Raw genomic sequence first — 102660 nt, forward strand, 5'->3', positions numbered from 1 at the left:
CGATGCCGGGGACTCAGCCGGGAGGGATCATCCCTCCGCGATGGCGAACCCGCCGGCGGGCACCACCACCGTGACCGCGCCGTCGGTGGACGTCGTCCGCAGGAGCGAACCCGAGGCGTCGTACACCTTCACCGTCGACGGCACGCCGTCGGCGCCGATGGTCGTGCGCTGGGGCGCGATCGCGCTCGAGTGCACGAGTTCGCCGCGGGCGTCGCCGCCCAGGACGAGGCGCGAGATCCACGGCCGCACGATGAGTCCGTCGAGGGTCAGGTCTCCGCGCAGGGCGGTGACGCGCACGTCGGTACCCGACACGGGAGCGATCAGCCGGTAGGGCAGAAGCGCTCCGGGCGTGGGCGAGATCCCCTGCGCGGGCCCGGTGACGTTCAGCAGGCCGCCGTTGCGCCACGTCGACGTCGTCGTGACACCCGGCTCGGTCTTGACGACGGGTTCGACCCACCGGCGCACATCCGAGGCGCCGAGGTCCCACGTGGCGCTCTGACGCGGCTGCAGCGTCAGGCCGTCACCCGACCAGCTCGACTCCCCCGTCCACGACGACTCCGGAGTGAAGACCGTGCCGTCGGTGCGGGTGGCGTCCTCGGCCTCGACGTACTCCAGCCCCACGCGGCTGTCGACGGCGGTCAGCGCGGCGGCCCGGGCGGCGACGGCGGGATGCGCGTCGAGCGCGAGGGCGGTGAGCAGGCCGTGGATGGTCGACTCCGCGCCGCTGTTGCGGTTGACGGTGCCGTCGGGCTGCAGGCCGTCGAAGGTCACACCGGTGGCCGGGTCGTACATCTTCGCTCCGGCGTGGTTGGCGCCGAAGAACCAGGCGGCCTGAAGGCCCGCGAGCTGCGCGAACGCGTCGGAGCCGGTGGTGTCGGCGAGGGCGAGCAGCGACTGCACCCGCGAGTCGGCCCCGTACGCGATCTGCACACGGTCGGTGGGGCTGGGGTTCCAGCCGTTGTCGGGTCCGCCGGCGGTGAGCAGCGTGGTGGTGAAGCTCGTGGCATCCGTGATCGCGGGCTTCACGAGCGCGTCGTCGTCGAACAGGTCGCCGGCCACGGCGAGCGCGGCGGGCATCTGCGAGCCCCACGCGTGCCAGATCGCGGGCGACTGCGCCCACGGCAGGACGGCGCCGTAGGGCCACTGACGGGGGGATCCGGATGCCATGGCGGCGATGCCCTCGGCGAGTCGCCGCGCCGCGGTGGCCGAGGTGTCGTCGCCCGCCTTCACGGCGGCGGAGAGTCCGAGGACGGCTTCGGCGGAGGCGTCGGCGCCGTCGGTGATGAGCCACGCGGGCACCGTCTTGCCGTCGGACTCGACGTACTGGCCGTACTTCGACAGCACGTCGCGCTCGATCGCACCGCGCGAGAGGGCGAGACGCTCCTTGAGGAAGGCGGCGAAGGCGGGGTCGTCGTCGGCGAACGCGGCAAAGCCCTCGCCGAGAGCCCAGACGGTGCGCGCGGTCCAGTAACTGGGGCCGGAGTCGGAGGGATCGGGAAGCTCGATCGGCTCGGCCGAGGGGTTGAGCTCGCCGTCGGGTTGCATCCAGAGCACCACGTTCCCGGCGGAGGGGCCGTCTGTCGTCTGGTGGTAGGCGACGGTGCGCAGCAACTCGTACGCCTTCTGGCGACTGTCGGGGTCGCCGGTCAGCTCCCAATGCCGCGTGTACACGACGGCGGCTCGGGTGTTGTCGTCGGCGTTGTAGGCGCCCTGGCCCCAGTCGCCGGTGGCGGGATCGAGCGGGCCGCCGCCCACGCGCTCGAAGGTTCCTCCGTCTCGGGCGTCGGCGTATGTCCAGGGGGCGAGGAGCGTGGGCTCCTCCGCCTGGCGATACGTCGAGTGTCCGGCGACGTCGGCGGGCGGTGTCGCCTCGTCGAGCAGGAAGTCGAGGTGGTCGAGGTTCGTCAACGCTCCGGGCGACGGGGAGGCCGCAGCGGCAGGGACGGCGGTCAGCGTCACCGCGAGGGCGGCGGTGCTCAGCACCGCCGAGATGCGCGCACTTCGTCGTGCGTTCATGGGGGGTTCCTTTCGATGGAGGTTCAGGATGCAGGAGATCTGCGCTCCGTGTAAGGGCCGATCGCGGAATTCCGCGGTGAGCGGATGCCGTGGGTCAAAATCTCCTGCGTTGTGTCCGCCCTGCCGGGCCGCCCGCGACCCGCGTGCGGCGACGAGCCGCACGGGGGTGGCCGGGGGCCACCGCGCCCGCGCCACCACGGCGTCGGGCGCGGCGGACCGGTCAGTCGGTGCGCTCGAGCAGGGCGACGCCGATCTTGGAGTCCGCCATGCCGTAGAACACGAAGTGGCGGCCCTCGATCTCCTCGATCGCGGTCGGGAACACGACGTTGGGCACGATGCCGCTGCGCTCGTCGTCGGTCTCGGGGGCCAGGAGCGGCTCGGGAGTGCGTGCGATCACGCGGGTGGGGTCCTCGGCATCCAGGATCAACGCCCCGGCCGCGTAATTGACCTTCTGCTGCTGCGAGAACGCGCTGTCGATCACGCCGGTCACCCCGTGGTGCAGCACGAGCCACCCCTCGGGGATGCGCAACGGCGGCGGTCCCCCGCCGATCTTGAGCTCCTCGAACGGGTACTGCGGCCCCGCGACGAAGCGGTGCTGCTCCCAGAGGGCGAGCGCCGAGAGGTCGTCGCGCACGGCCGCCAGCGGCACGTAGCTGATCCAGATCGACTGCCGCTCGTCGTCGACGCCCGCGGGGACGCGCACGCCCTGCCCGGGCTTCGTCTCGCCGAGGTCCCACATCGGCCGGTGCAGCACCGCGAGCGACTCGGTGCCGTCGGGTGCGGTGACCGGCTCGGGGAAGAACACGGTGTCCTTGTTGTGGAAGAGGTTGAGGTCCATGTCGAGGTCGTCCTGGTACCGGAACATCGCCGGTCCCAGTCGTCGCCACTCGCGGAGGTCCTCCGACACCGCGACAGCGGTGCGCGGCCCGAGCGGACCGTAGGCGACGTACGTCATGACGTGCAGGCCCAGGGCTTCGATCCACGTCGTGCGCGGGTCTTCCGTGCCGGCGTTGCCGACGCCGCGCTCCCACCCGCGGTCGGGTTGCAGCACGACGCCCTCGCGCTCGACCGAGACGGGCACGCCGTGCTCGACGATCACGCGGGCGATCCCGACGCGCGAGACATTGCCCGCGGACACCAGGCGCGGCAGCAGGTACAGCCGGCCGTCGGGGCCGCGACCGGATGCCGGGTTCAGCACGCCCTCGGCCTCGTCGGCGTTGCCGGGCTCGGGGGTCATCACCACCCCGACGCGCGTGAGGCGGTAGGGGACGGGGGATGCGGGGGTCATTGTCATCCTTTCACTCCGGATCCGAGGTCGTTCGAGGTGAAGTAGCGCTGGAAGATCAGGAACAGCGCTACCGCGGGGGCTGCGAGCACGACGGCACCGGCCATCATGGCGCCGAAGGGATTGGCGGTGGATGCCGCGATGTTGGAGATGAAGTTCGCCAGCGACACCGCCAGCGGCTGCATCGCCGCTTCCTTCGTGATGAGGAACGGCCAGAGGAACTCGTTCCACGGACCGATGAAGGTCAGCAGCACTGCGGTCAGCAGCGCCGGGCGCACCAGCGGCAACGCGACGCTCCACAGCAGGCGGAACTCGCCGGCGCCGTCGATGCGGGCGGCGTCGAAGAGCTCCTTCGGAAGCTGCAGGAAGTACTGCCGGAAGATCACCACGGCCGTGGAGTTGATGAAGAACGGCAGGATCATGCCGAGGTAGCTGTCGCTCAGGCCGTAGTCGCGGGCGATCATGACGTAAAGCGGGATCATCAGCAGCTGGAACGGGATCACCTGCACCAGCAGCACGAGGGCGAAGGTGGCCGAACGTCCGCGCCATCGCAGCACCGCGAGCGCGTAGCCGGCGAGGACGCCGAACACGAGCGTGCCGAGGATCACCCCGCCGGTGAAGATGCCCGAGTTCACCAGTCCCTGGAGCAGGTTGATGCGCCCGTCGATCGCGGTGTAGTTCTCCACGGTCAGGTTCGACGGGTGCGGGAAGGCTCCCGCGATCGAGGTGTCGGGGCTCGTCTGCAGCGACCCCGCGATCATGTAATAGAAGGGGAACAGGAAGGCGAGGGCACCGACGGTCAGCACACCGTAGGTGGCGATCTTGCTTCTCATGACTCCTCCCGTCCGACGAACCGGCGCTGCAGCAGCGCGATGACGAGCACGAAGATGATGAGCACCACGCCGATGGCCGCGGCCACGTCGGGGTTCTGCTGCTCGATCCCCTTCTGGTAGACGAGGAGCACGGGCGACGTGGACGCGCCGTTGGGTCCCCCGCCGCTCGTGAGCAGGTAGGGCTCGGTGAAGAGGTTCGCGCCCGTGATGGTCGACAGCAGGACGACGAGGAACGTCGCCGGCCGCACCCCCGGCACCGTGACCGTGAAGAACTGACGGATGCGCCCGCCGCCGTCGACCCCGACCGACTCGTACAGCTCCCGCGGAACGTTCTGGAGGGCGGCGAGGTAGAGCAGGATGTAGAACCCCAGCCCCTTCCAGGTCACGAACAGCGCGATCGTCGGCATCGCCAGCGCGGAGTTGACCAGCCACGACGGGCTGGGAGCGAGAGGCCCGAGCACGTTGTTGACCAGGCCCGTGTTGGAGAACAGGAACAGCCACACGGCGACGACCGCGACGGATGCCGTGACGTAGGGCACGTAGAACGCGACGCGGAAGAAGGTGCGGGCCCGCACCACGCGGTCCAGCGCCGTGGCCAGCAGGATCGACAGCACCACCGTCAGCGGCACGTTGATGAGCAGGAAGATGCCGACGTTGCCGAACGCCCGCCACACGGCGGGGTCGGTGAGGGCGGTGACGTAGTTGTCGAACCCGACGAACGGGCGCTCGACGTTCGCGCCGGGGGCGGTGAAGAAGTAGTCGTGGAACGACATCCACACCGCGAACACGATCGGATACGCGAAGACGACCCCGATGAAGATCAGGTACGGGGCGGAGAACAGGATGCCGAGCGGCTGCGCCCCGAACGGACGACGCCGCTTCGCGGTCGCGGTCTCCGCACCCGCCGCACGACCCGGCCCCCCGGGGTCGCCCCCGGTGCGGCCGGGCGTGCCGGCGACGGACGTGGTCATGTCAGTTCCCCGCCGCCAGCTGGTCGATCTGGGTCTTGGCATCCGAGAGGAAGGACGAGACGTCTCCCTCGCCGAAGATGACCGCTTTCGAGTAGCCGTCTCGGAACGTCTGCCAGATCTCCACGGAGTTCTGCACGTTGGGCACCTCTACCGTGCGCGCGGCCTGGTCGCCGAACTGCTGGTAAGCGGGGTTGGCCGAGAAGTACTCGGCGTAGGTGTCGGTCAGGTTCTGGCGGAGGGGCATCTGGCCGGTCTCTTCCAACCAGGTGCCGTCCTGCTCCTCGCTCGTGGCGAACTTCAGCACGTCCCACGCGGTGGCCTTGTTCTCGCAGGCGGTGAACAGGCCGACGTTCTTGGCGTCGCTGAACGTCCACGTCTCGTCCGCTGCGGTCCCCTGCTCGGTCGGCACGGGCACGGAACCCCAGTTGACCTTGTCCTGGTAGACCGAGATGGCCCACGGTCCGACGATCGCCATGGCGGCCTGCGCGTCGGCGAACGCGTCGCCCTGATACTGCTCGTTGCCGGCGAGCTGCTCGCCGTACACGGTGCGCCAGAAGTCGGCCACCGCTTCGCCGTTCGCATCGTCGAAGGTCGCCTGACCGTCCTGCACGAGCGCCGTCCCGCCGGTCTGCGCCGCGTACAGCGGGTAGAAGTCGAACCACGACTGGAAGAACTCGCTCGTGGGTGCGGGGTTGATGGCGTAGGGGGCGACTCCCGCCGACTTCAGCGTCCGCGCCGTCTGCAGGAACTCGTCGTAGGTCGACAGCTGCGGGTTCTCGGGGTCGAGCCCGGCCTGGGCGAAGAGGTCCTTGTTGTAGAAGATCATGACCGGGTTGCTCTTCCACGGCAGCTGGTAGAAGCCGCCGTCGTCGGAGCGGTACTGGTCGGCCAGGTCGCCGCTGCGGTCGGTGATGTACTGCTCGCCGTCGGGGAACTCCGACAGGTTGACGAGTCCGCCCTGACGCTGGAACCCGGGCACGGCCGCGGGCGAGGTGTTGAAGATGAGGCACGGGGCGTTGCCGGCGGTGATCGCCGCGCCGATGACCTCTTCGCTCGAGGAACCGGCGGGGATCTCCTGCGCGGTGACCTGCTGGTCGGGGTTGGCGCTGTTCCAGGCCTCGACCATCTGCTCGCCCCACGCGATCTCGGCGTCGTTGTTGGAATACCAGATGGTGATGGGGCCGCGCGCGTCCATGCCGCCCGCTCCCCCTCCCCCGCCGCTGCAGGCGGAGAGGGCCAGGATGCCGGTGGCGGCTGCTGCTGTGGCGAGAATGCGTCGTCGCATGTCTTCCTCCTTGTGAGTGCGGGTCGTCCCGCGGTGAGTCAATCGGTCGGCGGCGCCCCTGTGGAGGCGCGGACGATCAGTCGGGGGTCGGGGAGCATGAGGGCCCCGGGCGCCGCACCCGTGGTCGCGGCGAGCAGCGCGCGCGCGGCCGCTGCACCCCATCCCCGCGCGTCGGTGGCGACGCTCGTGAGCGCCGGGAAGAGGTGGCGGCCGATCTCGGCGTCGTCGAAACCGGTGATCGACAGGTCGCGGGGCACGACGAGACCGCGCCGCTGCGCGCGCCCCAGGCCGGCGATGGCCATGTTGTCGTTGGAATACACGATCGCCGTCGGCGGCTGAACGGCATCCAGAAGGGCGTCGGTGGCCCGGGCTCCGTCGGCGGCGCTGAAGTCGGTCGCCACGACGCGAGACCGGATGCCACGGGCTGCCGCCGCGGCCTCGAACGCCGCCGTGCGCGTGCGCCCGTGCAGCATCGTGTCGGGACCTGCCACGTGCGCGACGTCGGTGTGGCCGAGGTCGGCGAGGTGGTCGACGGCCAGGCGGATGCCCGCACCGTCGTCGATGGAGACCGACGTGAAGGGGCTGGCGACGTCGGGCACGCCGAGCGTCACCGCGGCGATGCCCAGGCTCGCCACCAGCGGAACGCGTGCGTCGTCGGTGCGGAGGTCGGAGAGGATGACGCCGTCGACACGGCGGTCGGCGACGAGACCGCGATAGGTCTCCTCCTCCTGGCGGCCGGGAGTCGCGGCGGCGAGCACCAGCACTTGGCCCGAGACCGAGAATTCGTCCTCGACGCCGGCGATGAACGAGGGGAAGAAGGGGTCGGCCGCGATCACGTCGGGGCTGCGACCGATGACGAGCCCGCACGCGAACGCGCGACCGACGCTCAGGGATCGAGCGCGCAGGTTCGGGCTGAAGCCCATGTCCGCGGCGACGGACAGGATGCGGTCGCGGGTGTCGGGGGCGACGCCTGCACGACCGTTCAGGGCGAACGAGACGAGGCCCTTGCTCACGCCTGCGCGGCGCGCGACGTCGGCGATGGTGGGTCGCGTGTCGTTCGTCATCCGTCACCTCTTCGTGTCGTGTGCTGCAGTCTAAACCGGTTCAGGTCTCCTGACTCTAAACCGGTTCAGAACGAGGGGTCAAGGCCTTGCAGCGTTCGCACAGGGTGCGATCGGGTGCGGTGTGCGCGCGTCGCGAGCGGGGTGGGCGGGGTCTGCGGACCGGCAGCGCAACCCCCGCGCGATGTCGGAGGCCGTCGCTAGCGTGAGCACCATGAGCGAACGCGAATACGATCTCATCGTCATCGGTGCCGGCCCCGTCGGTGAGAACGTCGCCGATCGTGCCGTGCAGGCCGGCCTCACCGCCGCCATCGTCGAGTCGGAACTCGTCGGCGGCGAGTGCTCGTACTGGGCGTGCATGCCGTCGAAGGCCCTGTTGCGCAGCGCCGCGGCTCTGCGCGCGGCGCGCGACGTCGACGGAGCGAAGCAGGCCGTCACCGGTGACCTCGACGTCGAGGCCGTCCTTCGCCGGCGAGACACGATGACCAGCAACTACGACGACTCCGGCCAGGTCCAGTGGCTCCAGGGGGCGGGGATCGACCTCGTTCGCGGCCACGGCACCCTCACCGGTGAGAAGACCGTGCGCGTCACGGCCGCCGACGGCACGACCACCGATCTCGTCGCCCGGCACGCCGTGGCGGTCTGCACGGGCTCCGCCGCGCTGCTCCCCGACATCCCGGGTCTCGCCGAGGTCTCCCCCTGGACGAGCCGTGAGGCCACCGCGGTCGAACAGATCCCCGGCGCGCTCGCCATCATCGGCGGGGGCGTGGTCGGAGCCGAGATGGCGACGGCGTTCGAAAGCCTCGGATCCGCGGTCACGATCATCGCGCGCTCAGGCCTGCTCGGAGGCAACGAGCCGTTCGCGGGCGAGCTCGTCGCCGCCTCGCTGCGCGACCGCGGCGTCACGGTCAAGACGGGCGCCGACACGACCGCCGCCCGCCGCGACGACGACGGGCGCGTCATCCTCGAACTCTCCGACGGCACGACCGTCACCGCCGACGAGGTTCTCGTCGCGGTCGGTCGTACGCCCCGCACACACGACCTCGGACTGGATGCCGTGGGCCTCGAGCCCGGCTCGTGGCTCGACGTCGACGACACGCTCCTCGTGCGCGGCTTCGATTGGCTCTACGCGGTGGGCGACGTCAACCACCGCGCGCTGCTCACCCACCAGGGCAAGTACCAGGCCCGCGCCGCCGGCGACGTGATCGCCGCCCGCGCGCAGGGCGCCGACGTCGACGACGCTCCGTGGGGTGCGCACGTCGCCACCGCCGATCACGACGTGGTCCCCCAGGTCACATTCACCGATCCTGAGGTGGCATCCGTCGGTCTCACCGCCGCGAACGCCGAGAAAAAGGGGCTGAACGCGAAGGTGCTCGACTACGACCTGGCGAGCATCGCCGGATCGAGCGAGCAGTCCGATGCGTACGTCGGCAAGGCGCGGGTGATCGTCGACCTCGACCGCGGCGTGCTCGTCGGCGCCACGTTCGTCGGCCCCGACATCGCCGAGTTGCTGCACTCGGCCACCATCGCGATCGTCGGAGAGGTGCCGGTGAAGCGACTCTGGCACGCCGTGCCGTCCTACCCGACGGTGAGCGAGGTCTGGCTCCGGCTGCTCGAAACGCTGGGGCGCGACTCCGCCTGACTCCGGACGCGCGCGAGCGTGCCCCGGGGCGGCGGCGCTCTACACATGCCGAGAAACGCCCTGACGTGCGAGACACGGCTTCTCCCGGCGTTTTTCGTTCGCCGAGGCGTTTCTCGCGGAGACTCGGGTCCGTGCGCGACGCGGACTCGTCGCTGCCCCTCCGCGTGGCGTAGCGTCGCACCATGCCTCGCACCGTCGCCCTCATCCGGGGAGTAGGAGGTCCGACGGCGTTGAGAATGCCCGCGCTGCGCGAGGTGTTGGCATCCGCGGGTCTGGGCGAGGTCGAGACGCTGCAGGTCGCCGGAAACGTCGTGCTCGACGATGCCGGCCGCTCCCCCGGCGAGATCGCGCAGGCGATCCGCGACGCCGTGCGCAGCGCGTTCGGCTTCGACCTCCCCGTCGTCATGCGCACGCACGCGGAGCTCGTCGACACCGCGTCACGGAATCCCTACGCGGATGCCGCCGAGGGGCGGTGGGTGCAGACCGTATTCCTCGACGGACGACCGGCTGCTGCGGCCCTGACGCTCCCCGACGGCATCCCCGAAGCTGCGGTTCTCGACGGACGCGAGGTGTTCGTGCGGTATCCCGAAGGCATCGGCGGCTCGAAGCTGCAGGCCGGCTGGTTCGAGAAGCGACTCGGGGTCGTCGGTACTGCCCGCAATGCCAACACGGTCGCGAAGCTCATCGCGATGAGCGCCTGACCCCCGCGCCGCAACCCGACACACCGCACCGAGAAACGCGCCCGTGCGCGAGAAACGCCTCGACACGGCGCTTCTCCTCCATAGAGGCGTTTCTCATCCCCCGCCGCGCGTCACGCCGCCCCGACCAACGCCACGCGCCGCCCGCCGCCCGCCGCTTGCCGCTTGCCGCTTGCCGCTTGCCGCTGAGAAACGCTCTCCCGCACAAGAAACGCCTCGACCCGGCGTTCCTCCCGACCAGAGGCGTTTCTCGTGTCAAATCGCACCCGCGGCGCGACCCCGCCCCATAACCCCACCCCACGGCGCGACCCCGCCCCGTAACCCCACCCCGCGGCGCGGCCCCGCCCCGCACCGGAACCGCCCATCCGCATCGAGAAACGCCCTCTCTCGCCAGAAACGCCCCGCCACGGCGTTTCTTCCACACCAAAGCGTTTCTCACGCGCCACCCGCACGACGCCCGCACCGCACTCACGCCCCACCGCACCCCCGCCTCGCCTCGCCTCGCCGCACCCCCTGAACGCACGCACGCACACCCGCCCACCCGCGCCGAGAAACGCCCTCCTCCGCCAGAAACGCCCCACCACGGCGTTTCTCCCACACCCAAGCGTTTCTCACGCGCCCCGCCGCACCCCGCCCCGCACCACCCCACGCCGCACCCACCGCGCCGAACCACCACCCCACGCCGCACCCACCGCGCCGCGCCACACCCCACGCAGCACGCCGCCCCCGCTCCACGGCCGCGCCGCACACGCAACACCGCCCCCGCGACGGTGGTCACGAGGGCGGCGAAGGGGCGACGCGTCAGTGGAAGAAGTGACGCTCGCCCGTGAAGAACATGGTCACACCGGCCGCGCGTGCGGCGTCGATGACCTCGGCATCCCGCACCGAACCGCCGGGCTGGATGATGGCCGAGATCCCGGCATCGATGAGCACCTGCGGGCCGTCGGCGAAGGGGAAGAACGCATCGGATGCCGCGATCGAGCCGCGGGCGCGGTCGCCCGCGCGCTCGACGGCGAGGCGGCACGAGTCGACGCGGTTGACCTGGCCCATGCCGATGCCGACCGTGGCGGAGCCCTGCGCGAGCACGATGGCGTTCGACTTCACCGCGCGGCACGACTTCCAGGCGAAGATGAGGCTCTCCATGTCGGCCTCGGCGGGGCGCTCGCCCGAGACGAGTTCCCAGTCCTTCGCGACGGATTCGATGTCGTCGGGGAACCGGTCGGCGTCCTGCAGCAGGAGGCCGCCCGACACCAGTCGCACGTCCATGCGCTCCTGCTGCCAGTCGACGGGCAGGCGCAGCACGCGGAGGTTCTTCTTCAGCTTGAACACCTCGAGCGCCTCGGGCTCGAAGTCGGGCGCGATGATCACCTCGGTGAAGATGTCGCGCAGGTTCTCGGCCATCTTCAGCGTCACGGTGCGGTTGGCGGCGATGACGCCACCGAACGCCGACACCGGGTCGCACTCGTGGGCGCGCAGGTGCGCCGAGGCGATCGGATCGAGGGCGTTGGGGGCGGCGACGGCGATACCGCAGGGGTTCGCGTGCTTGATGATCGCCACCGCGGGCTTGACCATGTCGAAGGCCGCGCGAAGCGCCGCATCGGCGTCGACGTAGTTGTTGTACGACATCTCCTTGCCCTGAAGCTGCGTGGCCTGGGCGATGCCGTGTCCGCCGACGCGCGAGTAGATCGCGGCGCGCTGGTGCGAGTTCTCGCCGTAGCGCAGCGTCGACAGGCGCTCGGCCTGGATGGTGAGGTGAGCGGGCAGGTCGATGTCGTCGCCGAGCGTGCCCTCGGCGAACCACGTCGACACGGCGGTGTCGTACGCGGCGGTGTGCGAGAAGGCGCGGGCCGCGAGCTCGCGCCGCTGCACGAGGTTGGTGCCACCCTGCGTCTGCAGGGCCTCGATGATCGCCGGATACGACTCGGGCGAGACGACGATGGCGACGTTGGCGTGGTTCTTCGCCGACGCGCGCACCATCGCGGGGCCGCCGATGTCGATCTGCTCCACGACGTCGTCTCCCTCGGCACCGGATGCCACGGTCTCGACGAACGGGTAGAGGTTGACCACGACGAGTTCGAAGGCACGGATGCCGAGCTCGTCGAGCTGCGCCTCGTGCGAGGCCAGGCGCAGGTCGGCGAGCAGGCCCGCGTGGACGTTCGGGTGCAGCGTCTTCACGCGTCCGTCGAGCGACTCCGGGAAGCCGGTGACAGCCGACACATCGGTGACGTCGTAGCCGGCCTCGCGCAGCAGGGTCGCCGAGCCGCCGGTCGAGACGATCTCGACGCCGGCCGCCGCGAGAGCGGCCCCGAGGTCGAGAAGACCGGTCTTGTCGCTGACGGAGACCAGCGCGCGTCGGATCGGGACGATGTCACGGGGACGGTAGTCGGCGGGGTCGTGGCGGGGTCCGGCCATGGCGTTCGGCTCCTGTGTCTCGAGTCGGATTCGTGATGCGCGACGGGCCGACGCCCGCCGGCGGGTCAGGCGGTTCGGGATGCCGCGGCGGCGAGGTCGAGCTCGCCCTCGGCGATGCGTCGGACGACGTCGATCAGCAGTCGGCGTTCGACGGGCTTGATGCGCTCATGGAGGCTGTCTTCGTCGTCGCCGGGGAGCACGGGGATGCGCTCCTGGGCGAGGATCGGACCGGTGTCGACGCCGGAGTCGACGACGATGACGCTCGCGCCGGTCTGCTCGACGCCCGCGGCGAGGGCATCGCGCACCCCGTGCGCGCCGGGGAATTCGGGCAGGTACGCGGGGTGGGTGTTGATGATGCGCGGTTCCCACGCGGCGACGAGGTCGGCGGGCAGCAGGCGCATCATGCCGCTGAGCACGACGAGCTCGGGCTGCCACACGGCGAGCTGCGCCCCGAGTTCGGCGCCCCACTCCTCACGGGAAGCGAAGGCGCTGTAGGGCACGAGGAAGGTCGGGATGCCGAAGTGCTCGGCGTGGGCGAAGCCGTCGGCCTCGCGATCCGCACCGACCGCGACCACGCGCGCCGGGAAGTCGGGGGCGGATGCCGCCTCGAGCAGGGCACGAAGGTTGGAGCCGGCGCCGGAGATGAGAACGGCGACCGTGAGCACGCGCCCAGTCTACGCAGGTGCGTCGACGCCCACGGGGTCGCGCCCGGGGTGCGGTGGGCCGATCGCTCAGCGCCGCTGGTCGGGGTCGTCCGCGCCGTCGTCGCCGGCCGCCGCCCAGGCTGCGCGGATCCGGGCGCGCACGTCGTCGTCGTCCGGCACGGCATCCGGACCGGCATCCGGTTTCGAGGGCGGTGTGTTCGTCGTCGACCGGGCGCTCGGCGGCGGGGTCGGGGGCGACGCCGGGGCCTTCGGTTTCTTCGTCGATGCGTCCGGGCCGGCGGGTTCGCTCCCCTTCGGCGGAGCCCCGAGGGCGCCGCCTCCCGTCGGATCGCTGACCGTGGAGGGTCCCCCGGTCGGGGTCGTCCGCGCCGACAGGGCATCGGCGGGGTCATCCGCGTCATTTGCGGCCCACCCCGGCAGATGGCCCCATGCCGACGCCGACGCGGACGGGGCTTCGTCGGGATACCGGTCGGTGGCGGGCCACGATGCCACGTCCGAACGCGCGCCGAACGACACGAACGCGGAGTCATCCACCGAACGGGAGGCGTCGTCGTACCGTTCGTCGGAGAGCTCGTCCCCGCCCCCGCGCGGGCTCAGCAGCAGGATCGCGAGCCCGACGAGCACCTCGAGTCCGAGCGCGAGGGCGAGCGGGCCCGGCTCGGGGCCGGTGTCGGCGAGGCGGCCGGGACCGATCGAGCCCGACGCGGCGAGGGCGGCGAGAGCACCGGCACCGCCCGTGAGCACGGCGACGGCGAGCGTCACCACCAGGCGCGGGCCGAACGGTTCGGGGCCGGTGGTGCGCGGCATCCGGGATCGCAGCATCCATCCGGTGAGCACTCCCACGGCCACGGGCAGCAGCGCGAGGAGCAGCAGCCACGACGAGGTCGAGTCCGGCACGGCGCCGAGCACCGGGATGCCGGGGAGCGCGCCGACCTGCGTCGCGGCCGGGGTGACGGCGGTGTCGGTGCCCAGTGCGAAGCCGGGGCCGGCCGTGAAGGCCACCGCCCACACGACGAGGGTCGGCAGGTACATGAGCTGGCCGAGGGCGATGACGGTCGCGCCGATCGCATCCGCGTTGCTCGCCTGGTACAGACCGATGACCTGGGCGGAGCGGGCGATGAGGCCCGCGACGACCACGACGGCCCCGACGGCGGCGAGCGCGAGGGTGGTGAAGGCGAGTCCCCTCGCGATGAGGGCGGGTACGTCGGCCCACGCGTGCGGGAGCCGACCGACGCGTGCGCGAAGCGCGTCGACCGGGCCGTCGTCGCCGACGCGCCAGGCGCCGACGAACGCGCCCAGGAACGACGGTACGAAGAACAGCAGCGACGGCAGCAGGATGGCCAGCCACACCTCGGATGCCACCGGCCCGGCGTTGGCGCTGAGCCCCACGAGCGCAGAGATCCCGGCGAAGACCACCGAGCCCGAGAGCCACCCGGTGGTCGCCGCCCCGGCTTCGGCCGCGCGGGCTCCGGAGCGCGCCGCGAACAGCGCGGTGAACGCCGCGAAGGCGAGCGGCGCGAGCGACACCGTGAACGATGCGAACGTCGGGTCGATGCCGGTCTCGGCGAGATACGCATCGGGCAGGGTGATCGAGACCGGCACCAGGTGGCCGAGGTGCCAGATGGACGCCGTGGCCGGCCAGAGCGCTCCCCAGTCGGGGTCGCCGATGCCGAAGACCCACAGCAGGGCGAGGGGCGCGAGGATCACCGCGATGCCGCCCGCGGCGGCCAGCACGGCGTCGAGGGCGGCGAGGAGGGCGACGAGAAGGCGATGCATGGGCGAGAGGAACCCTACCCGGGCTGCCGGAGCCCGCCTCTCAGGCGCGGCGGCGTCGCCGCACTCCCCCGTCGTCGGAGAGGCCCGCGACCGCGAGGACGACGACCCCGACCACGGTCACGACGAGCGTGACCAGCACGGCACGACCGGTCGCCCGCGCGACCCGCTTCGCGATGCGGCCCCGCGGAGGGGCTCCTGAGTTCGTCGAGACGACCGGCCCCCGCGCAGAGGCCCCTGAGCCCATCGAAGGAACCGACCCCCGCACAGAGGCCCCTGAGCCCATCGAAGGGACCGGCTCCCGCGCAGAGGCCCCTGAGCCCGTCGAAGGAACCGACCCCGACCCGCGCCCGGAGGCTTCGACAAGCTCAGCACCCTCCGCCGGCGCACGCCCGGAGGCTTCGACACGCTCAGCCCCCTCCGCCTGCGCACTCCCGGGTGCGTCGGCGGGCTGAGCTCCGGCGGCGGCGAAGCTGCACGAGCGATCGCACCCCGCGCACCGGGCAAGAGCTCCTCGCGCGCAGCGCCAGCGCTCCCACACGACCTCCGCCAGTCGCGGGTCCGCGCCGATCGGCTCCGAGGTCAGGTCGGCATCCGCCTTCTCGATCACGCGCGAGAAGTGCCCGGGGGCGAGCACGTAGCTCCCGGCGACCGTGCGGTGTCCCGCGGACCGCGCGGCGTCCACGGCATCCGGAATGCGGGGCTCGGATGCCGCGGCGTACGCCGTCACGATAGGGGCGGCCAGGCCGGCATCCGCCATGAGCTCCGCCATCCGCTCGACGTCGACGACGGCGCCGGGGCGGGTGGATCCGGCCGCGGCGAGCACGACCGTGTCGGAGGCGCCGGCGCCGGTGGCGCGCACGCGGTCGACGAGGATCTCCGCGAGCACCGGGTGGGGCCCGAGCGCGCGGGCGATGGGCAGACCTCCCGCGGCTTCGACGAGGTCGACCTCGGTGTGGTAGCCGGTCGACAGCAGCAGCGGCACGATCACGATGTCGTCCGTGCGCTCGCGAGCGGCGGCGACCACGTCGGTGACGTACGGCCCGTGCACGTCGACGTAGGCCTCGAGTACCTCGACGCCCGCGGGCGCGGTCTCGCGCAGCACGTCGAGCAGGGCGCGGATGACGACGCGTCCTTCTTCGAAGCGGGTGCCGTGGGCGCAGGCGATGAGCACCGCGGTCATGAGTCCTCCTCGTCGACGATGTCGAGCCGGTATCCGCGCTTGTAGACCGTGCGGATGAGGTCGATGCCGCCGAGCGCCTCACGGGTGCGGGCGACGGCCACCTCGACCGCGTGCCCGCTGGCCTCGGCGCTCGACAGCGCCGCCACCAGGTCGGTGCGCGAGACGACCGCGCCGGGGTGACGCGCCAGGGCCCGGAGGATCTCCACTCCCGTGCGCGGCAGGGCCGTGAACACGCCGTCGAGGACGATCCCGGCGGAACGGATGCCGAGACGACCGGCCGTCGTGGGGATCGCGGGCGCGTCGGGCCCGCCGTAGTGCGTGACGACCGCGCGGACGAGGGCGCCGAGGCGCCCGCGGTCGGGCACGAGCGGCACGATCCCGGCCTCGAGGAGGGGTCCGGCGGTGATGGGGCCGACCGCGGCCATCAGCACCCGCCCGTCTCGGGCACGGGACGCCACCCCCTCGAGCGCGTCGGCGCGTTCGGCTGCAACGATCCACTCGCGGGCCGCGGGGGCCGAGGTGAACAGCACGGCGTCGACCTCGCCGCGGGCGACCTGGCGGGTGGAGGCGGCGACGACCTCGGGGTCGGGGGGCGGGCCCCAGCGATAGATGGTGAGGCTCGTCACGCGCGCCCCGGCCGCCTCGAACGCCTCGTCGAGACCGTCGGCGCCCGAGCCGTGGTGCTGCACGGCGACGTGGAGCCCGTCGATGCCCTCGGCGACGAGGAAGTCGCGCAGCTCCGCCGCCGTCTCGCTCTCGGCGACCCAGTCGGCCTCGAACCCCGCCTGCTGGATCGCCCCGCGCGCCTTGGGGCCGCGCGCGACGATGCGCGCCCGCCCCAGCACGGAGCTCAGGTCGTCGTGCAGGCCCGCCTCGTCGGCGGTCTCCATCCAGCCGCGGAATCCGACGCCGGTCGTCGCCACGACCACGTCGGGCGGGTCCACGACGAGCTGGCGGGTCTGGGCGACGAGCTCCTCGTCGTCGACGTGCGAGATGATCGTCAGCGCCGGGGCGACGCGCACACGGGCTCCGTGGCGCTCGAGGGCGGCCGAGAGCTCCCCCGACCGCCGGTCGACCGGAAGCAGCACGGTGCACCCCTGGAGCACCGTGCTGATCGTGCGGACGGGAACGGTCACCCGATCCCCTCGCCCCGCAGTGCGGGGACCGGCAGAAGCAGGTCGGCGCGGGCGACCTCACCGAACACCAGCACCGCCGGGTTGGCGAGGCGGTGGGTCTCGGCATCCTGGATCGCCGTGCCGAGGGTGGTGCGGATCGTGCGCTGGGCGGGGGTGTGGCCGTTCTCGACGAAGGCGACGGAGCGCGTGTCGGGCGCCCCTGCGGCGCGGGCTGCGGCGACGAACCGGGGCAGAGCGCTCACCCCCATCAGCGCGACCACCGTGGCGGTGTCGTCGCGAAGGGCGGCGAGGGTGGCCTCGCTCGGCGTCTCCTGACCGTTCACAACGTGCAGAGTACCGGCCACGCCCCGGTGCGTGACCGGGACACCCGCGGCCGACGGGACCGCGATGGCGCTCGAGATGCCGGGGACGACCTCGACGGGGATGCCGGCGGCCCGGCACGCGAGGACCTCTTCGCCGCCGCGGCCGTAGACGAAGGGGTCGCCGCCCTTCAGACGCACGACCCTCAGGCCCCTCGCGGCGCGGTCGACGAGGATCGCGTTGATCTCGTCCTGCGGCACGGGGTGGTGCTGCGGACGCTTGCCGACGTCGATGAGTTCGACGTCGTCGCCGAGTTCGGCGAGCACGCCGGTGGGTCCGAGGCGGTCGTGCACGACGACGTCGGCCTCGGCGAGCAGGGCGCGGGCGCGCACGGTCAGCAGGTCGATCGGACCTGGGCCGCCGCCGACGAGCGCGACACCCCCCACGGGTGTGCGCCGTCGGCGGCGGAGCGGAAGGGCGCCCTCGGCGAGGCGCGCAGCGATGGCGTCGCGCACGGCGACGCTGCGGCGCGGGTCGGCACCGGCCGCGGAGACGACGCCGACCAGGACGTCGCCGCTGGTGGTCTCGGCGGCCAGGCGCGCGGTGCCCTTGCCGCCGTGCCCGGCGTTCACGCACCACACGCGGCGTGCCTCGGCCGCATCGACCACGAGGGCGTCGATGGATGCCGACCCGGTCGCGGTGTGGCAGAACCAGGCGTCGTCGAGGTCGGTGGCGACGAAGGGCCGTTCGAGCCATTCGATCTCGCCCGCCGAAGCGAGGGCCGCCAGACCGGGGGTCGCATCGGGCGCGACGACGCGCACGCGCGCACCGGCGGCGCGGAGCCGCTCGATGCGGCGTTCGGCGACGCGGCCGGCACCCACGCAGACGACGAGGCGGTCGGTGAGGTCGAGTCCTGCGAGGGCGATCATCGGGGGTCTCCTTCTGCGGCGATCTTGACCACGACGACGCCGTCGTCGACAGCCACCGGGTATACGCCGAGCGACTGCGGTTCCTTGCCCTGCGTGTCGAGGCACGCCCCTGTGCGCAGGTCGAAGACCTGCTTGTACATGGGGGATGCCACCGTGGGCACGCCCTGACGATCACCCACGATCCCGCGCGACATGATCGCCGCGCCACTGAACGGGTCGATCTGGTCGGTGGCGTACAGGCGCCCCTCGTACGTGCGGAAGAGGGCGATCTGCCGGTCGCCGAGGAGGGCGGCGGCCCCGCGCTCGACGAGCAGGTCGTCGAGGCGGCAGACCCGGACCCAATCTGCGACGGGGGCGGGCGGAGCCGCCGGGCTCGCCGCGGGGGTCGGTCCGGTGGGCGCGGGGGCCGCCCCGGTGGCGGCGGGCGCGGGGGCGCTTGCACCGTCGGCGGGCACGGCCACGGGGGCCGGCCCCCCGGTGCCGGACGCGGCGGAGGCGGGGACCGTCGCGGTCGGGTCCGACAGGGTGAGGGAGTCAGGTGTCATGGCATCCGTCCTCGTGGCATCCACGATCGTCATGAGCGCACCGCCAGCGTCGTGCCGCCGATGAACACGGCTCCCGAGGTGCGCTCCTCGGCCGTGGCCGGACGAGCCTGGCCGCGCTCCGCGACGTACGCGAGCGAGGGGTCGGCGACCTCGGGGGCGTTGACGAAACTCTCGAACCGCTTGAGCTTCTCGGGGTCGGCGAGGGTCGCGGCCCACTCGTCCTCGTAGTTGTCGATGTGCGAGGCCATCGCCCGGTCGAGGTCCTCGGCGATGCCCAGCGTGTCGTCGAACACGACGCCCTGGAGCGCCTCGAGACCTCCCTCGTAGTCCTCCATCCACGGTGCCGTGCGCTGCAGCCGGTCGGCGGTGCGGATGTAGAACATCAGGAACCGGTCGATCGCCCGCAGCAGCCCGTCGTCGTCGAGCCCCTCGGCGAAGAGCACCGCGTGGCGCGGGGTGAAGCCGCCGTTGCCGCCGACGTACATGTTCCAGCCGGCCTCGGTCGCGATGACCCCGACGTCTTTGCCGCGGGCCTCGGCGCACTCGCGGGCGCAGCCCGAGACGCCGAACTTGATCTTGTGCGGCGAGCGCAGGCCCCGGTAGCGCAGTTCGAGCTGCACGGCCATGCCGACGGAGTCCTGCACGCCGTAGCGGCACCAGGTCGAGCCGACGCACGACTTCACCGTGCGCAGCGACTTGCCGTAGGCGTGTCCCGACTCGAAGCCGGCGTCGACGAGGCGCTTCCAGATGTCGGGCAGTTGGTCGAGACGCGCTCCGAAGAGGTCGATGCGCTGTCCCCCCGTGATCTTCGTGTAGAGCCCGAAGTCGCGGGCGACCTCGCCGATCACGACGAGTCCCTCGGGGGTGACCTCTCCACCGGGGATGCGCGGGACGACGCTGTAGCTGCCGTCGCGCTGGATGTTGGCCATGACGTGGTCGTTGGTGTCCTGCATCGTCGCGAGCTCGCCGTCGAGCACGTGCCCCGAGTACAGGCTCGCCAAGATGCTGGCGAGCGCCGGCTTGCAGATGTCGCAGCCGCGGCCGGTGCCGAAACGCTGGACGATCGAGGTGAAGGTCGTCAGCCCCGACACCCGGACGGCGTCGAACAGCTGCGCACGGGTGAACGAGAAGTGCTCGCACAACCCGTTCGAGACTTCCTTCCCGGATGCCGCCAGCTCGGTCGCCACGAGCTTCTTCACCAGCGTGAAGCACGAGCCGCACGCCGCTCCCGCCTTCGTGCACGCCTTGACCTCTGCGGCATCCGCACAGTTGTGCTCGGTGACGGCATCCCGGACGGTGCCCGCGGTCACGCCGTTGCACGAGCAGACGATCGCGTCGGCCGGCAGATCGCCCTGCGGGGCCGGCGCGAGGTCGGAGGGCATGAGGTACGCGGCCGGGTCGCCCCCGAGGGCGCGACCGACGAGAGGGCGGAGCGAGGTGTACGCCGACGCGTCGCCGACCAGGATGCCGCCGAGCAGCGTCTGCGCGTCGTCGCTCAGGACGAGCTTCTTGTAGACACCCGACACGGGGTCGGCGTAGGTGACGTCGAGCGCGTTGGGCGTCTCGGCGAACGCGTCGCCGAAGCTGGCGACCTCGACGCCCGAGAGCTTCAGCTTGGCCGAGGTGTCGAAGCCGGGGAACGACGCCTCTCCTCCCAGCAGGCGGGTGGCGGCGACCTCGGCCATCGCATACCCCGGGGCGACGAGACCGATGCACTGGCCGTCGAAGCTGGCGACCTCGCCGATCGCGAGAATCGAGGGGTCGGACGTGTCGCACCCTCCGTCGATCACGACGCCGCCACGGGCATCGACGGCGAGCTCCGCGGTGCGGGCGAGTTCGTCGCGGGGGCGCACGCCGACCGTGAAGACGACGATGTCGACGGCCTCCCACGTGCCGTCGCGCAGCTCGATGCCGCACACGGCGCCGGAGACGTCGGCATCCACCCGGGTGGTCACCGATGACGTGCGCACCTCGATGCCGCGCGCCTCGATGAGCCGCTGCAGCGCCTTCGCACCGCCCAGGTCGAGCTGGGCCGACATCAGGCGCTCGTTCGACTGCAGCACGAACGGCGAGACGCCCTCGGCCTGCAGGGCGCCCGCGGCTTCGAGCCCGAGCAGGCCTCCGCCGACGACGGCACCGCGCAGGGGGCGACCCAGCTGCGCCGTGCGCTTCGCGACCCAGTCGCGCATGCCGGCGACGTCGTCGAGGGTGCGGTAGACGAAGCAGCCGCGGTGGTCGAACCCGTCGAGAGCGAGGCGGGCGGCGTACGAACCCGTGGCCAGCACGAGACGGTCGTAGGAGTGCGTGGAGCCGCCGGCCGTCGTGACGGTGCGGTTCTCGCGGTCGATTCGCGTCACGCGCGCGTCGGTCTCGACGCGCACGCGCTCGTGGTCGAGCACGGCGCGGTCGAGGGCGAGGTCATCGGGCGTCTTGCCGCTGAAGTAGCCGGTCAGGCCGACGCGATCGTAGGGACCCCGGGCCTCGTCGCCGAGCACCGTGACCGACCAGCGGCCGTCGGCGTCGCGGCTGGTGAGGCTCTCGACGAAGCGGTGCGCCACCATGCCGGCGCCGACGACGACGACGGAGCCGGATGACGCGGGGTGGAGCACGCCGTCACCGTACGCGGCGGACTTTGCGCGGCGGTCAGCGGCGTGTTTCGTACCGGTTGCGGGGTTCGTGCGGGCCATGCCCCGACGCTAGGCAACGGAGGTTTCCCCCGCCCTCGCCCCGGCGTTACCCCCGGCGAACGTTTCTCTCACGCGACGGCGGGGTTCGTGTGAGGTTTGTTCGGTGCGTCCGGTCCCTTCGACAGGCTCAGGAACCTCACTCCAGGCGGCTGAGCCCGTCGAAGCCACCGGGACCAGTCAGCCGACCGGCTCCAGCACGAACAGCTCGATACGACGGTCGGTCTTCTTCTGGTACTCGTCGTAGTCGGGCCAGACCTCGGTCGCGTAGCCCCACCACTCCTCGCGCTCGGCCCCCTCGGCCTGGTGCGCGTCGTACTCCTTCTTCACATCGCCGTCCTGGAGCGCGACGCGGGGGTTCTTCACGAGGTTGTAGAACCAGGCCGGGTGCTCGGGGGCCCCGCCCTTGGATGCCACGACCGCGTACCGACCGTCATGCTCGACGCGCATGAGGGCGGTCTTTCGCAGACCGCCCGTTTTGGCGCCGACGGTGGTGAGGACGATGATGGGTACGCCCCGCATGTCGGCGGACTCCTTGCCCCCGGTGGCTTCGAACGTCTCCGCCTGCTGGCGGGCCCATTCGCTGGTGCTGGGTAGATACTCTCCTGAGAGTGACATAGCTCACACGATACGGCGGCGTCTTCCCCTCCGGTCTAGCCCTTCCCCCTTTTTCTGGAGCCTTCATGAGCGCTTCCGCTCCCGAGACCACGACCGTCCCCGCCCCGAAGAACCGTCTCGACAGCTTCTTCGAGATCACCGCGCGCGGCTCGACCGTCGGCGCCGAGGTGCGCGGCGGCGTGGTCACCTTCGTGACGATGGCCTACATCGTCATCCTGAACCCGATCATCCTGTCGGGCACCCCCGACGTCGCGGGCAACGCCCTCGGCTTCCCGCAGGTCGCCGCGGTCACCGCCCTCACCGCGGGCGTGATGACGATGCTGTTCGGTCTCGTCACCCGTCTGCCGTTCGCGTTCGCGGCGGGCCTGGGCATCAACTCGTTCCTCGCCGTGGGGATCGTCGGCGGGGTCACCTGGCCCGAGGCGATGGGCCTGGTCGTCATCAACGGGCTCATCATCGTGCTGCTCGCCGTGACGGGACTTCGCCGCATGATCTTCGAGGCGGTGCCGCTCGCCCTCAAGACGGCGATCACCGTCGGCATCGGCCTGTTCATCGCCTTCATCGGCTTCGTCGACAGCGGTCTGGTCACCTCGACCGGCCTCAACTCTCCCCCGGTCGGCCTCGGCGTGGGCGGATCGATCGCGACGATTCCGACCGCCCTGTTCGTGCTGACCCTCGTCATCACCGCCGTGCTGATGGTGCGCAAGGTCAAGGCCGCACTGCTGATCGGACTCGTCTCGGGCACCGTCATCGCCGTGATCGTCGAGGCGTTCCTGGGCCTCGGCGCCAAGGCGGAGGGCAACGCCGGCGGGTGGGGGCTGAGTGTTCCCACCCTGCCGTCGCAGCTCGTGAGCCTGCCCGACCTGTCGCTGGTCGGCCAGGTCGACCTGGTCGGCTCGTTCGGCCGCATCGGTGTCCTCGCCGCTCTCATGCTCGTCTTCACCCTCGTCTTCACGAATTTCTTCGACGCGATGGGCACGATGACCGGCCTCTCCCGTGAGGCGGGCCTCGCCGCCCCCGACGGCACCTTCCCGCGTCTGCGTTCCGCCCTGGTGATCGAGGGCATCGGCGCGGTCGCCGGAGGCGCGACCTCCGCGTCGTCGAACACGGTGTTCATCGAGTCGGGATCCGGTATCGGCGAGGGCGCCCGCACAGGCCTCGCGAACGTCGTCACCGGCGGCCTGTTCCTGCTCGCGATGTTCTTCACGCCGCTGACGAGCATCGTTCCGACCGAGATCGCGGCCGCCGCCCTGGTCATCGTCGGTGCGCTGATGATGGGTCAGATCCGCCACGTCGACCTCAGCGACCTGTCGGTGCTGATCCCGGTCTTCCTCACCGTGACCGTCATGCCCCTGACGTACTCGATCGCCAACGGCATCGGCGCGGGGTTCGTCAGCTGGGTGCTCATCCAGGCCCTGTCGGGCCGCGCGCGCCGCGTCAGCCCCCTGCTGTGGATCGTCGCCGCCGGCTTCGTCGTCTTCTTCGCCCGCGGTCCGGTGGAGGCGCTGCTCGGCTGAGCCCGAGGCCCCTTTTCGGTCGCTGCCGCGGCGCCACGGCCCCTGCCACGGCCACCGCCGAGATCACTCCCGATCGGCGAGATGACCCGCGTTCGCCTCGAACCGCGGGTCATCTCGCGAACGTCCCGTCATTTCGACGCACCTGCCACCGACGCCGAACGCGCCGTGGGGATCGGCAGCCCCCGCGACGCGAGCCCCACGACGATGAGAAGCCCGTGAGACGTCTCTCATGTTGGCGCTAACACGACCGCATTGGCCTACCTTCGTCACACGGATGCAACGACCGCATCCGTCACTTCGAAGGAGAAGACCCATGCAGAAGACGAACCTGTCCCCCCGTCGTCATCGCACCGTCCTCGCCGCCGCACTGGCGGTGGCGGGGATCCTCGGAACGGGAGCACTCGCCGCCCCACCCGCCATCGCCGCCCAGGGTGAGATCACCTACACGCTGCATCAGAACTCACCCCCGTCGGCCGATGAGCAGGACGCGTACGGCCGCATCACCGCAGCGATGAACGCGGCTGTCGGCCGCTACAACAACCTCTCCGACCTCACCAAGCAGATCAACGTGTACTACGCCCCGGGCGTCCCCACCGCCGAGGCGAACATCAACGGCGACCTGCGCTTCGGCGACAACCGCTCGTTCATGAGCGAGCGGACGGCCCTGCACGAGATCTCGCACACGATCGGCGTCGGCCAGAGCGGCGGGTTCTTCACCCTCTGCGGCTCCGGCACCTGGACCGGACCTCAGGCCAACGCCCTCATCAAGAGCTGGGACGGCCCCGACGCCACCATTTCCTGCGGCGGCGGTCACTTCTGGCCCTACGGGCTGAACTACGACAACGAGTGGTCGGAGCTCAACGCCGACCGCCACGTCGACCTCGTCGAGGCGATGGTCGCCGACGGCATGTAGGAGTCCCCGCGCGCACGCACTGCCGAGATGACCGCCGTTCACCGAGATGACGCGTGATCGCCCCGAAACGCGCATCGGTTCGCGAATCACCGGTCATCTCAGTGCCGTCCCGCGAGAGCGACCGACCCACCGTCGCCCACGAACGCGGAAGCGCCGAAACCGCATCCGTTTGTCCAGGCCGCACGGGTTTGTCGCGAATCCCCCGCGTTCTCGGCAATCGCGTACGGTTTCGCGGCGCGTGCTCGCCACCCACGCGCGCACGCCGCGCCCCGGGAACGCAGGAGGGCCCGGATGCCATGGCATCCGGGCCCTTCTCGGTGAAGCGTCAGAGCGCTTCGATGATCTCGCGCATCAGCGACGCGGCCTCGGACGGCGTCTTGCCGACCTTGACGCCGGCGGCCTCGAGGGCCTCCTTCTTCGCCTGAGCGGTACCGGCCGAACCGGAGACGATGGCGCCGGCGTGGCCCATGGTCTTGCCCTCGGGCGCGGTGAAACCGGCCACGTAGCCGACGACCGGCTTGGTGACGTTGGCCTTGATGAAGTCGGCGGCGCGCTCTTCGGCGTCTCCGCCGATCTCGCCGATCATGACGATCGCCTTGGTGTCGGGGTCGGCCTCGAAGGCTGCGAGCGCGTCGATGTGCGTGGTGCCGATGATCGGGTCGCCGCCGATGCCGATGGCGGTCGAGAAGCCGAGGTCGCGCAGCTCGAACATCATCTGGTAGGTCAGGGTGCCCGACTTCGACACGAGGCCGATCGGGCCCTTGCCGGTGATGTTCGCAGGCGTGATGCCCACGAGCGCCTCACCGGGCGTGATGATGCCGGGGCAGTTCGGGCCGATGATGCGGGTCTTCTCGCCCTTCGACTTCGCGTAGGCCCACGCTTCGGCGGTGTCGCCGACGGGCACGCCCTCGGTGATCACGACGAGGAGGGGGATCTCTGCGTCGATGGCCTCGACCATCGCGTCCTTCGTGAAGGCCGGGGGCACGAACGCGATCGACACGTCGGCACCGGTCTCGCGGATGGCCTCTTCGACCGACGCGTAGACGGGGAGCTCGACGTCGTTGCCGGCGGCGTCCTTGTGCGTGACCGTGGTGCCGGCCTTGCGGGCGTTCACGCCACCGACGACCTGGGTGCCGGCCTTCAGCATGAGGGCGGTGTGCTTGGTGCCCTCGCCGCCGGTGATGCCCTGGACGATGACCTTGGAGTCCTTGTTGAGGTAGATCGACATGGTTCTGTTTCCCTATCCCTTACGCGTTGGCCAGTTCGGCGGCCTTGTCGGCGCCCTCGTCCATACCGGCGGCGAGGGTGACGAGCGGGTGGTTGGCGGCGGCGAGGATCTCGCGACCCTCTTCGACCTGGTTGCCGTCGAGGCGCACGACGAGGGGCTTGGTCGCGGTGTCACCGAGGATCTCGAGGGCCTTCACGATGCCCTCGGCCACGGCGACGCACGAGGTGATGCCGCCGAAGACGTTGACGAAGACGCTCTTGACCTGCTCGTCGCCGAGGATGACGTCGAGACCGGCGGCCATGACGGTCGCCGAGGCGCCGCCGCCGATGTCGAGGAAGTTGGCGGGCTTGACGCCGTTGTGCTTCTCGCCCGCGTAAGCGACGACGTCGAGGGTCGACATGACCAGTCCCGCGCCGTTGCCGATGATGCCGACCTGGCCGTCGAGCTTGACGTAGTTGAGGTCGTGCTGCTTGGCCTTGGCCTCGAGCGGGTCGGCCGCGTCCTTGTCTTCCAGCTCCTCGTGGTCGGGGTGGCGGAAGCCGGCGTTCTCGTCGATCGAGACCTTGCCGTCGAGGGCGATGATGTCGCCGTCTTCGCTCTGGATGAGGGGGTTCACCTCGACGAGCGTGGCGTCCTCTCCCTTGTAGACGTTGAAGAGCTTGACGAAGACGTCGGCGACCTTGGGCGCGAGCTCCTCGTCGAACTTGGCGGCGCGAGCGATCTCGAGCGCCTTCTCGGAGGTGATGCCCTCGATCGGGTCGACCTCGATGCGCGCGAGCGCCTCGGGACGCTCGACGGCGAGCTCCTCGATCTCCATGCCGCCCTCGACGCTCGAGAGCGAGAGGTAGGAGCGGTTGGCGCGGTCGAGCAGCACCGAGAAGTAGAACTCCTTGGCGATGCGGGCGCCGGCGGCGACCATGACGCGCTTGACGACGTGACCCTTGATGTCGAGGCCGAGGATGGCCTGAGCCGCCTCGAAGGCCTCGTCGGGCGTCTTCGCGACCTTCACGCCGCCGGCCTTGCCGCGGCCTCCGGTCTTGACCTGGGCCTTGACGACGACGACACCGCCGATCTTCTCGGCAGCCGCCTTCGCCTCCTCAGGGGTGTCGGCGATGATGCCGGCGAGTACCGGCACCTCGTACTTTTCGAACAGGTCTCGTGCCTGGTACTCGTAGAGATCCACGGACAATCCTTCGCTGGGCGATCGGTGGTGGGAGGAGGCGAACTCTCTCGATATCAAGAGATCTTCACCAATCAACAACCCTACCCGACCAGGCCGAAACCCCCGGACCGCGGCCCCTTCGAACGGAGGGATGCCACGCCTCAGCGCCCTCACGTGCGCGGCATCTCGGCAGGGGCTAGCCTCTCCCCAACCGACGATGGGAGCCACCGTGCACGCTGCCTTCTTCTCGCGGACGGGCGACCCGTCGGTCATCGACTGGGGCGAGCTCCCCGATCCGGAGCCCGGGCCCGGCCAGGCGCGCGTGCGGACCGAAGCGGTCGCCGTGGATGCCGTCGACGCGCTCGTGCGCTCCGGCCGCTGGAGCACTCCGCTGGCGCTACCGGTGGCGGTGGGCCGTGATCTCGTCGGTGTGGTCGACGCCATCGGCCCGGGCGTGAGCGGACTGCGTGAGGGCGACCGCGTCTGGACCAGTTCGGCGGGCTACGCCGGACGCCCCGGCGCGACCGCCGAGCTCGTCGTCGTCGACCGCGACCGGCTGTACGACGTTCCGGATGCCGCTGACCCCGTCGCCTTCGTCGCCTCGCTGCATCCGGCGACCACCGCCGTCGCCGCGCTCCACCTGCGCGCGGGAGTGCAGCGCGGCGAAACGCTCGTCGTCGTGGGCGCCAACGGCGCGGTCGGCGCGGCGCTCGTGCAGGAGGGCGTGGCATCCGGAGCCGACGTCGTCGCGGTCGTCCGCGACCCCCGCGCGGCGGACGCCCTCGGCGAATGGGGTGCCGAGGTCGTCGTCGCCGACGCCGGCTCCGCGGCCGATGCGGTGGCGGTGCGCCGGCCGGACGGCATCCAGGTCTTCGTCGACACCACCGGCCGCGCCGACACGGCGTCCGCGGTCGCGCATTTGGCCCCGCGGGGACGGGTGATCGTGCTGGCCGGGCGCACCTCTGCCCAGATCGACCTGTGGGCGCTGCAGGTGCGCGAACTGCGCGTCGAGGGGTTCATCCTGAGCGCGCTCGACGTCTCAGAGCTGCGAGAGGTTGCGGGTCGGGTGAACGCCCGCTGGACCGAGGGGCGTCCCCTCACCGCCCACGTCGGCGAGGTTCTCGGATTCGCGGATGCCGCCGACGCCCACCGCCGCATGGAGGCGGGCGACCTGCCCCGCACCGCCGACGGCTTCGTCGGCCGCCTCGTGCTCGTGCCCGACGCTACTTCTTCGGTCGCACCGCGAACCACGCGATGACGGCGCCCAGGATGCCGAGCATCAAGCCGATCGAGATGCCGAAGCCGACGCCGATCGTCGGCACGAGCAGGCCGAGCACGGGACCCGCGATCATGCCGACGACGACCCCGGTGATGAGGTGATGCAGAAGTCCAGCGTCTGCTACGGCCTCGCCGCCCATGCGGTGACTCTAGGGAGCCGGCATCGGCCCCGCCAGTGCTTGACGGGCCGGCGCGGGTTCCTCGCTTAGGTGGCCACCTCGGTGCCTTCGCGCGCGGCGCGTCATCACGACCGACACGACGGTCAGCACGAGGGCCGACCGCCGGACGCGTGTCGAGGACCCTGTCGCGCGACAGCCACCGTCCAGACGAAATCGCCGTCCGCCGCTGGTGAGTAGACCCACCACGATGAGTCGGCGCTCAGCTGCCACCCGTCGCCGATCGACGTCGGTATCGGGATGAGATCCGACCCCAGCCGCGGGGCGGGACGTGCCGCCTTCCAAATCGCCTCAACCTGAGTCCACTGGCGCGCACTTCGAACCGGTGTCCCGCACCACCTGCCTGCAGCTCGAAACGCGGCCGGTCGATGACGGAACGCCCTCTCGACGTCGATGCCGCACGGGAGGGCCGATCGGACCACCATGGCCCGCCCGGGAGTGGCCGACGTGCTCCAGTGAGCGGCGCACGCGGGACACACCCAGCGTCCGGTGGTCGTCCCCGTCGGCCGGCAGTGACCTCCGCGATCGCACGGAGTCGCCTCGACGACGCGCCGCAGAACCCGCGTCGCGGACGGGTCGAGAGCTCTGCCGAGGGTGTCGCTCGCAGAAGACGGAGCGGGCACGGACCACACCGCCACCTCCATACCCTCAGGCGTCGTGAGCTCCGACGACGACGCTCTGATAGCTTCCCCCCACTTCGTACGAAGACACGAGCGCCCTCCGAACGGCCGGACGAACCCGGCGCTCCGACACCGCACGACCGAAGGTGTCGGCATCCGCTTCTCGGCTCATCCAGAGCGCTTGCACGACACCCAGCATCGCCGACGACGATCCCGCGTCGCCGAAGATCTCCTTCGGCGCCGACATGACCGCCGCGCCCAGACCGGCGTCTCGCACGGCCATCGACTCGATGTCGTCGATCGCCGCGCGACCGCACGCGGCGGATACGACGAGGTCCACATCGCCCGGAGCGAGCGACGCGTCGATGAGGGCCGATTGGAACGACCGCGACCAGCCGTCGCTCGAGGGGTCCAGGCGCCCAGGGCCGCTCGTGTCGCCGGTCATGCCGAATCCCTCGATGCGTCCCATCGTCGCCCCTGGCGGAGCCGCCTCGGCGGCCTCCAGGAGCAGGGCGACGCCGGCTCCGCCGAAGACCTTGCCCGAATTCCGGAACGGCAGACAGCGCTCGCGTGAGAGGAAGCCGGGAATGCGCGCGTGCGCTGCCAGCATCGCCATGGGCGCCTCGTCGGCCGACAACACGACGATCCGGTCGGCCGCCCCACGTTGAATCAGTCGGGTTGCGAAATGCAGAGCCGTGATGCCGGAGGTCCCGCCCGCGCAAATCGTCGCCGTGGGGCCCTGAAGTCTGTTGAGTAATGCGACGTGACCGCCGGCCGCGTTCATGACGGTGTTCGGGAAGAGGCGTGTATTGCCGGAACCGGTGCGGATGAGTTCGCGTTGGAACGCCTCCACCGTGGACAGCGGGCCGGTGCCCGTGGCGAAGATGAGCCCCGTCCGGGCTGCTTCCTCGCGGCTCAGCTTGCGCTCGCGCAAGAGGTCCGCCGCGACGACGGCGGCGCGGCGTCCCAGGTTGTCGATACGGCGCAGCATCTGTGGGTTCACACCGCGGGTGAGGTGCTTCTCCGGAATCTCAGCGACGGGGAATTCCCCATACCCGTCCAACGTGACCCGCTGGGTGCCATACGCCGGTCTCCACTCCCGAAGGGTCGCCCGCACGTCAACAGAGTCCTTCGCGTCGGCCGCGATGGCTGCGGCACCCGTGATCACGACGGCTCGGCTCGTCGACGCTGACGACCCCCGTGGGGTCGTGGGGTCGTCGCGGGTGAGCAGGAGAGACGCGTTGTTGCCGCCAAAGGCGAAAGAGTTCGACAGTGCGACCCCGACGGTGCAGGTTCGACCGACGGCGGGGACGACATCGAGTCCGTGCGGCGCATCCGTCGCATCGGGCGGAACAACCGTCGGGGGGAGCACACCGTCACGGAGGGCGAGCACCGTCGTGACGGCCTCCACCGCTCCAGCTGCGCCCAACGTGTGCCCGATCATCGACTTGGTCGAGCTGAGAGGCGGCGGACTTCCCGGACGGAGCTGCGCGACCGCGCGCGTTTCCGTGCTGTCGTTCGCGGGGGTTCCGGTGCCATGCCCGTTCACGTAGTCCACGTCGTCGGGCGTCAACCCGCCCATTTCGAGCGCGGCTCTCATCGCGCGCAGCGCCCCACGTCCGGTCGGATCCGGCGCCGTGGGGTGATGCGCGTCCGCGCTGAGGCCGTACCCCCGGACGACGGCGAGAACGGGGATCCCTCGAGCGTGGGCCGCGGCCCGCTTCTCGAGCACGACGACACCCGCACCCTCACCGAGATTGAGTCCGCTGCTGCGGGTGTAGGGGGCGCAATGCAGGGGGTCCAGCGCCTCCAGGCACGAGAACCCACCGAAGGAGAAGTATGCGAGGGGATCGACTCCTCCCGCGATGACGACGTCGGCGTGCCCGCTCTCGATGAGTTCGACGCCGTAGGCGATGGCGACGGCCCCCGCGGCGCAGGCATTGGACTGCACGGTCCGCGGCCCGGTGAAGCCGAACTGCTCGGCGACGTCATCCGCGACCGAGTGCAGGGGGTACTGACGAAGGAGGCGGGCATCCGCACGGCGCAATCCCTTCTCGAGCCACTGTCGGTGGAAGGCCTCACCGGAGCGCGCGCCACCGAGGGATGTCCCGAACGAGATGCCCACACGCTCCGGCGCGTACTCCCCCGCCGCGAGGCGGGCGCCGGCGATCGCCTCCGTGGTGGCATCCAGAGCCATCGCGTGGCATCGGTCGACCATCCTCTCTCCCGCTCGGCGGGGCGCCGCGCCCTTCCACTCGGCTCCCCCCGGCAGTTCCCCCGCGAGCTGGGAGATGAACCCGCTGGCGTCGACGGACGTCACACGGGAGATGCCCGAAGAGCCGGCGGTGATGGCTGCCCAACTGCCCTGCGTGTCGACACCGACCGCTGCCAGCAACCCGACCCCGGTGACGGCGACGTCCGAGCGCGTCATCCGATCGGCTCGGTCCAGGAGAGAGGCTGAACAGCCGGTCGCGAGACGGTCCTCGCCGTTTCGCCATCGACGGTCAGGTCGAGCCCCGGCACGTCGAAGGGGGCGTCGAGCAAAGCCAGCGCGTAGCTGGTCTCGCCGTCGATCTCCGCCGCGCACAGGTGGATGCGACCGACCGGCACCCCGCCCGCCTCGACAGTGCGTCCGTGCTCGAGGGGGCGCATCGACCGAACGGCGACCAGTCGGCGTTGCGGCGGCACGGGGTGACCGGCACCCCGATACGAGTCTTGTCGACCGACGCCCGCGGCCCAGCCGGCTCCCGCCTCGAGCGTGGCGATGCCGGCGAACTGATCGGGCACCACCGGGTGATTGACCTCGATCCTCGCGCGCAGGAGCGCCTCCGGCCCGACGAGCGCACCCCCGACCTCCGCAAGGGAGGGCCGGAGGGTGTCGATGAGAACGTCCGAGGCGGCGTCGGCGACCACGACGTACCCATACTCGGCCGTCGTGCCGGTGCGCGCGAGGAGCGCGACCGACGCCCCCGGGATCTCGACGGACTGCCATTCGTTCAGCAGGAGGCTCGCGATGTCGTCGGGAGTGAGTGCACGCACCACTTCCCACGCGCGAGGACCCTCGACCGCAAGTGCTCCCCATCCCGGGAGGTCGTCGATGGTCACGTCGTGGATGCCGAGCTCGAGCGCGATCGCGCGCATGTCGTCGCCGGTATCGTCGCGGTGCTCCGAGATCACGAGGGTGCGGTCCTCGTCGACGACGGCGAGCACGAAGTCCGCGACCTTGCCGGCGTCATCGAGCACGAGCGAATCGACGACCGATCCCGGTTGCGCGAATTCGGTGGGCCGGGCGATGACGTGCGACAGAAGGGCCTCACGACCCGCACCGCCGATCGAGTGAATGGTCGTGCCGCGTGCGTAGACGCCCGCAGATCGACGAAGCGAGAAGTACTCCGAGCTCGTAGACATCAGTCTCCTTAGGTGGTCATCGGTCGAATTGCGCAGGTCGTCGAACGGGACGATCTCCGTCACGGGGCGTCCCACCGGAGGCGCCACACCGTCTCCGTGGACTCGGAGGAGAGTCGCGAGTAGGCGGCGATCATCAGGCCTTGGGCGGTGGAACGGATGAGGATTTCCGGGTGGGCGCCACGTACCGGTGTCAGGTGAAGCCAGCCGTCCTCGAGGAAGAAGCTCGCTGCGTACGTCCACGTGCGCCACGGTTCCGGCGAGACGTCGAGGTCGAGCACTCCGCCGGCGGAGTCCGCAATCCTGACCCGCGTGGCCTTGGCAAGCGCAATGAAGACGACCGCTTCGAGCCTGCGGCCCTCCGCGGTCGCGCTCACCCGCACGCCGAGCTCGGTCGGCGAATCGAACGACATCAACGACCAACCAGCATCTTCGCTGGAGCCGTCCGGCCGGAACGCGAGCCTGTTATCGTCCGTCGGCCAGACGGCGCCCTGATCCAGGTCCGAACGATCCGGCTCTACACACGCCCAGAGCGCCGTGGATGCCGTCGTGAGTGGACCGATCGCCCGCCTGGATGGGAAGGGGGACGACACGATCGGGCGAGCGTCGCGACTCCATTCCACGAGACCCGCCCGGGGCGCCACGGTGAGTGTTCCGACATCGGTCGTCGACTGGATGACGTCGACCAGGGCACGCCGCGAGCGCCGCCATGTGTCGACCACGCGCCCGCCATGCTCAGCGTGAACCGCGGCGGAGCGCTCGGGCGCCGTCAACGCGAGGTCGTATCCCACCGTTCCCCCGCCCGAGAGACGGACGAGGTGCCACCCTTCGAGCCGCGCCGTCCGTCCGCGAAGTCGCGTCGCCGTCACGGCGATGCCAGACAGTCCGTCGTCCCAGACGATCTCGGCTCCCCCGGCCGGCCATGAGCTCGTCCCGTCAGCGCACGCCTCGAAGTCGACGAGGTCGATGGGCCAGCGTCCGCGCACCGCATGTGCGGCGCGAACCTCGATGCCGTCGAGCGACAGGGCGAGGCGCGCGGCCCGCAGTCCCATCCACGGAAAGGCGACCACGTCGCTCGAACTCCGGCTCGTTGCCGTCACCCGCACCCCCGACGGGAGGAACTCCACGACGCGCTCGACGTCGCCGTCGTCGATCCGCCAGACGTCGCCCGCGGCATCCGCCTGGAGAAGACGAGAAGCGGGGCGACGCGGCCCCGCGGTCGTCTCTGCTGCGACCGGGTGCGGATCGACGAGGACGAACCCGAGGTGCGCGGGATGCGAGACGACGAGCGTGCCGCAATCGTCGAGCGTCACCGTGAAGGGTCCGAGCGCCCTCGAATTCACGACACGGGCACGGCCTGCACCGTCGGAGTCTCGCGGNCGACGCCGTTCACGCAGAGCGATACGACAGAGGCGTCGTTCACGCGCCCCGCCGCCGAGATGGCCAGGCCGGGAAGCTCGAAGTCGTAGCGAATCGCGTCGCCGTCCCCCGGAAGCCGGACGATACCGCTGTCGACCGATTGCGCTCGCGAACTGCGAATGGATCGCCAGGTGCGCTGCTCGCCGCTGAGGGATCGACCGGTCCAAACGACCGCATTGTTCGTCAGATCGGTTGTCACCCCGGGAAGGACGCTGACGAGTTCGACATAGCCGTCCTCGTCCGGGGTCATGCCGTCGAGGGCTCTGAATCCCACTCTGACGTACAGCGGGAACGCGCGAGAGTTCGCCGGGTCGACCTCGACGCGAAGCCCGCGAACGCCCCGGGCGACCAGGCGTTCGAAGGAAGCGGAGAAGAGACGTCCCGCCAGCATCCCGGTGCGGTGGCTCGGCGCGATCACGAACATTCCGGCGAAGAGATGACCCGGTGGTGCCACCCGGCGGCCCGACATGGTCGCGTATCCGATGGTCGCGACGATCTTGCCCCGTTCCTCCGCGACGAGGAAGAGTCGCATTCCGCGCTCACGGAAGACGTGAGCGAGCGAAGCTCTCGTCAGCTCACCACCCGCGGGACCGGATCCATTCCGGGTGAAGAAGTCAGCAACCCGGCCGAGGTCGTCTTCCCCGGTGAGCTCACGGATCTCTGCGGACATGGGACGCTCTCAGACCGCGGCGCGGGCGATGGCGAGAACACCGCTCGCGACGACTCGTCCGGCGACGGTGATCTCGACGGCGAACTCGGTGAGCGCACCGAAGGACGCCCCGACTCGCGCCGAGATTCTGAGCTGGTCACCCGGCACGACCAGCGCGAGGAACTTGAACCGCTTGATCGACGCCAGATACCCCAGCACGGGCTCCTGCTCGTCGGAGGAAACGACCAACCCGCAGAGTTGCGCGGCGACCTCCACCATGTGGACGCCCGGGTAAATAGGGTTGCCCGGGAAGTGACCCGCGAATACCGGGTCGGCGATGGAGACGTTCTTCGTGCCCACCGCAGAGACACCGGCCTCGAGATCGTCGACTCGATCGAGCAGCAAGAACGGATGCCGGTGCGGGAGTCGCCGCGCGACCTCGGCAGGCTCGAGCGCGACACCTCGTCGACCGGTCACCGCGCTCGCGCCTGTTCGATGAAGTCTGCGATGGTGTTGATCGAGCCGAAGACGAATTTGTCGTCGTCGGTGATGTAGACGCCGAAGTTCTCGTCGATCAGGCTCACGATCTCGAGGGTGTCGAGCGAGTCGAGTTCGAGTCCGCGCCCGAAGAGGGGCTGATCGTCGTCGATGAGGGTCGCGTCGATGGGCAGGCCCAGCCCCTCGGCGATGAGCTCCTTGACGCGATCGTTCAGTTCGCGCCGGGCGACGGCCCGCTGCGTCAGTTCGTGGTAGGTCATGTTCCGTCTCCGTGGGGGGGCTCAGGCGGTCAGTCCGCCGTCGACCGAGATGATTTGTCCGGTGATGTACGAGGCGTCGTCGCTGAGAAGAAAGCGGACGACGGATGCCACTTCGTGCGGTTGTGCCATGCGTCGAAGAGGGACGGTGTCGACGTGTCGCGCGAGGTCTCCGCGCGGCATCCGGCGCACCATGTCCGTGTCGGTGAACCCGGGTGCGACCGCGTTCACGCGGATGTCTGCTGCCGCAGCCTCGCGCGCCAGCGCGTGGGTCATGGCGTTGACCGCGCCTTTGCTCGCGGCATAGTTCGCCTGCCCCACCTGACCGCGCAGCCCGGATACGGAGCTCATGAACACGACGGAGCCCCCGGTCCGGCGCATCGCTTTGAGCGACTCACGCGCGACGAGGAACGAGCTCGTGAGGTTCGTTTCTACGACGGTATTCCACGTCGCGAGGGACATCATCGGAGTGAGCGCGTCGCGCGTGACTCCGGCGTTCGACACGACTCCCGCCAGGCGAGGATGTTCGGCACGAACGACCCGGAACACCTCGCGGACCTGGGTCTCGGATGCGACGTCGGCTTGCATCGCCGAAGCCGAACCTCCTCGCTCCGTCACGGTGCGTACGACCTCGGCGGCTTCTTCGGCAGCTCGACGGAAGACCACGACGACGTGCCATCCCGCGTCGGCGAGCATCTCGGCGCACGCGCGGCCGATCCCGCGAGACCCGCCCGTGACGACGACGCTCCGCTCAGGTCGCACGAGCGACTCCCCGATAACCGTCGTCGACGATGGTCGCTCCATCCGCGACGGCATCCCCCCGCCACATACGGGTGAGGGCGTGGCCGTTGCCGAGGATGACGGCTCGGCATCCGCTGGAATGTGCGACCCCGGTGACCAGATCCCATCTCACGGTTTCTCGAACGCCTTTGCGGACGTCCTCAGCGATCTGCGCGGCGGTATGGACGAACTCCCCCGAGACCGCCGAGAGCAGGGGCACACGGGAGTTGCAGAAGGGCGTGGCCGCCACCTCCCGTGCCCATCGCTCCGCGACGGGGTCCATCAGCGAGGAGTGGAAGCCGTGGCTCACGTCGAGCAGTCGAGATCTCGCGCCGAACATCGTGCGCGCTTCGAGAATGCCCGAGCGAGGTCCGGCGAGCACGATCTGCCGAAGGCCGTTGATGCACGCGATGTCGAGCCCCAACGAGGCGGCGACGCGGGCGACCTCTCCGTGAGCGTGTGGGGAGGTGACGGCGACCGCGAGCATCGCCCCCGAGCCCGGCGCAGAACTCATCACGAGACCCCGGGTGCGGGCGAGCCGGATGCCGTCCGCGAAGGTGAGAGCCCCCGCCGCGATCACCGCGGCGATCGCTCCGACGCTGTGGCCCACGACCCACCGGGGGTCGAAGGCCGGCGAAGACGACGCGTCCCACGCGCGCAGGGCGGCGATGGCGAGCAGCACGATGGCGGGCTGGGCGTGCTCCGTTGCCATCAGACGATCGGCGGACTGACCCCACATCACGTCGCGCATGTCGAAGCCGAGCGCGTCCGCGGCCTCGTCGAAGACTGCTCGCGCGGCGGGATACCGCGCGGCGAGCTGCTTGCCCATTCCAAGCGACTGACTGCCCTGCCCTGGCACGGCGAGGAAGACTTCCGACATCAACGGATCCGGCGAGCCAGTTGACGCGCGCCCAGGGCTGCGAAGACCACGAACACCGCGACAAGTACCGCGACAGCGAGACCGGAGGTGATCTCGAACTCACCGACGTGGGCCGAGATGCCGTAGAACGCCTTCACGGCATCGGTCGCCTGCCCTTCGTCGCCGGCCAGCGCGGAGAGTGCCTGCGCGGTCATGGGAGTGCGGATCAGCATCGCCGACTGCGCGAAGGGGAGGGCGTTGATCCCGTTCACGATGGCATCCGGAAGCGTCCCCGCCGGAATGTACGCCCCGGCGAGGAAGCCGATGACCGTTCCCACCACGGTGGACAGAGCCGCGAATGCGCCAGAGCTGCGCAAGAAGGTGACCACGAAGCTCGACAACGCGGCGAACGCCACGCTCGAAAGGGCGACGTAACCGAGCGTCTCTCCTGCCTCGCTCGCGGTCATCATGGAACTGCCCTGCGTGAGCAGATACGCCTGCCCCACTACGAGGATGACCACAGTCATGCTGAGCGAGATGAGGAAACTCGACAGGAGGTAGCCCAGGATCAGCTCGACGCGGCGAATGGGTGAGACGAGGAAGTCGCTGAAACGGCCGCTCGCTCGATCGTCGACGAAGACCGTGAGGGCGGCGAGCGCCGTCGTCAGCGTGGTGATCATGGTGATGCCGGCGAATACCCAGGAGTTTACGAACCAGTGGATGTCGCTGCTCTGCGCGTTCGGAAAACGCTCCGTCAGGTTGTCGACCTGCAGATTGCCGAGGAAGAGCGCGTACAACGCGATGAGGATGAGCGCGGACAGGAGGGAGAAGAACACCCCCGCGCGGTCTCGGAAGAACAGGCGCAGATTTCGCCCGGTGAGGATGGCGACGGACGTCATGCGGCCTGCCCTCCCGTCACGTTGAGGAACACGTCGTCCATGGTTCCGTGGCGGAACTCGAAATCCGTGACCTGCGGCGAGACCAGAACGGCCCGAGCCTGCTCGATGTCGTCAACCGGTACGCATACGACGTCGCCGGCTTGTTCTGCGACGAGCCCCCGCGCTTCGCAATCGGCGAGGACGGACGCCACGTCGCAAGCGCGGACGGTGAGCACGCTGCGGCTGTGGGTGGACCGGAGCTCGGCCGGGGTGCCCTCGGCCACGATCTCGCCCCGCGCGATGATGCACACGTGATCGGCGCGCTCGGTCTCTTCCATGTAGTGGGTGGTCAGGAAAACGGTCGTTGCATGGTCTGCCCGGAGCTGGCCGATCGCTGACCAGATCTGTTCCCGCGACTGCGGGTCGAGGCCCGCGGTGGGCTCGTCGAGAAAGACGACGCTGGGGCGGTGGATGATCGCACGCGCGATATCGGCCCGGCGCTTCTGGCCGCCGGACAGCACGCCGTATCGCCGGTCGAGGAAGTCTTCGAGGCCGACAAGTTCGGCCAGCTCGGCGATCCTCGCCGATGCCTCACGCCTGCGGAGTCCATAGAAGCCTGCCCGGGTCGCCAGGTTCTCGCGAACGGAGAGCAGGGGGTCCAGAAGTGATTGCTGGAAGACGGCGCCGATGACCCCGCGTACCCCGTACGGGTCGTCCACCACGTCTCGGTCGTGCACGCGGATCCGGCCGGAAGTCGGACGAAGCACCGTCGTGATGCAGCCGATCGTCGTGCTCTTGCCCGCACCATTTGCCCCGAGGAACGCGAACAGCGACCCCGTGGAGACGTCGAAAGAGAGATCTCGAACGGCCTCGAACGAGCCGTAGCTCTTTCGAAGGTGTTCCACCTGAATAGACACGGACTGCTCCTGCTTGCTGTGTGGTGAGTGAAGACCGGGGATACCGCCGAGCAGCACCTCCGGGGAGTCGCGAGACCTCGGCGTCCTCGCTTCAAGGTGTCGATCGAGCACCTGGTTCGGGCACGCGGGTGCCACTCGCGGTGTGGCCCGTGAACATCTGGTCGGTCGTCAGCCCCCTCTGCGCCCCAGCCACGAGGAACTCGCGCACGGACACGTCGTTCGTACGACGCTGCGGTTCGTGTTTGTCGCGATCGACCTCGCCGAGGTCGGAGCGAGTGATCTCGCGATCTACAATATCCATATATGGATGCTAGCTAGTCATATTTGACCTTTCAAAGCCATTTCACCCGGTCACACCCCCTGAGGCTGACCTACGCTGGGCAGATGGTCCGCGCGAAGAAGACGCCCCACCCGTTCGACAGAGATCTGGGCGCGGCGATCCGGGCTGCGCGTGCGCGGAGGGGCGTCAGCCGCGAGACACTCGCGGCGCGAACGGGGATCGCCCTGTCGAATCTGAAGCGTCGCGAGGACGGGGTGAACGAGACGACGGTCTCAGAACTCGAGCGCATCGCTGCCGTCCTCCGGGTTTCCGCGCGGGAGATCGTCGACATGGCCTTGAGCGATTACAGCGGAGACGGTTTCGCGCAGCAGGGCACTCCTCAAGACGGTCTGCGGAGGCTCCTCGCATCGATGTCGGAACACCCTCGTACCATCGACGACGCGGACAACGTGACATACATCGGTCATGTCGCACCGGCCGCACGCGACGCGGCCAACACCGATGAACGGAAGCCGCCGTCAGACTGAAGGGGAGAACCGTGAAGGAACTGCTCTCGCTCGCGGCACGCCTCGACGTCACCGTGCACGTCGCCCACCTCCCGCAACCTTTCCGCGGCTTCTACGACCACGAAGGTCGCAGGGTCGTCTACGACTTCTCCCTCACCCCCATCGAACGAGCCTGCGTGCTGGCGCACGAACTGGGGCATGCGTTCTACGGCCATCAGGTCCGCGACGACCCCGATGCGGAGGCCGCGGCCGACGCCTTCGCTGCCGCGGTTCTCGTCGATCCGGTCCTTTTCGCCGAGCTCGAAGCGATCGGCCTCGACGATGAGGCCATCGCAGACGAGCTGGGAGTCACGATCAAATTACTCCGCGTCTTCGCAGACAACCATCTCGCCCGCGTCAGAGGCGTCACCTATACGCGCCCCCGCCTCGGGCGGGGGCTCTATCAGCACGCCGTGCGCTGGGCATCGTGACGTGAGGCGTTGCCCAGCGCAAGCACGACCCGACCGGTGAAGCACCCGGCGACCTGTGCCGCCGCCCCAGTTTCGTCCCTCGACCTCTGCGCCCCATTCCCCGAAGCGCGACACCATAATCACTGCCACCCACACGAAAGGCTTCCGCATGCCAACCGCCGTGACGCTTATCCGGTCGTCTTCGCTCGCTCCGAGCGCGGAGTACGCCTACGCCGCCACCGCACCGGCGAACGCGCGCCTCATCTTCCTCGCGGGGTCGTGTCCGATCGACGCAGACGGCGCGACAGTCGGTGTCGGCGACTACGCGGCGCAGGCGGCCATGTGCGTGGAGAACATGCGCACCGCTTTGGCGGAGGCCGGCGCCGAGATCACCGACGTCATCTTCACGCGGGTGCTCGTCGCCTCCACACGACAGGCTGACCTCGTCGCGGCATGGAAAGTCGTGCGCGACGCATTCGGCGCGCACGACGTGCCGAGCACCCTGCTCGGCGTGACCGTTCTCGGATACGACAACCAGCTGGTCGAGATCGAGGCGGTCGCGGCCGTCGTGGATTGACGCGCCTTGGGCGCGCAAGTCACTGCTCGGAGGCCCACTCCCCTGAAAGAGATCGCGAACCGAACCAAGCGAAAGCGATCAAGACGAGCGCACCGCCCGACAGCAGACCGTCGAAGATCCCTGCCGGAAGCAGGAAGATCACGAGCGCGAGCGCCACCCCGCACATGACAGCTGTCACGGCAAGACCCCAGAGACGGTCACGCAGGATGCCGATGCCCCCGAGAAGCCGAAGGACGCCGAATATCCCGCTCATGATCATGAGCAGGTACAGGTTGTCCTGAAAGTATGGCAACGCGAAGTGGGAGCTTTCCCCACATCCCCCGGCTCGACGCGCAGAAGCGTGAGAACAGGGAGCGCGAAGAATGCGCTCATCTCCATGACTGCGCCCTGTGTGATCACGAACCATGCTGCGACGCGGTACCGCACGTCTACCCGGTGCCCCCGGCTCGCTGAACCCGACGGACCACCGCCTCGTTGAGGCTCGCGCGCGGGGGTGGTGGGCATGTCCGCGTGTTATCGACCGGTCACGTCGGTCCGGTCGACGCACAAGCGAGACCCGCGGTTCGTGGTGGTTCCCGCGGCGCAGCTTCGCCCGCGGGTGAAGCGGGGCGACAATCGTCCTCGCCCCGGGGCGCCCGTCGAAAGAACCCTCTCGCTGCCGAACGGGTCGGCTAGATCCACCCCCGCTCCCGCGCGTGAATCGTCGCCTGCTGCCGACTCGCGAGCCCGAGCTTGCCGAGCACCGACGACACATGGTTGCGCACGGTCCCGGCCGACAGGTGCAGCGCCGACGCGATCTCGGCGACCGTCTCTCCGCGCGCGCCGGCGCGCAGCACGTCGAGCTCGCGGTCGGTGAGGGGGCTCCGCTCGTCGCTGAGAGCGTCGGCGGCGATCTCGGGGTCGACGTAGCGACGCCCGGCGGCGACCTCGCGGATCACCGCGGCCACGTCATCCGCGGGTCGAGACTTGGGCAGGAACCCGTCGACGCCCGCACCGAGCGCGCGCCGGAGGACGCCGGGTCGCGCGTGGCGCGTGACGATCACGCAGCGCGACGGGACCCGGCGCAGAATGCGCGCGGCGGTGTCGACGCCGTCGAGACCGGGCATCTCGAGATCGAGCAGGCACACGTCGGGCCGCAGCCGCTCCGCTTCGACGAGAGCGCTCTCGCCGTCACGGCACTCGGCGACGACGTCGAGGTCGTCTTCGAGTCGGAGCAGGGCGGCGAGCGCCGTGCGGATCATGTCTTCGTCGTCGGCGATGAGCACGCGGATCATGCCGTCACCCCCTCGGGCACGTGGACGGTGAGGCGGAAGCGGTCGCCGAGGCGGGTGGCATCCATCGTTCCTCCGACGGCGCCGACGCGGTCGGCGATGCCCGAGAGGCCGGCCCCGTCGCCCACGGGCGAAGCCGCTCCTCGGGCGTCGTTCTCGACCGTGAGCACCCAGGCTCCCTCGTGACGGGCGAGAGAGAGGGATGCCGAGCCCCCGCGGCCGTGTTTGAGCACGTTGGTCGTCGACTCCCGCACGACCGGCCCGAGCACGTCGGCCGGCGCCCCGCCCGCCGCGCCGTCCACGAGAAGGTCGACGGTCAGTCCCGCGGCGCGGAGGAGGTCGGCGGCGTTGGCGAGTTCGTCGGGGAGGGGGACGCCTCGGAACCGCGCCGCGAGGTCGCGCGTGCCGCGTCGCGCCTCGTCGACGCTCGTTCGCGCCGCGCGCACCTGTCCGGCGGCGGCCTCGGGGTCGCGGCCCATCATCTTCTCGGCGAGTTCGAGCTGCAGCGCGATCACCTGCAGGTGGTGCCCCTGCAGGTCGTGCAGGTCACCCGCGAGGCGCAGGCGCTCTTGCGCGGCGGCGAGGCGCCCCTCGGCGCGGCGCGCACGGTCGAGTTCGCGCACGATGTCCCACCACCACAGCGAGGTCGCCGACAGCGGCGGAAGCATCGCGATGAACAGCGCGAGTCCGAAGAACGCGGCGACGTAACCGCCGGGGTTGACGCGGGTGGCATCCACGACCCAGGTCGCCAGGATCACGACGATGAGCAGGGTCGCGAGGCGCAGTCGGATGCCGTTGCGCCACCGCACGAGGCAGAGGGCCTGCGCGGCGAGGGCGACGGCGAGCATCAGCGACCCGACGGCGGCGCCGGTGACGGCGCCGAAGACGACTCCCGCCACCACGAGCGGCCAGACGGGGTGCGTCGCGCCGACGTCGCCGTCGTCGAGCGGCTCGCGTCGGTAGCGCAGCAGCAGCAGGACAGCGGATGCCGTGGCCCCGACCGCACCGACCACGTACAGCGCGATGGCGAGCGGCGGAGCGTCCCGCACGACGACAGCCGCCCAGATGACCAGGGCGAACACCTGCAACGACAGAATCGAGGCGACGGTGTACCACCATGTGACGCGGACGTCGCGCGCGTAGGTGGCTGCGGAGGAGATGCTCACCCCGGCCACTGTACGTCCGTGACATTCGTCACGGGTGGAGGAATCAGCCGCTGTGCAGAACCCGGCCGTAGAGGAGCATGTCGCGGCGCCGGTCGCCGATGCGGTGGTAGCTGCGCAGCAGACCCTCGCGGTCGTATCCGGCTCTCTCGGCGGTGCGGATGGACGGCGCGTTCCACGGCTCGATGTAGAGCCCGATGCGGAACAGGCCCGGTACGGTCGCGCCGAAGGCGGTCAGCGCGATGAGCGCGTCGGCCGCGTACCCTCGGCCGCGAGAGGAGGGGGCGACGACGTATCCGGCACTGGAACGGCCCGCGCCGAGCTCGGCGGTCCAGAGACCGCAGTGACCGACGGCCTTTCCTGTGGCGGCATCCGCCATGGTGAACGAGAAGCCGGCCCCTTCACCGTGACGGCTCTGCTGCGCCGCGATCCACGCGCGCGCGTGCTGCTCGGTGGCGTCCGCGGGAAGGGTGCCCGTCTGCGCGATGTACGGGTCGGTCGCGAGCTCGCGCACCATGTCGAGGTCGCCGTCGACCACCTCTCGCAGCAGGATGCCTCCGTGGGCGGGTGGCGTCGCGGGCCAGGGCGGCAGAGGCATCGGCGGCATGGGTCCATCCTGCCCGTGCCGGGGTCAGTCTCTCCCCTCGACGCCGCGGGGGTCGTCGGGCGGATCGACCGGCGCGCGGTCCCAGAACTCGCTCGTCTCGGTGGAGCGGTCGAGGGGGGTGGCATCCATCGTCCGCGGCGGCGTCCACCCGTAGGCCGCGGACTGCGCCGCGCCCGCGCCCATGACCGGGCCGAGGGCGGAACGCACGGCGTCCGCGCGCCGACCGGCACGGCGGCGGAATAGCGCGAGGGAGAGTCGGACCAGGATGCCGACGCCGAGCACGGCGAAGAAGAAGTACTGCAACGCGGCGAAGATCGGGGGCATGTCGTGTCCTCCCTCGGCCGCAACCGTTGCAGGTGTCAGACGCTACCGGGCGTGGGGCTCGGGCGGAAGCGCTGCTCCAGACACAGCTCCGGGCCCGTGGCTCCGGTGACGACGGGAGGAGGGTCAGGAAGCGGAGGACCCGTCCGCCCTTCTCGCTCCTCCCGTCGCCGTATTCCTTCCCCTCATCCCCCCGCCCTGACCGCCGTGACATTCGTCACGGGTGCGCCGTCGCATCCTCCCGCGCGGTCGTGACGCACGACACTGCCGCCGCGCGATCGGAATCGATGGGATGGAATCACCGCGGAACACGCCGCGACCCATCCCCCAGGAGCAGTCATGTCGAACCCCCTCAGCGATCTCGTCCTCGGCTTCCAGGGGCTCGTCGCCGACGTGCCCGACCTCGTGCAACCGGTCATCGTCGCCCTCGCCGGCGCCGTGCCGTTCATCGAGGGCGAGGGCGCCGCCGCGATCGGCATCATCGGCGGCATCACCCCCGTCGTCGCCGCCCTCGCCGGCGCGGTCGGCAACCTCATCTGCGTCGCGATCGTCGTGCTGGTGACCTCCCGCGTCCGTACCGCCGTGACCACGCGCCGCGGCAGCGCGGACAAGCCCATGACCTCGCGCCGACAGAAGTTCGAGAAGGCCTATCACCGCTACGGCACCCCCGGCGTGAGCCTGCTCGGCCCCCTGCTGCTGCCCACCCAGTTCACCGCTGCTGCCCTCACCTCGACCGGCGTGCCGCCGGTTCGCGTGATTGCCTGGCAGGCTGCCGCGATCGTGCTGTGGACGACCGTGATCACGTTGATCATCGTCGGCGTCATCCGGTTCGCGGTCTGACCGCCGGGCGCAGAGGGCGACCCCGCAGGGGCTGAACGGTCACGTTCGCTCGTGACCCCCTCTGCGTCGGCGTACGCGGTGCGACGACCGGTCAGTCGTGTCGGCCCGCCGGATCCGATTCCCGGCCGAAGACGACGCGCGCGAGCAGCGCGGCTCCGCCGAGCACGCAGAGCCACGCGATTCCCCAGGCGACGAAGCCGAGCAACGGGTTCGGATCGATCCACGCCTGCACCGCGCTCGTCCCCTTCAGGAGCATCCAAGCGAGGAAGAGCCCGATGAGAACGATGCCGCTGACGGTGAGTCCGAGCTTCTTCGCCATCCGTCGAGAGTATCCGAGCCATTGAGACGCGTCCGGGCTCCGCCCCCGACCACACGTCGAGCACTCTCGCGCATAGCGCTTTCATAGCTCCTCTTGGCTCCGGGTAGGGCGGGGTTAGGCCGCGGGGAGGGCCCGGCACCTTTCCTGGTGCCATGGACCCCGCAGACCTCACCCCCGACACCGCCCCCGACGGTGCCCCGGCCCCGGCCTCCCGCCGCGGTCGGGCGACGCCGTCTGCCGCCCCTCGGCGCTCGTCGTCTCGCACCGCCCGCCGCGCCCTGCTCGCCGGCGGTCTCGTCGTCCTGCTCACGGCGGGAGGCTCGGCGGCGTGGGCGGCCAACCGTTTCCTCATCCCCCACGTCGAGGTCACCGATGTCGCGGCCTACGAGGCGGAGCACTCCACTGCGGCGTCCAGCACCCCCACGGCGGAGGCCACCGCCACCGCGACCACGGCCGCGACCACCCTCACCGACACCAGCTTCAGCGACGGGTCCACCTCGGTCACCGTCTCGACGGTGACGACGGACTCGCTCACCTACTTCGTCGCCGATGTCGTACTCGGAGACGCGACCGACCTGCGCTCCGCCTTCGCCAACAACCAGTTCGGCGAGAACATCACGCAGACCACGAGCGAGATCGCCGCGGCCAACGGCGCGGTGTTCGCGATCAACGGCGACTACTACGGCTTCCGCTCGACGGGCATCGAGATCCGCAACGGCGTCGCCTACCGCGACGAGGGCGCTCGACAGGGACTCGCCTTTTACACCGACGGTCACGTCGAGGTGTACGACGAGACGCAGACCACGGCCGCCGAGCTGCTGGCATCCGGGGTCTGGAACACCCTCAGCTTCGGCCCCGCCATCGTCGAGGACGGCCAGGTCGTCGACGGCATCGACAGCGTCGAGGTCGACACGAACGTCGGTAACCACTCGATCCAGGGCGACCAGCCGCGCACCGCGGTCGGCGTGGTCGACGACAACCACCTCGTCTTCGTCGTCGTCGACGGCCGACAAGAGGGCTACAGCGAGGGCGTGACGCTGCCGGGACTCGCGGACATCATGCTCTCGCTCGGCGCGACGACGGCCTACAACCTCGACGGCGGCGGCTCGTCGACCATGTACTTCAACGGGCAGGTGATCAACTCGCCCTCCAACGGCGGCGAGCGCGGCACCAGCGACATCCTCTACGTGGCGGGCTGAGCGGTGTTCGTGCTCATCCCCGCCTTCGAGCCGGGCCCGCGGATGTCGGACCTCGTCGCCGAGCTGCTGCGCGCCGATCCCGACCTCGACGTGCTCATCGTCGACGACGGCAGCGGTCCCGCGTTCGCTCCGGTCTTCGCCGCCGCCCGCGAGGCCGGAGCCCATGTCATCGCCCACGCGAGCAATCGCGGCAAAGGCGCGGCGCTGAAGACGGGCTTCGCCCACATCGCCGCCCACGATCCGGATGCCGACGTCGTCACCGCCGACGCCGACGGCCAGCACACGCGCGCCGACGTCTGCCGCGTGGCCGATGCCCTGCGCCGTGACGCGGCTGACGGCCGGAGCGCGCTCGTGTTGGGCGTGCGCGGGTTCGACGGCGCGGTGCCGCTGCGCAGCCGACTCGGCAACGCCGCGTCGCGGGGGCTCTTCCGCCTCGCCACCGGACGGCGGGTCTCCGACACGCAGACGGGGCTCCGCGGCATCCCGTCCGATCGTCTCGCCTGGGCGCTCGGCATCCCGGGCGAAGGCTTCGAGTACGAGCAGCGGATGCTGCTGCGCCTCGGTCCCGACCAGCTCGCCGCGCACGAGGTGCCGATCGACACGGTCTACCTCGACCACAACGCGGGGAGCCACTTCCGTCCCGTGCGCGACTCGCTGCGTGTGCTGCTTCCGGTGCTGCTGTTCGCGTCGTCGTCTCTCGCGGCGTTCGTCGTCGACACCGTCGCGCTGTTGGTCCTGCAGGCGCTGACCGGCTGGCTGGTGCCGTCGATCGTCGCCGCACGCGTGCTGTCGGCCACCGCGAACTTCGCCGTCAATCGCCGCGTGGTCTTCCGCGCGCGCGGAGGTTCGATGCTTCCGCAGGCCCTCCGCTACGGCGTGCTCGCCCTGGCGCTGCTCGCGTCGAACATCGCGTGGATGTCGTTCCTCACCGACAACGGCCTCGCGCTGCTGCCCGCGAAGGTCGTGACCGAGGGCGTGCTGTTCGTCCTCAGCTACGGCGTCCAGCGCGCACTGGTCTTCCCGCGAACGGATGCCGGTCCCCCGGCGCGCACGCCGATCTCGCGGCCTGACCCACCCGGCGCCCCGGACCATCCGCCCCACGCCGCCCATCCGGCATCCGACACCTCTCCCCTCACCCCCGCTAGGAGCACCTCATGACCACCACCGCCCTGATCCTCGCGGCGACCGACCTCGTCGCCGCCGTTCTGCTCAGCGCCATCTACTTTCAGCGTCACCGCCGGCGAGACCTCGTCGTCGCCTTCCTCGGCGTCAACGTCGGGGTGCTCGCGGTCGCCACCGTGCTCGGCACCGCCGAAGTCGCCCTCGGTCTCGGGCTCGGCCTGTTCGGGGTGCTGTCGATCATCCGGCTGCGTTCGAGCGAGATCACCCAGCGCGAGGTGGCGTATTACTTCGCCGCCCTGGCGATCGGCCTGATCTGCGGCCTGCCGCCCGTCGACCTCTCCATCCCCCTGCTGCTCGTCGGGCTCATCGTCGCCGTGCTGGCGGTCGCCGACCACCCGCGCGTGCTGTCGCGGGCCCGTCACCAGACCGTGCACCTCGACCGCGCGATCGCCGACGAGACCGAACTGCGCGTCGAGCTCGAACGCCTGCTGGGCGGCGAGGTGACGGGTGTCACCGTGCAGCAGCTCGACCTGGTCGATGACACGACGCTGGTGGACGTGCGGTACCGCGTGCGGGCCGCACTGCCGGGCGCCACCGCACCGGGCGCCGCCCTCGACGTCGCCGACGCGGCCCCCGGCCCGCGTCGCAGCACCGACCCCGCCTTCGCCGACCTGCTCGGCGGCACCCGATGAACGCCCGCGACCGCGCCGCCATCGCCATCGCGGCCCTCCCCGCGATCGGCCTCGACGCCCTCACCACCGACGCGGCCCTCCTCACCCGCGTCGACCGCAAGTACGTCGTGCCGATGGATGCCGCGGCATCCCTCCTCGAAGACCTCCAGCGTTCCGCCGAGGCTCCGGCCGCCCTCGAGATCGCCGGCGAGCGCGAACTCGCGTACCGCTCGGTGTACTTCGACACCCCCGATCTGTTGAGCTTCCGCCTCGCCGCCCACGGGCGTCGCCGTCGGTTCAAGCTGCGCACCCGCACGTACGTCGACACCGGGGCCGCCTACCTCGAGATGAAGACCCGCGGGGCGCGCGGTCTCACTCGCAAGGACCGGGATGCCTACGACCTCGACACCGCCGACCGACTCACCCCCGAGGCGCGTGACGAGGTGGCCGAGTCGCTCGATGCCATCGGCATCGAACCCACGCGCGCCGACGACCTCGACGCGCGTCTGCAGACGCTCTACCGCCGCGCGACGCTCCTGCTACCGGGCGCGATCCCCTCCCGCGCCACGATCGACCTCGACCTCCGTTGGGTCGACGCCGACGGCGGCGGGTTCATCCTCCCCCGCTTCGCGATCGTCGAGACCAAGTCCCCCGGGCAGGCGGGTGCCTTCGACCGCGCGCTGTGGCGAGCCGGGCACCGCCCGCAGCGCATCAGCAAGTACGCCACAGGCATGGCCGCGCTGCGCTCCGACCTTCCCTCGAACCGCTGGACTCGCGTGCTCGCGGGCCCCTTCTCCTCCTCCCACCCCACTCGAAAGGATGCATCATGCGCCGCCTGATCCCCCTCGCCCTTCCCCTCGCCCTCGCGGGCCTCGTCCTCGCCGGGTGCGCTGTCACCGCGCAGCCCGTCGCGTCCGCGACGCAGACCGCCGCGGCATCCAGCGTCGAAACCCGTGTGCAGACCACCTCCGACATCGACTCCACCATTCCCGCGGCCGCCGCCGAACTGCTCGCGGCCAACGCCGACGGCACGGTCGTGAACGACGACGAGTGGAGCATCGCGGATGCCGAGACCATCACCCTCTCCGGCTCCACCGCGTCGAGCGATTCGGCGGCGGTCACCGTCGACGGCTCGACCGTCACCATCACCGCCGCGGGCGTCTACCAGCTGAGTGGCACGCTCGACGGGAACGTGGTCGTCGCCGCCCCCGACGACGCGCAGGTGATCCTCGTGCTCGACGACGCGACCATCGCGAGCACCTCGGGCTCGGCGATCCAGGTCGTGACGGCCGACGACGTGGCGATCAACCTCGCCGCCGGCACCACCAACGCCGTCACGGCGGCGAGCTCGGCCGACGCCGACGCGAGCGCCGCCATCTACGCCGACAGCGACCTCACCGTCTCGGGCTCCGGCGCGCTGACCGTCACCGACACCGGCAACGACGGCATCTCGGCCACCGACGACCTCGCGATCATCGGCGGCACGATCACGGTGGATGCCGCCGACGACGCCCTCCGCGGCAAGGACTCGCTGATGGTCGAGGACGGCACCCTCACCCTCACCGCCGGGGGCGACGCGCTCAAGAGCGACCAGACGGATGACGCGACCCAGGGCTACGTCTGGATCGCCGGCGGCACCATCACGGCGACGGCGGTCGACGACGGCATCGACGCGTGGACGGATGCACTGATCACCGGCGGAACCGTGTCGCTTACGACCGAGGACGACGGCATCCATTCCGAGACCGCGCTGGCGATCTCCGGCGGCGACGTGACGATCGGCCAGTCGTACGAGGGTCTCGAGTCGGGCGACATCCGCATCGCCGGCGGCACCACCTCGGTCACCTCGTCGGACGACGGCATCAACGCCTCGGGCGGCACCACCACGGACTCGGGGTCGGGCGGCGGGATGGGCGGCGGCATGCAGGACACCGGCGAGACCCTCACCATCTCGGGCGGCACCCTGGTGGTCGATGCCGACGGCGACGGCCTCGACTCCAACGGCAGCATCACCATGACCGGCGGTGAGGTCACCGTCTACGGCCCCACCGCGCAGAACAACGGCGCCCTCGACTCGAACGGCGGCATCGACGTTTCGGGCGGCACGCTCGTCGCCATCGGCAGCACCGGCATGGCCGAGTCACCCGATGAGACGTCGGCGCAGGGCTGGCTCGCCGCGACGGCGTCGGGTTCCGCCGGGTCGACGGTGCAGATCACGGATGCCGCGGGCACGGTCATCGCGGAATACACCGCCACGAAGACCTTCGGGTCGGTCGTGTTCACCTCGTCGGCGATCACCGACGGACAGACGTACACCGTCACCGTCGACGGGGCCGCGACATCGGTCACGGCGGGCGTCGCGGCGGCCGGCGGAATGGGGATGGGAGGAGGGGGAATGGGTGGCGGTCGGCCCTGACCGTCACGCGGCCGCGGCCCGGGGTGTATGCCCCGGGCAGCGGCATCCGCATGCCGGCGTGCCGCCGCGTGGGAGAGTGACGACGTGAAACTGTATTCCGACTTCGCCGCGCACCGTGCCCGCCAGATGACGGCCGATATCGTCGCCCTCGTGATCATCGCGGTGAGCGTGGTGATGGGAGTCGTCGTCTTCTCGACCGTCAACCAGCTCGCTCGGTTCGGGCGCGAGATGCAGGCCGCGGGCGCGGACTTCCGGACGTCGATGACCGATGTCGGCGACCGCCTCGGCGATGTCCCCCTCATCGGTTCCGGCATCAGCGCCCCCTTCGACACGGCCAGCTCCGCGGGCGACACTCTCGCATCCGCCGGTCAGACGCAGCAGGACCTCGTGCTGCAGGCGGCCATCGCGCTCGGCATCGGCGTCGCCGCCCTGCCGATCCTTCTCACGCTGCTGATGTGGCTGCTCCCGCGGCTCCGCTTCATCTCGCGCGCGACGCGCACCCGCGCGCTGCTGCGCGCCGGTCTCGATTCCGACCTGCTCGCCCTCCGGGCCCTCACCCACCAGAAGGTGGCCACGATCGCGAAAGTCGACCCCGATGCCCTCGGCGCCTGGCGCCGCGGCGACCGCGAGGTGACGCGGCGTCTCGCCGGTCTCGAGCTGCGGTCCGTCGGCATCCGGATGCCGTAAGTCGGCGGACGGAGCGAGCCGTCAGCCCCAGAACCCCCGGTGCGCTGCTCCCGCTTCGTCCTCCATGTGCGGCCCCGACACCGCGGTCGCACGACCCCCGCGCGGTGGCACGTGCCTCTCGCGTGGCGCGGACACCCGCGGCGGTGGTCATCGCCCCGTCTACAGGCATCGCCCTCGATCACGTCGGTTGGCCGTGCCGATCGACCTCGGCCGGCGACGCCGAGGTGACGGCGCCGCCCGCCCCATTCCCCCTCGGAACCCCGTGCCATACTCGGCACCTCGCGACGTCGCCGCGGTGCGCGACGTTCCAACTCCTGCACGAAGGGACGGTCTGCGTGACCATCGAACCCGGCATCTACGAACACTTCAAAGGTCAGCGCTATGAAGTCTTCGGAACGGCGAGGCACTCCGAGACCGAGGAGGTCTTCGTCTCCTACCGCAAGCTGTACGACGATTACTCGTTCTGGGTGCGCCCGGTGGGGATGTTCACCGAGACCGTCGACCGCGACGGCTACTCGGGGCCGCGGTTCCGGCGCATCGCCTAGACCGCCCGACGGTGCCGCAGCCGGGCATCGCCTTCGGGCGAACGAGTCCCCTCGCCGTGGCTACGCCGTCAACTCGGCCCCGTCACCGGATGCTTCGTGCCGCTGTGGACGTCATCGGGCACTCGAACGGGTCGCGGGCGGCCAGTCCCACGCGGTTCAAGTAGGCGATCACGATGCCGTACGACTGCAGCAGCGTCGTCTCGACGTAGGGCACGTTCAGCGTGGCGCTCTGCTCCTTGACGATGGCGCGAGCCTTGCTGAGGTGCGGGCGGGGCATGTTCGGGAACAGGTGATGCTCGATCTGATAGTTCAGACCGCCCATCAACCAGGTGGCCCACCACCCGCCGGTGATGTTGCGCGAGGTGCGCACCTGCTTGCTGAAGAAGTCGAGCTTGGCATCCGGTGCGATGACGGCCATGCCCTTGTGGTTCGGGGCGAACGACGCGCCCATGTAGACGCCAAACACGGCGAGCTGCACACCCAGGAAGGCGAAGGCCATGCCGAGCGGCAGGAAGACGAACACCGGGGCGACGAAGATCGCGAAGCGCAGGGCGATCAGTGACAGTTCGGTCCAGCGGCCCTTGACCGGCTCGCGTGAGAGCAGGTGACGCAAGCCGATGGCGTGCAGGTTGGCGCCCTCGAGGGTGAGCAGCGGGAAGAACGCCCAGCCCTGACGCTGGGTGATCCAGCGCTGGATGCCGCGTGCCTTGGCGGCGTCTTCGTCGAGGAACGAGATCGTGTCGATCTCGATGTCGGGGTCTTTGCCCACGCGGTTCGGGTTGGCGTGGTGGCGGGTGTGCTTCGCGCTCCACCACGAGACGCTCATGCCCACGACACCGGCGGCGAGCCAGAGGGCGAGACGCTCGTTGGCCTTGCCCGAGGCGAAGATCTGCTTGTGCGCCGCTTCGTGCGCGAGGAACGCGACCTGCGTGAACAGGATGCCGAGGGCGGCGGCGATGAGCAGCTGGAACCAGCTGTCGCCCAGCAGCACGAACCCGGTGATCGCTCCGCCGAAACCGAGAGCGAGGACGGTCCCGACCAGGGCGTAGAAGCGGCGCGCTCGCGCGAGCAGTCCTGTCTCGCGTACGACCTGCGACAGCTCGGTGTACGCCTTCGCCATCGGCGGGAAGTCGGTCGTCCCCTTGTAGGTCTGACGGATCGGTCCCAGCCGGGACTCGATGACGGGTGCAGCCATTGCATGCTCCTCGGATGGGGGTGACCGTATGGGCCCGAAGCCGAAGGCGGATGCCAGGGACTATTCTTCGAGGCTACGCCCCGCATATTCGCGTGGATGCATATTCTGGTGATTGTTTCGCCGTGAAAACGCGGTTTCGCCGTTTTGCCGGACCTTTTTACACGGGCTATTGCCAGTCTCGGCGCGACGTGGACTCGGCCTCTAGAAAACGAGGGAGAGGACGACGGCCCCGATTGTCAGCAGCATGACCGCGATCGCCCCGACGGCGATGGCGAGGGGCGGGGTCAGTCGCTCGAGAAGGGTCGACGCGTCGGTTCTCTTGGCAGCGCGGAGCGCGCTGAGTTGGGCGGCACGAAGGGTTGGGTGCCGTCCCAAGGGCGTCGAATGTCTATCGAAAGCGATGAAGGATCCATCGGGCACCATCACGACGTGCCCGAGGGTCGATTCCCCGACTTTCGCGGTGTGATGCCCCTCTTCCTCCACCGTCCACACGGCGTGGACTCGGCGTGGCGTCAGGTTCATGGCGCTGTTGCTCACGCGACGGAGCGTGCCGCTCCGGGCATGGCCGCGCCATCGAGTCCGTTGGACTCGATGACATCGATGACGATGCCGGCGGTAGAATGCGCGGCCTGCGCGAGGCGGCGGAGGGTTTCCCTGTCCAGCGCGATCTCTTCGTCGACATCGAAGACGAATCGCAGCGGGATGGCGGCGTGCATCCAGGCAGTGGATCGGCGACTTGTAGCAGCGTCAGTGTGTCGCCACGTGACGGTGAAACTCTCGCCGCGCCGCAATCTCACGACGGTGACCGCGTACAGATGCGCGAGGGGAGTATCCGGAATACGAATCGGCTCTGAAGTCGAGCCGTAGAACAGGCGTCCCATTCCCTTACCCCATTCGACGCGATGACAAGAAAGTCAGCCGGGGTCTGGGGCAACTACGATCACGATAAAGGCGCGTGCCGTGTAATGCAACGATTGATCAATCCCCCGCGCCGCGGCATCACTGACGCGGTGCCCGTAGAGTGGGGCGAGGCGTCCCCTAGACCTAGGCCGCTGGGTTCGACTAGGTCAGGAGTTTCATGCCACCCGATCGCGTGTCTCCCCCGTCACTCTGTCTGGGGTTCATCGATTCGTTCCCGGTTCAACACGTCGCTGTCTCGTCGCTCGGTGCGCCGTTCGAGGTCGAGACGATCTGCGCGAGCGACGCTGTCGCCGCGGAGCTCGACGAGACGCAGCTCGATTCCGGGGTGGGGCCGTGCTGGCGAGCGCGGGAAACCGCCGCGCCCGTCCTCCTTCCGGATCTGCGGAACGGTGCGGTCTCCGCGTGGCCGCTGTTCCTGGCGACAGCCACGCGACATGGCATCTCTTCCGCGTACGCCTTTCCGATGGTGGTGGGCCTGCTGGAGGTCGGGGTCGTGAATCTCTACGCCACCCGCGCCCACGCCCTGTCGGACGAACAGGTCGGTGAGGCCGCCCTGTTGGCGAACTCCGCGGGTCAGCAGATCTTGCGGTCTGCCCTCGACTCCGTCGACGACGATGTCACCGCGAACGTCTCCCCTCGACGGTTCGTCCATCAGGCCACCGGCATGGTCGTGGCGCAGCTGCGCGTGGCACCCGACGACGCGTTGCTCATCATCCGCGCGCACGCGTTCGCCTCGGGACGGACCGTGCGCGAGGTGGCGGAGGCGATCATCTCGCGCGACATCGACTTTTCGGTGTGAAAGTGAACGGACGGAAGTAGGTTGCACTCATGACGAGCACATCGCGGGAGAAAGACCTGGTCGATACTTTCGTCGAGCTCGCCGACACCATGGTCAGCGGGTACGACATCGTCGACCTGCTCTACCTGTTGGTCAGCCGGTGCGCCGAGACCTTCGGTGCCGCCGACGCCGGCATCCTGCTTCCCGACGCGCACGGGTCGCTCGAGGTCGTCGCGTCGACGAGCGAGCGCAGCCAGCTCATCTCGCTCCTGCAGCTCGACGCGGAGCAGGGCCCCTGCCTCGATGCCTATCACTCCGGCCAGCCGGTCACCGTCGACGACTTCGCCGCGATTCACGAGCGGTGGCCGCGGTTCGCGGACGCCGTCGGTGAGTTGGGGTATCAGTGGATGCACGCGATCCCCCTCCGACTCCGCGAGGAGGTCATCGGTTCGTTGAACCTCTTCGGCGACACCCCCGACGCGCTCTCCGCCGAAGACGCCCTCGCCGCGCGAGGTCTCGCGGACATCGCGACGATCGGCATCCTTCACGAACGGGCGTTCCGCGAGTCCGACCTCGCTCGCACGCAGCTGCAGCACGCCCTGGACAGCCGTGTCGTGATCGAGCAGGCGAAGGGCGTCCTGTCTCACTCACATGGCGTCGACATGGAGGAGGCGTTCCGCCTTCTGCGAGAGCAGGCGCGCAGCACTCAACGGAAGCTCGCCGACGTCGCCCGCGACGTCATCGCCGACGCCATCCGCTGACGGGGCCCGGGCATAATCGCACGTCCCCGATCACCTGATCAACCTCCTTCGAGTACTGTCGGCGGCCGTCGTCGCGGGCGTAGCATCGCGGGTACGCCGGAGTCCCTCCGCGGCATCCGGTCCCTCCGAACCGACGAGAGCACGGGAGATCCAGATGGACACGATGGCAATGATGAAGTCGATGGACATGGGCGAGATGACCATGGACATGGATGCCATGCAGGAATGCATGCAGTCGCTGAACGCCTGCGCGATGGCCGCGGCGATGTGCGCCGGCAGCGACATGATGCACGGCGCCGAGATGGCGACCTGTTGCGCGATGTGCTCGAACATGGTCGAGATGGCTCAGGCGACGATGCACATGATGATGCGTCCGGCCGGGATGAACATGGACGTGATGAGCGCCATGATGACCGCCTGCATGACCATGGGCAAGGCCTGCGCCGCCGAGTGCCGCGCGCACGGCGACATGGACGAGATGTGCCGCTACTGCGCGATGGCCTGCGACGACATGGTCGTGAAGTGCGAGGCCATGATGGCCTCGATGTCTTCCTGAGTTCTCTTCACGCGCGGCCGCTGACGTTCGTCGGCGGCCGCTCGGCTATGCGGCGCGTGCGGTCGTGAGGATCGCCGACGCGCTGAGCAGTTCGGCGACCGGGTGAAAAGCCACCGGCTCCCCCACCGCGATGTCGACGGCAGGTCCGACGACCCGCAGGTTCGCCGTCGCGCCGTCGAGCAGCGCAACGGTCACCGTCGCGCCTTCGGCGCCGACGACCAGGCCGTCCCACCATGCGGAGGGGTTCGAGGCTGCCATGCAGCGCTGGATCGGGTGGACTGTCGACGAGATCGTGCGGGACATGGCTTCACCTGCCTTCGGAGGGGTTGGTGAGATGAAGCTACGGGATGCCGCGGGAGCGGGCGATCTGGGGCGTAGTGGGGCGTAACACCCGGACAAAAGTCGGCGTCCGCTTGTGACGACCGGCGTCGCGCCTATAGGCGAGGTGGACAGCGTGGTCAGCTCGTCCGATCACAATGCAGCCGTGGCGGACGGCATTCAACGAGTCGCCGACGAGTGGCTACGATGACTGGGTAGCCCTCACCGGGGGGTCCAGGTGGGGAGGTGACATTGGACGACGTCGCGGCGCGAACGCCTTCACTCCTGCAGTTCACTGAACATAGCGACCGATCGCTCACCCATCGGATGTTTCGCTACCCTGCCAAGTTTCACGTCCCGGTTGCCGCAGGGCTGATCGAGCAATTTTCTACGCCGGGACAGACCATCCTCGATCCCTTCTGCGGAAGCGGCACCATTCTTGTCGAGGCATCAGTCCGTGGCCGCAGCAGCGTCGGGACGGATCTTGACCCACTCGCGGTAGCAGTGTCGCGCGCCAAGACCAGCAGCTTCCCCCCCGGCCAGCTGGAGAGCGTGACGGAAAGACTGCAGACCTGCCTCGCGACGCTGAGGCGCCCGGACTCGGAATACCTCGCCTTAGCCAAAAGCGACCTGACCGATGACGACTACCGTCGCGCCTTGGACGGCCTGTGGGTGCCGGCCATTCCTAGGCTCCGGCATTGGTTCAGGAACTACGTCATCATCGACCTCGCGCGTATCCGCTCCCAGATTCTCAAACTTGAGCTGGCACCCGCGATAGAACGTTGGATCATGGTGGTGTTTGCGTCCATTATCAGGAACGCTAGTAATGCTGACCCTGTCCCGGTATCCGGACTCGAAGTCACCGCTCACATGCGTCGACTGGATGCTGCCGGACGGGTCATCAATCCCTTCGCGCTCCTCGATAAAGCGCTCGGCCGCGCCGTTCGTGGGGCCACAGCGTACGCATCGGAGCGGTCCCCTGCGACCAGCACGTCGGTGTTTCAATCAGATGCCACGACTCTCCAGACGCCAACGCAACCGGACGTCATCATCACGTCGCCGCCGTATCAGAACGCGGTCGATTATTACCGCCGTCACCAACTAGAGATGTTCTGGCTAGACCTGACTTCGACTCAGGCAGACCGACTTGCGCTCCAGCCCTCCTATATCGGCAAGCACCGAGTTGCAGCATCAAATCCAATCCTTAAGGCCCCCTGGGCCCCCTCGCCGACCGCCCAGGAATGGCTCGATCGGATGCAGGAGCAGGCGCCGCCGCGAGCGCGTGACTTCCGTGCTTACATGACGAGCATGGATGCCGTGTTCGCCAGATGGGCGGACCTACTTCCTGCCGGCGGCTTGGCCGTCTGTGTCGTCGGCCGTAGCACGTGGAACGGCGCGAATATTCCGACTGACGAGCTTTTTCTGGAGATGGCTCAGGGGCGCTTCAGCATGCTCGACCACCTCTCCTACCCGGTCAAAAACCGATACATGTCGTACGCAAGACGCAATGGGGCCGACATTGCGGAAGAACACGTCCTCGTTCTTGAGGCCCTGCCGCCAGACGCTCTGCCGTAGGCTCGCACGCGTGAGTGCTTCAGACGTGGCCGCCCCCGACCGCCCAGGGATCACAGTTGGGGAGGCGCTCGAAAAAATTGGAGAGCCTCGCCCTGACCTCACCGTGCGGCTCTCAAAGGAGCTCATCACGCTCCTGAGCGAGCAGCTCTACACTTCTGCTTCAAAGGCCATCGAAGAACTGGTAGTGAATTCCTTTGACGCAGACGCGACTGTCTGCCGAGTCGTAGTTCCAGGGACCTCCTTTGGCACGTCTGCCGCGGAGCTGCCAGTCATTGCCGTCTATGACGATGGTGCGGGAATGGACGAGACGGGTCTCGCCGACCTTTGGCGTGTCGGCGCGTCGACAAAACGCACCGAGCAGGTCGAGCGGATACGTAAACGGACGCAGATCGGCAAATTCGGCATCGGCAAGCTCGCAACGTACGCTCTCGCATCCCGCATTACCTACATCACATCGACCGGTAACGGAGAAATACTCGCCGTCTCCCTCTCGTTCGAGGCCTTTCAATCGGGACCGACTGGAGAGGCAGACGAACCCGTCATCCTTGCCGTGCGGCGGCTGACCACCGAAGACCTCGCGGAACAGCAGGCAGTCGCGCACGTGTGCAAGACGAGCGGCATAGTTCTATCAGAAGAACTCACCCCCGATCGACACTGGACCCTGGTGCTTTTAGAGGAATTCAAACCGCAGGCTGCGAAGCTCTCAGCCGGGCGACTTCGCTGGGTGCTCAGCACAGCGATGCCGATCAGCAATTTTGAACTGTACCTGAACGGAGAGCAGGTGCAGTCACGGCTCCAAGCCCGAGTGGACAACGCACTTGTGAGCTTCTCGCCGGGGGACCTCCCCCAAGAACGCATCGACCGCCTAGAAACACTAACTGGCGAGCAATGGGAGCTGAAGTCGTTTACTACGTCAGATGGATCAGAGGTCAGACTTGCCTCAGACACGCTTCCTGCGGGCGTTGGTGGCCGCGTCTTCGTCACCGACGAGACGATCTATGGTGGAAAAAGCACCGATTTGACGCGCTCGCATGGATTCTTTGTACGGGTTCGCGGTCGTTTGATCGCGGAGGATGACCCTCTCTTTGGTCTTACACCTCTCAGCTATGAGGTCTTCAACAGATTCCGTGCGGATATCGAGGTAGACGACCTAGACGCAGATCTCACCGCTCCTCGAGAGGGGGCGGGCACATCGGATCGCGTCCTCATCCTCCAGCACGTTCTTACCCAACTCTATAATGAAGCGCGCTCTCGTTACGATGAGGTCATTCGACAGCGCTTCAGGCAGGGCACGAAGCGTGAGGACAAACGCCAATACGTCTACCCTCGATTTGTCGAACGGCCAGTCGCGGACGCTTTGCTGAGTTCCACGCAACGCACTGGAGGCGCAGCAAGTGGACAGGAGGCAGATGAAGCTTGGTTCTATATGACGAGACCCTCTGCTGAGAAACTTGATGACATCGCCTCTGGGCTGTACAGCGTAGAAGATCGCGACCCCTTCCAATTTCGTTTGGAGGAAGGGGCCCGAGCTGAGCGGCTCGTGAGTTTTGATCCGGAGTCTCGCACATTCACGGTAAACTCAGAGCACGAACTTGCCCTAGCGTTCGCTGACACTAAACAATCGCTCGATCTGCTATATGACGTGGCGGTAGCCGAGACGTTGCTCGAGGTGTACCTGAGAGAGGCGGGCCTTGCACCTCATCTTATTGGCGATGTACTAGAACGCCGCGATGGACTGCTTCGCAGTCTCGCTCGCGAGCAAGTGAACTCCCCAGCAGCGATTGCGGCCCTTCTTCGGGATGCCACGGCGAAAGACCGAGATCTGGAGGTCGCCATGGTTGTGGCCGCGCGCGCCCTCGGGTTTGTGGCCAAGCACATTGGCAACTCCGATCGTGCGGATGGAATAGCACGCTTCACCGACTATCCGAATGGCGAACGCAAAATCACCCTAGAAGCAAAGTCCAGCACAGATGTGCCAAGCCTCGGCGCCTTGGACTTCGCCGGCCTCCAAAACCATAAGGAGGTTGAAAAGGCAGACGGCTGCCTTGTGATTGCGCCAAGTTATCCTGGTGGAACACGCGGCGAAGACGCGCAAGCAGCGCAACGAGCGGTTGCCGCAAAAGTAAGTTGCTGGACTATCGAACAGCTTGCACAGGTCGTCGCGTCACTTGCCAGCCGCGACATCACAGCCAGGGATGTCTTGGGCATTGTTCTTCATAAGTATGCGCCAGAGGATGTCACGGCGGCCGTGAACGCCCTTCTAGCGGACTCGGCGAACGCTCCGAGGGAACTCGCCGTTTCGATTCTTCGTGCGCTGCGAGTTGTGGAACAGTACGCCCCCGCGGACGCTATTCGCAGTCTCGACATGATTCGAGTCGAACTCGGACGTATGGGGATAAACGCGCCGCTGCAAGAAGCTAAGGATGCGCTGAGGCAGCTCGTTGGCGCTTCAGGAGGAACGCTCACTCTCTTGAGTGACGACCGCATCTTGTACAACGCTTCATTGGAAGAGGTCGAACGTCGCACCGCACCATGGGCTGCGAACTCACACACAGACCGTCATGCGAGCACGTTCCATGACCTCGGGAGGGGGGCTCCAGAAGTCTAGGCCCGGCCGTCCCGCCACCAGGGCGGATCCGCGTCCAGTTATGAGCACCCGTATACGGCGACCGTTTTCCAATCTGAGTCTGCGCGCGTTGCGGTCTTCTGCTCATTCGGTTCCGGCAGGTTGCCGTGCGCTGGCTCCGTGTAACGCCCACGTAAACTCCCCCTCTCCCGTCGCCCAGCCGCGGGTGAAACAACCGTTACCTCCCCGCCCCCGGGCACGCGTCCCCGGGAAACCCCTCCTCCCTACGCTGGCGACCACGCCCCGCCCATGCGAGGCGCTGCACCTCCCCACATCGCCTTCCGGAGGACTCCGTGACCGTCACCGACCCGCGTCCCGAAACCGCAACGCCGCCCGCGGCCGTAACAGAAACAGCGGAACTACAGCACCGCCCCGGCCGCTGGATCGACAACTGGAACCCCGAGAACGCCACCCAGTGGGCCAAAGAGGGCAAGGCCATCGCCTCCCGCAATCTGCGGTGGTCGATCTTCGCCGAGTTCCTCGGGTTCGTCGTCTGGCAGCTGTGGTCGGTCGTCGTCGTCTCGCTGCCCGCGGCGGGCTTCCAGCTCTCCACGGGTGAGATCTTCTGGCTCATCTCCATGCCGAGCCTGGTGGGCGCGACGCTGCGCATCCCCTACACGTTCATGGTTCCGCGCTTCGGCGGCCGCAACTGGACGATCGTGTCGGCCGGCCTGCTGCTCATCCCGAGCATCGGCCTCGCCATCGCGGTGTCGAACCCCGCGACCCCGTTCGGCCTGCTGCTCCTGATCGCGGCGTTCGCAGGCTTCGGCGGCGGCAACTTCGCAAGCTCCATGGCCAACATCACGTTCTTCTACCCAGCGGCCCAGAAGGGGTACGCGCTCGGACTCAACGCCGCCGGCGGCAACCTGGGCGCCTCGGTCGCCCAGTTCGTCGTGCCGATCGTCATCACCGTCGGCGCCGCCGCCACCCTCAACCTGCCGCTCGCGGGTCTCATCTGGGTGCCGCTGATCCTCGTCGCCATGGTCGGCGCCTACTTCCGCATGGACAACCTCTCCAGCGCCAAGGCCGACATCACGGCATCCCTCGCCGCTCTCAAAGAGCCGCACCTGTGGATCATGGCCGTCCTCTACATCGGCACCTTCGGCTCGTTCATCGGCTTCGCCGGCGTCTTCCCGAAGCTCCTCGCCGACACGTTCCCCGATTTCAAGGGGATCGCGATCGGCACCGCCACCGTCACCCTCGCCTTCCTGGGTGCCCTCGTCGGGTCGCTCGCCCGCCCCTACGGCGGCAAGCTCGCCGACCGCTTCGGCGGCACCGTCATCACGATGGGCGCGTTCACGGTGATGGGTCTCGGCATCCTGGGCGTCATCCTGACCCTGCCGATGCAGAACTTCGCGGTCTTCCTGCTCTGCTTCCTGGTGCTGTTCGCCGCAGCGGGCATGGGCAACGGCGCGACCTACCGCATGATCCCGACGATCTTCGCCCTCCGCTCGAACAACGGGATCGGCGCGCAGCGCAAGGCCGCCGCCGCCCTCGGCCTCATCTCGGCGATCGGCGCGTACGGCGGGTTCTTCATCCCGCAGCTGCTCGGCTTCTCGAAGACGACGTTCGGCTCGTACACCCCCGCCCTCGGCTGGTTCGCCCTGGCGTACGTCGCCTTCCTCGCCCTCACCGCCGGGGTCTACCTGCGGATGGCGAAGAAGACCGGCACCCGGATCTGATGACCATGAGCTCCGCCGACACCCACTGCCCCTACTGCGCGCTGCAGTGCGCCATGACCGTGACCCACGACGGGTCCACCACGGTCGCCGGCCGCGACTTCCCCACCAACCGGGGAGGGCTCTGCGCCAAGGGCTGGACGTCGGCGGAGCTCCTGGCATCCCCCCAACGACTCCGGATGCCGTTGACCCGACAGTCCGACGGAACCCTCGCCGAAACCACCTGGGACGAGGCACTGGATGCCGTCGCCGCGGCGTTCCGCGACACGAAGGCCGCGCACGGAGCCGACGCCAACGCCATCTTCGGCGGCGGCGGCCTCACTAACGAGAAGGCCTACCAACTCGGCAAGTTCGCCCGGGTCGCTCTCGGCACCTCGCGCATCGACTACAACGGCCGGTTCTGCATGTCGTCGGCGGCCGCGGCATCCAATCGCGCGTTCGGCATGGACCGCGGCCTGCCCTTCCCCGTCACCGACGTCGACGAGGCCGAGACGATCCTGCTGCTCGGCTCCAACGTGGCCGCGACGATGCCGCCGTTCCTCGCGCACCTCGCCGGAGCCCGCGCCGCCGGCGGACTGATCGTCGTCGACCCGCGTCGCTCGGCCACCGCGCGCCTCACCGAAGACGGCGCCGGCACCCACCTGCAGGCGGCCCCCGGAACCGACCTTCCGCTCCTCCTCGGCCTCACCCATATCGCCCTCGCCGAGGGGCTCGCCGACCGTGCGTATATAGATGAACGCACGACGGGCTTCGACGCCGTGCGGCGGTCGGTCGCCGCGTGGTGGCCCGAGCGCACCTCGTCTACCACCGGCGTCCCCGTCGCAGACCTGCGCGCCACCGCCCGCCGCCTCGCCGCGGGACGCGCGTACATTCTCACCGGACGCGGCGTGGAACAACACGTCGACGGCACCGCCACCGCCACCGCCGCGATCAACCTCGCCCTCGTGCTCGGGCTCGTCGGCCGGGAGGGCTCGGGCTACGGCACCCTCACCGGACAGGGCAACGGCCAGGGCGGACGCGAACACGGCCAGAAGGCCGACCAGCTGCCCGGCTACCGCTCGATTCGCGACCCCGAAGCCCGCCGGCACGTCGCCGGGGTCTGGGGCATCGATCCGGACGATCTCCCGGATGCCGGCATCCCGGCGACCGCACTGCTCGCCGAGCTCGGCGGGCCGGTGAAGACGCTGCTGGTCGCCGGCTCGAACGTCGTGGTTTCGGCTCCCGACGTCGAGGCCGTGCGGGCAAAACTCGCGGCGCTGGACACCCTGATCGTCTGCGACTTCTTCCTCTCCGAGACCGCCGCCCTGGCCGACGTCGTGCTGCCCGTGCTGCAGTGGGCCGAGGAGGAGGGCACGATGACCTCGCTCGAGGGCCGGGTGATCCGCCGCCGCCAGGCGCTGCCCGGGCCCGACGGTGCCCGCAGCGAGCTGTGGATCATGGCCGAGATCGCACGGCGCCTGGGCGCGGCATCCACCTGGTCGACGGACCCGGCCGAAGTGTTCGACGAACTCGCCCGCGCGTCGGAGGGCGGCATCGCGGACTACTCCGGCCTCTCGCACGCCCTGCTCGACACCGGCGTCGAGGCGTACTGGCCGTACCGGTCCGAGAGCACCCCGCGTCCGTTCGCCGAGCGTTTCGCGCACGCCGACGGGCGCGCCAGGCTCGTACCGGTCGAGGCCGCTCCCCCGACGCCCACCGACCGCGGCGGAGACCTGACCCTCGTCACCGGCCGCTACCTGCAGCAGTACCAGTCGGGCACCCAGACCCGCCGCGTCGCCGAGATGAACGGCGCCCGGCCCGAGGCGCGGCTCGAGATCCACCCGGCGACGGCGTCGAGGCTCGGCATCCGGGAAGGTGCACTCGTCGCGGTGTCGAACGAACGCGGCACCGTGCGGGCACGGGCGAGCGTGACGACCGACATCCGCCACGACACCGTCTTCCTGCCGTTCCACTACGCCGGCGACGAGTGCGCCAACCGCCTCACCGAAGCTCTCGTCGACCCGACGTCGGCCATGCCCGAGTTCAAGCGCACGCGGGTGCGGGTGGCTCCGGATGCCGCTGTGCCCGCCGCCGCGGTCACGGAGCACGGGCCGGTGGTGGTGTCGGAGCATCCGGGGGTCGGGCCCGCGGCATCCGGTGTCGCGGCCCCGGCTCCGGCCCCGGCCCCGGCCCCGGCCCCGGCCCCGGCCCCCGCCCCGGCTCCGGCGGGCGCCGCGTCCGCGGCATCCTCGTCCGCCGGTCCCGTCCGAGCGGTTTCGACGTTCGATCAGCCGGGCATCACCCAGGAGAAGATTCATGTCTGAGCGTGTGGTGCTGGTGGGCTACGGCCCCGTCGGGGCGCGGTTGATCGAAGGACTCCTGCCCGCGGTGCGCGACGGGCGCATCGACCTCACCGTCGTCGGCGCCGAGACGCACGACGTCTACAACCGCGTGCTGCTCGCCGAGTACGCCGTCGGCCGGGCCGACCGCGACGGCCTCGACATGGGCGACCGTCTCGTCGCCGAAGAAGCCGGCGTCCGGTTCGTGCTCGGCATGACGGTGGTCGGCGTCGACCGCGACCGTCGGGTCGTGCGGCTGCACGACGGCATCCGGATCCCCTACGACCGGCTCGTGCTGGCCACCGGGGCGCGCGCCAACGTCCCCACCCTCGCCGGACTCGAGCGGGCGCAGCGGCACCGCGCGGCGCGGCCCGGGGTTCCCGACCAGCTCGACCAAGGCGCGGCACCGCTCCCCCGCGGCGTCGTGGCGCTGCGCGACCTCGCCGACGCGGAGCACGTGCGCGCGGCGGTGTCGGCCGGTCAGCGCATCGTCGTGCTCGGCGCGGGCGTGCTCGGCATGGAATTGGCGCTGGCCGCCGCCGAAGCCGGTGCTGAGGTGGTGGTGGCGTACCACTCCGCCGCCCCCATGAACCGCACGCTCGACGAGAACGGCGGGCGCGTACTCGCCGCCGCAGCGACCGCCGTCGGCGTCGAGATGATGCACCACGCCCGCGCCGAGAGCATCGTCCAGCGCTACGACGACCACGGACAGGCGTGGTTCGACGGCCTCGTCTGCGCCGACGGCAAAGTGCTCGCGGGCGACCTGCTGGTGCTGTCGTGCGGAGTCGCGGCGCGCACCGAGGTGGCATCCCTCGCCGGTCTCGCCATCTCGAGCGGGGTGCTGGTCGACGGGGCATCGCGCTCCTGGACCGACCCCGACGTCTTCGCCATCGGCGACTGCGCCCACGTCGCCGATCCCGCCGACGCTGGAGCCGACGGCCGTGTGCCGGGGGGACCGAGCGGGCTCATCGGCCCGGGCTGGCGGCAGGCCGACCGGCTGGCGGCGCTGCTGTCGTCGGGCGGGGCGGGCGTGGCATCCGCGGGTCCGGCGGGGGCGTCGACGGGGCTGGCATCCGCGACGACTGCGGGGGTCGCGGGTGTCGTGGCATCCGTCAGCGCGATCCCCGTCGAACGCCCTGGTGTCGTCATGCTGAAGGCCGAAGGCATCGACGTCGTCGCCGGAGGCGCGGTCGACGTCGACCCCTTCTCGCACGCGCCCGGATGCCACGGCCCCCAGGTCACCCTCTGGGCAGACCCCGCCCGCGGCGCGTACGTCAAGCTCGTCACCGTCGACGGCGTCCTCACCGGTTTCGTCTCGGTTGGGATGCCGCGCACCGGCGCCGAACTCACCCTGCTGTTCGAACGGGGCTCCGAGCTGCCCGCCGACCGGTCGTCGCTGCTGCGACTCGACGCCCCCGACACCGGGATGGCCGTCGTCGCCGACCCCTTCGCCGCGGATGCCACCGTGTGCTGGTGCAACGGGGTGAGTGCCGGAGCGATCCGCGAGGCCATCGCCGCCGGGGAACCCACCGTCGCGTGCGTGAAGGCGTCGACCCGCGCCGGCACGGGCTGCGGAGGCTGCGTCGGCCGCATCAGCGAGCTGCTGGCGCGGGAGGCCGTGCCCGCGTAGCCGCGGCTGCGCCCGCGACGCGAGCCGAACTCCGGAGAAACTCGCTCCGACACGGCCCCACCCCCACCTGGCGGCTCGAGCACCCTGGATTTTCCGGAGTTACGCCCGCGTTCGCCGCGGCCCGCCGCGGAACGTCACCCCCGCACGACACCCGCACGAAGCGCGGCAGCAGTACAGTCCGAGGATGCCTCCGATCGAGAACCTCGTGGCTTTCATCGCCGCGTCGGTCGTCATCATCGTCATCCCGGGTCCGAGCGTGCTGTTCGTCATCGGACGCTCCATCGCGCTCGGCCGCCGGGCCGGCGTGCTCAGCGTCGTCGGCAACGCGCTGGGGACCGTGCCCGCGGTGCTCGCGGTCGCCTTCGGAGTCGGCGCGATCGTCGCCTCGTCGATCGTCGCGTTCACCGTCCTCAAGATCGTCGGCGCGATCTACCTCGTATGGCTCGGCATGCAGGCGATCCGCCACCGCAACGCGCACGTCACCGGCGCCGCGGTCGCCCCCACCTCGTCGTGGACGCTGCTGCGCCAAGGCTTCGTCGTGGGACTCACCAACCCCAAGACCATCGCGTTCTTCGTCGCCGTGCTGCCGCAGTTCGTCGACCCGCACGCCGGAGCGGTCTGGTCGCAGCTGCTCGTGCTCGGCTTCCTCTTCCAGGTGCTCGCGCTGACCTGCGACAGCGTGTGGGCAATCGCCGCCGGCACCGCACGGACGTGGTTCGCGCGTTCCCCGAAGCGCATCTCGACGCTGTCGGCGACCGGCGGCGTCATGATGATCGGTCTCGGCGGCGCGCTCGCGTTCACCGGCGCGAAGAGCTGACGCGGGGCGGCGCGGGGCCCGGTCGGGGCGTCACCGATCCGCCGGGTGGTCGCGGAAGTTCGCGCCCATCACGAGGCCGAGCGCCCGCATCTCCGGAGTGAGCCATGTACGGGGCGGCACTCCACCCGCGCGAACCGGGTCGCCCCGCACACGTCGGCGAGCAGGGCAGCCGCCGCCTTCCGCCGGGCGGCGCCGGCCTCCGCCTGTACCGCGCTCCGGACGACCACCCTCGCCCGCCGAGTCCGCCGCAGAAGCCAGCGCCCTCGCTGCGTCGTTCGTGCACGTCTCCGGAGGTGCGCAGGCCGGCGCCGAGGTTCACCCCGCCGGCCGCAGATCCCCGGATGCCGCACCCTCGAGCCGCGTGCCGTCGGGCGCGAAGCGCGAGCCGTCGACGGGACTGTCCCATGAGCGTTCGGCGTCGTTCCAGGTCAGCGGGGTCGGGGCGGCGAAGGTGCGCGTCCGCCCGTCGACCGTCGAGACGGCGGCTGTACGCGGCCCGCGCCGGGCGAGAACGCCGTCGCCCTCCGCGGGCGGTCGGACCGGCGCGAGCGTCGCCGACTCCCGCGCCCCCTCCGACACCCGCGCGCGCCGCGCCGCCTCGCCGATGCCCCGTCCGAGGTCGGCGGGCACCGTCATCCGGGTTCCGATCGTGCGCATCCACTGCGGCCGGTCGCGCCGAGAAACGCCGCGGATCTCGTCGCTCACACGCAATGCCGCGGCGGGGGCGTTCGTCATGCCCCAGCCGCCGTACCCGGTCGCGAAGCGCAGGCGGCCGAGGCCGCGCGGCATCCCTCCGATGAACGGCACCAGATTGTGCGACTGGTAGTCCTGCCCCGACCAGCGCGCGATCTCCGTGCCCACGGGCAACGTGCGCCGCGCCCACGCGGCGAGCTCGTCGGCGAGCGCGCGCTCCGAGGGAGCCGACCCGACCGGATGCCGCGCCCCGGTCACGATGAGCACCGGGCGTCCGTACGACGACGGTGCCGCCACGACGCTACGTCCGTCGGCGCCGGCCTCGCTCCACATGCCGCCCGGAGCTTCGGCATCCCCGTCCATCTCGAACGCGATCGCCCACGACCGCAGCGCACGCGTCTTGAGGTCGTAGAGGCCGCGGCGGGTGAGGGGTGTGCCGGTGGCGAGCACGACCGTGTCGCCGAGGAGCGTGCCGCGGTCGGTGTCGACATGCCCGCGCGGGAGCGCGCGAACATCCGACACGCGGACGCCCGTGTGAATGGCGGCACCGGCATCGACCGCCGTACGGGCGAGCGTGGATGCGAGCAGCACGGGGTCAAGAGCGAGCTGGTCGTCGAGGGCGATGGCCCGCACGGGCGTGCGTCCGCCGAGGTCGTCGGGGGTGTCCTCACGCACGGGGAGCCCGGCCTCGAGCGCCGCGTCGCGCACGGCGTCGAGGACGACGTCGGTGGCGAGGCCCCGCCCGAACGTGAATGCCGTCCGTCGGTCGGCGGCCCCGCCGGCGCGGTCGGCGAGCCACTCCTGGCCCGCGCGATTGGCGTCGACGTACGCGCGGACGAGACTCGCGGGGTGGTGCCGCCGCAGCGCCGCGAGCGTCGTCCCCTGGAGGAGGGATGCCATCCCCACCGACGCCGCGGTCGCCCCCTCGCCCACATCGCCGGCGTCGACCACCGCGACGTCCACACCCGCCTCGGCGAGCATCACCGCGGTCGACAGACCGGTGATCCCCGCCCCGACGATGACGACGTCGTGGTGCGCGTCCGCCTCGAACGGTGTCGCAACGGAAGTCCGGTCTCGAGTCCACAGGGGGGAGGTCATGCGTCCATCCCACTCCGGGCACCGGCGCCGCGGCATCCCGTTGTCTCGTTCCGCGCGATCGTCTATTGCCGCGCGCTCTCGCGGCGCCCGGCCGCGCCTCGCGGGCCCGTCCGCGCTCGCGCCCGCGCCGCCGTAGCCACACGCGAGAAACGCGATCGACCGCGAGAAACACCTCGTCAAGGCGTTTCCGCACGCGAATCGCGTTTCTCGCATGCTTCACGGCCGCGCCCGACGTCGCCGCACGCCCTCGCCGCACGCCCTCGCCGCCGTAGCCGCACGCGAGAAACGCGATCGACCGCAAGAAACACGTCGTCAAGGCGTTTCCGCACGCGAACCGCGTTTCTCGCATGCCTACGGCGGCGCCCGACGCCGCCGCACGCCCTCGCCGCATGCCGTCGCCGCCGTAGCCGCACGCGAGAAACGCGATCGACCGCGAGAAACACCTCGTCAAGGCGTTTCCGCACGCGAATCGCGTTTCTCGCATGCCTACGGCGGCGCCCGACGTCGCCGCACGCCGCCGCCGCACGCCCCCGCCGCACGCCGTCGCCGCACGCCCTCGCCGCACGCCCTAGACGCACGCCCTCGCCGCACGCCCTCGCCGCACGCCCTCGCCGCCGTAGCCGCAAGCGAGACACGCGATCCACCGCGAGAAACACCTCGTCAAGGCGTTTCCGCACGCGAATCGCGTTTCTCAGGCGCCCTGCTCCCTCGCCGACAGTACCGACCGCGCGCAAATCACGTTTCTTGCGCGCCCACGGCGTCGGCGCCGTCCCACCGACGCGCCGCGGATATGCTCGGCTCGTGATCGACAACGCCGCCCCTTCGAGCCGCACGGCGGTGGTGGCCGCCGCGATCGACCTCTTTGCCGAGCACGGTTACGACCAGACCTCCGTGGAGCAGATCGCCCAGGCCGCGGGGGTCTCGCGCTCGACCTTCTTCCGCCAGTTCGGCGGCAAAGAAGACGTGGTCTTCGCCGACCACGAGGTTCTTCTCGCCGAAACGCGTGCGTACCTGTCGCAACAGCACGACGACCCGTGGGCGGCGGTGTGCGAGGCGTCGGTGCGGGTGTTCCGCCACTTCGCCGCCGACCCCGAGCTCGCCCGCCGTCGCTATAAGATCGTGCGCGAGATCTCTGGTCTGCGCGATCGCGAGATCGTCACCGTCTTCCGCTACGAGCGCCTCTTCGATCAGTACCTGCGCGATGCGCTCCCCGGCCTCGACCCCCTGGATGCCGTCGGCTTCGCCGCCCTCGTCACCGCCGTGCACAATCACGTGCTGCGTCGGCTGATGCGCGGCGCCCGGGTGCCGGCATCCGTTCTGCGTCGCGCGCTCGACGACGCCCTTCGTCGCTACGGCGTGCACCCCGATGGCGCCGACGCCGCGAGCGACGACCTCGTCGTGGCGGTGTTCCCGCGCCGTATGCCCGCGGCGGAGGTCACGCGGAGGCTCCGGGCCAGCCTTCCCGACTGACGCGCCGAGTCCGGCCGCCGCTCACGCGAGCCGTCCGGCGAGCGGCGTCACCGCTCACGCGACCGGTGCGGCGAGTCCGTCGACGACTTCGGCCGAGGGAAGGGATGCCAGCACCTCGCCCGGCAGGAACAGCTTCGCGCCGCGAATCCCCGCGCCGACGACGGCCCGCGGGAGCGCGGCGACCCGGGCATCCAGCAGAAGACACCAGTCCGACGGGATGCCGAGCGGCGTGATCCCCCCGTACTGCATCCCCGTCTCGGCGACAGCGGCATCCATCGGGGCGAACGTCGCCTTCCGCGCGTCGAGGAGTTTGCGCACGACGCCGTTGACGTCGAGCCGCGTGGTGGCCAGGGCGAGGCAAGCGGCGGTGCGTGTGACGGCGCCGCGGGTGCCCTGCACCACGAGGCAATTGGCCGAGATGTCGAGGCTCTGGCCGTACGCCTCGCAGAACGCCGCGGTGTCGGCGAGCGCGGGGTCGACGGCGGCGACCTCGATGCGCGCCGCGACATCGGCGGGCAGTCGTTCGATCGCGGCTGCGACGGGCGCCGCGAGCAGCTCGGGGTGGTCGACAGCGGGGAGGAAGGTCAGCGAGCTCACGCCGCGACCCTACCCGCTCGGCACCCCGCCGCCGTCGGGAGTCGCGCCGGTCCCCCGACGAGTGTCCACGACACCCGGACGCCCCACGAAAACGCCCGCGCGTCTCGGACGCTCGACGCCGCGCGCACCCCACCCCGCAGCCGAACGCACACCCCGTGCCGCACCCCACCGCGGTGTCCACGACACCCGGACGCCCCACGTAAACGCCCGCACGTCTCGGACGCTCGACGCCGCGCGCACCCCACCCCGCAGCCGAGCGCACACCCCGCGCCGCACCGGGAACCGACCCCACCCGGATCGGCGTGCCGAAGACGGTGACACCCAGTATCAACATGCGCGATACTGGGAACCATGACCATCGACGCCGATGCCCGCACGCTCCCCGGTGAGCGCGTCGCCCACTACGACCTGCTCGGCCGCCGCGACACCGACTACTACGCCGTGTTCGCCGACATCCCCGACGCCGACCGCGCGGTCTGGGACCGCGCCAAGGCGTTCGTCGACGAGGTCGGCACGCGCATGCAGGGCGAGTGGGATGCCGCGACGTATCCCGTCGAGCTGGTCCAGCGCATGGGCGAGCTCGAGCTGCTCACCGACGGCATCGAACACCCCGAGCTCGCGCACACGTCTCCGCTGGCCGCGGGCCTCGTCAACATGGAGGTCTCCCGGCACGACGGCTCGCTCGCGACGGCTCTCGCGGTCCAAGGAGGGCTCGCACTCCGTACCCTCGCGCTCTTCGGCTCTCCCGAGCAACAAAGGCGGTGGCTGAAGCCCCTCGCAGACGGCACGGTCCTCGGCGCGTTCGCCCTGACCGAGCCCGATCACGGCTCCGACTCCGTCTCGCTCGAGACCACCGCCACCCGCACGACCGATGGCTGGTCGCTCAGCGGTACGAAGAAGTGGATCGGCAACGGTGCCTCCGGGGGCATCACCTTCGTCTGGGCTCGCGTCGAGAACGAGGGCGGCGACGACCACGGCAAGGTGCAGTGCTTCCTCGTCGAACAGGACACCCCGGGCTACTCGGGCACCGTCATCACCGGAAAGGTGTCGCTGCGCGGCATCCACCAGGCCCACATCGCCATGGATGACCTGCGCCTTCCCGCGGATGCCGTGCTGCCCGGGTCGCACACCTTCAAGGACGCTTCGCGGGTGCTGTACGCCACGCGCTCCGGAGTCGCGTGGTCGGCGCTCGGGCACGCGACCGCCTGCTATGAGATCGCGCGGACGTATGCCACCGAACGCATGCAGTTCGGAAAGCCCCTCGCGGCGTTCCAGATGGTGCAGGAGCGCCTCACCCAGATGCTCGACGAACTCACCGCGATGCAGCTCTACTGCCGCCGCCTCGCCGACCTCGAGACCACGGGCGGCCTGCGTCCCACGCAGGCGTCTCTGGCGAAGTACCACAACACCCGCGCGGCGCGCCGGGTGGCCGCGATCGCGCGCGATCTGCTGGGCGGCAACGGCATCCTGCTCGAGAACGGCGTGATGCAGCACATGGCCGACATCGAGGCGATCCACACGTACGAGGGCACGGAGAGCGTGCAGGCGCTCCTTCTGGGCCGCGACATCACGGGCATGAGCGCCTTCGTCTGACCCCGGATGCCGGGGGTCGGCGGATGCTTTCGGGACGGCGCCCGGCACCGCGGCGGACGAAGCGCGCTCGCTAGCGGGTGAAAAGAACCGCGGATTGCGGCACCCGACGTCGTATCCGGGCTCGGGGCGCAGCGCAACCTCGCTCGCCATGTCGGAGGCCCCCGCTACTTTGTCAGCATGGGCCTCTTCTCTCGCCACCCCGCGCCTCGCGACGCGGTCGCATCCGTCGCCAAGGCGGTACAGGCGCCACCCAAGAGCCTCTGGTCCGATGGTTTCGGGCGTCTCGCCGTGCGCGCCGTGCAGATCATCATCATGGTGGTCCTCGTGGCCGGCCTCATCTGGGGCATCCAGCAGGTGACGCTCGTGATCATCCCGCTGATTCTCGCCCTCATCTTCGCGTCGGCTTTCGGCCCGGTGACGATGTGGATGCGACGCAAAGGCGTGCCGGCGGTCATCGCGACTCTGCTGACCCTGCTCGCCGTCGTCGTCGTGCTGGCCGCGCTCGGCTGGCTCGTGGTCAACGCCGTCGTCAACCAGTGGGACTACCTCGGGTCGCAGGCGGTCGAGGGCTTCGAGAAGGCGCAGGACTGGTACCACACGCTGCCCTTCGCGATCTCGCAGGACCAGGTGAACCAGGCGATCCAGGGGATCCAGGGCTTCGTCACGAGCTCCGCCTTCGGCAGCGGCGCACTCGCGGGCGTGGGGGCCGTCGCGTCGTTCGCGACCGGCTTCGTGCTGATGGTCGTCATCCTGTTCTTCTTCCTCAAAGACGGCCCCCGCATGTGGGAGTTCGTGCTGCGTCCGTTCCACGGCAGCGACTACGCCCGCGCGCGTCGCATCGGCGACAAGACCGTGACGGTTCTGGGCTCGTACGTTCGAGGTACGGCCTCCGTCGCCGCGGTGGACGCGGTCGGTATCGGTATCGGTCTGGCGATCCTGCAGGTGCCCCTTGCTCTGCCGCTGGCCGTGCTGGTGTTCCTGCTCGCCTTCGTCCCGATCGTCGGTGCCGTCACGGCCGGCATCCTCGCGGCCCTCGTGGCGTTGGTCACCAACGGTCCGATCGTGGCGCTGATCGTCGTCGGCATCGTCGTTCTCGTGAACCAGCTCGAGGGCAACTTCCTGCAGCCCGTGCTCATGGGCCGGTCGATGAAGCTGCACTCGTTCGTCGTCCTGGTCGTGCTCGCCGGTGGTACCGCGATCGGCGGCATCCTGGGCACCCTGCTCGCCGTGCCGCTCACCGCGGTCGTCTGGGGCATCATCACCGTCTGGAACGGCCCCGACGAACCGGCCGAGTGGGCGCGGCGCAAAAAGCGCAAAGACCCCGTGCCCCTGTCGGGTGACGAGAGCTGACGAGCATGCCGTACGACATTCCGGCGCCGATGCTGGCGAAGTCGGTGCCCGAGGTCCCCGAGCACGCCAAGGTCGCCGGGGGCTTCAGCTACGAGCCCAAATGGGACGGCTTCCGTGCCCTGGTCTCGTGGGACGGCACCGATGTCGAGATCGGCAGCCGCGGCGCCAAGCCGCTCACCCGCTACTTCCCCGAACTCGTGGCGGCATTCGCCGAGATCCTGCCCGAGCCCTGTCTCATCGACGGAGAGGTCGTCGTCGCGCGCGGTGAGCCGGGCGCTCAGCGCCTCGACTGGGAGGCCCTCTCGCAGCGCATCCATCCCGCGGCCTCCCGTGTGACCATGCTCTCGCACGAGACACCGGCGATGTTCATCGCGTTCGACCTGCTCGCGCGCGGCGATCGCGACCTTCAGGCGGAGCCGTTCTCGCAACGCCGCGCCCAGCTCGAAGAGCTGCTGGGAGCCGTGCCGCACCCCGTGCATGTGACGCGCACCACCGACGACCCCGACCTCGCCCGCCGCTGGCTGGCCGAGTTCGAGGGGGCGGGCCTCGACGGCGTCATCGCGAAGCCGCTCGCCCAGCCGTACGCGCCGAACAAGCGCACGATGTTCAAGATCAAGCACGCCCGCACCGCCGACGTCGTCGCCCTGGGCTATCGCATCCACAAGTCGGGCGAGGGCGTGGGTTCGCTCCTCGTCGGGCTCTACGACGACGAGGGTCGGCTGCACGGCGTCGGGGGCGTCTCGGCCTGGACCGACAAGCGGCGTCGAGAGCTGATCGACGAACTCGCTCCCCTCGTCGAACGCGATGCCGAGGGCGAAGCCGTCGTGGGAGAGACCGACCGCTCGCGGTTCTCGGCATCCAAAGACGTGTCGTTCGTGCGCCTCCGCCCCGAGCTCGTGCTCGAGGTGCGCTACGACCAGCTCGAGGGCATGCGGTTCCGCCACACGGTGCAGTTCGACCGGTGGCGCCCCGACCGCGATGCGCGCTCCTGCACCTTCGCACAGCTCGAGACGGTGAACTCGTACGACCTCGGGGGCGTTCTCGACTGAGGGCTGCGTTGCCGTGAGCTGATCGCGGGGCGCGTTTCGCGGGTCGTCGCGGACGCCCGCCCCCCAGTCCGCCGATCTCGCCCCGAACCGGAACCATCGGCCCCGGGAACGCGACGCATCCCGCCCGGCGCACCCGCCGCGCGCCGCCCGGCGTCACCACCACACCCTGCCCGGCGTCACCACCACACCCCGCCCGGCGCACCCGTCGGAGCGGGCTCTGCGGCTACCGCACCGCCGCGTCGACCGCCCGGTCGGGCTCCGCGGCCGCCGTCGCCGCGCCGGCCGGCACCTCGGCATCCGCCGTCCGACGCCCGCGCCGTCGAGAGAGGACCGCTGCCGCGATCGTCCCGGCGAACAGCAGGAGCACCGCGAGTCCCGTCCACGACACCGCCACGGTCGTGAATCCCTGCTCGACGAGGACGGGAGCGGTGACGGCGTCGTCGCCGAGCACGACCGGACGCACGGTGGTCGTCCCGAAGAGGGCGAAGAGCGGCCACGCACCCGTCTCGGTCACCAGGGTGGCCGTGTCACCGGGCAGCAGTTCGGCCGGGTCGCCCTCGAGCGATGCGGTGTCAACGCCCGCGCCCGAGACGGCGGCGAGCGCGCCGAGGCGCACGTTGCCGGTGTTCTCGACACGAGTCTCGACACGGAGCACGCCGGGCGCGAAGGGGACCCACGACGGCGTGAAGGTCGTCGCGACGTCAGCGACCTGCAGCGCGGGCGCGATGTCGCCGGCGACCTGCAGGTGCACCCGCACGCCCACGCGGTTCGTCACCGCGACCCCGTCGCTCGAACGGGTGACCCCGACGACGATCCCGGCGGGGTGATCGCCGGGCGTGACGCCGGCGGGCACGTCGATGCGCACGGGGAGCACGCGGGTCTCCCCGGGCGCGACGGTGACGGCGCCGGCATCCAGGCCCTCGACGGTGATCCAAGCGCCGGAGTCCCGCGGGTCGCCCGCGGCGATGTCGAAGGCCCCGCTGTCGCCGACGACCCCGTCACCCGGCGCGACGACATAGGCGGTGGGTTCGGTGCCGAGGTTGGTGACCGAGATCGCGTCGTCGACGCCCGCACCGGGCTCGATGGTGTGGCGGAGCGAGATCCGACCGTCGGGCCCGGCGGCGGTGGCCGGTGCGACGGACCATTGCGCGGCGGAGCGGGATGCGGGAGCCGGGTCGACGGTGACGGCGGCGGCCGGGGTGGCGGAGAAGAGCAGAACGACGGCGACGGCCGCCGCCGCGATAGAAGCACGGGGGAACACGGGAATCCTCGGGTCGGGGGGAACGGAGGGAGCCGGTGCGCCCCCGTCGGGGAGCGCACCGGCCGGAGGGATCAGTCCTTCGCGAAGAGCGTGAGGGTGATCTCGCTGCCGTAGCGACCGCTCTCGGCGGTCGCGGGGATGGTCAGCGCCAGGTCGGCGGCGACGACGGTCTCGCCCACGCGCTCGACACGACCGGCGTCGGCGAGGGTGGCGGGCTTGTCCAGCGTCGCGGTGCCACCGGCAGCGGCACCCGCAGCGGTGCGCACGACCTCGGGGGTCCAGCTGAGGTTCTCGGCACCGAACGAGCGGTTACCGGCGACGAACGCCGACGCCGATCCCGACAGGGTCCACCCGCGACCCTGCGCCTGCGCCTCGTTACGGGAGTCGTTCACGACGACCTCCGGCAGCTCCGCCGTCTGCGACGCGGCGTCACCGGAGAAGGTGACCGGGCCGTCGGTGGCGGGCAGCGCCAGGCTCAACTGACCGGCCTGTGCGGGCAGCGGCACCGACGCCTCGACACCGACCGCATCACCCTCGGCATCCGCGTGTCCGAGGACGTCGAAGATCGTCTTGCCCAGGTCGGTGTTGTCGAGGTACGCCCCCCGCGCGAAGTCCCAGTTCGTGGCGCGCGCCGTGAGCACCTCGGACCCGGCGCCCTTCGCGTACAGGGGGACGAGCGCGTTGGTGTGTCCACCCGAGTGCCACGACACGTTCGGAAGCTGTCCTGCGGCCCCCGTCAGGGCTGTCCAGCCCTTCTCAGCGCCGGCGCCGGGACCGGCGAGGTAGCCGGTCTCGTGGTCGGCGGTGACGATCACGAGCGTCTCGTCCCAGCTCGAGTTCTTCTCGACCCAGTCGGTGACGGCGTCGACCGAGTCGTTGAACGACAGCTGCTCCTCGACGATGCGCGTGGTCTGATTGGCGTGGCCGGCCCAATCGACCGCGCCGCTCTCGACCATGAGGAAGAAGCCGTCGTCGTCCTTCTCGAGCACGTTCAGCGCGGCCCGGGTCGACGTGGCGAGGGAGGGCACGTCCGCATTCGCCGGGTCCGTTCCGGGCAGAACGGTGTTGTTGGCGATGCCGGGACGGTTGTACTGGAAGGTCTCGGCGACGCGGGCGAGGCCGAAGAGCTTGTCGGGAACGTTCTGTCCGTCGGCGACGCGCTCGAAGTCGGCCTTGCTCTCGACGTACGAGAACGGCGTCGCGCCCTGCGTGACCCGCTCGAAGTCGGTCTGCGAGATCCAGGATCCGGCACCGAAGTGCGATGCCCGCGGGGTGCTGGCATCCGTGTAGTTGGGGTGTCCACCGCCGATCAGCACGTCGACTCCCGAGTCGATCATCTCGGCGGCGAGGCCGTGATAGTCGTTGCGGCTCTTGTTGTGCGCGATGAAGCCGGCGGGGGTGGCGTGGTTGAAGGGGACGCTCGTGACCAGGCCGACCTTCTTGCCCACCTCCATCGCCTGCTCGCCGACGGTCAGCAGGCGTGTGCCGTCGGCGGAGAAACCGAGCGTGCCGTTCGTGGTCTTCACGCCCGTGCCGAGCGCGGTGCCGGCGGCGGCCGAGTCGGTCGCACCGGATGCCACCCACGAGAAGTCGCCCCAGGCCTGTTCGGGCGTGTACGCGGCGCGACCGCCTGCGGAGTAGTGCGACTGTGCGAGCTGCACCGGGAAGTCGTCGTAGACCTCGCTCTGCGTGCCGGACACCTTCGTGGCCGTACCGGAGTTCGGCGTGACCTCGACCTGCTGGTAGGTCGTGCCGTTCTCGTACAGGCGGGCTGCATCGAATTGGTTGTACCCGCCGCCGTCCGAGATGAGGACGATGACGTTCTCGGGCACGGGGCTCTCCGTGGTCTCCGCCGAGGCGACGACGCCGGGGGTGGCACCGAGGGCGACGCCCGCGACGGTGCTCATGACGATCAGACGACGCGTGCGTCCGGTCGTGCGCTTGTTCATGTGTCCGCTTCCGTTTCGTATGGGATTCACCGACCGCCGGGGGGCCGGTCGAATTCCACGTTGACGGAAGGTCCTCTCGTGAGAACGAATCTCAGCTCACCCGTGGGTGAACTTTCGCCCCGCGTCTTCACCGTTCGGTGAACACTCGGGTGAGCGCTGGCATCCCTTTCTCGAAAATGCGACGATGCCGCCTCAGTCGGACGCCGGAGCTTTCGCCCGCGACGGCTGCACCCGCGGGGGCTCCCCCGGCATCTTCGGGAACTCGGGAGGGAAGGGAAGCTCGCCGAGGCCGTCGTCGAGGTCGCGCTGCCACCACTGCAGCAGGGTGTCGATGCGTCCGGGCTTCTCGGAGAACCCGGCCCACGGATCGCCCACGGATGCCAGGCGCTCCGGGATCGACCGCACGGTGAACGCGAGGGGGTCGAGACCGTCGAGTTCGTCCCAGGACACCGGCGTCGACACCGTCGCGGTGGCCAGCGCGCGCGGCGAGTACGCCCCCGCCATCGTGCGGTCACGGTTCGCCTGGTTGAAGTCGACGAAGATGCGCTCGCCCCGCTCCTCCTTCCACCAGTTGGTCGTCACGGCATCCGGCATCCGTCGCTCCAGCTCGCGGGCCGCGGCGATCACCGCGTGCCGCACGTCGAGGAACTCGTGCGTCGGCTCGATGGGACAGAACACGTGCAGGCCGCGGTTGCCGCTCGTCTTGATCCACGGTTCGAGACCCGCCTCGCGTAGCACGACCCGCAGTTCGTGCGCGGCCGTCACCGCCTCGGCGATGCCGGTGCCCGGCTGCGGGTCGAGGTCGATGCGCAGCTCGACGGGGTGGTCGGGGTCGGTGGCGAGCGAGGCCCACGGATGGAACACGATCGTGTTCATCTGCGCCGCCCACACCGCCGACGCGATCTCGCCGAGGAAGAGCTGCGGATGCCGCCGCCCGCTGTTGTACGTCACGGTCACCGCCTCCACGTAAGCCGGTGCACCCTTGGGCGGGTTCTTCGAGAAGAACGCTTCGCCGCCCACGCCCTCGGGAAAGCGCTCGAGCGACACCGGCCGATGACCGTTCGCGGCGATGAAGGGGTCGGCGACGGCGATGAGGTATTCGGCGAGTTCGCGCTTGGTGATGCCGACCTCGGGCCAGAGCACCCGGTCGGGGTTCGAGATGCCGACCTCGCGATCGCCCTCGGGGCCCGGCACGGTCAGCGTGATGCGGGGGGATGCCATGTCCCGACGCTAGTGCGCCCGTCGGCGTCGTGTCTGCCCCCTCGCATCCCGGTGCCGGCTCTCGTTCCGCGGGGATCACGGGCTGGTCCGGACGGGTCGGACCGTGCCGGGGAATGGCCGAGCCCGGTCGTGTCCAGCCCGGACCCCCGGCATCCGCCCTCCGCCTACGCTCGGAGAATGACCACCGCCGCCGCCCGCGCCGCCCTCGACATCGCCGACTGGCGCTTGCGCGTGTTCGCGCTGTACGACGCGGTACGCGAAGCCGACGACCCCGAAGACGCGCACGAACTCTGGCGCATCGAGCGCGACGCGCTGTTCGCGGACCACCCGGCGTCTCCCCTGCTCCCGGCCCAGCGCGAGGGTTTCGTCGGACTGCCCCTCGCCCCGTACGACGCGGCCTGGCGCTTCGAGGTCCCCCTGCTCGACGCGGACGAGGCGTCTTTCGTCGCCACCACCGGCACGGACGGCGAGGTCGGCTTCGAGCGCATCGGACGCGTGGAGCTACCCGACACGGGCACGCTGGACGTGTGGCGGCTGTCGTCGTACGGTGGCGGGCTGTTCGTTCCCGTTCGGGATGCCGCGGCCGGCCGCCCCGGCGGCACCTACGGCGGCGGACGCTACCTGCTCGACACCATCAAGGGCGCGGATCTCGGCCGAGGTGAAACCCCCGACAGGCTGGTCATCGACTTCAACTTCGCCTACAACCCCTCGTGCGCGTACGACCCGATGTGGGCGTGTCCGCTCGCCCCCGCGGGCAACGTGCTGCCGGTCGCCGTGCCGGTCGGGGAGCTCTACGGCCTCTGACGGAGGGGCCGAGGGGTCTCCGGACGGGCACCGGCTCGTACCGAACTCCGGAGATTCGACGACCTACGCCGGTGGCGGACGGGATTCCGGCGCACGGACGTCGAAACTCCGGAGTTCGGCCCGCTCCGCCGTCGGCGCGTCGCCCAACGTCCGCCACCGCCCGACGGCGTCGGCCGGTCACCGCAGCCCGACGTCATGCCGTGCGCAACTCCGGAGAAGAGACGACCACCGCGCGGGTCACGCTCGTCGGCCCGCGCGCTGCCCCCGAAAATCCGGAGTTCGGCCCGGCCCTCGACCGATCCGCGCCGGGGAGAACCACCTGCGCAGACGCCGACGGGCCGCTCCCCGGGGGGAAGCGGCCCGTCGGTCGTCGATGATCAGGAAGTCGGTGCGTCGTCTTCCGCGGCGAGCGCGATGACCGGAGCGAGCTCGTCGCGTCCGAGGCGGATCCACGGACCGGCCGGGTCGATCAGGATGCCGGTGAGCCCGGCATCCTGTGACAGGGCCTTGGCGAGCTGCATCGTGCGGATCGGCAGGGGCTGGTCACCGCGACCGAGGGCCAGCAGCTCCAGCGGGTGCGAGAACACCTCGAGGAACCGCTCGCCCGTCGCCGCCCGCGACTCGGCGACGCCCATGGGACCGCCCTCTTCGGTCTGGTTCACGGCGATCCACATCGGCGCGTCGGCCACGATGGCCTCGACGACGGTGGGCGCCGTGGCTTCCGTCCGCGCGTCGCACAGGGCCGTCTTGATGCGCAGCTGCGGGTCGACCTCGGCGATCATCCGCTCCAGCAGCGCCTTCGGCAGCACCGCGCGCCCATCGGCCGCGGCGGGGTTCAGCACCATGCCGCCGTACGGGCCGTCGATGATGTGGCGCAGCAGCGTGAGCACGGGCTGAGCCATCGCCGACGTGTCGCGGTCTCCGTCGGCCTCGACGCTGGCCCGCAGTGCCATACCGCCGCTATAGCCGAGCACGAGCTGCTCGTTGCCGTTGTTCGCCACGGCGAGGGGCAGATCTTTGCCCTCGGCCATGAGGGCGCGCGCGTCGCCCTTGACGCGGAGGAAGACGTGTCCCTGCAACAGCTGACGGGCGACGTTGAGCAGCTGGGCGGGCTCGGCCTGCCCGACGATCTCGGCGAGGGCGTTGCTGAGCAGCACGTTGTCGCGGAGGCCCGGCAGGGTCTCGGGGGCCTCCGGCGCCACCATCTCGCCGGGTTGACGCGCCGAGGGGCGGGCGGCGGTCGGTGCAGCCGACGCCTCGGCGGGGGTCTCGGGCCCCGCACCGACGCCGCGGAACGACGACATCGAGATGCCGACCGTCGGGGTCGCCTCCGCCTGCGCGGGGGTCTGCGTGGACGGCGCATCGGCGGCGGCAGCGTTCGCCTCCGCGGGAGCGGCGTCGCTCGAGCCGGCGGGATCGACGGGCTGCTCGCCCGGTTCGATCACGGTGTCGGGCCGGTCGGTCGATGCGTCGTCGGAATCGGACTTCTTGCGGCGCGAGAAAAGGGCCATTGGGCAAGCCTAGCCGGGGGGCCCGCGCCGCGGCGGGTCGGGGCGCGGGGTCGTGGCCGCGACGGGCTGTGGAGGAGCGGCGCGGTGGGGACGGGGCCGCCCGGTCGAGCCCGCGACGGGCTGCGGGGGAGCGGCGCCACGGCGGGCCGGGCTGCAACGCTGCGGGAACGGGTTAGCGTGGTCCAGCGCGGCTCCGCCACCGCTCGGGGGCGCGACCCGCGCGTCGGGGCGAGCGACATCCGCCCCACTGCACGAAATGCGCCCCGAACGTGGTGGACCGCGTCGGACCCCTGTCACGGCATCCACGCCGACGACAGCCGGGGCTGCGCGCGCTACAGCTTCGCGATCGGCGCGATCTTGACCAGCAGCTTCTTCGGCCCGACCGTGTCGAAGCGCACGTGCGCGACGCGCTTCGCGCCCTCACCGGTCACGGCGTCCACGCGCCCTTCGCCGAAGTCGTCGTGACGGATGCGGTCTCCGGATGCCAATTGCATGTCGCCGTTGTCGCGGACTTTCGCGGGGATGCGGTTGGGGAACTTGCTCGGGTCGGCCGGCGCGCGCTTGGGCAGCGGCACGAGATCGTCTCCGTAGCGGTTGCCTCCTCCGGGCTGCCCGGGGCGACGCCCGCGCGCGTTGAGCGCGCGCGACTGCGAGCCTCCCCGGCCGTTCACGTCGCCGGGCGACTGACGCCAGTCGATGAGGTCGGCGGGGATCTCCTGCAGGAACCGGCTGGGCATCGCGACGGTCACCTCGCCGAACTGGGCGCGGGTCATCGCCAGCGACACGTGCAGGCGTTTGCGTGCGCGGGTGATGCCGACGTAGAACAGGCGCCGCTCCTCCTGCGGGCCGCCGGGCTCGTTCGCCGAGATGCGGTGAGGCAGCAGGTCTTCTTCGACGCCGGTGAGGAATACCGCGTCGTACTCGAGTCCCTTGGCGGTGTGCAGGGTCATGAGCGACACGGAACCCGATGCGTCGTCGAGGTCGTCCGCATCCGCCACGAGGGTGACCTCGGTGAGGAAGTCGATGATGGTGCCCTCGGGGTTGTTGCGGGCGAATTCGCGGGTCACCGCGACGAGCTCGTCGAGGTTCTCGAGGCGCGCCTCGTCTTGCGGGTCTTTGCTGGCGCGCAGGGCGTCGAAGTAGCCGCTCTTGTTCAGCAGCAGGGTGAGCCCCTCGGTGACCGAGGCGGAGGGGGCGAGTTCTCCGGATGCCGGGAGCATGACCGCGGTCGCCTCGGTGAGCACCGCGTCGAGCTGGTCGATGGCCTTCTGCAGCTTCGGGCCGACCCCGATCTGCGCCGAGTTGGCCAGGGCGTCGCGGAAGGTGATGCCGTGCTCGGCGGCGTAGCGGGCGATCGCGGTCTCGGTGACGTCGCCGATCCCGCGGCGTGGACGGTTCAGGATGCGACGCACCGCCATGCCGTCGGCGGGATTGGCGACCGCGACGAGGTAGGCCAGGGCGTCTTTGATCTCGGCGCGCTCGTAGAACTTGGTGCCGCCCATGATCTTGTAAGGCACCGCCGAGCGGATGAAGATCTCTTCCAGAGCTCGAGACTGGGAGTTGGTGCGGTAGAACACCGCGACCCCCGAATAGTCGACGCCCTTCTTGTGCAGCGCCTCGATCTCGTCGGCGACGAACTGCGCCTCGTCGTGCTGCGAGTAGCCGGTGAACCCGATGATGGGATCGCCCGCGCCGACGTCGGTCCAGAGCTTCTTGTCTTTGCGGTCGAAGTTGTTTGAGATCACCGCGTTGGCCGCCGACAGGATGTTCTGCGTGGAGCGGTAGTTCTGCTCGAGGAGCACGACCTTGGCGCCCGGGTAGTCGCGCTCGAACTCGCTGATGTTGCGGATGTCGGCGCCACGGAAGGCGTAGATCGACTGGTCTGAGTCGCCGACCACGGTGAGCGACGACGCGCCCCCGTCGGTCCCTGAGCCTGTCGAAGGGTCGGCCTCGAAGATCATCATGCCGCCGCCGGCCGCCAGGGGTTCGGCATCCGATCCGGGCGCTCGCGTCAGCTCGTGGATGAGCGCGTACTGCGCGTGATTCGTGTCTTGGTATTCGTCGACCAGGATGTGCCGGAACCGCTTGCGATAGACATCGGCGACCTGCGGGAACGCGCGGAAGAGGTAGACCGTCTGGGCGATGAGATCGTCGAAGTCGAAGGCGTTGGCCCGCTGCAACTCGCGCTGGTAGGACGAGAAGATCTCGACGAACACGCGTTCGGCCGGGTCGCTCATATTGGCGGAGCGCGCATACGACTCGGCATCTGCGAGCTCGTTCTTGAGCTTCGAGATCCGACTCTGCGTGCCGGCCGGGGTGAGGCCGAACGAGTCGCCCTCGTGCTCTTTCACGAGGCGTTTGATGAGCGCCCGCGAATCACCGGAGTCGTAGATGGTGAACGCTTTTGTGAAGCCGAACTGCTCGGCCTCGCGTCGGAGAATGCGTACGCAGGCGGAGTGGAACGTCGAGATCCACATGCCGTCGGCCTTCTGCCCGATCAGCTGATGCACGCGCTCGCGCATCTCACCAGCGGCCTTGTTGGTGAAGGTGATCGCGAGGATCTGACTCGGATAGGCCTCGCGCGTGCGCAGCAGTGAGGCGATGCGCCGGGTGAGCACGCTCGTCTTCCCTGAACCGGCACCCGCGACGATGAGCAACGCCTGGCCGCGGTACGTCACGGCCTCGCGCTGAGGGCCGTTCAACCCCTCGAGGAGGTCGGCGTCGGGTCGGGCCGACGACGGCAACGGGCCGTCGAGGATGAGGGGCGTGGAGGCGTCGGTCATGGCGTGGTCAAGTCTAGGCGGGGCCCCCGACATCGGCCCCGGCGACCTCGCAGCCCGGCCTAGTCGCGCGTCTCGCCCGCGGCCCCCGACGACAGCAGCGACTGCGCGCGCGAGAAGTGCTCGGCATCCACCGTCACATCCCAGCGCTCCGCCTCGAAGCCCTGCACCGAGGAGAAGTCACGACGGCCGCCGGTGAACGCGTGGCCGGCGAAGCCGAACACCGCACCCCACACGGCGCCGAGCACGAGGCCCATCAGCAGCAGACCGAGGAAGCCGCCCGGGCTCAGCAGTCCGATGAGCACGCCGATCATCAGGCCGAACCAGGCGCCCGACGCCGCGCCCAGACCCGCGGCGCGACCGCGCGTCAGTCGACCGGTGACCTGCTCGACGATGCGCACCCCGTGGCCGACGATGGCCGTGTGCTCGACGGGGAAGCCGGCGTCGGAGAGGCGATCGACGGCGGCCTGCGCCCCCGTGTAGTCGCTGAAGCTCGACAGGACGCGGCGTTCCGGAGTGGCGCGGGTGACGTCGGACATGGTGGGTTCCTTCCCTCGGTGCCCCCACGCTACGGGGCACGGACACGCCCCGGAGGGCGCTTGCGCCGGGGTCGGCACCCGGATAGACGCGGCACTGTCAAACCGTGGATGCCACCCAGCCGGGGCCGCGAAGATGGACTCATGCGCCTGATCCTCAACATCCTGTGGCTGGTCCTGTCGGGCTTCTGGCTCTTCCTCGGCTATCTCGCCGCGGGCGTCGTGCTCTGCATCCTCATCATCACGATCCCCTGGGGGATCGCATCGTTCCGCATCGGGTTCTACGCGCTGTGGCCGTTCGGCCGCGAGACGGTGAGGAAGTCGACCTCGGGGATCGGTTCCCTCCTGGGCAACGTCGTCTGGGTCGTCCTCGCCGGGTGGTGGTTGGCGCTGGGCCACATCTTCACCGGGCTCCTGCTGTGCGTGACGATCATCGGCATCCCGCTCGGCATCGCCAACTTCAAGCTCGTGCCGGTGTCGCTCATGCCGCTGGGCACGGAGGTGCGCGACATCCGCCGCGGGGGGCCGTTCGATCAGACTCTCGGGCGCTGAGCGGCTGGATTCAGCGCGGTGAGCGCGCGAGCCCGCGGCTCGGAAGAGCGAGCAGGATGCCGACGACGGCGACGATCACGCTGACCACCGCCGTGGTGGCGACGATCTCGACGGGGAAGGTTCCGTCGCGTGCGCCGGTCAATCGGGCCAGCTCCCACGGCAGGATCCCGATCTGCTCGTTCCAGGATCGCAGCGCGGTGCGCGCACCCACCATCCCGACGGTCGCTGCCGGCAGGGCGGAGGCCAGTCCCACCCCGGCGAGCGCGACGCCCACCGCACGACGCGATCCGATCTGCGCGGCCAGCGACCAGCCGGCGACGACGAACACCCAGGCCACCAGCGCGAAGGCCAGCGCCGAGTAGAGGATCCTGAGGGCCGGTACCGACCACAGGTCGTTCCAGACGCCTTCCGGCCCCGACAGTGAGACCGGGACCAGCGCGACGACGCATCGCAGGACGATCGCGCCCCCGACCGCGGCGATGACGGGCCAGGGCGAGCGGCGGCCGAGCAGGAGGCGCACGGCGACGGCGAACATCAGCCAGCCCGCGATTGCCAGCGTCACACTCCACAGGCTGTCACGCGGTGTCTGCAGCACTCGCGTGGCGACGAGGATGCCACCGGGCACGAGGATCATGAGCCAGCGATCGGCGAGGAGCAGACCGAGGCTGGATTCTCGCGCCCGCCATGGCCTCGACGAGGCGATCCAGGTCGCGCGTGCGGCGGCGGCCCCCGGTCGGCGGACCAGTCGGGTGCGGGCGGCCACCATGCCGATGCCCACCCAGACCACGCCCAACGCCCAGATCAGACGAGCGGACCATTGCGTCGTCGGGCCCACCGCGATGGGCTGACGGGCGAACGGTTCGACCACCACGGCGAGGATCGCACCCGAGACGAGCAGCATTCCGATGACGCCGAGGGCCAGGATGCCTCGTCCCGCCGTCGTCGCCATGCGCCTACGTTACCCGCCCTCCTGACGGCGCTCGAACGCGCGTCGCGCCCGCTCGGCAGCCGGGTCAGGCTTTGTCGTGCAGGGTGATCTGGTAGCCGTCGGGGTCGGCGAAGGTGAAGGTGCGCCCGAAGGGGCCGTCGATGGGATCCGTGACGATCGCGTGCCCGTCGGCCGCCAGCGCGTCATGGATCTGCTGGACGTCGGTGGCGTGCAGCCAGACGGCGACGCCGATACCGGGCTGGGCGACACCCGTGAGGTCGGTACCGGGTGCCAGGTCGCGCAGGGCGAAGGCGATCGGCGCCGTGTCGAACACGACCGCGTGCGGCGGGCCGGCGGGCGAGCGTCGCAGCCCCAGGTAGCGCTCGTAGAAGGCGCGCGAGGCAGCAAGGTCGCGCACCTGGAGGGAGACGAAGTCGGGACCGGTGACAGGCATGAGAAACTCCTTACGTGTCAGTTATCTGACACGTACCGTATGTCAGAATACTGACATGACACAAGAGGCGATCGATCTGGACACCTCACTGGGGTACCTCCTGAAAGAGGCGGCGAGCGCGCTGCGCGCCTCGATGGAGGACGTTCTGCGCCCCCTCGGCATGACGATCACCCACTACTCCTGCCTGGAGCTGCTCGCCCAGCGACCCGGCCTGTCGAATTCCGACCTCGCCCGTGGCGCATTCGTCACGCGGCAGTCGATGAACGTGCTCCTGCAGTCGCTCGAACGCGAGGGCATCGTCGAGCGCCCCGACGCGGCCCCGGTGGGCAAGGCGCTCCCCGCTCGCCTCACCGTGAAGGGCCGGCGCTCACTCGACGCGGCGAGCGCAGCCGTGCGCTCGGTGGAGAAGCGCATGCTGAGCGGGATGACGGATGCCGAGCAGACCGCCGCCCTGCACGCTCTGCGCTCGATGGTGCACGCGCTTCGCGACTGACCCGGCCCGCGGATTGTGTAACAATCCATCCATGTTCCCTGCCCTCGCCGTCCTCGCCGCGGCGCTGTGTTTCTCGACCACCGGTACGGCTCAGGCGCTGGCGGGCGTCGACGCCTCCCCCGTCGCCGTCGGTGCCGCGCGGATCGTGGTGGGCGGGGGCATCCTGGGCCTGCTCGCCCTTCTGCGACGCGCCCCCGCGTCCCCGCGCCCGGTCCCGCGCGGCCCGGTGGCCGTGCTCATCGCCGTCGGCGCGGTGGGCGTCCTGGCCTACCAGCCGCTGTTCTTCCTCGGCACGCGTGAGAACGGCGTGGCCATCGGCACGGTCGTCGCGCTCGGATCGGCCCCGATCGCGACGGGGATCGTAGATGCCGTACGCCTGCGCCGAGCCCCCTCGTCGCGCTGGATGCTCGCCACCGCCATCGCCCTCGCCGGCGTCGTGCTGGTGTCGGGAGTCACCGGCGGTTCGGTCGCACTCGCCCCTGGTGGTCTGCTCGCCTCGGCGGGCGCGGGAATGTCGTACGCCCTCTATACGGTGTGCGGGAAGTCGCTGATCGAGAGGGGGTGGGACTCCACTCGCGTCATGGGCACGGTCTTCGGTGTCGCCGCCGTGGCGAGCCTCCCCGTGCTCCTGATCACCGGGGCGTCGTGGCTGGCCACGCCGAACGGTCTCGCGCTCGCGCTCTGGCTGGGCCTGGTGACGACGACGGTCGCCTACCTGCTCTTCGGCTGGGGGCTGGCGCGCCTGACCGCCGTCACGGTCTCGACACTGACCCTCGCCGAGCCCCTCGCGGCCACCCTGCTCGGATTGCTCGTCCTCCACGAGCAGCTCACGCCGGTCGGCGCACTCGGACTCGCACTCATCGCGGTGGGCTTGGCCGTCGTGTCGGTTCCGTCGCGCCGCCGGGAGGAGGTTCCGGATGCCACGGCCCGGGCCTGACACGCCTCGATCCGACGCGAGCCAGCCCGCGCTCGATGAACTCGCGGTCAGCCCGGGCGCGGCGCCCGATCAGCCCGCGCGGGGCGGTGCGCCCGCGCTCGATCCACCCCGGCCGCACGCCGTGCGCCGCACCTCGCGGCCGCCGGGCCGCGATGCGACGCGCGCTCCCGGTCCCCGTGCAGCTGACCTGCTCGCCGACACCATCCGCTCGGCGATCCTCTCGGGCGACCTGGCCCCCGGTGCCCCGCTGCGCGAGGAAGAACTGAGCGCCACGCACGGTGTCTCCCGGCACACCGCGCGCACGGCGCTGGCACGTCTGACGGCCGAGCGCCTCGCGACCGCCGAACCCTACCGCGGGGTACGGGTGTCGCTGCTCGACGACGACGCGCTCGTCGCCCTGCAGCAGTTGCGGTGCGCCCTCGAGACGGAGGCTCTGCGGATCGTCCGCGACCGCGGCATCCGCCCCTCCGATGTCGACGAGGCGCTCGACGACCTCGCCGCCGCCGACGCCTCGGGCGACTGGTCCGCCACGCTCGCCGCCCACGCGCGGGTGCACCTCGCACTCGTCGCCGCGGCGGGCTCGGCACGGATCACGGAGGAGTACCGGCGCCTCGACTCGGAGATGCATCTTCTGTTGACGCACGTGCGACCCTCCTACGCACCCGGTGCGCTGACAGCGGAGCATCGCGCATACGTGAAGGACGCTCTGGTCGACCCGGAGCACGCCGTGCGCGCTCATCTGGAGCACTCGACGCGCGCGATCATCGACGGTCGGCGGCGGCGTTCCACGCCATAGAACGTCACGTCGCGTCACTTCTCGCAATCCTCGGTTTCCCGCGCGCGCGCCGCGTTAGCGTGGAGGCACATCGCGGCGATCCGGGCGGTCCCGGGCCTCGGCTCATAACCGAAGGCGTGGCGGGTTCGACTCCCGCCGTCGCGTCCACTTCCCTCTCGCGCGCGGGTAGCCTCCCCTCATGCGTCGCGTCGCGTTCGTCCGCAACCTCAACCAGGGTCAGCGCGGGCATGTCTCGACCTCGGACCTCCTCACCGCCTTCGTCGATGCGGGAGGCCGAGACATCACCCCCTTCCAGAGCAATGGCACCGTCGTCTTCTCGGGGGACGCCGCTCTCGCCGCCGACGCCATGTCCGCGCTCGCTGCGCGCACCGGCGTCGCGCGGGAGGTGTTCGCCCTCGGCCTCGATGAACTGGCCGACATCGTCGACGCCCACGGCCACGAGATCGACACCGCCCGCCGCGAGCTCACGCTGCACATTCCCACCCGCCTGGCATACGACGAACACACCGCGGACGAGGCGGCGCGGCGGCGGTGCGAGATCCTGCGGTGCGGCCTCGGCTGGACGGTCGTCCGGAACGAGCGCGACCGCGAATCGAACGCGACACCCGTCATCGAGAAGCTGACGGGCGCGCCGGCGACGTCGCGGGGACTGCCGACGCTGGTCCGGCTCATCGAGCGGATGGAGTGAGGCAGGCGGAGCGCTTTCCGTACGCCCACTCCCACCCCGAAGAATTGCCCGCCGAGGTGCGTCGCAGTCAACCGGGCGGCGGCCGGAATCTGGACCATGTTCCCCTCGGGCGAATCGATCTCGTCGACGCCCTGAGGGTCCGAGCGGGTAGGGTATATCACGGAGGTATAACATGCCGATGAAGTTCGACCGCATCCATGCGCCGCGGATCGTGCGAGCCGCCCGCCTCGATCGGGGGATGTCTCAGGCTGAACTGTCACGAGCTGCGGGGATGAGCCAGCCCAATGTGGCGGCGATCGAGACGGGAACGAGAACCCCGAGCGCCGAGGCGCTGACGCGCCTGCTCCAGGCAGCCGATTATCGGCCGAGCTTGGCCGTCGAGGAGCACTCCGAGGCGATCGTCGAGACGGGAGCGCGACACGGGCTTCGCGATATCCGTGTCTTCGGTTCGATCGCAACCGGGACGGATCACTTCGCGTCGGACATCGACCTCCTCGCCCGCGTCGACAGCGGACGCGGGTACTTCGACATCGCCGCTTTCGTGAACGCCGTCGAAGAATTGACGGGTTTCGCGGTCGACGTGATCGTGGATGACGAAAGACTCCCTGCCTTTCTGGCATCCGTCCTGATGGTCCCCGCTGTGACGGGTCCCGAGTCGCGACCTGCTCGCTTCACGCGCGTTCCGCGGTCATCGAAATCCGGGGCAGACGTCGCCCGAGACAATCTTCTGCAGAGCCTCGACGCTATCAATGCGTTCGTTGTTCACGCGACGAGCGGCGGACGAAATGAGCTTGTTCGTGATTCCTCCGCCTACGCCTCCGGATGCATGGCTGTGATCCGAGCGGCGGCTCTTTTCGAGGTCGACGACTTCGCGGAATTCTTGCGAGCTACCCCGGACGAGGTGGTGAATGCTCTGCGAGCGATGCGCGACATGGCATCCCATTCCGGCTATCGGGCGATGAACGGTGAATTCCTGTGGGTCTCCCTCACCGTCGAACTGCCGCCGTACCTCGCCCTGTGGAGGCGTGCAGCTCAAGAGGCGGGCACCGGGTGATCCCGGGGGTTCCCTCAACTGTCATCCTTGAGGGATGAGCTCCCCCACGCCTCAGGACGTCCTCATCGGGACCGAGGGCATCCGCCTCGGCGCGTTCATGAAGTTCGCCGGGATCCTCGACTCCGGCGGCGATGTCAAGGAAGCCATCATCGATGGATACGTCCAGGTCAACGGCGAGACCGACCGGCGACGCGGTCGACAGCTGCAGATCGGCGACGTTGTGACGTTCGAGGGACGCGCGTTCCGAGTGCAGGCCTGACGGCTGCCTGCGGCACGCGCTCAGCGGCGATCGCCTCACCACTGAACCTGCTGGTGGTGAAGTAGACGCCCACGTTCGCGCCGCGCGTCGCGAGGGCTCCGACGGATTCCTCGGTCTTCGGGCGACCGACGACGTGCCGAAGCCACCGCGCCAGGCGCCGGGAAGTACGCATCGGACCCGCCTCCCCCAGGGGGAGGCGGGCCCTCCATTCGGCACCCGCGCTCACGACAGGCGGGATGCCGTCACACCTCAGTGCTCGTCGTAGTGGTCGGTGTGCAGCGCGTGACGGTGTCCGTCGTGCACGTAGTCGGCGTGGTCGTCGTGCTCGATCTTCTCGTGCCCGCAGTCGTCGCCGTGACGGTGCTCGTCGACTCCGTGCTCGGCTTTCGACTCGTGCTCGTCGTAGTGGTCGCCGTGGAGCGCGTGGTGGTGGGTGCCGTGCACGTAGTCGACGTGGTCGCCGTGCTCGATCTTCTGGTGGCCGCAGTCGTCGCCGTGGGCGTGCTCGTCGACGGAGTGCTCGGCGTGGGTCTCAGCGGTGCTCATTGTTCGTTCCCCTGGTCGTTCGGTTCTTGGACGTGGGTGATCGCATCGAGCACGACATGGGCGACGTGCTGGTCGGCGAGGGCATAACGGATCTCCTTGCCCTCACGTTCCGAGCTCACCAAGCCCGCCTGCCGCAGAGTGCGCAGGTGTTGAGACACCAGCGGTTGCGACAGGCCGGCCCGGTCGGCGAGGGCGCCCACCGTGAGCGGTTCGCGGCTCAGCAGCCAGACGAGCGCGAGGCGCGACTCGTTGCCGAGGACCTTGAACAGCTCGGCGGCGTCATCCAGCCCGGCGATCTTGTCCACGGCATCCAGACCACCACACACATGCAGAGATTGCAATGTGTTGAAGTAACTGAGGACGGTTCTCGTTCGCGTTATCGAGACCCCCTCGCACTCACCCCTGTCGACCCTTGAACCGCGGGTTCAGCTTGTTGATCACGAAGATCCTGCCGCGACGGCGGACCACCTGCGCCCCGGGCTGATTCTTGAGCGACTTGATCGACGCGCGCACCTTCATGGCATCCTCCTTGTTGATAATCGTTCTCAACAACACGGTAGGGTGTCGACAGCTCCCTGACAAACGAGAGGTGGATGCCATGCCTCGCACGATCGCCATCATGGGCGTCTGCGCCCCCGAACGCCGCGCGTACGCCGAACGCACCGCCGTCGCGCTCGAGCGCCCTCTGCACCTGCTGCGATTCGCCGACCTGCGCGCGCCACACGCGCTCCCCCACCCGCGTCCCCGCTCGGACGCCGAGACGGTGGTGGTCGACCTCGGCAGCGACGTCGACCTCATCCACGCGATCGGCGCGCGCGGCGGCGCCGAGGTCGAGGCGGTCTGCGTGGTGGACGCCCGTCACATGATCGGCGACCTGCTGGATGACGCCCCGCTGGTGGCGTCCGTTCACTCCGGAGATTCGAGGGGCGACGTCGGAGCGCGCGCACGGCAGGCCGCGCTCGCTCTGGAGCTGGCGACGCGGATCGTCTGGATCAACTGGGAGCAGGTGCCGACGCCGGCGCTCGCCGTGCAGATGGCCCTCGCATCGCACCTCAACCCGGCCGCGATCGTGCGACTCTCGCGCGACCCGCTGAGCGACCTGCGATCGGACGCGGTGCACGAGGGCGAGATCCTCGAGCGCGCCGGCTGGGTCCACGCGCTCAACGATCAGCACGACCCCTACATGCGCGACAACCGCGTCATGACCCTTCGCTACGAGCAGCTGCGCCCCTTCCATCCCGCACGCCTGTCGGCCACCCTCGACCGGCTCGACGACGGCGCGGCCGGACGCCTCGTGCGCTCGGCAGGGTTCTGTCGGCTCGCGTCGCGTCCCGGCATCCTCGCCCGGTGGGAGCACGTCGGATCGGCCATGTGGATCGAACCGCTGGGGACCGATGACGGGCGCATGGGCATGGGCCAGGAGCTCGTCTTCACCGGCCTCGACCTGTCGGCCCCGAAGCTCGCGCACCTGCTCGATCGCGCCGCGCTGACGGACGACGAACTCGCCGCCGGACCCGCGGCGTGGGCGGCATTCGACGACCCGCTCCCGGCCTGGCCGGCGGTGGACTCGTCGATCCCGGATGCCACCGACTGACCGCGATCGTCGCCGGCGCGGTCGTGGGGCGTGGCGCCGACCGGCGATGTCAAGCGGGTCGACCCCGCGCGGCTGAGGCGGCACGGTGGGCTCATGAGCACTCCTGACATCCCGACCCGCCACGCCGACGACGCTCGCGCCGACTCGGCCGCCCCCACCGACGCTGTGACCGACGAGGTCCGCGAGGACGCCGCGCAGGCCGAGGGCCACGGCACCCTCGATGACCACACCGGTGACGTGCTCGATCCCGACCCCGGCTTCCCCGCCGCCGAGGGACACGCCTGACCGCTCCGAACTCCGACCGCACGGAACGGCGCCCGGTTCGCGCCTCCTCGCGCTGACCGAGCGTCGCCGCGCGGGATGGCGCACAACGTCGAGCACCGCCCGCGCGGGACGGCGCATACCGCCCGCGCGAGGCAGCGCGCCCGCCCGCACGAGGCAGCGCGAGACCGCGAGCCAGCGTGGTTACGCGATGCGCGTGCCGGGCGGCAACCGCTTCGCGGGGGTGCGGGTGCGGGCGATGCCCCACGCCATCAGACCGACGGCGAGCATCGCCTGCGCGAGCAGACCGACGAACCAGCTCGGAGTCGTCCCCTCGATCTGCTGCTCGGGCGTCTCGTACGACGGCGGCGGCTGGTCTTGGAGGTACTGCGCGCAGGAGTCGTATTCACGTACGGGCTCGGGAGGGATCTGGGCCATGCGAACCCCGTAGGCGATCTGTGAGAACAGGTCGCTCGGCGACCCGTAACGCTCGTCGTACGTCGGCGGTGTCGCGTCGGCGAGGATGACGAACGGGTTCGCCGCGAGGAACCACCACACCCGGTCGAAGCGCGGGACATCGCTGTACGAAGTCGACTCCGTGCACCGCAGTTCGTCGATCGGGGGACATCCCTCCTCGCCGAGCGGGCCGTAGGGATCGCACCCTGACGGCACCGAGCCGAGGTCGTACTCGCGGGTCACCGTCTCCTGCGTCGTGCGCAGCGCGGTCGCCCCGAGCCCGAAGGCCAGGAGGGTGCCGATGGTGAGGGCGGCGATGATGAGGTACGTGCTCGCCACGGAGAACAGCGGGCGGGCGACGACGGCACTCAACCCCACGCCGATCGCCGCGACGACACCCACCTCGATCACGAGGATCATCAACGAGCTGACGATCACCAGGGGGTTCAGCTCGCCCGCGAACGTCGCCACGAGCAGGAAGGGCAGCGCGACCACGAGGAACGCGAGCCCCGAGATCCAGGCGGCGAGGAATTTTCCCACCACGATCTCGGTGGTCGTCGCGAGAGTGACCTGTACGGGCGCGAGGGTCGCGGCATCCCGATCGCCGTTGACGGCGCTGCCGCTCAGGGTCGGCGACACCAGCAGCACGAGCAGCAGCACCAGCATGATGACGATCGAGAAGAACCACTCGTTGCCGCCCGTCCACAGCGCGAACGACGCGAACGAGAGCACGAGCAGACCGATCAGGATGACGGCGAAGACGCCGAGCAGGACGTGCCACGCGACGGATCTCGCCCGCTGACGCAGCTCGATTCCGATGATCGCGCGGAGACGATGGAGGCTCATGCGACGCTCCCGTCGTCGGAACGGTTCGCGGGCGGCGATGTCGGTTCGGGTGGAGCGTCGGATGACACGGGCCCCGGCTCTCGCGATGACGGCCGCGGGGGGACGCCGGACGACGGCGGCGCGGCGGCCTCTGGCGACGCCGGTGCCGACCCCAGGTCGAGGAAGGCGTGCTCGAGGTCGCCGACCGCGGGAGCGAACTCGACCACGGGGAGCCCGGCGCCGATCAACGCCCGGAGCCCTGCGACCGCGCCGGCCTCGTCGGAGAACGGCACGAGGACGTCGCGCCGATCGACTCCTACCTCATCGCCCGCGCGCCCGAGCGCTGCCGCGACGTCGAGACGCACGGCATCCATCGGTCGGGCGACATCGAGAGGAACCCGCACGCGCCAGGCCCGCACGCGACGGGCCGCCGCGGCGACGCGTTCACCGCCGACCGTGCGTCCCTCGACGAGGAAGACCGCGTCGTCGACGACCTCCTCGAGTTCGGAGAGCACGTGGCTGGAGATGAGGATGGTGCGCCCCTCGGCCGCGAGACGTCTGAGCAACACGCGCAGGGCGATGCGCGCCTGAGGGTCGAGACCCGACGCCGGCTCGTCGAGGAGCAGCACACGGGGGTCGTGGACGAGCGCCCGCGCGAGGGCGAGGCGCTGTTTCTGTCCGCGGGAGAGCACGCGGGCCGGCGACGCGGCGAGAGCGCTGAGGTCGACGAGCGCGAGGAGCTCGTCGGCGCGGGCACGCGCGGCATCGCGCGAGAGATCGTAGAGCTGCGCGGTGGCCACCAGCACCTCGCGTGCGGTGAGGCTGGGCCAGGCGCCGAGAGAGTCCGGCATCCATCCGAGAAGCCGTCTCACCCCGGCCGGGTCGGCTACGGGATCGACACCGCCGAGACTCATCCGCCCCGCGTCGGGCTGCAGCAGCGAGGCGAGCATGAGCATCAGCGTCGTCTTCCCCGAGCCGTTCGGGCCGACCAGCCCGGTCACGCGTCCGGGTGCCGCGGTGAAGGTGACCTCGCGCACCGCGTGGACCGCACCGAACGATCGTTTGACTCCTGCGACGTCGATACCGGCATCCATGCGCCCCACCCTAGAGGGGGCGTCCGACGGAGCATCGAGGCCCGCACCGTTCGAGAATCCGGTTCCGGCGGAGGATTCCGCGGCTCGATCGGCATCCGTCGAGCGCTGACGCCCGCGCGTGTCGGCCGGGCCGCATCGCACCCGCCGCCGGAGCCGAGCACCGGATGTCAGGATGCCGCGAGCGCCCGCCCCAGCGCGTCGCCCGACGCCCACGCCGTGCGGACGGCTGCGCTCTCGCCCCACGCGTCCCCGCAGGCGGACAGCCCGGGCGACCGGAAGAACGGCCGGCCCGTCGCCTGCGTCGGCCGCGCGAAGGTCCAGCGATGCGCGTGCGTGCTGACCGGCTCGGCGTCGATGCGCAACAGCCGACGGGTCGCCGCCAGCACGGGCGCGATCGCGGCATCCGGGTCGTCGAGGTGCCGACGCGCGCGGTCGGCCGTGGTGTGCACGACGAGCACGGGAGCGCCGTCTCTACGTCGGTCGCCGTCGTCGGCGATGAACGACACGTCGGCGTCGCCGTCGGCGAAGGCGCCGTGCAGGTCGGCATCCCACTGCCGTTCGTCCCACCGCAGCACCACCGCGATGACGGGCTCCCACTCCTGCGGGCCACCCGGGGCGTCACCGGTCAGGCGGGCGGCCTGCGGCGACGGCATCGCGAGCACCACCTCGCCCGCCTCTTCCGCGTCGACCCGATACGGCTCGACCCGTTCGACGAGCCGCTCGGATTCCACGTCGAGGCCCTCGGCGAGATCCCGGGCGAGCGAGCGCAGACCGAGGGGGGCCGCCCATCGCATTGGTCCGGGTTTGAGGGTCTGCCCGCCCTCGGCGTCGATCACCTGGAACGTGTCGGTCCAGGGCCGGGCGAGCTCCCGCTCCTCCCAGTCGGCGACGACGTGCCCGAAGTCCGCCGCCTCACCCACCACGAAGTACGACGCGCCGAGGTCGACCGCCCGACCGTCGATCGTGCGACTCGACAGGCGACCGCCCACACGCCGACCGCGATCGAGCACCCGCACCGAGCGCCCGGCATCCTGCACCGCCCGCGCGCACGCGAGTCCAGAGATTCCCCCGCCGACCACCGTCACATCCACCGTCATGGGGTCATCCTCGCGGCTCCGCGGTCGACCTCCGCCGGGCTTGCGCGGACGCCGGCTCGCCCTCGGGTCGCGCCCGGGCCCGGACCGAACTCCGGAGGAACGGGCACGGCCCGCGGCTGCGACCGCGATACCCCGCGCTCTTCCCACCGAATCTCCGGAGTTACGCACGGCCTCCCCGCGCGGGACCACGCCGTCAGCCGCACAACGTCACCGCGTCGACCCGAAGAACTCGACCCCCAGGTCGGGATGATCCACGAACACCCCGTCGAGCCCGGCCGCGCGCAGCACCGCCCACTCGCGCCGCCAGTCGCCGAATGCCGCCTCGCCGCCCGGCCCCCGATGCGTCGGCAGCAGGAACGCGTTCTCGGGTCGACACGTCCACGTGAACACCCGCAGGCCCCTCTGCTGCGCCGCGCGGACGAAAGGCGCCGGGCCGCGCACCGTCCCCCGCTCGTCGGGCGCGAGCACGAGTTGCTTGTCGGGGCTGATCCCGTCGACCTCCGCGGCGAGCGCGTCGAGTCCGGAGAGCGTGAGCATCGAGGCGTAGGTCGCCGCGTCCGCACCTTCACGCTCGCGCAGGTCCCACGGCGTCCCCTCGCTGTCGACGAGCTGCACGAGGGGGATCCGGATGCCGCGCCCCCGCAGCCGCGAGAGAACGAGCGGCTCGAAGGACTCGATGACGAGGGTGTCCGTGGCATCCGCCCATCCGGCGGCGCGAAGCTCCGCGTCGACGAGCTCGGCCATGTCGAACCCGAGCCGGGCGAAGGATGCCGCGTGCTTGATCTCGAGGACGACCCCCGCACCGCCCGCGCGTGCCAGGTCGAGCACCTCGCGCAGCCGGAGGACGGGCTCGGTGTCGTCGTGGGAAGCGCTGTCGGGACGGAACGCGGGGATGCGCTCGCGGCACCGGAGCGTCCGCAGTTCATCCCAGGTGAAGTCCTCGGTGAACCAGCCGGTCAGAAGCTCGCCGTCGACGACTTTCGACGTGCGCCGGTGGGCGAACTCGGGTCGTTCGGAGACATCGGTGGTCGACCCGATCTCGTTCTCGTGCCGGACGACGAGGATGCCGTCATGCGAGGGGACGACGTCGGGCTCGACGGCATCAACCCCCGCCGAGATCGCGAGCCGATAGGAGCTTCGCGAGTGCTCGGGCAGGTATCCCGGGGCGCCGCGATGACCGATGACGAGGGGCACGCGCGAAGCGTACGAGTCCCAGGTGAACGGCGGTATCGCTCATAGCAGAATCCCAGTCACACCCACGAATCGGACACGCTCCTCAGCTAGTGTTGTCTGACAGCACGGTGCTGTGATCACCATCTTTGGAGTGTGAGTTCCCGTGGCCCTCAACAACCCGGCATTCAACAACCCGGCGTTCCAGGACCCTCGAGCCGGTGGCGTCAACACGCGCTACAGCCCGCCGCCGGCCGTCGATCCCGCCGCCGCCGCGTCGATCGAAGGCGCGTACGCGGCTCCGTCCGCGAGCGCCGTCGACACCGGCCGCATGACGGTCGAAGACACCGTCATGAAGACGCTGGGCCTCTTCGGCATCCTCGTCGTGACCGCCGTCGTCGGCTGGATCTGGACGATGAGCGGCGTCACCGCTGCCAACCCGCGCCCGAGCGTCGCCCCGATGCTCATCGGCGGCCTGGTCGGCTTCGTCCTCGCGATGGTCGCGACGTTCAAGAAGAAGCCCTCGGTCCCCGTCTTCATCGCCTACGCGGCGTTCGAGGGTCTGTTCATCGGCGGCATCTCGGCATTCTTCGAGTTCCAGCTTCCCGGCATCGTCGTGCAGGCCACCCTTGCGACCCTGTCGGTCGTCGGCGTCACCCTCGCCCTCTTCGCGAGCGGAAAGATCCGCGCCTCGAAGCGCGCGACCAAGATCTTCCTGATCGCGATGGTCGGCTACCTCGTCTTCAGCCTGCTGAACGTCGGCCTGATGCTTTTCGGCGTGCTGCCCGACGGTATGGCGTTCGGTCTGCGCAGCGCCACGATCGCCGGCATCCCGATCGGTCTGATCCTCGGCGTCCTCGTCGTCATCATGGCCGCCTATTCGCTGGTGCTCGACTTCGACCAGATCCAGCGTGGCGTCCGCAACGGCGCCCCGCGCGTCTACGGCTGGGTCGGCGCCTTCGGCATCATGGTCACCGTCGTGTGGCTGTACGTCGAGATCCTGCGCATGATCGCGATCATCCGCGGCAACAACTGACGCACTGATCCGCACGAAGGGCCGTCCCGTTTCGGGGCGGCCCTTCGTCGTTCCCGCCTCGGCATCCATGGTTGCGCCCGGGCGCGGGCTTCCCGGCCTCCCCGCCTCCCGGCCTCCCGGCCTCCCGGCCTCCCGGCCTCCCGGCCTCCCCGCCTCCCCGCCTCCCGGCCTCCCGGCTTCCCGGCCTCCCGGCCTCCCGGCCTCCCGGCCGAGTGTCTAAAACACCCGGACGCCGCGCGAATTCGTCCGGGTGTCGTGGACACTCACGTCGCGAACCCGCGGCATCCGGTCGCCCCTCCCCCGGCGGGTGTTCACCGCCACCGCGACGCCCGTTCTCACCCGGGACACCCGTCGCAAGGGGTCCCGCTCCCGGATGCCGCGGGGCTAGCCTCGCGGCATGAGCCCCGCCAAGACCCCGGCTGAGATCCTCGACGTCGACGGCCACGAGGTGCGTGTCACCAGCCCCGACCGCATCGTCTTCCCCGGGCCGGGCCTGACCAAGCTCGACCTCGTGAGGTACTACCTGTCCGTGTCCGAGGGAGCCCTCCGCGGGGCGGGCGGGCGCCCCATGGTCTTGAAGCGCTTCTCCAAGGGGCTCGACCAGGAGCCGTTCTTCCAGAAACGCGTCCCCGACAACCATCCCGCGTTCATCGACACCGCGACCCTGCGCTACGCCTCCGGCACCTCCGCCGAAGAGACGGTGATCCGGGATGCCGCGGGCCTGGCGTGGGTCGTCAACCTCGGCTGCCTCGACCTCAATCCGCACCCGATCCGCGCGGAAGACCTCGACCACCCCGACGAGCTCCGCGTCGACCTCGACCCCATGCCGGGAGTCGACTGGGCGCAGATCGTCGATGTCGCGTTCATCGCACGCGAGGTACTGCACGATCACGGTCTCGTCGGGTGGCCGAAGACCTCGGGCTCGCGCGGGCTGCACATCCTCGTGCGCATCCGCCCCGAGTGGGAGTACGCCGACGTCCGCCTGGCGGCCGAGACCCTCGCGCGCGAGGTCGAGAACCGCGCGCCGGGACTCGCGACCGCCCGGTGGTGGAAGGAGGAGCGCGGCGAGAGCGTCTTCGTCGACTTCAACCAGAACGCGAAAGACCGCACCGTCGCCTCGGCCTACTCGATCCGTCCGCTCCCCGATGCCCGGGTCTCGACGCCGCTCTCGTGGGACGAGGTGCGCGAGCGTCGCCCCGAAGAGTTCACCGTGCTCACCGTGCCCGAACGCTTCCGCAGCATCGGTGACCCGCACGCCGGCATCGACGACGCCGCGGGCTCACTCGACGACCTCCTCGCGCTCGCGAAGGAGATCGGTCCCGCCGAGAAACCACCCCGTGGCTCCGACGGATCCGGCCGCCGCGCCTCGACCATGCCCCTCATCGAGGTCGCGCGCACGAAGACAAAGCCCGAGGCCCTCGACGCTCTCGAGACGTGGCGGCAACGGCATCCGGGTGCCACCGCCGCCCTGCACCCCGCCGATGTGCTCGTCGACGGGATGCGCGGCTCGAGCTCGCTCTGGTATCGCGTGCGCGTGAACCTGCAGCACGTCCCGGATGCCGAACGCCCGCCGCAGGAGGACCTCATCGCCGACTACGACCCCTGGGCGGGCCGCTCCGGCTCCTGACTCGGTGAGAGCGAACCGCCGAGGTGGGCGGTGCCGTATCGGTGGGCCTCGTCGAGGTCGCCACCGGTTCCGCAACGCCTCCGCCCGCTGACAGTGCTCTCGTGGAGCGCCGTCGGTCGCACGGCTCGCCGTCCGCCGCGGTCGACGCCTTGCGCTCCGCCACACAGGGACGGCGCACCCGCCGGGATCAGCGGCGACGCGGTCGTGCCAGGGCTTCTCCGGCGGCCGCGGCGAGCGCCCGCATCGCGCGCGACGGGGTGAGGGCCGTCGCCGCTTCGAGCGCCTCGGCCGAGAGTCGCTCCCGCAGTTCGGCGTCGGTGAGGATCTCGACCAGCGCGGCCACGAGCGCGTCCTCGTCGCCGTCGGGAACCAGGATGCCACCGCCCGAGCGGAGCATGTCGCGCGGGCCGTAGCGGATGTCCCAGGCCACGACCGGCGTACCGTGAGCGAGGGCCTCGGCCATCGCCAGCCCCTGCCCCTCGAACGCCGAGGTGGTGAGGTAGACGGCGGCCCGGTCGAGGACCGAGCCCGGGTCGGTGGTGAGACCGGGAAGCGACACCGATTCGCTCACGCCGAGTTCGTCGATCAGCGCCTCCAGTTCGGCGCGCTGCGCGCCCTCCCCCCAGAGCTCGAGTCGGGCCTGGGGTACCTCGGCAGCGACCCGGCCGAACGCCCGCACAGCCTGCGCGAGGCGTTTGCCCGGCGCGAGGCGGCCGAGGACGACGACGCGGCCCGGGTCGCGATCGGCAGCCGGCACGGTCGCCGTGGGTGCGGTGACGGCGTGCGGGACGACGAGGTCGTTCGCGGCGGTCCCGAAGCGTTCGCGCACGTCGTCGCGCTGCTGGGCGGTCGGCCAGAGCACCGCGTCGAAGCGGGACGCGACCTGGAACCAGCGCGACCAGAGACGGTTGAGGTTCGAATCGGCCCGGTAAGGCGGCTCGAGGTGGATCGTGTGCACCGTGTGCAGGATGCGGACGTCGTCATCGCCCCACCCGACCAGCAGTTCGCCTAACTGTCGGGATTCGCAGATCAGCACGACCGGCCGGGGGTTCTCGGCGCGCAGGTCCGCCGCGATCCGCGTCAGCCACGCCCGATAGAGGGCGCCGAACCCGTCGATGACGCCGACCGTTTCGCCTGCGGTATCGCGCACGACGATCGGTGCGCGTGTGAGGTGCCAGTCGGGATCGACGACGACCGGGAGGGAAATCGCTCCCCCCGCGACGTCGCGGTACTCCATCTCCGGGTCCGCGTGACCGTCGTGGGCCGCTTCGCGAAGCCAGTCGGCTGCGCCCCCGGCGGACGCGACGGCCTCGTCGAACAGATTGCGGAAGATCTCGGATGCCGATGCGGCTCCGCGCTCGACGAAGGTCGCGCGGTGCGCGGCGTGGGCCGAGACGGCTCCCGGGTCGACGGTCAGGAGCAGGGGCGGCGCGCCCACCTCGGTCATCTGCCGCGCGCGCGCCAGGGCGGAGATCGTGTAGCCCCCGTCGAGATCGGGGATGAGCCTGCTCGAGAGGATGAGATACCAGGCGTCGGGGAACTCAGCGTCGCTCACGCCCCCATCCTCCCCCACGCGCACCCGCTCCCTCGTTCCCTCCGCGATCCCGCTTCGCCACGATCGGGGACGGATACCGGGCTCCGGGGCGCGTTTCTCCCGCAGCCTTCAGGGCGACGACAGAGCGCCGCCGGCGACGGACGGCGAAGGGGCATCGCCCTCGGGTCGATCGGGGTAGGGGCCCCGCTCTCGACCCGTACCTCGCTGCCGGGTCGGTGGAGCGCGCACGCCGCCGCGAGCGCGAAGCGAAGTGACACGCCCTCCTGAGTCGATCGGGGTAGGGGCCCCGCTCTCGACCCATACCCTGCAGCGGACCGACAGAGCGCCGACGACGCCGGACGGCGAAGGGGCACCGTCTCCGGGTCGATCGGGGTAGGGGCCCCGCTCTCGACCCATACCTCGCTGCCGGGTCGGTGGAGCGCGCACGCCGCCGCGAGCGCGAGGCGAAGTGACACGCCCTCCTGTGTCGATCGGGGTAGAGGCCCCGCTCAGCCCATACCCCTCAGCGCGACGACAGAGCGCCGCCGGCGACGGACGGCGAAGGGGCATCGCCCTCGGGTCGATCGGGGTAGGGGCCCCGCTCTCGA

Annotated in this window: 98 protein-coding genes and 1 tRNA gene; 42 read left to right on the forward strand and 57 right to left on the reverse strand. The window is 70.2% G+C overall.

Translation table 11 applies throughout. From position 1 onward, the window contains the following. Window positions 1-27 precede the first annotated feature (27 nt). The 6 genes from ACTJJP_RS05525 to ACTJJP_RS05550 all read right to left on the reverse strand — a co-directional run bounded on the left by ACTJJP_RS05525 (window position 28) and on the right by ACTJJP_RS05550 (window position 7454). A complete protein-coding gene (locus ACTJJP_RS05525; RefSeq protein WP_440774016.1) occupies window positions 28-2016 on the reverse strand; it encodes a hypothetical protein in 1989 nt (662 codons plus the stop codon). Window positions 2017-2236: 220 nt separating this feature from the next. Continuing rightward, the gene (locus tag ACTJJP_RS05530; RefSeq protein ID WP_440774017.1) at window positions 2237-3304 is read right to left on the reverse strand and encodes a glycoside hydrolase family 130 protein; all 1068 of its coding nucleotides are present in this window, start codon (window positions 3302-3304) and stop codon (window positions 2237-2239) included. A gap of 2 nt (window positions 3305-3306) precedes the next feature. Next, window positions 3307-4134 (reverse strand): carbohydrate ABC transporter permease, encoded by an 828-nt coding sequence (locus ACTJJP_RS05535; RefSeq protein ID WP_440774018.1) that lies wholly within the window; start codon window positions 4132-4134, stop codon window positions 3307-3309. Continuing rightward, window positions 4131-5105, reverse strand: a complete 975-nt coding sequence (locus ACTJJP_RS05540; protein WP_440774019.1) for a carbohydrate ABC transporter permease — start codon at window positions 5103-5105, stop codon at window positions 4131-4133. The genes ACTJJP_RS05535 and ACTJJP_RS05540 overlap by 4 nt, the downstream gene beginning before the upstream one ends. A gap of 1 nt (window position 5106) precedes the next feature. Beyond that, on the reverse strand, window positions 5107-6390 hold the full coding sequence (locus ACTJJP_RS05545; protein WP_440774020.1) for an extracellular solute-binding protein: 1284 nt from the start codon (window positions 6388-6390) through the stop codon (window positions 5107-5109). Between the two features lie 38 nt (window positions 6391-6428). After that, complete coding sequence (locus tag ACTJJP_RS05550; protein ID WP_440774021.1) at window positions 6429-7454, reverse strand: LacI family DNA-binding transcriptional regulator; 1026 nt, start codon at window positions 7452-7454, stop codon at window positions 6429-6431. Between the two features lie 211 nt (window positions 7455-7665). On the opposite strand from ACTJJP_RS05550, the gene ACTJJP_RS05555 reads away from it, so the two are divergent. Together ACTJJP_RS05555 and ACTJJP_RS05560 are read left to right on the forward strand one after the other, a co-directional pair. Continuing rightward, window positions 7666-9093, forward strand: coding sequence for a dihydrolipoyl dehydrogenase family protein (locus ACTJJP_RS05555; RefSeq protein WP_440774022.1), 1428 nt, complete (start codon window positions 7666-7668; stop codon window positions 9091-9093). A 182-nt stretch (window positions 9094-9275) separates the two neighbouring features. Beyond that, window positions 9276-9794 (forward strand): DUF1697 domain-containing protein, encoded by a 519-nt coding sequence (locus ACTJJP_RS05560; RefSeq protein WP_440774023.1) that lies wholly within the window; start codon window positions 9276-9278, stop codon window positions 9792-9794. A gap of 798 nt (window positions 9795-10592) precedes the next feature. Here the strand turns inward: ACTJJP_RS05560 and purH are convergent. The 9 genes from purH to ACTJJP_RS05605 all read right to left on the reverse strand — a co-directional run bounded on the left by purH (window position 10593) and on the right by ACTJJP_RS05605 (window position 22036). Beyond that, entirely contained in the window at window positions 10593-12203 is a 1611-nt protein-coding gene (purH, locus tag ACTJJP_RS05565) for a bifunctional phosphoribosylaminoimidazolecarboxamide formyltransferase/IMP cyclohydrolase (RefSeq protein WP_440774024.1), read from the reverse strand. Window positions 12204-12268: 65 nt separating this feature from the next. Beyond that, entirely contained in the window at window positions 12269-12868 is a 600-nt protein-coding gene (purN, locus tag ACTJJP_RS05570) for a phosphoribosylglycinamide formyltransferase (protein WP_440774025.1), read from the reverse strand. A 66-nt stretch (window positions 12869-12934) separates the two neighbouring features. After that, complete coding sequence (locus ACTJJP_RS05575) at window positions 12935-14644, reverse strand: cell division protein PerM (RefSeq protein ID WP_440774026.1); 1710 nt, start codon at window positions 14642-14644, stop codon at window positions 12935-12937. A gap of 40 nt (window positions 14645-14684) precedes the next feature. Further along, complete coding sequence (locus ACTJJP_RS05580) at window positions 14685-15824, reverse strand: sirohydrochlorin chelatase (protein WP_440774027.1); 1140 nt, start codon at window positions 15822-15824, stop codon at window positions 14685-14687. Beyond that, a complete protein-coding gene (locus ACTJJP_RS05585; RefSeq protein WP_440774028.1) occupies window positions 15821-16960 on the reverse strand; it encodes a uroporphyrinogen-III synthase in 1140 nt (379 codons plus the stop codon). Before ACTJJP_RS05585 ends, ACTJJP_RS05580 begins: the two co-directional genes overlap by 4 nt. Continuing rightward, on the reverse strand, window positions 16957-18189 hold the full coding sequence (gene cobA, locus ACTJJP_RS05590; protein ID WP_440774029.1) for a uroporphyrinogen-III C-methyltransferase: 1233 nt from the start codon (window positions 18187-18189) through the stop codon (window positions 16957-16959). The genes ACTJJP_RS05585 and cobA overlap by 4 nt, the downstream gene beginning before the upstream one ends. Then, window positions 18186-18734 carry a nitrite reductase small subunit NirD gene (gene nirD / locus ACTJJP_RS05595; RefSeq protein ID WP_440774030.1) on the reverse strand — a complete coding sequence of 183 codons (549 nt, stop codon included), beginning with the start codon at window positions 18732-18734 and terminating at the stop codon, window positions 18186-18188. The genes cobA and nirD overlap by 4 nt, the downstream gene beginning before the upstream one ends. Window positions 18735-18763: 29 nt before the next feature. Beyond that, entirely contained in the window at window positions 18764-21421 is a 2658-nt protein-coding gene (gene nirB, locus ACTJJP_RS05600; protein ID WP_440774031.1) for a nitrite reductase large subunit NirB, read from the reverse strand. 177 nt (window positions 21422-21598) lie between these two features. Further along, window positions 21599-22036, reverse strand: a complete 438-nt coding sequence (locus ACTJJP_RS05605; RefSeq protein ID WP_440774032.1) for a nitroreductase family deazaflavin-dependent oxidoreductase — start codon at window positions 22034-22036, stop codon at window positions 21599-21601. 65 nt (window positions 22037-22101) lie between these two features. Here ACTJJP_RS05605 and ACTJJP_RS05610 point away from each other — a divergent pair, with 65 nt between their 5' ends. Further along, window positions 22102-23553, forward strand: coding sequence for an NCS2 family permease (locus tag ACTJJP_RS05610; protein WP_440774033.1), 1452 nt, complete (start codon window positions 22102-22104; stop codon window positions 23551-23553). 313 nt (window positions 23554-23866) lie between these two features. Further along, entirely contained in the window at window positions 23867-24466 is a 600-nt protein-coding gene (locus ACTJJP_RS05615) for a hypothetical protein (RefSeq protein WP_440774034.1), read from the forward strand. A 325-nt stretch (window positions 24467-24791) separates the two neighbouring features. Here ACTJJP_RS05615 and sucD read toward each other — a convergent pair whose 3' ends face one another. Both sucD and sucC read right to left on the reverse strand, forming a co-directional pair. Further along, window positions 24792-25694, reverse strand: coding sequence for a succinate--CoA ligase subunit alpha (gene sucD, locus ACTJJP_RS05620; protein WP_440774035.1), 903 nt, complete (start codon window positions 25692-25694; stop codon window positions 24792-24794). A 19-nt stretch (window positions 25695-25713) separates the two neighbouring features. Next, window positions 25714-26877, reverse strand: a complete 1164-nt coding sequence (sucC, locus tag ACTJJP_RS05625; protein WP_440774036.1) for an ADP-forming succinate--CoA ligase subunit beta — start codon at window positions 26875-26877, stop codon at window positions 25714-25716. A gap of 196 nt (window positions 26878-27073) precedes the next feature. On the opposite strand from sucC, the gene ACTJJP_RS05630 reads away from it, so the two are divergent. Continuing rightward, the gene (locus ACTJJP_RS05630; RefSeq protein WP_440774037.1) at window positions 27074-28114 is read left to right on the forward strand and encodes an alcohol dehydrogenase catalytic domain-containing protein; all 1041 of its coding nucleotides are present in this window, start codon (window positions 27074-27076) and stop codon (window positions 28112-28114) included. Here ACTJJP_RS05630 and ACTJJP_RS05635 read toward each other — a convergent pair. The 12 genes from ACTJJP_RS05635 to ACTJJP_RS05690 form a co-directional block, all read right to left on the reverse strand. After that, window positions 28080-28274, reverse strand: a complete 195-nt coding sequence (locus ACTJJP_RS05635) for a hypothetical protein (protein ID WP_440774038.1) — start codon at window positions 28272-28274, stop codon at window positions 28080-28082. The two genes, ACTJJP_RS05630 and ACTJJP_RS05635, sit on opposite strands and share 35 nt — an antisense overlap. A 684-nt stretch (window positions 28275-28958) precedes the next feature. Beyond that, on the reverse strand, window positions 28959-31361 hold the full coding sequence (locus tag ACTJJP_RS05640) for a beta-ketoacyl synthase N-terminal-like domain-containing protein (protein WP_440774039.1): 2403 nt from the start codon (window positions 31359-31361) through the stop codon (window positions 28959-28961). Then, entirely contained in the window at window positions 31358-32338 is a 981-nt protein-coding gene (locus ACTJJP_RS05645; RefSeq protein ID WP_440774040.1) for an aminomethyl transferase family protein, read from the reverse strand. The genes ACTJJP_RS05640 and ACTJJP_RS05645 overlap by 4 nt, the downstream gene beginning before the upstream one ends. A gap of 59 nt (window positions 32339-32397) precedes the next feature. Then, window positions 32398-33648 carry a hypothetical protein gene (locus tag ACTJJP_RS05650; RefSeq protein WP_440774041.1) on the reverse strand — a complete coding sequence of 417 codons (1251 nt, stop codon included), beginning with the start codon at window positions 33646-33648 and terminating at the stop codon, window positions 32398-32400. Between the two features lie 26 nt (window positions 33649-33674). Continuing rightward, window positions 33675-34424 (reverse strand): GNAT family N-acetyltransferase, encoded by a 750-nt coding sequence (locus tag ACTJJP_RS05655; protein ID WP_440774042.1) that lies wholly within the window; start codon window positions 34422-34424, stop codon window positions 33675-33677. Window positions 34425-34433: 9 nt separating this feature from the next. Further along, the gene (gene fabZ / locus ACTJJP_RS05660) at window positions 34434-34880 is read right to left on the reverse strand and encodes a 3-hydroxyacyl-ACP dehydratase FabZ (RefSeq protein ID WP_440774043.1); all 447 of its coding nucleotides are present in this window, start codon (window positions 34878-34880) and stop codon (window positions 34434-34436) included. Continuing rightward, window positions 34877-35161: an acyl carrier protein gene (locus ACTJJP_RS05665; RefSeq protein ID WP_440774044.1), complete on the reverse strand. Its 285-nt coding sequence runs from the start codon at window positions 35159-35161 to the stop codon at window positions 34877-34879. Before ACTJJP_RS05665 ends, fabZ begins: the two co-directional genes overlap by 4 nt. A 21-nt stretch (window positions 35162-35182) precedes the next feature. Beyond that, window positions 35183-35920, reverse strand: a complete 738-nt coding sequence (locus ACTJJP_RS05670) for an SDR family oxidoreductase (RefSeq protein WP_440774045.1) — start codon at window positions 35918-35920, stop codon at window positions 35183-35185. Continuing rightward, window positions 35910-36818, reverse strand: a complete 909-nt coding sequence (locus ACTJJP_RS05675; RefSeq protein WP_440774046.1) for an ACP S-malonyltransferase — start codon at window positions 36816-36818, stop codon at window positions 35910-35912. Before ACTJJP_RS05675 ends, ACTJJP_RS05670 begins: the two co-directional genes overlap by 11 nt. Further along, window positions 36818-37696 carry an ABC transporter permease gene (locus ACTJJP_RS05680; protein WP_440774047.1) on the reverse strand — a complete coding sequence of 293 codons (879 nt, stop codon included), beginning with the start codon at window positions 37694-37696 and terminating at the stop codon, window positions 36818-36820. The genes ACTJJP_RS05675 and ACTJJP_RS05680 overlap by 1 nt, the downstream gene beginning before the upstream one ends. Next, window positions 37693-38592: an ATP-binding cassette domain-containing protein gene (locus tag ACTJJP_RS05685; protein WP_440774048.1), complete on the reverse strand. Its 900-nt coding sequence runs from the start codon at window positions 38590-38592 to the stop codon at window positions 37693-37695. Before ACTJJP_RS05685 ends, ACTJJP_RS05680 begins: the two co-directional genes overlap by 4 nt. A gap of 91 nt (window positions 38593-38683) precedes the next feature. Next, window positions 38684-38893, reverse strand: a complete 210-nt coding sequence (locus tag ACTJJP_RS05690) for a hypothetical protein (protein ID WP_440774049.1) — start codon at window positions 38891-38893, stop codon at window positions 38684-38686. An 83-nt stretch (window positions 38894-38976) separates the two neighbouring features. On the opposite strand from ACTJJP_RS05690, the gene ACTJJP_RS05695 reads away from it, so the two are divergent. From ACTJJP_RS05695 to ACTJJP_RS05705, 3 genes are all read left to right on the forward strand, one after another. Further along, window positions 38977-39399 (forward strand): helix-turn-helix domain-containing protein, encoded by a 423-nt coding sequence (locus ACTJJP_RS05695; RefSeq protein ID WP_440774050.1) that lies wholly within the window; start codon window positions 38977-38979, stop codon window positions 39397-39399. Window positions 39400-39410: 11 nt separating this feature from the next. Next, a complete protein-coding gene (locus tag ACTJJP_RS05700; RefSeq protein ID WP_440774051.1) occupies window positions 39411-39848 on the forward strand; it encodes an ImmA/IrrE family metallo-endopeptidase in 438 nt (145 codons plus the stop codon). A 148-nt stretch (window positions 39849-39996) separates the two neighbouring features. After that, window positions 39997-40404 carry a RidA family protein gene (locus ACTJJP_RS05705; RefSeq protein WP_440774052.1) on the forward strand — a complete coding sequence of 136 codons (408 nt, stop codon included), beginning with the start codon at window positions 39997-39999 and terminating at the stop codon, window positions 40402-40404. Between the two features lie 19 nt (window positions 40405-40423). Here the strand turns inward: ACTJJP_RS05705 and ACTJJP_RS05710 are convergent, their stop codons facing one another. The 5 genes from ACTJJP_RS05710 to ACTJJP_RS05730 form a co-directional block, all read right to left on the reverse strand. Further along, window positions 40424-40696: a hypothetical protein gene (locus ACTJJP_RS05710; RefSeq protein WP_440774053.1), complete on the reverse strand. Its 273-nt coding sequence runs from the start codon at window positions 40694-40696 to the stop codon at window positions 40424-40426. A gap of 379 nt (window positions 40697-41075) precedes the next feature. Continuing rightward, complete coding sequence (locus ACTJJP_RS05715; protein WP_440774054.1) at window positions 41076-41678, reverse strand: response regulator transcription factor; 603 nt, start codon at window positions 41676-41678, stop codon at window positions 41076-41078. Next, window positions 41675-42841: a sensor histidine kinase gene (locus tag ACTJJP_RS05720; RefSeq protein WP_440774055.1), complete on the reverse strand. Its 1167-nt coding sequence runs from the start codon at window positions 42839-42841 to the stop codon at window positions 41675-41677. Before ACTJJP_RS05720 ends, ACTJJP_RS05715 begins: the two co-directional genes overlap by 4 nt. 43 nt (window positions 42842-42884) lie before the next feature. Beyond that, window positions 42885-43445 (reverse strand): GNAT family N-acetyltransferase, encoded by a 561-nt coding sequence (locus ACTJJP_RS05725; RefSeq protein ID WP_440774056.1) that lies wholly within the window; start codon window positions 43443-43445, stop codon window positions 42885-42887. A gap of 24 nt (window positions 43446-43469) precedes the next feature. Then, on the reverse strand, window positions 43470-43769 hold the full coding sequence (locus ACTJJP_RS05730; protein WP_440774057.1) for a hypothetical protein: 300 nt from the start codon (window positions 43767-43769) through the stop codon (window positions 43470-43472). A 336-nt stretch (window positions 43770-44105) separates the two neighbouring features. Between ACTJJP_RS05730 and ACTJJP_RS05735 the strand changes: the two genes are divergently transcribed. Beyond that, window positions 44106-44606, forward strand: a complete 501-nt coding sequence (locus ACTJJP_RS05735) for a small multidrug efflux protein (RefSeq protein WP_440774058.1) — start codon at window positions 44106-44108, stop codon at window positions 44604-44606. 91 nt (window positions 44607-44697) lie between these two features. Here the strand turns inward: ACTJJP_RS05735 and ACTJJP_RS05740 are convergent, their stop codons facing one another. Further along, window positions 44698-44925, reverse strand: a complete 228-nt coding sequence (locus ACTJJP_RS05740; protein WP_440774059.1) for a hypothetical protein — start codon at window positions 44923-44925, stop codon at window positions 44698-44700. Window positions 44926-45077: 152 nt separating this feature from the next. Here ACTJJP_RS05740 and ACTJJP_RS05745 point away from each other — a divergent pair, with 152 nt between their 5' ends. From ACTJJP_RS05745 to ACTJJP_RS05775, 7 genes are all read left to right on the forward strand, one after another. Beyond that, window positions 45078-46124 carry a phosphodiester glycosidase family protein gene (locus ACTJJP_RS05745; RefSeq protein ID WP_440774060.1) on the forward strand — a complete coding sequence of 349 codons (1047 nt, stop codon included), beginning with the start codon at window positions 45078-45080 and terminating at the stop codon, window positions 46122-46124. 9 nt (window positions 46125-46133) lie between these two features. Continuing rightward, complete coding sequence (locus ACTJJP_RS05750) at window positions 46134-47282, forward strand: GtrA family protein (protein ID WP_440774061.1); 1149 nt, start codon at window positions 46134-46136, stop codon at window positions 47280-47282. Continuing rightward, window positions 47279-47938, forward strand: coding sequence for a DUF4956 domain-containing protein (locus tag ACTJJP_RS05755; RefSeq protein WP_440774062.1), 660 nt, complete (start codon window positions 47279-47281; stop codon window positions 47936-47938). The genes ACTJJP_RS05750 and ACTJJP_RS05755 overlap by 4 nt, the downstream gene beginning before the upstream one ends. Further along, window positions 47935-48756 carry a polyphosphate polymerase domain-containing protein gene (locus ACTJJP_RS05760; RefSeq protein WP_440774063.1) on the forward strand — a complete coding sequence of 274 codons (822 nt, stop codon included), beginning with the start codon at window positions 47935-47937 and terminating at the stop codon, window positions 48754-48756. Before ACTJJP_RS05755 ends, ACTJJP_RS05760 begins: the two co-directional genes overlap by 4 nt. Beyond that, window positions 48744-50333 carry a carbohydrate-binding domain-containing protein gene (locus ACTJJP_RS05765; RefSeq protein ID WP_440774064.1) on the forward strand — a complete coding sequence of 530 codons (1590 nt, stop codon included), beginning with the start codon at window positions 48744-48746 and terminating at the stop codon, window positions 50331-50333. The genes ACTJJP_RS05760 and ACTJJP_RS05765 overlap by 13 nt, the downstream gene beginning before the upstream one ends. 84 nt (window positions 50334-50417) lie before the next feature. After that, window positions 50418-51020, forward strand: a complete 603-nt coding sequence (locus ACTJJP_RS05770; protein ID WP_440774065.1) for a hypothetical protein — start codon at window positions 50418-50420, stop codon at window positions 51018-51020. Between the two features lie 335 nt (window positions 51021-51355). Further along, window positions 51356-51565 carry a DUF1653 domain-containing protein gene (locus tag ACTJJP_RS05775; protein ID WP_440774066.1) on the forward strand — a complete coding sequence of 70 codons (210 nt, stop codon included), beginning with the start codon at window positions 51356-51358 and terminating at the stop codon, window positions 51563-51565. A gap of 82 nt (window positions 51566-51647) precedes the next feature. Here the strand turns inward: ACTJJP_RS05775 and ACTJJP_RS05780 are convergent, their stop codons facing one another. From ACTJJP_RS05780 to ACTJJP_RS05790, 3 genes are all read right to left on the reverse strand, one after another. Then, window positions 51648-52760: a fatty acid desaturase family protein gene (locus ACTJJP_RS05780; RefSeq protein WP_440774067.1), complete on the reverse strand. Its 1113-nt coding sequence runs from the start codon at window positions 52758-52760 to the stop codon at window positions 51648-51650. Between the two features lie 201 nt (window positions 52761-52961). Beyond that, a complete protein-coding gene (locus ACTJJP_RS05785) occupies window positions 52962-53297 on the reverse strand; it encodes a hypothetical protein (RefSeq protein ID WP_440774068.1) in 336 nt (111 codons plus the stop codon). Further along, window positions 53294-53641 (reverse strand): DUF7882 family protein, encoded by a 348-nt coding sequence (locus ACTJJP_RS05790; RefSeq protein WP_440774069.1) that lies wholly within the window; start codon window positions 53639-53641, stop codon window positions 53294-53296. Before ACTJJP_RS05790 ends, ACTJJP_RS05785 begins: the two co-directional genes overlap by 4 nt. 197 nt (window positions 53642-53838) lie before the next feature. Between ACTJJP_RS05790 and ACTJJP_RS05795 the strand changes: the two genes are divergently transcribed. From ACTJJP_RS05795 to ACTJJP_RS05805, 3 genes are all read left to right on the forward strand, one after another. Beyond that, entirely contained in the window at window positions 53839-54480 is a 642-nt protein-coding gene (locus tag ACTJJP_RS05795) for an ANTAR domain-containing protein (protein ID WP_440774070.1), read from the forward strand. Between the two features lie 29 nt (window positions 54481-54509). After that, window positions 54510-55220 carry a GAF and ANTAR domain-containing protein gene (locus ACTJJP_RS05800; RefSeq protein ID WP_363437508.1) on the forward strand — a complete coding sequence of 237 codons (711 nt, stop codon included), beginning with the start codon at window positions 54510-54512 and terminating at the stop codon, window positions 55218-55220. Window positions 55221-55374: 154 nt separating this feature from the next. Continuing rightward, window positions 55375-55776, forward strand: coding sequence for an aldehyde dehydrogenase (locus tag ACTJJP_RS05805; protein ID WP_440774071.1), 402 nt, complete (start codon window positions 55375-55377; stop codon window positions 55774-55776). Window positions 55777-55821: 45 nt separating this feature from the next. Here the strand turns inward: ACTJJP_RS05805 and ACTJJP_RS05810 are convergent, their stop codons facing one another. Next, complete coding sequence (locus tag ACTJJP_RS05810) at window positions 55822-56079, reverse strand: nuclease (RefSeq protein ID WP_440774072.1); 258 nt, start codon at window positions 56077-56079, stop codon at window positions 55822-55824. 261 nt (window positions 56080-56340) lie between these two features. On the opposite strand from ACTJJP_RS05810, the gene ACTJJP_RS05815 reads away from it, so the two are divergent. The 6 genes from ACTJJP_RS05815 (at window position 56341) to ACTJJP_RS05840 (ending at window position 66739) form a co-directional block, all read left to right on the forward strand. Then, a complete protein-coding gene (locus tag ACTJJP_RS05815; protein ID WP_440774073.1) occupies window positions 56341-57669 on the forward strand; it encodes a DNA methyltransferase in 1329 nt (442 codons plus the stop codon). A gap of 10 nt (window positions 57670-57679) precedes the next feature. Beyond that, the gene (locus tag ACTJJP_RS05820) at window positions 57680-60277 is read left to right on the forward strand and encodes an ATP-binding protein (protein ID WP_440774074.1); all 2598 of its coding nucleotides are present in this window, start codon (window positions 57680-57682) and stop codon (window positions 60275-60277) included. A 311-nt stretch (window positions 60278-60588) separates the two neighbouring features. Next, on the forward strand, window positions 60589-61977 hold the full coding sequence (locus ACTJJP_RS05825; protein WP_440774075.1) for an MFS transporter: 1389 nt from the start codon (window positions 60589-60591) through the stop codon (window positions 61975-61977). A gap of 5 nt (window positions 61978-61982) precedes the next feature. Then, window positions 61983-64277: a molybdopterin oxidoreductase family protein gene (locus ACTJJP_RS05830; RefSeq protein ID WP_440774164.1), complete on the forward strand. Its 2295-nt coding sequence runs from the start codon at window positions 61983-61985 to the stop codon at window positions 64275-64277. Further along, a complete protein-coding gene (locus ACTJJP_RS05835; RefSeq protein ID WP_440774076.1) occupies window positions 64270-65922 on the forward strand; it encodes an FAD-dependent oxidoreductase in 1653 nt (550 codons plus the stop codon). Before ACTJJP_RS05830 ends, ACTJJP_RS05835 begins: the two co-directional genes overlap by 8 nt. Window positions 65923-66106: 184 nt before the next feature. Next, window positions 66107-66739 (forward strand): LysE family translocator, encoded by a 633-nt coding sequence (locus ACTJJP_RS05840; protein ID WP_440774077.1) that lies wholly within the window; start codon window positions 66107-66109, stop codon window positions 66737-66739. Window positions 66740-67054: 315 nt separating this feature from the next. Here the strand turns inward: ACTJJP_RS05840 and ACTJJP_RS05845 are convergent, their stop codons facing one another. Further along, window positions 67055-68530 (reverse strand): FAD-dependent oxidoreductase, encoded by a 1476-nt coding sequence (locus tag ACTJJP_RS05845; RefSeq protein ID WP_440774078.1) that lies wholly within the window; start codon window positions 68528-68530, stop codon window positions 67055-67057. A gap of 801 nt (window positions 68531-69331) precedes the next feature. Here ACTJJP_RS05845 and ACTJJP_RS05850 point away from each other — a divergent pair. Next, window positions 69332-70000 carry a TetR/AcrR family transcriptional regulator gene (locus ACTJJP_RS05850; RefSeq protein ID WP_440774079.1) on the forward strand — a complete coding sequence of 223 codons (669 nt, stop codon included), beginning with the start codon at window positions 69332-69334 and terminating at the stop codon, window positions 69998-70000. A 54-nt stretch (window positions 70001-70054) separates the two neighbouring features. Here ACTJJP_RS05850 and ACTJJP_RS05855 read toward each other — a convergent pair whose 3' ends face one another. Then, window positions 70055-70597: a YbaK/EbsC family protein gene (locus ACTJJP_RS05855; protein ID WP_440774080.1), complete on the reverse strand. Its 543-nt coding sequence runs from the start codon at window positions 70595-70597 to the stop codon at window positions 70055-70057. 351 nt (window positions 70598-70948) lie between these two features. On the opposite strand from ACTJJP_RS05855, the gene ACTJJP_RS05860 reads away from it, so the two are divergent. The 3 genes from ACTJJP_RS05860 to ACTJJP_RS05870 all read left to right on the forward strand — a co-directional run bounded on the left by ACTJJP_RS05860 (window position 70949) and on the right by ACTJJP_RS05870 (window position 74589). Beyond that, window positions 70949-72190, forward strand: a complete 1242-nt coding sequence (locus ACTJJP_RS05860; protein ID WP_440774081.1) for an acyl-CoA dehydrogenase family protein — start codon at window positions 70949-70951, stop codon at window positions 72188-72190. A 177-nt stretch (window positions 72191-72367) separates the two neighbouring features. Further along, window positions 72368-73540: an AI-2E family transporter gene (locus tag ACTJJP_RS05865; protein WP_440774082.1), complete on the forward strand. Its 1173-nt coding sequence runs from the start codon at window positions 72368-72370 to the stop codon at window positions 73538-73540. A 5-nt stretch (window positions 73541-73545) separates the two neighbouring features. Continuing rightward, window positions 73546-74589 (forward strand): ATP-dependent DNA ligase, encoded by a 1044-nt coding sequence (locus ACTJJP_RS05870; protein ID WP_440774083.1) that lies wholly within the window; start codon window positions 73546-73548, stop codon window positions 74587-74589. A gap of 223 nt (window positions 74590-74812) precedes the next feature. Here the strand turns inward: ACTJJP_RS05870 and ACTJJP_RS05875 are convergent, their stop codons facing one another. The 3 genes from ACTJJP_RS05875 to ligD form a co-directional block, all read right to left on the reverse strand. Continuing rightward, window positions 74813-75850, reverse strand: a complete 1038-nt coding sequence (locus tag ACTJJP_RS05875; RefSeq protein WP_440774084.1) for a hypothetical protein — start codon at window positions 75848-75850, stop codon at window positions 74813-74815. A 71-nt stretch (window positions 75851-75921) separates the two neighbouring features. Further along, window positions 75922-77799, reverse strand: a complete 1878-nt coding sequence (locus tag ACTJJP_RS05880; RefSeq protein ID WP_440774085.1) for an alkaline phosphatase — start codon at window positions 77797-77799, stop codon at window positions 75922-75924. Window positions 77800-77991: 192 nt separating this feature from the next. Continuing rightward, window positions 77992-79020 (reverse strand): non-homologous end-joining DNA ligase, encoded by a 1029-nt coding sequence (gene ligD / locus ACTJJP_RS05885; RefSeq protein WP_440774086.1) that lies wholly within the window; start codon window positions 79018-79020, stop codon window positions 77992-77994. A gap of 177 nt (window positions 79021-79197) precedes the next feature. Here ligD and ACTJJP_RS05890 point away from each other — a divergent pair, with 177 nt between their 5' ends. After that, complete coding sequence (locus tag ACTJJP_RS05890) at window positions 79198-79824, forward strand: DUF1684 domain-containing protein (RefSeq protein WP_440774087.1); 627 nt, start codon at window positions 79198-79200, stop codon at window positions 79822-79824. Window positions 79825-80201: 377 nt separating this feature from the next. Here the strand turns inward: ACTJJP_RS05890 and ACTJJP_RS05895 are convergent, their stop codons facing one another. From ACTJJP_RS05895 to ACTJJP_RS05905, 3 genes are all read right to left on the reverse strand, one after another. Continuing rightward, window positions 80202-81335 (reverse strand): SseB family protein, encoded by a 1134-nt coding sequence (locus ACTJJP_RS05895; protein ID WP_440774088.1) that lies wholly within the window; start codon window positions 81333-81335, stop codon window positions 80202-80204. A 332-nt stretch (window positions 81336-81667) separates the two neighbouring features. Then, window positions 81668-84118, reverse strand: coding sequence for an ATP-dependent helicase (locus ACTJJP_RS05900; protein WP_440774089.1), 2451 nt, complete (start codon window positions 84116-84118; stop codon window positions 81668-81670). 59 nt (window positions 84119-84177) lie between these two features. Then, a complete protein-coding gene (locus ACTJJP_RS05905; protein ID WP_440774090.1) occupies window positions 84178-84654 on the reverse strand; it encodes a general stress protein in 477 nt (158 codons plus the stop codon). 141 nt (window positions 84655-84795) lie between these two features. On the opposite strand from ACTJJP_RS05905, the gene ACTJJP_RS05910 reads away from it, so the two are divergent. After that, window positions 84796-85203: a YccF domain-containing protein gene (locus tag ACTJJP_RS05910; RefSeq protein ID WP_440774091.1), complete on the forward strand. Its 408-nt coding sequence runs from the start codon at window positions 84796-84798 to the stop codon at window positions 85201-85203. Between the two features lie 10 nt (window positions 85204-85213). Here ACTJJP_RS05910 and ACTJJP_RS05915 read toward each other — a convergent pair whose 3' ends face one another. Then, complete coding sequence (locus ACTJJP_RS05915; protein WP_440774092.1) at window positions 85214-86152, reverse strand: hypothetical protein; 939 nt, start codon at window positions 86150-86152, stop codon at window positions 85214-85216. A 64-nt stretch (window positions 86153-86216) separates the two neighbouring features. Then, window positions 86217-86585 (reverse strand): VOC family protein, encoded by a 369-nt coding sequence (locus ACTJJP_RS05920; RefSeq protein WP_440774093.1) that lies wholly within the window; start codon window positions 86583-86585, stop codon window positions 86217-86219. Window positions 86586-86640: 55 nt separating this feature from the next. Here ACTJJP_RS05920 and ACTJJP_RS05925 point away from each other — a divergent pair, with 55 nt between their 5' ends. From ACTJJP_RS05925 to ACTJJP_RS05955, 7 genes are all read left to right on the forward strand, one after another. Continuing rightward, window positions 86641-87078, forward strand: a complete 438-nt coding sequence (locus ACTJJP_RS05925) for a MarR family winged helix-turn-helix transcriptional regulator (RefSeq protein WP_440774094.1) — start codon at window positions 86641-86643, stop codon at window positions 87076-87078. A gap of 31 nt (window positions 87079-87109) precedes the next feature. Next, window positions 87110-88015 (forward strand): DMT family transporter, encoded by a 906-nt coding sequence (locus ACTJJP_RS05930; RefSeq protein WP_440774095.1) that lies wholly within the window; start codon window positions 87110-87112, stop codon window positions 88013-88015. Next, window positions 87996-88811, forward strand: coding sequence for a GntR family transcriptional regulator (locus tag ACTJJP_RS05935; RefSeq protein ID WP_440774096.1), 816 nt, complete (start codon window positions 87996-87998; stop codon window positions 88809-88811). Before ACTJJP_RS05930 ends, ACTJJP_RS05935 begins: the two co-directional genes overlap by 20 nt. Window positions 88812-88882: 71 nt before the next feature. Continuing rightward, window positions 88883-88958: transfer RNA gene (locus tag ACTJJP_RS05940), tRNA-Met, on the forward strand. Between the two features lie 31 nt (window positions 88959-88989). Then, window positions 88990-89499 carry a DUF1697 domain-containing protein gene (locus tag ACTJJP_RS05945; protein WP_440774097.1) on the forward strand — a complete coding sequence of 170 codons (510 nt, stop codon included), beginning with the start codon at window positions 88990-88992 and terminating at the stop codon, window positions 89497-89499. A 178-nt stretch (window positions 89500-89677) separates the two neighbouring features. Beyond that, window positions 89678-90553 carry a helix-turn-helix domain-containing protein gene (locus ACTJJP_RS05950; RefSeq protein WP_440774098.1) on the forward strand — a complete coding sequence of 292 codons (876 nt, stop codon included), beginning with the start codon at window positions 89678-89680 and terminating at the stop codon, window positions 90551-90553. Between the two features lie 34 nt (window positions 90554-90587). Beyond that, window positions 90588-90812 carry an RNA-binding S4 domain-containing protein gene (locus ACTJJP_RS05955; RefSeq protein WP_440774099.1) on the forward strand — a complete coding sequence of 75 codons (225 nt, stop codon included), beginning with the start codon at window positions 90588-90590 and terminating at the stop codon, window positions 90810-90812. Window positions 90813-91061: 249 nt separating this feature from the next. Here the strand turns inward: ACTJJP_RS05955 and ACTJJP_RS05960 are convergent, their stop codons facing one another. The 3 genes from ACTJJP_RS05960 to ykgO form a co-directional block, all read right to left on the reverse strand. Beyond that, a complete protein-coding gene (locus ACTJJP_RS05960; protein ID WP_349848917.1) occupies window positions 91062-91358 on the reverse strand; it encodes a hypothetical protein in 297 nt (98 codons plus the stop codon). Continuing rightward, window positions 91355-91663 (reverse strand): ArsR/SmtB family transcription factor, encoded by a 309-nt coding sequence (locus ACTJJP_RS05965; protein WP_440774100.1) that lies wholly within the window; start codon window positions 91661-91663, stop codon window positions 91355-91357. The genes ACTJJP_RS05960 and ACTJJP_RS05965 overlap by 4 nt, the downstream gene beginning before the upstream one ends. Before the next feature lie 91 nt (window positions 91664-91754). After that, on the reverse strand, window positions 91755-91877 hold the full coding sequence (gene ykgO, locus ACTJJP_RS05970) for a type B 50S ribosomal protein L36 (RefSeq protein ID WP_136587164.1): 123 nt from the start codon (window positions 91875-91877) through the stop codon (window positions 91755-91757). A 79-nt stretch (window positions 91878-91956) separates the two neighbouring features. Between ykgO and ACTJJP_RS05975 the strand changes: the two genes are divergently transcribed. Continuing rightward, on the forward strand, window positions 91957-92952 hold the full coding sequence (locus tag ACTJJP_RS05975) for a GTP-binding protein (RefSeq protein ID WP_440774101.1): 996 nt from the start codon (window positions 91957-91959) through the stop codon (window positions 92950-92952). A 93-nt stretch (window positions 92953-93045) separates the two neighbouring features. Beyond that, window positions 93046-93237, forward strand: coding sequence for a hypothetical protein (locus ACTJJP_RS05980; protein WP_440774102.1), 192 nt, complete (start codon window positions 93046-93048; stop codon window positions 93235-93237). 180 nt (window positions 93238-93417) lie between these two features. On the opposite strand, the gene ACTJJP_RS05985 is transcribed toward ACTJJP_RS05980, so the two are convergent. The 4 genes from ACTJJP_RS05985 to ACTJJP_RS06000 form a co-directional block, all read right to left on the reverse strand. Then, window positions 93418-94515 carry an ABC transporter permease gene (locus ACTJJP_RS05985; RefSeq protein ID WP_440774103.1) on the reverse strand — a complete coding sequence of 366 codons (1098 nt, stop codon included), beginning with the start codon at window positions 94513-94515 and terminating at the stop codon, window positions 93418-93420. Next, on the reverse strand, window positions 94512-95588 hold the full coding sequence (locus ACTJJP_RS05990; RefSeq protein WP_440774104.1) for an ABC transporter ATP-binding protein: 1077 nt from the start codon (window positions 95586-95588) through the stop codon (window positions 94512-94514). The genes ACTJJP_RS05985 and ACTJJP_RS05990 overlap by 4 nt, the downstream gene beginning before the upstream one ends. Before the next feature lie 167 nt (window positions 95589-95755). Continuing rightward, window positions 95756-96685, reverse strand: a complete 930-nt coding sequence (locus tag ACTJJP_RS05995; RefSeq protein ID WP_440774105.1) for an NAD(P)/FAD-dependent oxidoreductase — start codon at window positions 96683-96685, stop codon at window positions 95756-95758. A 207-nt stretch (window positions 96686-96892) separates the two neighbouring features. Further along, the gene (locus ACTJJP_RS06000; protein WP_440774106.1) at window positions 96893-97879 is read right to left on the reverse strand and encodes a glycerophosphodiester phosphodiesterase family protein; all 987 of its coding nucleotides are present in this window, start codon (window positions 97877-97879) and stop codon (window positions 96893-96895) included. Window positions 97880-98021: 142 nt separating this feature from the next. On the opposite strand from ACTJJP_RS06000, the gene ACTJJP_RS06005 reads away from it, so the two are divergent. Together ACTJJP_RS06005 and ACTJJP_RS06010 are read left to right on the forward strand one after the other, a co-directional pair. Continuing rightward, window positions 98022-98891 (forward strand): Bax inhibitor-1/YccA family protein, encoded by an 870-nt coding sequence (locus tag ACTJJP_RS06005; protein ID WP_440774107.1) that lies wholly within the window; start codon window positions 98022-98024, stop codon window positions 98889-98891. Between the two features lie 397 nt (window positions 98892-99288). After that, on the forward strand, window positions 99289-100518 hold the full coding sequence (locus ACTJJP_RS06010) for a DNA polymerase domain-containing protein (RefSeq protein WP_440774108.1): 1230 nt from the start codon (window positions 99289-99291) through the stop codon (window positions 100516-100518). A 187-nt stretch (window positions 100519-100705) separates the two neighbouring features. Here ACTJJP_RS06010 and ACTJJP_RS06015 read toward each other — a convergent pair whose 3' ends face one another. Continuing rightward, window positions 100706-102073 carry a glycosyltransferase gene (locus tag ACTJJP_RS06015; RefSeq protein ID WP_440774109.1) on the reverse strand — a complete coding sequence of 456 codons (1368 nt, stop codon included), beginning with the start codon at window positions 102071-102073 and terminating at the stop codon, window positions 100706-100708. Between the last annotated feature and the right edge of the window lie 587 nt (window positions 102074-102660).

This window comes from Microbacterium sp. 22296, from assembly GCF_052045385.1.
GTDB lineage: Bacteria > Actinomycetota > Actinomycetes > Actinomycetales > Microbacteriaceae > Microbacterium.

What these genes read in the sequence shown, in the direction of transcription:
- ACTJJP_RS05525 (WP_440774016.1), bottom strand. Translation starts at nt 2,016, where the DNA reads ATGAACGCACGACGAAGTGCGCGCATCTCGGCGGTGCTGAGCACCGCC.
- ACTJJP_RS05530 (WP_440774017.1), bottom strand. Translation starts at nt 3,304, where the DNA reads ATGACCCCCGCATCCCCCGTCCCCTACCGCCTCACGCGCGTCGGGGTG.
- ACTJJP_RS05535 (WP_440774018.1), bottom strand. Translation starts at nt 4,134, where the DNA reads ATGAGAAGCAAGATCGCCACCTACGGTGTGCTGACCGTCGGTGCCCTC.
- ACTJJP_RS05540 (WP_440774019.1), bottom strand. Translation starts at nt 5,105, where the DNA reads ATGACCACGTCCGTCGCCGGCACGCCCGGCCGCACCGGGGGCGACCCC.
- ACTJJP_RS05545 (WP_440774020.1), bottom strand. Translation starts at nt 6,390, where the DNA reads ATGCGACGACGCATTCTCGCCACAGCAGCAGCCGCCACCGGCATCCTG.
- ACTJJP_RS05550 (WP_440774021.1), bottom strand. Translation starts at nt 7,454, where the DNA reads ATGACGAACGACACGCGACCCACCATCGCCGACGTCGCGCGCCGCGCA.
- ACTJJP_RS05555 (WP_440774022.1), top strand. Translation starts at nt 7,666, where the DNA reads ATGAGCGAACGCGAATACGATCTCATCGTCATCGGTGCCGGCCCCGTC.
- ACTJJP_RS05560 (WP_440774023.1), top strand. Translation starts at nt 9,276, where the DNA reads ATGCCTCGCACCGTCGCCCTCATCCGGGGAGTAGGAGGTCCGACGGCG.
- purH (WP_440774024.1), bottom strand. Translation starts at nt 12,203, where the DNA reads ATGGCCGGACCCCGCCACGACCCCGCCGACTACCGTCCCCGTGACATC.
- ACTJJP_RS05575 (WP_440774026.1), bottom strand. Translation starts at nt 14,644, where the DNA reads ATGCATCGCCTTCTCGTCGCCCTCCTCGCCGCCCTCGACGCCGTGCTG.
- ACTJJP_RS05580 (WP_440774027.1), bottom strand. Translation starts at nt 15,824, where the DNA reads ATGACCGCGGTGCTCATCGCCTGCGCCCACGGCACCCGCTTCGAAGAA.
- cobA (WP_440774029.1), bottom strand. Translation starts at nt 18,189, where the DNA reads ATGATCGCCCTCGCAGGACTCGACCTCACCGACCGCCTCGTCGTCTGC.
- nirD (WP_440774030.1), bottom strand. Translation starts at nt 18,734, where the DNA reads ATGACACCTGACTCCCTCACCCTGTCGGACCCGACCGCGACGGTCCCC.
- nirB (WP_440774031.1), bottom strand. Translation starts at nt 21,421, where the DNA reads ATGGCCCGCACGAACCCCGCAACCGGTACGAAACACGCCGCTGACCGC.
- ACTJJP_RS05605 (WP_440774032.1), bottom strand. Translation starts at nt 22,036, where the DNA reads ATGTCACTCTCAGGAGAGTATCTACCCAGCACCAGCGAATGGGCCCGC.
- ACTJJP_RS05610 (WP_440774033.1), top strand. Translation starts at nt 22,102, where the DNA reads ATGAGCGCTTCCGCTCCCGAGACCACGACCGTCCCCGCCCCGAAGAAC.
- ACTJJP_RS05615 (WP_440774034.1), top strand. Translation starts at nt 23,867, where the DNA reads ATGCAGAAGACGAACCTGTCCCCCCGTCGTCATCGCACCGTCCTCGCC.
- sucD (WP_440774035.1), bottom strand. Translation starts at nt 25,694, where the DNA reads ATGTCGATCTACCTCAACAAGGACTCCAAGGTCATCGTCCAGGGCATC.
- ACTJJP_RS05630 (WP_440774037.1), top strand. Translation starts at nt 27,074, where the DNA reads ATGGGAGCCACCGTGCACGCTGCCTTCTTCTCGCGGACGGGCGACCCG.
- ACTJJP_RS05635 (WP_440774038.1), bottom strand. Translation starts at nt 28,274, where the DNA reads ATGGGCGGCGAGGCCGTAGCAGACGCTGGACTTCTGCATCACCTCATC.
- ACTJJP_RS05640 (WP_440774039.1), bottom strand. Translation starts at nt 31,361, where the DNA reads ATGACGCGCTCGGACGTCGCCGTCACCGGGGTCGGGTTGCTGGCAGCG.
- ACTJJP_RS05645 (WP_440774040.1), bottom strand. Translation starts at nt 32,338, where the DNA reads ATGTCTACGAGCTCGGAGTACTTCTCGCTTCGTCGATCTGCGGGCGTC.
- ACTJJP_RS05665 (WP_440774044.1), bottom strand. Translation starts at nt 35,161, where the DNA reads ATGACCTACCACGAACTGACGCAGCGGGCCGTCGCCCGGCGCGAACTG.
- ACTJJP_RS05675 (WP_440774046.1), bottom strand. Translation starts at nt 36,818, where the DNA reads ATGTCGGAAGTCTTCCTCGCCGTGCCAGGGCAGGGCAGTCAGTCGCTT.
- ACTJJP_RS05680 (WP_440774047.1), bottom strand. Translation starts at nt 37,696, where the DNA reads ATGACGTCCGTCGCCATCCTCACCGGGCGAAATCTGCGCCTGTTCTTC.
- ACTJJP_RS05690 (WP_440774049.1), bottom strand. Translation starts at nt 38,893, where the DNA reads ATGGATATTGTAGATCGCGAGATCACTCGCTCCGACCTCGGCGAGGTC.
- ACTJJP_RS05695 (WP_440774050.1), top strand. Translation starts at nt 38,977, where the DNA reads ATGGTCCGCGCGAAGAAGACGCCCCACCCGTTCGACAGAGATCTGGGC.
- ACTJJP_RS05705 (WP_440774052.1), top strand. Translation starts at nt 39,997, where the DNA reads ATGCCAACCGCCGTGACGCTTATCCGGTCGTCTTCGCTCGCTCCGAGC.
- ACTJJP_RS05715 (WP_440774054.1), bottom strand. Translation starts at nt 41,678, where the DNA reads ATGATCCGCGTGCTCATCGCCGACGACGAAGACATGATCCGCACGGCG.
- ACTJJP_RS05725 (WP_440774056.1), bottom strand. Translation starts at nt 43,445, where the DNA reads ATGCCGCCGATGCCTCTGCCGCCCTGGCCCGCGACGCCACCCGCCCAC.
- ACTJJP_RS05730 (WP_440774057.1), bottom strand. Translation starts at nt 43,769, where the DNA reads ATGCCCCCGATCTTCGCCGCGTTGCAGTACTTCTTCTTCGCCGTGCTC.
- ACTJJP_RS05735 (WP_440774058.1), top strand. Translation starts at nt 44,106, where the DNA reads ATGTCGAACCCCCTCAGCGATCTCGTCCTCGGCTTCCAGGGGCTCGTC.
- ACTJJP_RS05740 (WP_440774059.1), bottom strand. Translation starts at nt 44,925, where the DNA reads ATGGCGAAGAAGCTCGGACTCACCGTCAGCGGCATCGTTCTCATCGGG.
- ACTJJP_RS05745 (WP_440774060.1), top strand. Translation starts at nt 45,078, where the DNA reads ATGGACCCCGCAGACCTCACCCCCGACACCGCCCCCGACGGTGCCCCG.
- ACTJJP_RS05755 (WP_440774062.1), top strand. Translation starts at nt 47,279, where the DNA reads ATGACCACCACCGCCCTGATCCTCGCGGCGACCGACCTCGTCGCCGCC.
- ACTJJP_RS05760 (WP_440774063.1), top strand. Translation starts at nt 47,935, where the DNA reads ATGAACGCCCGCGACCGCGCCGCCATCGCCATCGCGGCCCTCCCCGCG.
- ACTJJP_RS05765 (WP_440774064.1), top strand. Translation starts at nt 48,744, where the DNA reads ATGCGCCGCCTGATCCCCCTCGCCCTTCCCCTCGCCCTCGCGGGCCTC.
- ACTJJP_RS05780 (WP_440774067.1), bottom strand. Translation starts at nt 52,760, where the DNA reads ATGGCTGCACCCGTCATCGAGTCCCGGCTGGGACCGATCCGTCAGACC.
- ACTJJP_RS05790 (WP_440774069.1), bottom strand. Translation starts at nt 53,641, where the DNA reads ATGGGACGCCTGTTCTACGGCTCGACTTCAGAGCCGATTCGTATTCCG.
- ACTJJP_RS05795 (WP_440774070.1), top strand. Translation starts at nt 53,839, where the DNA reads ATGCCACCCGATCGCGTGTCTCCCCCGTCACTCTGTCTGGGGTTCATC.
- ACTJJP_RS05800 (WP_363437508.1), top strand. Translation starts at nt 54,510, where the DNA reads ATGACGAGCACATCGCGGGAGAAAGACCTGGTCGATACTTTCGTCGAG.
- ACTJJP_RS05805 (WP_440774071.1), top strand. Translation starts at nt 55,375, where the DNA reads ATGGACACGATGGCAATGATGAAGTCGATGGACATGGGCGAGATGACC.
- ACTJJP_RS05810 (WP_440774072.1), bottom strand. Translation starts at nt 56,079, where the DNA reads ATGTCCCGCACGATCTCGTCGACAGTCCACCCGATCCAGCGCTGCATG.
- ACTJJP_RS05830 (WP_440774164.1), top strand. Translation starts at nt 61,983, where the DNA reads ATGAGCTCCGCCGACACCCACTGCCCCTACTGCGCGCTGCAGTGCGCC.
- ACTJJP_RS05835 (WP_440774076.1), top strand. Translation starts at nt 64,270, where the DNA reads ATGTCTGAGCGTGTGGTGCTGGTGGGCTACGGCCCCGTCGGGGCGCGG.
- ACTJJP_RS05840 (WP_440774077.1), top strand. Translation starts at nt 66,107, where the DNA reads ATGCCTCCGATCGAGAACCTCGTGGCTTTCATCGCCGCGTCGGTCGTC.
- ACTJJP_RS05845 (WP_440774078.1), bottom strand. Translation starts at nt 68,530, where the DNA reads ATGACCTCCCCCCTGTGGACTCGAGACCGGACTTCCGTTGCGACACCG.
- ACTJJP_RS05860 (WP_440774081.1), top strand. Translation starts at nt 70,949, where the DNA reads ATGACCATCGACGCCGATGCCCGCACGCTCCCCGGTGAGCGCGTCGCC.
- ACTJJP_RS05865 (WP_440774082.1), top strand. Translation starts at nt 72,368, where the DNA reads ATGGGCCTCTTCTCTCGCCACCCCGCGCCTCGCGACGCGGTCGCATCC.
- ACTJJP_RS05870 (WP_440774083.1), top strand. Translation starts at nt 73,546, where the DNA reads ATGCCGTACGACATTCCGGCGCCGATGCTGGCGAAGTCGGTGCCCGAG.
- ACTJJP_RS05880 (WP_440774085.1), bottom strand. Translation starts at nt 77,799, where the DNA reads ATGAACAAGCGCACGACCGGACGCACGCGTCGTCTGATCGTCATGAGC.
- ligD (WP_440774086.1), bottom strand. Translation starts at nt 79,020, where the DNA reads ATGGCATCCCCCCGCATCACGCTGACCGTGCCGGGCCCCGAGGGCGAT.
- ACTJJP_RS05890 (WP_440774087.1), top strand. Translation starts at nt 79,198, where the DNA reads ATGACCACCGCCGCCGCCCGCGCCGCCCTCGACATCGCCGACTGGCGC.
- ACTJJP_RS05895 (WP_440774088.1), bottom strand. Translation starts at nt 81,335, where the DNA reads ATGGCCCTTTTCTCGCGCCGCAAGAAGTCCGATTCCGACGACGCATCG.
- ACTJJP_RS05900 (WP_440774089.1), bottom strand. Translation starts at nt 84,118, where the DNA reads ATGACCGACGCCTCCACGCCCCTCATCCTCGACGGCCCGTTGCCGTCG.
- ACTJJP_RS05905 (WP_440774090.1), bottom strand. Translation starts at nt 84,654, where the DNA reads ATGTCCGACGTCACCCGCGCCACTCCGGAACGCCGCGTCCTGTCGAGC.
- ACTJJP_RS05910 (WP_440774091.1), top strand. Translation starts at nt 84,796, where the DNA reads ATGCGCCTGATCCTCAACATCCTGTGGCTGGTCCTGTCGGGCTTCTGG.
- ACTJJP_RS05915 (WP_440774092.1), bottom strand. Translation starts at nt 86,152, where the DNA reads ATGGCGACGACGGCGGGACGAGGCATCCTGGCCCTCGGCGTCATCGGA.
- ACTJJP_RS05920 (WP_440774093.1), bottom strand. Translation starts at nt 86,585, where the DNA reads ATGCCTGTCACCGGTCCCGACTTCGTCTCCCTCCAGGTGCGCGACCTT.
- ACTJJP_RS05925 (WP_440774094.1), top strand. Translation starts at nt 86,641, where the DNA reads ATGACACAAGAGGCGATCGATCTGGACACCTCACTGGGGTACCTCCTG.
- ACTJJP_RS05930 (WP_440774095.1), top strand. Translation starts at nt 87,110, where the DNA reads ATGTTCCCTGCCCTCGCCGTCCTCGCCGCGGCGCTGTGTTTCTCGACC.
- ACTJJP_RS05935 (WP_440774096.1), top strand. Translation starts at nt 87,996, where the DNA reads ATGCCACGGCCCGGGCCTGACACGCCTCGATCCGACGCGAGCCAGCCC.
- ACTJJP_RS05945 (WP_440774097.1), top strand. Translation starts at nt 88,990, where the DNA reads ATGCGTCGCGTCGCGTTCGTCCGCAACCTCAACCAGGGTCAGCGCGGG.
- ACTJJP_RS05950 (WP_440774098.1), top strand. Translation starts at nt 89,678, where the DNA reads ATGAAGTTCGACCGCATCCATGCGCCGCGGATCGTGCGAGCCGCCCGC.
- ACTJJP_RS05955 (WP_440774099.1), top strand. Translation starts at nt 90,588, where the DNA reads ATGAGCTCCCCCACGCCTCAGGACGTCCTCATCGGGACCGAGGGCATC.
- ACTJJP_RS05960 (WP_349848917.1), bottom strand. Translation starts at nt 91,358, where the DNA reads ATGAGCACCGCTGAGACCCACGCCGAGCACTCCGTCGACGAGCACGCC.
- ykgO (WP_136587164.1), bottom strand. Translation starts at nt 91,877, where the DNA reads ATGAAGGTGCGCGCGTCGATCAAGTCGCTCAAGAATCAGCCCGGGGCG.
- ACTJJP_RS05975 (WP_440774101.1), top strand. Translation starts at nt 91,957, where the DNA reads ATGCCTCGCACGATCGCCATCATGGGCGTCTGCGCCCCCGAACGCCGC.
- ACTJJP_RS05980 (WP_440774102.1), top strand. Translation starts at nt 93,046, where the DNA reads ATGAGCACTCCTGACATCCCGACCCGCCACGCCGACGACGCTCGCGCC.
- ACTJJP_RS05985 (WP_440774103.1), bottom strand. Translation starts at nt 94,515, where the DNA reads ATGAGCCTCCATCGTCTCCGCGCGATCATCGGAATCGAGCTGCGTCAG.
- ACTJJP_RS05990 (WP_440774104.1), bottom strand. Translation starts at nt 95,588, where the DNA reads ATGGATGCCGGTATCGACGTCGCAGGAGTCAAACGATCGTTCGGTGCG.
- ACTJJP_RS05995 (WP_440774105.1), bottom strand. Translation starts at nt 96,685, where the DNA reads ATGACGGTGGATGTGACGGTGGTCGGCGGGGGAATCTCTGGACTCGCG.
- ACTJJP_RS06010 (WP_440774108.1), top strand. Translation starts at nt 99,289, where the DNA reads ATGAGCCCCGCCAAGACCCCGGCTGAGATCCTCGACGTCGACGGCCAC.